This is a genomic window from Pseudomonas canadensis (assembly GCF_030980095.1).
In the GTDB taxonomy this organism is placed as follows: Bacteria; Pseudomonadota; Gammaproteobacteria; order Pseudomonadales; family Pseudomonadaceae; genus Aquipseudomonas; species Aquipseudomonas canadensis.
Window position 1 is genome coordinate 1021670 of sequence record NZ_CP133298.1, and the last position, 114593, is coordinate 1136262.

Sequence of the window (114593 nt, forward strand, 5' to 3'; positions counted from 1 at the left end):
CTTCAAGGACCTTAAAGGCCCGGTCGCCGAGCATTGCCGCGCCGTGGTGCTGATGGGCCGCGACTCCGATTTGATCGCCGCCGCCCTTGGCGATGCCGTGCCGCAAGTGCGCGCTACCTCCCTGGACGATGCCATCGCGCAATGCAAAGCCCTGGCCCAGCCGGGCGATGCGGTGCTGCTGTCGCCGGCGTGCGCCAGTTTCGACATGTTCAAGAACTACGAAGAGCGCGGCCAGCTGTTCGCCCGCGCCGTGGAGGCCTTGGCATGAGTATCAACTTTCGGAACATCATCAAGCCGTACCCGTCGCCGATCATCACTGGGCGCGGTGTCGACCTCGATTTCCCGATGCTCGCCGGTTGCCTGGCGTTGCTCGGCCTGGGCTTGGTGATGATCACGTCGGCGTCGTCCGAAGTGGCGGCCGTGCAGTCGGGCAACACTCTGTACATGATGATCCGTCACCTGGTGTACCTGGTGATCGGCCTTGGCGCGTGCATCGTCACCATGATGATCCCGATCGCCACCTGGCAACGCCTGGGTTGGCTGATGCTGATCGGTGCGTTCGGCTTGCTGATCATGGTGATCCTGCCCGGCATCGGCCGGGAGGTGAACGGTTCGATGCGCTGGATCGGCTTCGGCGCGTTCAACGTGCAGCCGTCGGAAATCGCCAAGGTGTTCGTGGTGATCTACCTGGCCGGTTATCTGGTGCGTCGCCAGAAAGAAGTGCGCGAAAGCTGGATGGGCTTCTTCAAGCCGTTCATCGTACTGTTGCCGATGGCCGGCCTGTTGCTGATGGAGCCCGACTTCGGTGCCACCGTCGTGATGATGGGGGCGGCAGCGGCGATGCTGTTCCTTGGCGGCGTGGGGCTGTTCCGCTTCACCTTGATGGTGGTGCTGGCCGTGGCGGCCGTGACCATTCTGGTGCAGGCGCAACCCTACCGGATGGCGCGTCTGATTACCTTTACCGACCCGTGGTCCGACCAGTTCGGTTCCGGCTACCAGTTGACCCAGGCGCTGATCGCCTTCGGTCGCGGCGAGTGGCTCGGCGTGGGCCTGGGCAACAGCGTGCAGAAGCAGTTCTACCTGCCGGAAGCGCACACCGACTTCGTGTTCTCGGTGCTCGCCGAAGAGCTCGGCGTGGTCGGTTCGCTGTGCACCGTCGCACTGTTCGTGTTCGTGTGTGTGCGCGGCATGTACATCGGCCTGTGGGCCGAGAAGGCCAAACAGTATTTCGCTGCTTATGTGGCGTACGGCTTGTCGTTCCTGTGGATCGGCCAGTTCCTGATCAACATCGGTGTGAACGTCGGCCTGCTGCCGACCAAGGGCCTGACCTTGCCGTTCCTCAGTTACGGCGGCAGTTCGTTGGTGATCTGCTGCGCATGCCTGGGCTTGTTGCTGCGCATCGAGTGGGAGAGTCGAACCCACCTGGGCAGCGAAGAGATGGAATTCAGCGAAAGCGATTTTGCCGAGGAGCCAACCCATGGGCGCTAACGTGCTGATCATGGCAGGCGGCACCGGGGGCCATGTGTTCCCGGCCCTGGCTTGCGCACGCGAATTCCAGAACCGTGGCTACACCGTGCACTGGTTGGGCACGCCGCGTGGCATCGAAAACGAACTGGTACCGAATGCCGGTTTGCCGCTGCACCTGATCAACGTCACGGGCCTGCGTGGCAAGAGCAAATTGTCCCTGCTCAAGGCGCCGTTCGTGTTGCTCAAGGCGGTCTGGCAGGCGAGCAAGGTTATTCGTGATTTGAAACCAGTGTGTGTGCTCGGTTTTGGTGGGTATGTGACCGGTCCTGGTGGCGTCGCCGCCAAGCTCGCTGGTGTGCCGGTGATCGTGCATGAGCAGAACGCCGTCGCCGGCACCGCCAACCGCCTGCTGGTGCCATTGGCCGCTCGGGTGTGTGAAGCGTTCCCGAAAACTTTTGGCGCCTCGGACAAGCTGCGTACCACCGGCAATCCGGTGCGCACTGAACTGTTCATGGACATCGCTCGTGAAGCACTGCAAGGGCGCAAGCCGCACCTGCTGGTCATGGGCGGCAGCCTGGGCTCCGAGCCGTTGAACAAACTGCTGCCGGAAGCCCTGGCGCAACTCCCCGTGGAATTGCGTCCGGAGGTCTTCCATCAGGCCGGCAAAGATCACGGTGAAGTCACCGCCACGCGTTATCGCGAAGCCGGTGTTGAGGCGAACGTACAGCCTTTCATCAAAGACATGGCCCACGCCTATGGCTGGGCCGACCTGGTGGTCTGCCGCTCCGGTGCGCTGACCGTCAGTGAACTGGCTGCCGCCGGTCTGCCGTCCTTGCTGGTGCCTTTGCCCCACGCGATCGACGATCACCAGACCCGCAATGCCGAATATTTGGCCGGGGAGGGCGCTGCCTTCCTGCTGCCGCAAAGAACGACTGGCGCCGCCGATTTGGCCGCACGCCTGACTGAGGTTTTGATGCAACCGGAACGACTCAATAGCATGGCGAGCACCGCAAGCCGCCTGGCCAAACCTGATGCAACCCGCACCGTGGTCGATATCTGCCTGGAGGTGGCCCATGGTTGAGAATCAGAAAGCCATGCCGCAACCGGAAATGCGCCGCATCCGTCGTATCCACTTCGTCGGTATCGGCGGCGTGGGCATGTGCGGTATTGCCGAAGTGTTGCTGAACCTGGGCTACCAGGTGTCCGGCTCCGACTTGAAAGAGTCGCCGGTCACCGATCGCCTGAAAACCTTCGGCGCGCAGATCTTCATCGGCCACCGCGCTGAGAACGCCTCCGAAGCTGACGTGCTGGTGGTGTCCAGCGCCGTGAACACCTCCAACCCGGAAGTGGCCACTGCCCTTGAGCGCCGCATTCCCGTGGTGCCACGCGCCGAGATGCTGGCTGAGCTGATGCGTTATCGCCACGGCATCGCCGTCGCCGGTACTCACGGCAAAACCACCACCACCAGCCTGATCGCCTCGGTGTTCGCGGCCGGTGGCCTGGACCCGACGTTCGTCATCGGTGGCCGCCTGAATGCAGCCGGCACCAATGCACAATTGGGCACCAGCCGTTACCTGATCGCCGAAGCCGATGAAAGTGACGCGAGCTTCCTGCACCTGCAACCGCTGGTCGCTGTCGTCACCAACATCGACGAAGATCACATGGCGACCTACGACGGTGACTTCAACAAGTTGAAGAAAACCTTCGTCGATTTCCTGCATAACCTGCCGTTCTACGGCCTGGCCGTGGTGTGCCTGGACGATCCGGTGGTGCGTGAAATCCTGCCATTGGTCAAACGTCCGACCGTGACCTACGGCTTCAGCGAAGACGCCGACGTGCGCGCCATCAATGTGCGACAGGAAGGCATGCAAACCTTCTTCACCGTGCTGCGTCCGGAGCGCGAGCCGCTGGATGTCTCGGTGAACATGCCAGGCAACCACAACGTCCTCAATTCCTTGGCGACTATTTGCATCGCCACCGACGAAGGCGTCAGCGATGAGGCCATCGTCGAAGGTCTGTCGCGCTTTGCCGGCGTGGGCCGTCGCTTCCAGGTCTACGGCCAGTTGCCGGTAGAAGGCGGTGACGTGATGCTGGTGGACGACTACGGTCATCACCCGACCGAAGTTGCTGCCGTGATCAAGGCCGTGCGCGGTGGCTGGCCGGAGCGCCGTCTGGTGATGGTGTACCAGCCACACCGCTATAGCCGTACCCGCGACCTGTACGACGATTTCGTCAATGTATTGGCCGATGCCAACGTGCTGTTGCTGATGGAGGTGTACCCGGCCGGTGAAGAACCGATCCCTGGAGCCGACAGCCGCAAGCTGTGCAACAGCATCCGTCAGCGTGGCCAGTTGGACCCGATCTACATCGAGCGTGGTGTAGACCTGGCGCCGATCGTCAAGCCGCTGCTGCGGGCCGGTGACATTTTGCTGTGCCAGGGTGCCGGTGACATTGGTGGCCTTGCCCCTAAATTACTGGCGAGCCCGCTGTTTGCCGCCGCGAAGGGGAAGTCGAAATGATCAACGACTACGGCTCCCTGTTTTCCACAATCGCACCCGCTGACTTCGGTCGCGTGGCGGTGTTGTTCGGCGGCAAAAGCGCTGAACGTGAAGTGTCGCTCAAGTCCGGCAACGCTGTGCTCGAAGCCCTGCAAAGCGCCGGCGTGAACGCCTTCGGCATCGACGTGGGCGATGACTTCCTCGCTCGCCTTCTGGCCGAGAAGATCGATCACGCCTTCATCATCCTCCACGGCCGTGGCGGTGAAGACGGCAGCATGCAAGGCCTGTTGGAGTGCGCCGGCATCCCTTACACCGGCAGCGGCATCCTTGCCTCCGCGCTGGCGATGGACAAGTTGCGCACCAAGCAGGTGTGGCACAGCCTGGGCATTCCAACCCCGCGTCACAGCGTTCTGTGCAGCGAAGACGATTGTATTTCTGCAGCCAAGGAACTGGGCCTGCCTTTGATCGTCAAACCTGCCCATGAAGGCTCCAGTATCGGCATGGCTAAAGTGAACTCGGCCGCCGAATTGATCGACGCATGGAAAGCGGCAAGTACCTACGATTCGCAAGTGTTGGTGGAACAGTGGATTTCCGGTCCCGAGTACACCATCGCCACCCTGCGTGGTCAGGTTTTGCCGCCTATCGCATTGGGCACGCCCCACACCTTTTACGACTACGACGCCAAGTACCTGGCTTCCGATACCCAGTACCGGATCCCGTGCGGCCTTGACGCAAGCAAAGAACAGGAATTGATGGACCTCACGGCGAAAGCCTGTGAGGCGCTGGGTATCGCCGGTTGGGCGCGCGCAGACGTGATGCAGGATGACCAAGGGAATTTCTGGTTCCTGGAAGTCAACACCGCACCGGGCATGACCGACCACAGCCTGGTACCTATGGCAGCCCGTGCGGCCGGTTTGGACTTCCAGCAGTTAGTGCTGGCGATCCTGGCCGACAGCATTGAGCCAAGAGGCTAAGGACATGAAAGGCGCATCGCTTCGTCATCAGCCCCCACAAGCACCGAGCCGCAAGCCGGTGCCACGGGGTGCCAGCCGAATGGTGGCTAAAGAGCCGATGTCGGCGCGCCTGCCGAAAGCCAACTTTGGTTTCCTCAAGGCGCTGTTCTGGCCGGTGTTGCTGGTGGTGCTGGGCTTCGGAACCTACGAAGGCGCGCAGCGTCTGTTGCCGTATGCCGACCGGCCGATCACCAAGATCAGCGTGCAGGGCGACTTGAGCTACATCAGCCAGCAAGCGGTACAGCAGCGGATTGGCCCGTACCTGGCGGCGAGCTTCTTTACCATCGACCTGGCCGGTATGCGCGCGGAGCTGGAACAGATGCCGTGGATCGCCCACGCCGAAGTCCGCCGCGTATGGCCGGACCAAGTGACGATCCGTCTGGAAGAACAACTGCCCGTGGCCCGTTGGGGCGACGAAGCGCTGTTGAACAACCAGGGCCAGGCGTTCACCCCGCGTGAGCTGGCGAACTACGAGCACCTGCCGCAGCTGTTCGGGCCGCAGCGGGCGCAGCAACAAGTGATGCAGCAGTACCAGGCCTTGAGCCAGATGCTGCGGCCAATGGGCTTCTCCATTGCACGCCTGGAACTGCGTGAACGGGGTAGCTGGTTTTTGACGACCGGGGCAGGCAGTTCCGGCCCGGGCATCCAGTTGTTGCTGGGACGCGACCGCTTGGTGGAAAAGATGCGCCGCTTCATTGCCATCTATGACAAGACCTTGAAAGAACAGATTACGAACATTGCGAGCGTCGACCTGCGTTACGCCAACGGCCTTGCCGTCGGCTGGCGTGAACCGGCTGCGCCCACGGCAGCGCAACCCGCTGTCGCGAAGAATTAAGAAGAGGCAGGACCCATGGCAAACGTGCAAAGCGGCAAAATGATCGTCGGTCTCGACATCGGCACCTCCAAAGTGGTGGCGCTGGTGGGCGAGGTCGGGGAAGACGGCGTCATCGAAATCGTCGGTATTGGCACGCATCCGTCCCGGGGCCTGAAGAAGGGCGTGGTGGTGAACATCGAGTCCACCGTGCAATCGATCCAGCGCGCCATCGAAGAAGCGCAGCTGATGGCCGGTTGCCGGATCCACTCGGCATTCGTTGGCGTGGCGGGCAACCATATCCGCAGCCTGAACTCCCACGGCATCGTGGCAATCCGCGACCGCGAAGTCAGCTCCGCCGACCTTGAGCGCGTACTTGACGCTGCCCAGGCCGTGGCGATCCCGGCTGACCAGCGCGTGTTGCACACGCTGCCCCAGGACTACGTGATCGACAACCAGGAAGGCGTTCGTGAGCCGCTGGGCATGTCCGGCGTACGTCTGGAAGCCAAGGTCCACGTGGTGACCTGCGCCGTCAACGCCGCACAGAACATTGAAAAATGCGTGCGCCGCTGCGGCCTGGAAATCGACGACATCATTCTTGAGCAGTTGGCCTCGGCCTATTCGGTACTCACCGACGACGAGAAAGAGCTGGGCGTGTGCCTGGTCGACATCGGCGGCGGCACCACCGACATCGCGATCTTCACCGAGGGTGCGATCCGTCACACCGCCGTGATCCCGATTGCCGGCGACCAAGTGACCAACGACATCGCCATGGCGCTGCGTACACCGACTCAGTACGCCGAAGAAATCAAGATTCGCTACGCCTGCGCCCTGGCCAAACTGGCCGGTGCCGGCGAGACCATCAAGGTGCCGAGCGTGGGCGATCGTCCACCGCGCGAACTGTCGCGCCAGGCTCTGGCCGAAGTGGTCGAGCCACGCTACGACGAACTGTTCACCCTGATCCAGGCGGAACTGCGTCGCAGCGGCTACGAAGATTTGATCCCGGCCGGCATCGTGCTGACCGGTGGCACCTCGAAGATGGAAGGCGCGGTCGAACTGGCCGAGGAAATCTTCCACATGCCAGTCCGCCTGGGCGTGCCCCATGGCGTCAAAGGCTTGGGCGACGTAGTACGCAACCCGATTTATTCCACCGGTGTGGGCTTGCTGTTGTACGGGCTGCAAAAGCAGACCGACGGCATTTCCCTGTCGGGCCCGAGTAACCGTGACAGCTACCGCAGCGACGACGAGGCGAAAGCGCCGTTGTTCGAGCGTTTGCAGGCATGGGTCAAAGGCAATTTTTAAGATTTACCGCGACACCGTTGTAAGCAGTAGGCGAAAAAACTAGAGAAAACGAAAGGAGAGGGAACATGTTCGAACTCGTAGACAACATCCCCGCAAGCCCGGTTATCAAAGTAATCGGTGTCGGCGGTGGCGGCGGCAACGCTGTCAACCACATGGTCAAGAGCAACATTGAAGGCGTTGAATTCATCTGCGCCAACACTGATGCCCAGGCGCTGAAAAGCATCGGCGCGCGGACCATCCTGCAATTGGGCACAGCGGTGACCAAGGGCCTCGGCGCTGGCGCCAACCCGGAAGTCGGCCGTCAAGCCGCGCTGGAAGACCGCGAGCGTATTGCTGAAGTGCTGCAAGGCACCAACATGGTGTTCATCACCACCGGCATGGGCGGCGGTACCGGTACCGGTGCTGCGCCGATCATTGCCGAAGTGGCCAAGGAAATGGGGATTCTGACGGTCGCTGTCGTGACCCGTCCGTTCCCGTTCGAAGGCCGCAAGCGCATGCAGATCGCCGACGAAGGTATCCGTCTGCTGTCTGAAAGCGTCGACTCGTTGATCACCATCCCCAACGAGAAACTGCTGACTATCCTGGGCAAGGACGCAAGCCTGCTGTCCGCGTTCGCCAAGGCTGACGATGTACTGGCCGGTGCCGTTCGCGGTATCTCCGACATCATCAAGCGCCCAGGCATGATCAACGTCGACTTTGCCGACGTACGCACCGTGATGAGCGAAATGGGCATGGCGATGATGGGCACTGGCTGCGCCAGCGGTCCGAACCGTGCGCGTGAAGCCACCGAAGCGGCCATCCGCAACCCGTTGCTGGAAGACGTGAACCTGCAAGGTGCACGCGGCATCCTGGTGAACATCACCGCCGGTCCTGACCTGTCCCTGGGTGAGTACTCCGACGTGGGTAGCATCATCGAAGCCTTCGCTTCCGAGCACGCGATGGTCAAAGTCGGTACCGTGATCGATCCGGACATGCGCGACGAGCTGCATGTAACCGTGGTTGCGACCGGCCTGGGTGCAAAAATCGAGAAGCCTGTGAAGGTCATCGACAACACCCTGCATAACAGCCAAGCCAGCCACGCCAGCCAAGCGGCTGCCGCTCCAGCGCCTTCGCGCCAGGAACTGCCGTCGGTGAACTACCGTGATCTGGACCGTCCGACCGTGATGCGCAACCAGGCTCAGGCCGGTGCTGCGGCGTCCCGTAGCCCGAATCCGCAAGATGACCTGGACTACCTGGACATCCCGGCATTCTTGCGTCGTCAGGCCGATTAATGGAATGTATCAGGGCTATGAAGGTGATTGGTGTTCAGCAAAGGTCTGGTCTGCTATTATCGCCAGCCTTTGTTGATACCAGTTCGCAATTTGCGCTCAAGCGGTCCAAGCCATGATTAAACAACGCACCCTGAAGAATATTATCCGTGCCACAGGTGTAGGTCTGCACTCCGGGGAGAAGGTATACCTGACCCTCAAACCTGCACCTGTCGACACCGGCATCGTGTTTGTTCGTGCCGACCTGGACCCTGTGGTGCAGATTCCTGCTCGCGCGGAAAACGTTGGCGAAACCACGATGTCGACCACATTGGTCAACGGTGACGTCAAAGTGGATACGGTGGAGCACTTGCTCTCGGCCATGGCTGGCCTGGGCATCGATAACGCCTACGTCGAGCTCTCCGCGTCCGAAGTCCCGATCATGGATGGCAGCGCTGGACCCTTCGTATTCTTGATTCAATCTGCCGGCCTGGAAGAACAGGACGCAGCCAAGAAGTTCATTCGCATTCTGCGGGAAGTGACAGTAGAAGACGGCGACAAGCGCGCCACCTTCGTCCCGTTCGAAGGTTTTAAAGTGAGCTTTGAGATCGATTTCGATCACCCGGTATTCCGTGACCGCACCCAAAGTGCAAGCGTGGATTTTTCCAGCACTTCGTTCGTAAAAGAAGTCAGCCGCGCCCGTACCTTTGGTTTCATGAGTGACATCGAGTACCTGCGCAAGCACAACCTCGCACTCGGCGGCAGCGTTGAAAACGCCATTGTGGTCGACGCGGATGGTGTACTGAACGAAGACGGCCTTCGCTACGAAGACGAATTCGTGAAGCACAAGATCCTCGATGCAATCGGTGACCTCTACCTGCTGGGCAATAGCCTGATAGGCGAGTTCAAAGGCTTCAAGTCGGGCCACGCCCTTAACAACCAGCTGCTGCGCAAGTTGATTGAGCAGACAGACGCTTGGGAAGTCGTGACCTTCGAAGATGCCAGCACCGCACCGATCTCTTACATGCGTCCCGTTGCGGCGGTGTAAGTAACAACTCTCTTTCTTTAGTTTTGAAAGGCCGCCTTCGGGTGGCCTTTTTTTATGCCTGAATTTTAGGGGGCTTAGTGGCGATCGGGCCTATTGTGGTGAGCGGGCTTGCTGTGGTGAGCGGGCTTGCCCCGCGCTGGGCTGCGGAGCTGCCCCAGTACTGCCAGCGCGGTTCAGCCTGAAGAAGCGCGGCATCTGTTTTTAGGGCCGCTTCGCGCCCCAGCGCGGGGCAAGCCCGCTCACCACAACAGGCCCGCTCACCACACCAAGCCTGTTCACAACAGTAAGCCCGCTCACCGCAGAAACGCCGTGTTCATTAAAGGACCGAAGCATCCACGATACGGTTGCGCCCGGTGTGCTTGGCTTCATAGAGCGCCTGATCCGCACTTAGCAACAACGCCTCCAGCGACTGACGGCTACGCTTGTCCCAAGTACTCATGCCAATGCTCACCGTAATCGGCTGGTCATCGCCTGACACCTTGGGCAAGTACTCGATGGCGCTGCGGATGTGCTCGGCGATCACCCAAGCGCCCTTGGCGTCGGTCACCGGCAACACCACCGCGAACTCTTCGCCGCCATAACGTGCGGCCAGGTCGGCCGGTCGGCGGATGTTGCTGCCGATCACTTGGGCCACGCTGCGCAACGCGTCGTCGCCGCCGTGATGGCCGTGGCGGTCGTTGAAGGCCTTGAAGTGGTCCACGTCAATCATCAGCACCGTTAGCGGCTCGGTGGAGCGCTGAGCGCGGTCCCACTCAAGGCGCAGGCGTTCATCCAGAACGCGCCGGTTGGCCAGGCCGGTCAACGCATCGGTGGCTGCCAGTTCTGACAGTACTCGTTCAGCGCGACGCCGCCGTCGCAGTTCCCGACGTAGCAACCAGGTCAGCCACAACAAGCCGGCGCAGAGCACCCCGGTGGCACCACTGGTCAGCAGTGCCGCGCGTCTCCAGGGCGCGAATACGTCCTCGCTGGACAACGCTACCACCACGATCAGCGGCAGGGCACCGACATTGGTAAAGGTATACAGGCGCTCTTTACCACTGATGGCAGAGATCGCCTGAAAGCTGCCGCTTCCGTCGCGCAGTATTCGCTTGAAGTTAGGCCGGTCACTCAGGTCCTTGTCGATCATGTCGCGTTCGAGCAGCGGCTGCTGCGCCAGGAGAATGCCGTTGTTGTTCAGCAGGTTGACGCTGCTGCCGTTGCCGATGGTCAGGGTGTTGAAGAGCTGGTCGAAATACGCCAGGCGCATGGTCGCGACCGCTACGCCGACAAACTCCCCCTTGGGGCCCGACACACGTCGACTGAATGCCATGCGCCAGACCTGGTCGCAGTCGCAATGGATCTTGAAGGGGCGACTGATAAACAGGCCGGCGTTGGCGTCCTTGGCATGCACCTGGAAATAATCGCGGTTGGCAAAATTACGTGGCGTGGGCCGCAGTGTGGAGGAGTCGGCGATAACCTTGCCGTCGGCATCCAGCAGCAAGACCTCACCTTTGAAAGGCGCCGCCGTGGATAAATCAAACTGCACCAAGTGCTGGATATTGGCGGCAACCTGTGACAGGTCTTCACGTTGCGTGGCCGTAATCAGCCCGTTGAGCGCCAGGTCATACAGCTCGACGTTACGCAGCACGTCGGCGTTGATCAATTGGGCGATGTTGGTGGTAGATCGCTTGGCCGCCTCCAGCGTGCTGGCGTGTTCGCGAATCAACAGTACCGCGACAATGATTACAATCAGGGCAACGCTGAGCCCGCTGCCCAGCATCAGTAACAACTCAGGATGTGCGGGTGAGGTACGAACAGGGCGTGGACTCATCGGGCAGACTTCAGCGGTGAGGATGCTGGCAGTTTAGTTCTACCCGATGAAAATTAAATACGTGGTTAAAAAGAAAAAGACGTCTGTCAGAACACGTTGATCGGGTAGTCGACGATCACCCGGTATTCATCCACATCCCGATCCACCGCCGAGTAACCATTGCTGCCACGGTTGACCGCCCATTGCAGGCGCACCGCCAGGTCCTTGGCCTTGCCGTCTTGCACTACGTATTTCAGGTCGATGTCCCGTTCCCAATGCTTGGCGTCTTTACCGTCGGCGCTGTACCACGCGCTATAGCCACGGCTCTGCGGGTCGACCTTGGTCAGGTCGGTCTTGCCGCTGATATAGGACACGGCCGAGGTCAGGCCGGGCAGGCCCAGGCCGCCAAAGTTATAGGCGTACTTGAGTTTCCACGAGTGCTCATTGGGACCGTTGAAGTCGGAGTACTGCTGGGAGTTGTCCAGGTACACGCTGTCGCCCTGGGCGATGTAGTCGAACGGTGTGTTGCCGTTGACCCGCTGGTATGCGGCCGTGACGCTGTGATGGCCGACGTCCACGGTGAAGTGCAGGCTGTAGGTGTTGTTGTCGATATCCCCTAGCAGCGACTGTCCGGTGTCCTGGGTATGGTAGTAGTGCAGACCGGGGTTGAGACTGATCATCTCGTTCACCACATAGGTGTAGTCCAGGTCGTAGTAGTACTGGTTCCACACGTCCTTGAGCTCGGAGGCGTAGAGGTTGCTGGTCAGCCCGTCGATGCCGCTGAACGACACGCCGGCCCAGTTCATGTGCTGGCTATCGGTATTGCTGGGCAGCGCACCATAGCTGGTGCCGATGCGGCGGTGGCCGCTCTGGTTGTAGAGCTTGGTGAAGCTGGCCTGGCCACCTTCGAACATCCAGCCGTCGAGGCTGTGGTTGGTCAGGCTCACGCCACGGAAGGTCTGCGGCAGCATGCGGGTTGCGCCGCCGGCGATCACTGGGTTATTGAGGAACAGGTCGCCGGCCCTCAACTCGGTATCGAACGCGTGCATTTTCAACGCGCCACCCGCCGTCGAGAACGAGCCGGGCGCCTTACCGTTGCCACTGCCGTACGGAAGGATGCTGGAACCATCCGTACCGCCACCGCCGTCCAGCTTCAGACCGAGCATGGCATGGGCGTCCAGGCCGAAGCCGACGGTGCCCTGGGTGTAGCCGGATTCGAAGGTACCGATGAAACCCTGGCCCCATTCCTTGCTGTCATCGGTGTGGATGTCGCGACGGTCGCGGTTCATGTAGTAGTTGCGGGTGTTGATATTGAGGTGGGCACCTTCGACGAAACCGTCGGTGGGGGTGGTGTCTGCCGCATGGGCAAGAGGGGCAATCGTTGCTGCAATCGCGAGGAATAACGGGGTGAACGTCAGCGAGTTCTTCACCGGTGGAGCTCCTTTGGTCAATCGAAAACGGCCAATGTCGTGGGGGTGCCTGGCCTTTTTTTACGGCAAAAAAAAGCCGCTGAAGTCAGCGGCTTTAAGACAGATTCCCAGTGTAGAGCCCTGGAAATAAGTCGAGGGAAATTCGGGTAAGCGGGAGGCTGCCTTTGCCGTCGCGCTCATCGATGCGTCAAATTAACGCAGGCGAGCGGTACGATACAGAGTGTAACAAGATAATGACTGTTGCCCAAATCGCAACAAACACACCGCGGTCCTTGTAGGAGCCGGCTTGCCGGCGATAGCGGTGGGTCAGTCATGCACACGTCGACCCGAACACCGCCATCGCCGGCAGTGTCAGACAGGCAAAGTGATGCCAAAGGTATTGCCGCCGCCCTCACTGCGCACGAACACATCACCACCGTGCATCAAGGCAATCGCCTTGACGATGGCCAGCCCCAGGCCATGGTTGGCGCCGCTGTTGCTGCGTGACGCATCCACCCGATAAAACCGTTCGAACAGACGTGGCAAGTGTTCGCTGGCAATGACGTCGCCGGGGTTGGTGACGCCGATCGCCACCTGATGTTCTTGCACCTCGATATTCACCACGATCACCTGCCCAGGCGCGGTGTGCTGCACCGCGTTGCTCAGCAGGTTGATCAGTGCTCGGCGCAGGTGGGCTTTTTCGATCTGCACCGTGGCATCGCCGCGTACCTGCACCTCGACTTGCGCGTCTTCGAGGATGAAGTCCAGATAGTCGAGGGTAGTCGCCACTTCGTCGGCCAGGGAGCTTTCGATCAGCTTGGTAGCCTTGCTGCCCTGGTCGGCGCTGGCCAGGAACAGCATGTCGTTGATGATCGAGCGCAGGCGCTCCAGTTCTTCAAGATTGGATTGCAGTACCTCGAAGTAATGCTCAGCCGACCGTCCGCGAGTCAGGGCCACTTGGGTCTGGCCGATCAGGTTGGTCAGCGGCGAGCGCAGTTCGTGGGCCACGTCGGCGTTGAACGACTCCAGGCGCGAATAGGCCTGCTCGACGCGGTCCAACGTAGAATTGAACGAGTTGACGAACTGGCTCAGTTCCGGCGGCAGCGGCGACAGCTGCAGGCGGCCAGACAGTTTTGGTGGTGCGAGCTTCTGCGCCTCATCCGAGAGCTTGCCCAAGGGTTTGAGCCCGATGCGCGCCACCCAGAATCCCAGCAATGAGGCCAGCACCACACCCACCAGCGCCAGGCTGACCAACGCGACCAGCAGGTGGTGCTGGGTCGCCCGGAAATTTTCCGTGTCGATGGCGATCATGAAACGCAGCGGCGGGCGCTGATCCTTGGCCGGGAACTGGCTCACCAGCACTTTGAGCGGATATTCGCGCCCCGGCAGGCGCAGGTCGCGCTTGCCCGTCGGCCCCTCGGCAAAGGCGCGGATCTGTGCGTCAGGGTTGCCGTATTCGTAGTTCGGATCGCTGCTCACTACCCAGAAGCGGATGCGTTTGTCCTCCTCGCCCAACAGCTTGAGCTTGGCCTGCATCTTCACCCAATGGTCCGGCGTGCCAAAGCGATTTACCGAAGACTCCAACACGCTGTAGCGCGCATCCAGCTCGGCACCCGGCAATAAGCCCAGGCTGCGGTCCACCTGTTGATACAGCGCGCCGCCGATCAACAGGAAGATCAGCGCCGCCACCAGGGTGAACAGGCTGCTCAGGCGCAGGGCAATGGAGTTAACTGGCACTTCGACTCTCCAGCACATACCCCATGCCCCGGATGGTGTGCAGCAGCTTGGTGTCGAACGGCCCGTCAAGCTTGGCGCGCAGGCGCTTGATTGCCACTTCCACCACGTTGGCGTCGCTGTCGAAATTGATGTCCCAGACCATTTCCGCAATCGCGGTCTTGGACAGGATTTCGCCCTGGCGCCGCGCCAACACGCTGAGCAGCGAGAACTCCTTGGCGGTCAGGTCCAGGCGCAAGCCGTTGCGACTGGCCTTGCGGCTGATCAGGTCGATCCACAGGTCGGCGACCGTCACCTGCACGGGTTCATGACCACCGCTGCGGCGGGTCAGGGCTTGCAGGCGTGCCACCAGTTCCAGGAAGGAAAACGGTTTGCCCAGGTAATCGTCGGCGCCTTCGCGCAGGCCGCGAATGCGGTCTTCCACGCGCTCGCGGGCCGTGAGCATGATCACCGGCGTCTGCTTGCGCGCGCGCAGGGCACGCAGCACGCCAAAGCCATCGAGGCCAGGCAGCATCACGTCGAGCACGATGACCGCGTAGTCGTTCTCCAGCGCCAGGTGCAGACCCTCGACGCCTTCGCGGGCCACATCGACCGTATAGCCTTGTTCCGTCAGGCCGCGGTGCAGGTAGTCCGCGGTTTTTTCTTCATCTTCAATAATCAGAATGCGCATGAGCCTTTTTGCTCCAGAGCCGGGCCTCAATCAGTGGTCGCCAACGCAGGCGTTGGTTTGGGCCGGTGGAAAAACTTCTCAAGGTACAAGTATATGACCGGTGTGGTGAACAGCGTCAGTGCCTGGCTCACCAGCAGGCCGCCGACTACCGCGATACCCAGCGGCTGGCGCATTTCCGCACCGGGGCCGGCGCCGAGCATCAGCGGCACCGCGCCAAGCAGGGCGGCGAGGGTGGTCATGATGATCGGCCGGAACCGCGTGACGCAGGCTTCATAGATCGCATCTTCCGGCGACAGGCCCCTGACACGCTGAGCCTCCAGGGCAAAGTCGATCATCAGGATGCCGTTCTTCTTCACGATGCCGATCAACAGCACCAGGCCGATCAGCGCCATGATCGAAAAGTCCTGCCCCATCAGTGACAGCATGATCAGCGCGCCCAACCCTGCCGAGGGCAAGGTCGAAATGATCGTCAGCGGGTGCACGAAGCTCTCGTACAGCACGCCGAGGATGATATACACCGCCACTAGCGCCGCCAGGATCAGCCACGGTTGGCTGGCCAGCGAACTCTGGAATGCCTGGGCTGCACCCTGGAAGTTGCCGATGATGGTGGTCGGCATGCCGATTTCATTCTTGGCCTGGTTGAGCATGATCACTGCATCGCCCAAGGCCACGCCCGGTGCCAGGTTGAACGACAGGTTGGCGGCCGGAAACATGCCGTCATGGCTGATCGAAAGTGGCCCCACGGTGGGCGGATCGACTTTGGCCAGGGCCGACAGCGGCACCATCTCGTTTGTCAGCGGCGAGCGCAGGTAAAAGTAGTTGAGGCTCTCGGCTTTGCCGCGTTGCTGGGTATCCAGTTCCAGCACCACTTGGTACTGGTTGATCTCGGTCTGGAATTCGTTGATCTGGCGCTGGCCGAACGCGTCGTACAGCGCCTGATCCACATCGGTGGCGGTGAGGCCAAAGCGCGCGGCGGCCTGGCGGTCGATGCTGATGTGGGTGATGCTGCCGCCCAGTTGCAGGTCGTTGGACAGGTCGCGAAACGCCGGGTTGGCGCGCAGTTTTTCGGTGAGGCGCTGGGTCCAGGTATTCAGCGTCGGGCCGTCATTGCTCTTGAGTACATACTGGTACTGGGCGCGGCTGGGGCCGGAGCTCAAGTTGATGTCCTGGCCGGCGCGCAGGTACAGGACGATGCCCGGCACCTTTGCCAGTTTCGGGCGGATACGGTCGATGAACTGGCTGGCGGACACATCGCGGTCGCCGCGGTCTTTCAAGGCGATCCAGAAACGGCCATTGGCGATGGTCTGGTTGCTGCCGGTCACACCCACTGAATGGGAAAACGCTTCCACCGCCGGGTCGGCCTTGACGATCTCGGCCAGGGCTTTGTGCTTGGCGACCATGTCCGGGTAGGACACGTCGGCCGCCGCTTCGCTGGTGCCCAGCACAAAACCGGTGTCTTGCACGGGGAAGAAGCCCTTGGGGATAAACACATAGCCGACCACGGCCAAGGCCAGGGTCACCACGAAAATTGCCGCCATGCTGCGTTGATGGGCAAGGGCACGACGCAGGTTGCGTGCATAGCCGGCCAGCAGTCGCTCGCTGAAACCGGGTTTGTCGTGGGCATGATGAGTGGGCGCGCGCATGAACAGCGCGGCGAGTGTCGGTGCCAACGTCAGCGAGACCACCACCGAAATCAGGATGGTCGAGGTGGCCGTCAAGGCGAACTCCTTGAACAGCCGCCCGACCACGCCGCCCATGAACAGCAGCGGGATAAACGCCGCCACCAGCGAGAAGCTGATGGACACCACGGTAAAGCCGATTTCACCAGCGCCTTTGATCGCCGCTTCGCGCTTGTCGAGCCCGGCTTCCAAGTGGCGGTGAATGTTTTCCACCACCACGATGGCATCGTCCACCACAAAGCCCACTGCGATGACGATCGCCACCAGCGTGAGGTTGTTCAAGCTGAAGCCCATCAGGTACATCAGCGCAAAGCTGGCGACCAGCGAAACCCCGAGCACACTGGACACAATCATCGTTGCCGACAATTGGCGCAGGAACAGCGCCATCACCGCCACCACCAGCAGGATGGCGATCAGCAACGTCACTTCCACTTCATGCAGGGAGGCGCGGATGGTCTTGGTGCGGTCGGTCAACACGCTGACCTGCACCGACGCTGGCAGCATCGCTTGCAGGCGCGGCAGCTCGGCTTGAATGCGGTCCACGGTCTCGACGATGTTCGCGCCCGGCTGACGCGAAATCACCAGGTTGACCCCGGGTGTGTCGCCGGACCAGGCCTGTACGTAGGCGTTTTCCGAACCGTTGATGACCTTGGCGATATCCCGCAGTTGAACCGGTGCGCCGTCCTTGTAGGACACGATCAGCTGCGCGTAGTCCTCCGGGTGGAACAACTGGTCGTTGGTCGACAGGGTCGACACGCTGTTCTCGCCGTAGATCGCGCCCTTGGCCAGGTTGAGGCTCGATTGCTGGATGGCCAAACGGATATCGGCCAGGGTCAGGCCGATGGCGGCGAGTTTGTCCGGCGATGCTTGGACGCGGATTGCCGGGCGCTGCTGGCCGGTGATGTTGATCTGGCCGACCCCGTCGATCTGGCTGATTTGCCGGGCCAGCAGGGTTTCCACGTAATCACTCAGTTCGGTGCTGGGCATGCTGTTGGAGCTGACGCTGAGGATCAGTACTGGGCTGTCCGCCGGGTTGACCTTCTTCCAGGTCGGCAGGCTCGGCATGTCGCTGGGCAGCTTGCCGGACGCGGTGTTGATCGCCGCCTGTACTTCCTGCGCGGCAGTATCGATGCTTTTGTTCAAGGTGAATTGCAGGGTCAGCAAGCTTGAGCCCAGTGCACTGCTGGAGGTCATCTGGGTCATGCCGGGGATGGCGCTGAATTGCACCTCCAACGGCGTGGCCACGGACGAGGCCATGGTGTCCGGGCTGGCGCCGGGCAAGGTGGCAGTGACCTGGATCGTCGGAAATTCCGCTTCCGGCAGTGGGGCGATCGCCAGGCGCGGGAAGGCAATCAGCCCGAGCAGTACCAGGGCAAAGGTCAGCAGCAGGGTGGCGACCGGGTGGTCGACGCACCAGGCTGACGGCGAACGGCTCATGGCTGCACCTTGGCATCGACGGTCTGAATGACTTGCGGCGGCTCCTTGAGTATTTCCACCTGCGCACCCGCCTTGAGCCGTGACTGGCCATCGCTGACCAGCACATCGCCGGCCTGTACGCCCTTGATGATGTTCACGTCGCTGTCCTGGTAGGTGACCTGCACCGGCACCACATCCACCTTGTCACCGTTGACCCGGTACACAAAATGCGAGTCCAGGCCGCGTTGCACGACGGTCGGTGGCACCACCAAGGCGTTTTTGTCGAGGGCGGTCTGGATCTTGATGGTCACCAGTTGCCCAGGCCACAGGCGCTGCGAGGCATTGTTGAATTCGGCCTTGGCGCGCAGGGTGCCGGTGGTGGAGCTGATCTGATTGTCGATCAGGCTCAGGTGACCTTCGCCGAGCAAGTCGCCGGTCTGGCCATCGGTGTCGGCGCCCAAGTAGGCATCGACGCTGGCTTTTGTGGGCGCCGCGATCAGGCCCTGCAAGGTGGGCAGCATTTGTTGCGGCAGGGAGAACTCGACGGCAATCGGGTCGATCTGGGTCACGGAAAACAGGCCCTGGGTATCGGCGGTGCGCAAGAAGTTGCCTTCATCCACGGTGCGAATACCGACGCGTCCGCTGACCGGCGAGCGAATCTGAGTGTAGGAAAGTTGTACCTGAGCTGAATCTATTGCGGCCTGGTTGCCTTGGGCAGTGGCCTTGAGCTGGTTGACCAGGGCTTGTTGCTGGTCATAAGTCTGCTTGGACACGCCGTCGTCGACGCTCAACTCCTTGTAGCGCTTGAGGTTGACCAGCGCCACCTGCAATTGCGCCTGGCTTTCGCCCAGTTGAGCCTTGGCCTGGTCCAGGCTGGCGCGGATCGAGCGGTCATCGATGGTCGCCAGCAGGTCACCGGCCTTGACCAACTGGCCTTCCTTGACCAGCAATTTAGTCAGGATGCCGTCCACTTGCGGGCGAATCACCACACTGTGTAGCGACAACACTGAGCCGATCCCGCTGACAAAGCGCGGAATGTCCTGCTGCGCCACGCTCACCACTCGCACCGGAATCGCGGTGGGGGCCGCCAGTTTGGACTTGGCCGGTCGGGTCAGTGCCCAGGTTGCAACGGCCAACACCACGAGGACCCCCACGATCAGGGCGGTTTTTCGTTGAATGTGCATCGACGGACACCAGAGGCGCAGTTGCACGTTTCAAGCTGCAAGCTGCAAGTTGAGGTTTGGATAAAAGCTTTATAGCGCGGCGACCCGGTCAGGATCGTGACGTCAAACTGACAGCCATGACAGCTAGTGCTTTAAACTTGCCGCTTGAAGCTTACCGCTTGGCCCTCCGGCCCCGCTATACTCGCGCTTTTACACCAATACCCGCGCCGGAGCCCTTATGACTTCCCCGACACAACCCCCTGTTGAAGCGGCCGACCTTGTCGCTCCGGCCAGCGCCGAAGGCGTTGAAAAAGCCGAGATCCCGGCGTTCAAGTTTCCCTTCAAGCCGGGTGAACTGGCTGGGGCCAAGAACGCCGCCCAGCCCTGGTACAAGAATGGAGCCAAAAACGGCCACACCAAGTCCCCGGGCATGGCCCCGCCGGGCACCCGTCGCTCAATGGGTAAACGTTAAGATTAATCGGTTGTAATATTTGGCGGATGTTGCCTACAGCTCCCGTCGATGTTTCTGCTTGTAGGCATGCGACCGTTTCTTGAAAGCTTGCACAGCTTCCGCTCTGCCCTGGTTTCGTATCGGGCCTGAGCGGAGGGTGCTCTTTCCGGAAAAGGACGTTTCCTGTGGCCCTGATACACCTTTGTGTAGCGCTTGTCCTATTGCTCGCAGTGGATGCCGTCGCAGGCATTGATCAACCACGGCGCGAAATCCGTTTTGCGGTTGCCGCATTGTTCCCTCCCTTCCAGAGTCGCGATCCGCAAGGGCAACTGGTCGGCATGCACATCGAGCTCGGTAATGCCCTGTGCCAGCAATTGAATGTGCGCTGTACCTGGATCGATCAGGTGCTGGTCGAAAACTTCAACGACCTTGACGCCCGGAAATTCGATGCAATTATGGGCATTGCCTCCACACCTCAGCGGCGCCGCCGGGTGAGTTTCACCGATAACCTCTACCCGTTCACCACGCGCCTCGTTGCGCACCGGGCCTCGGGCCTCATGCCGACTACAACGTCACTCAAAGGCAAGCGTGTCGGCGTTTTGCTAGGGAGTAATCGCGAAGCCTTTGCCTTGTCTCAGTGGGCTCGCGAAGGTGTGATCATCAGGAGTTTTTGGCTCAACGACGAACTGGTCCGTAGCCTAGTGGCAGGCCATATCGATGCGACACTGCAGGGCTCCGTGGAAATCCGCAACGTACTGCTCGACACCGCTGCCGGCGCAGATTTCGACTTCCTGGGCCCTGCTGTTTCCGCTGAGCTACTGGGCGACGGCATCGCGATCGCATTGCGCAACACGGACACTGCGTTGCGTACTGAACTCAACCGCGCCCTCGAACAGCTCAAGCACAATGGTGAGTACCAACGGATCCTTGCGCCTTATCGATTGGACCCACAATGATGGCCAATTAATTGCGCGGAACATGAGCTGGATCAGTATTTGCCCCTCCGGTGCGCTTAGAGTCGACGCCCTGCCGACTCCTCCAACAATCACGAGCGCGCTTCTCCATGAAGATCAATCTGCCGGTCACCGGTCGGAATGTGGACTTTGCTCCCGACGCCAATATCCTTTCGACCACCGACCTGACCAGCGCGATTACCTACGCCAACCAGGACTTTATCGACATCAGCGGTTACAGCCATGACGAGCTGCTGGGCATGCCGCATAACGTCCTGCGCCATCCGGATATGCCGTCCGAGGCGTTTGCCCATATGTGGCAAACCCTAAAGGGCGGGCGTTCGTGGATGGGCATGGTGAAAAACCGTTGCAAGAACGGCGACCACTATTGGGTCAGCGCCTATGCCACGCCGGTGACCCGCGACGGAGCGACGGTGGAGTATCAATCGGTGCGTACCAAGCCGGATGCCCGCAGGATTACCCTGGCAGAGCAGGCCTACGCGCGCTTGCGAGCCGGCAAGCGTGCGACGGGGCCGGCCATCGGCATAGGCACGAAACTGGTGGTTTGGGTCGCCGTCACCTGTGGTGCGACCTTGGCATCGGGTCTTGGCCTGGCGGAATACGCGTTGGCCTGGCAATTACTCGCGCTTCTGGCGGGATCCGCGGTTGGGGCTATGGGTGTGCGGGCGATCTTGCGGCCCCTGGCCCAGTTGCAAGAACGGGCGCGCCGCATCGCCGACAATCCCCTGAGCCAGGCGATCTATACCGGACGTCGTGACGAGTGCGGGCAGATCGAGTTTGCCCTGCACATGCTCGAAGCCCAGGTGGGCGCCGTGGTGGGCCGTATCGGCGATGCCTCTCAGCGCTTGTCCGGCCATGCCGCGCAATTGGTGCGGCACCTCGACAGCAGCCACGCCAGTAGCCTGGGTCAGCAAACCCAGACCGACCAAGTGGCGGCGGCGATCCACCAGATGGCCGCCAGCGTGGCCGAAATGGCCAACCACGCGCAGCAGGCGTCCAAGGCTGCCGACCAGGCTGGCAGCGAAACCCGCGAAGGCCATCAGCGTGTGGATCAAAGCCGTGATGCGGTGTTGCGCCTGTCCCAGGAATTGGCGCGTGCCACTGAGGTGATCCACCAGTTGGAAAGCCACAGCGGCGAGATCAGCGGCGTGCTGGAGGTGATCCGCACGATTGCCGAGCAGACCAACTTGCTGGCGCTGAATGCTGCTATCGAAGCGGCGCGTGCGGGTGAGCAGGGGCGCGGGTTTGCCGTGGTGGCGGATGAAGTGCGCGGACTGGCGCAGCGCACGCAGCAATCGACCGATGAAATCCAGCGCATGATCAGCACCCTGCAAGGCGGCGCCCGTGATGCGGTGCAGGCCATGGCCCAGAGTAGCGAGCACGTCGAAGCCAGCGTCGAACAAGCACAACGTGCCGCCGCCGCGCTGGATGGCATCAGCCAGCGCGTCACGCAAATCACCGCCATGAGCCAGCAGATCGCAACGGCTGTGGAAGAACAGAGCGTGGTGAGTGAAGACATCAACCGCAATATCGTCGGCATTCGGGACGCCGGGGAGGCCACCGTCAGCGCCGGGCAGCAAAGCCAGCTCAGCTCAAACGATGTGGCGGCGTTGGCGGAGGATCTGCGTCAATTGGCGAGAGAATTCTGGTCTAAGCCGCGCGTAACGGGATAAACGCATAGTTGGCCGGCACTTCGGTGGCAATCTGCGCCCCGGCATCCAGCACCTGCTCGGCGATGTCCAGCCCCGACACATGGAACACCCATTCATTGGCCACGGACGGCTGACTCACTGCCAACTCAATCGCCTGGGCGAATGCGCCCATGTCCGGCAAGTAAGCGGTAAAGCCATCACCCTTGAGCGCCGTAGTGCGAATGCCCAGCAAGGCACACACCGCTTCCTTGGTCTGCACATCGTCGCGGTCGGCCTGGCGCGAGCGGCGGATCAGTTCAGCCAGGTCCTGGTCCATCAGCTCACCGCCGACGATCAGCGTCGGGCCCTGTTCCCAGGATTCCGGCGGGCAATCCTTGGCGGCGGGGTTCAGCGGGATATGCGGGTTGATCTCCATCGGATAAATGCGGCACACCAACGGGCGACGTTCATAGATGCGGCACCGGTTGTCTTCGTCAAGATTCCGGCAGCGCCCGGCGTTGTAGGCGGCAAAGGTGATTGCCACAAACGCCTCGGTACTGCCGCTGGGCACCACTACCGAACGGCGCTCGGCATGTTCGCGTTGCTGCTGGGGCAGCCCCAGGCCGTTGACCAGGAAACCTTCCGCCAGAACGATGACGTTACCGCCGTCCGACGCCCACATCCGGGCTTCTTCGAGGGTCAGGGGCACGTGGTGGTCGGAGCAGCATTTGCCGCAACCGACGCAGGAAAATTGAGTATTCATGGCGGATCTGTCACCAGGCTAGGTCAGAGGGCACGCAAGAACGGTGACGGGTTTTTACCTCTGTTCACCGATTCGCTCTCTGAAAGCAAGTAACACGCCAGTGCGTATCAGTCCTGAGCGACTACGTCGCGTAGGACAAATTTCATCCCCGCACTTTCATACAGTTGGCGGGCACGCAGGTTGCTCTCCAGCACCTTGAGGTCCACATAGGGTTCGCCGCGTTGCTTGAACGCCTGGAAGCTATGCAGCAACAAGGCACGCCCCAGCCCTTGGCCTTGGGCGCAAGGATGAATGGAAAGGTTTTTGATAAAGGCGCTGGTCCAGCACTGGGCCACGCCGAGAATGCCGTCGCCGTTGCTGACCACCAGGCACAGCGTGGGATCGAACTCGGCATCGGTGGTGAACTGCTGCTGCCAGGTTTCCAGGTTGGGAACGCGACCGCCACCCTGATCCTGAGTCAGGCGCAATACGGCGTGAATCGCCGGGGCCAAGTCGTCACGGTAATGATCCAACTGCGTGCCCACCGGCCACTGCGGGGCGGGCAGGCTGCCGATAAGGTCGCGGCGCAGCAGTTGGAAATATTCGCTCACAGGCCTTTTTGCGCCACCGTTTGCGCGGCCACCACCAGGCACTTGGTCAGCTCCGGCGAAGAGAATTTGGTGAGCACTGCGTCGGCGCCGGCCAGCCGGGCTTTTTCGCTGTTCATCGCGCTGTCCAGGGAGGTGTGCAGCAGTACATAGAGGTGCTGGAAATCCGGGGTTTCGCGCAGGGTGCGGGTCAGGGCGTAGCCGTCCATTTCCGACATTTCGATGTCCGACACCACCACATTGATCTGCTCAACCGTGCCTTGCAGCTCCAGCAGCACGTCGATGGCTTCCTTGGCACTACGCGCGGTGTGGCAGGTGAGGCCAAGGTTACGCAGAGTGTGCACGGATTGCTGCAGGGCGACCTGACTGTCGTCCACCACCAAGATGCGTGCATTGCCGAGCACTTCGGCCTCTTCCATGGTCAGGTCGGTCGGCGCCGCTTCGATCGGTGCCGGGGCGATGCCGTGGATGACTTTCTCGATGTCCAGCACCTGCACCAGGCCGCCTTCCACCTGGGTGACCCCGGTGATGAACGCGCGGTTGCCCCCGGAGCCGTAGGGCGGTGGGCGAATGTCGGTGGTCAGGCAATGCACGATCTTGCTCACGGCTTGCACATGCAGGCCCTGCTTGGAGCGGCTCACGTCGGTGACGATCAGGCAGCCGCCATCAGGGTCCGCCAGGGGCATTTCGCCGAGGGCGCGGCTCAGGTCGATCACCGCCAGCGAGTTGCCGCGCAGAGTGGCGATGCCTTTGACGTGAGGATGGGACTCCGGCAGCTTGGTCAGCGGCGGGCAGGGAATGATTTCGCTGACTTTCAGCAGGTTGATCGCCATCAGCTTGCCGCTGCGCAAGGTAAAGAGCAGAAGCGAGAGTGAGTCTGCGCGGGCTTTGGTGGTGGACATAAAAACCTTCTGTGGATCAGGGATGACGATCTTCTATGGAAGGTTATCGACCTGTGCACCCAAAACTGTAGGAGCGAGCTTACTCGCGAAAAACTCAAGGGCACCGCGTTTATCCAGGATGGGCGCGTTATCGTTGATGCTTTTTCGCGCGCAAGCTCGCTCCTACAGTGGGAACGGTCAGGCCCTTGAAGTCAGCCCTTCCACACCTGGGGGTTCACCAGGTCCTGCGGACGTTGGCCCAGCAGGGCGCTGCGCAGGTTGTCCAGGGCGCGGTTGGCCATGGCTTCGCGAGTTTCGTTCGTGGCCGAACCGATGTGCGGCAAGGTCACGGCATTGTTCAGTTGGAACAGCGGCGACTCGACCAGTGGTTCCTGCTCATATACATCCAGCCCGGCGCCACGGATGCGCTGGTTTTGCAGGGCTTCGATCAGCGCCGGTTCGTCGACCACCGGGCCACGGGAGATGTTGATCAGGATCGCACTGGACTTCATCAACCCTAGTTCGCGGGTGCTGATCAGATGACGGGTCTTGTCGCTCAACGGCACCACCAGGCACACGAAATCTGCCTCGGCCAGCAGCTCATCCAGGCTGCGAAATTGCGCGCCCAGCTCCTGCTCCAGTGCCGGCTTGCGGCTGTTGCCGCTGTACAGGATCGGCATGTTGAAACCCAGGCGCCCTCGCCGGGCCACGGCCGCGCCGATGTTGCCCATGCCGACGATGCCGAGTGTTTTGCCATGTACATCGCAACCAAACAACGGCGCGCCGACGCTGGCTTTCCATTGGCCGGCCTTGGTCCAGGCGTCCAGCTCGGCCACCCGACGGGCGCTGCTCATGAGCAAAGCAAAGGCCAGGTCGGCGGTGCTTTCGGTGAGCACGTCGGGGGTGTTGGTGAGCATGATCCCGCGTTCGTTGAAGTACGCCACATCGTAGTTGTCATAGCCCACTGACACGCTGGACACCACTTCCAGCTTGCTCGCGCCCTGCAACTGCTCGCGCCCCAGCTTACGGCCCACGCCGATCAGACCGTGGGCGTGGGGCAGGGCTTCATTGAATTGAGCGTTGATGTCGCCCAGCTTGGGGTTGGGCGCGATCACCTCGAAGTCCTGTTGCAGGCGTTCGATCATTTCCGGGGTGACGCGGCTGAAGGCGAGGACAGTCTTTTTCATTGCAGGCGGGCTCATCGACTACGGAAGAATGCCAAGCACGCTAACATTCCTGCTGCCGCTTGTCAGTTGGCCATCCGCGCGCCGCTGAGGCTGCCACTCAACTCATACGCCACCAGTTCCGCCTGGTGCGCTGCCAGAATCTCCGGCAGCGAGCCGCGCAGGTATTCCACCCAGGTTTTGATCTTCGCATCCAGGTATTGGCGCGACGGGTAGATGGCGTACAGGTTCAGTTCCTGGGAACGGTAGTTGGGCATCACTCGCACCAGGGTGCCGTTGCGCAGGCCTTCGATGGCCGCGTACACAGGCAACAGGCCGACGCCCATGCCGCTGGTGATCGCGGTTTTCATCGCGTCGGCCGAGTTCACCAGGAACGGCGAGGTGTTGATCGCCACGCTTTCCTGGCCTTCAGGGCCGTTGAAGGTCCATTTATCCAACTGGATCACCGGGCTGACCAGGCGCAGGCAGGCGTGGTTGAGCAAGTCCTGTGGGCGCTGCGCGCAACCTTTGGCCTTGACGTAATCCGGCGAGGCGCAGGCGATGCTGTAGGTGATGCCCAGGCGCTGGGACACGAAGCCTGAGTCCGGTAGCTCGCTGGCCAGCACGATGGACACGTCGTAGCCCTCATCGAGCAGGTCCGGCACGCGGTTGGCCAGGGTCAGGTCGAAGGTCACGTCCGGGTGGGTACGGCGGTAGCGCGCAATCGCATCGATGACGAAGTGCTGGCCGATACCGGTCATGGTGTGCACTTTCAACTGCCCCGCGGGGCGCGCGTGGGCGTCGCTGGCTTCGGCCTCGGCTTCCTCGACATAGGCCAGGATCTGTTCGCAGCGCAGCAGATAGCGTTTACCGGCCTCGGTCAGCGCGATGCGTCGGGTGGTGCGGTTGAGCAAGCGGGTTTGCAGATGGGCCTCAAGGTTGGAGACCGCGCGCGACACATTGGCCGTGGTGGTATCCAGTTGCACGGCGGCGGCGGTGAAGCTGCCGGCTTCGGCCACGCAACTGAAGGCGCGCATGTTTTGCAAAGTGTCCATGGAGTGTTCTCAGGGGAGATAACAAATTGTGACAGAAAGTTACGCCGTCCAGTGATCCCTACCAACGGATTATCGCCTGAACGGTAACAAAGATTCACAGGAATACCAGCTTATCGTCGTTCATGCCGCCGCCTAGAATTGCGCCACCTTTCCCGCTCCACCCTCTCAGGAATACGCTTGCCGTGCCGCGTCGCATCAGCAGAGAGCTTAAGACTCTCAGTGTTTGGGCTTTATCGTTAGCAATCAGCGGCTGCATCGGAACCGGAGGAATCGCCCCACAAGGCCAGTCTCTCGACGCCAACCACCTGGCTACCGACGAAGCCATCCAGAGCGCCGCCCAGGACGCCCGCTGGCCCACCGAGCAATGGTGGCAAGCCTACGGCGACCCGCAACTGAACCGCTGGGTCGACTTGGCCACGCAGCATAGCCCGAGCCTGGCCATGGCCGCCGCGCGAGTGCGTGAGGCGCGGGCCATGGCCGGGATTGCCGAGTCGGCCGAGTCGCTGCAGATCAACAGCGACACCACCCTCAAGCGCCACAACTGGCCGAAGGATCAGTTCTATGGTCCTGGCGAGCTGAGCGGAGCCAACACCTGGGACAACAATGCCTCCCTGGGCCTGAGCTACGCCCTCGACTTGTGGGGCCGCGAAAGCAATGCCACCGAACGTGCCGTCGACCTGGCGCACATGAGCGCCGCCGAAGCGCGCCAGGCTCAACTCGAATTGCAGAACAACGTGGTGCGCGCCTATATCCAGTTGTCGTTGCATTACGCCAACCGCGATATCGTCGCGGCGACCCTGGCGCAACAGCAGCAGATCCTCGACCTGGCCAACAAGCGCTTGAACGCTGGGATCGGCACCCACTTCGATGTCAGCCAGGCCGAAACCCCATTGCCGGAAACCCATCGGCAACTGGACGCCCTCGACGAAGAGATCGCCCTGAGCCGTAACCAGTTGGCGGCCCTGGCGGGCAAAGGCCCGGGGGAAGGCGCGCGGTTGCAACGCCCGAGCCTGTCCCTGGGCGCGCCGTTGAAGTTGCCGTCGAGCCTGCCCGCGCAGTTGCTCGGTCAACGCCCGGACGTGGTCGCCAGCCGCTGGCAAGTCGCGGCCCAGGCCCGTGGCATCGATGTGGCCCACGCCGGTTTCTACCCCAACGTCGATCTGGTCGGCAGCCTCGGCTACATGGCCACCGGTGGCGGCATGCTGGAATTCCTGGCGGGCAAGAAATTCAACTACACCGTGGGACCTGCGATCACCTTGCCGATCTTCGACGGCGGCCGCCTGCGTGCGGAACTGGGCGAAGCCAGCGCCGGTTATGACATCGCCGTCGCCCAGTACAACCAGACCCTGGTCAATGCGCTCAAGGGCATCAGCGACCAACTGATCCGCCGCGAATCGATGGACAAGCAAGCCGCCTTCGCCGCGCAGTCGGTGGCCTCGGCGCAGAAGACCTACGACATCGCGATGATCGCCTATCAACGTGGCCTCACCGATTACCTGAATGTCCTGAATGCGCAGACCTTGCTGTTTCATCAGCAACAGATCGAGCAACAGGTACAAGCGGCTCGCCTGAGCGCCCACGCCGAACTGGTGACGGCCCTGGGCGGCGGCCTCGGCGCCGGCAACGATGTGCCGCAAGACGCCAAGACCCTCCCGAGCAAGACCCCGGCGGCGCTGGCCGTGTTTGATCACTGAGTAGGATCTGATGACTCCCTTGCCTGCACCGCTGCGCTGGCTGCATTCCCTTGAGTGGCGCCGTGGCTTTTTCGACTGGGCACGCAGCGACGGCGTGACCTGGGTGTATATCTTCAAGGTGCTGATCGCCGCGTTCCTCACGCTGTGGCTGGCCATGCGCCTGGAACTGCCGCAACCGCGCACGGCGATGATTACAGTATTTATCGTGATGCAGCCGCAAAGCGGTCAGGTGTTCGCCAAGAGCTTCTATCGCTTCCTCGGCACCCTGGCGGGGTCGGCGGTGATGGTGGTGTTGATTGCCCTGTTTGCGCAGAACACTGAGTTGTTCCTTGGCGCGCTGGCGATCTGGGTGGGCATCTGCACCGCTGGCGCGACGCGCAATCGCAACTTCCGCGCCTACGGGTTTGTACTTGCCGGCTACACGGCGGCGATGGTCGGTTTGCCGGCCCTGGCGCATCCGGACGGCGCTTTCATGGCGGCGGTGTGGCGGGTGCTGGAAATTTCCCTGGGGATTCTGTGTTCCACCCTGGTCAGCGCCGCGATCCTGCCGCAAACCTCCAGCGCCGCAATGCGCAACGCGTTGTACCAGCGCTTTGGCGTGTTTGCGCTGTTCGTCACCGATGGCCTGCGTGGGCGCAGCCAGCGCGAAGGTTTCGAGGCCAGCAATGTGCGTTTTATCGCCGAAGCGGTGGGCCTGGAAGGGCTGCGCAGTGTGACGGTGTTTGAAGACCCACACATGCGTCGGCGCAACGGCCGGCTCAGTCGCCTCAACAGCGAATTCATGAGCATCACCACACGCTTCAATGCCTTGCACCAGTTGCTGGAGCGCTTGCGCACCGATGAAGCGGACCATGTGGTCGCGGCTATCAAGCCTGGGCTGCAAGACCTTGCTGAAGTGCTCGACGGCTTCTCCGGCCGTGCGCTCACCAGCCCGGACGCGGCACGCTTGGTCAGCCAGCTCAGCGCTTACAAGGACGGCCTGCCCGCCAAGGTCCGCAGCTTGCGGGCGGCGTTCCAGGAAGAGAACCCCAGTGAAGCCGAACAACTGGATTTCCACACCGCCTACGAGCTTCTTTACCGTTTTGTCGACGACCTGCATAACTACGCGCAAACCCACGCTTCCCTGGCGGATCACAGCCATGCGCGCGAGCAGTGGGACGAAACCTTCATCCCCAAGACCAACTGGCTGGCCTGCGCCGCCTCGGGAATTCGCGCGTCATTCATCCTGATCGTATTAGGCAGCTATTGGGTGGCTACCGCCTGGCCCAGCGGCGCGACCATGACCCTGATCGCCGCTGCTACCGTGGGCTTGTCCGCCGCCACGCCGAACCCAAAACGCATGGCGTTCCAGATGGCGTGCGGCACCTTGATCGGGGCCTTAGTGGGCTTTGTCGAAATGTTCTTCGTGTTCCCCTGGATCGACGGTTTCCCGCTGCTGTGCGTGATGCTTGCGCCGGTGATCATCTTTGGCGCATTCCTCGCTTCGCGCCCGCAATACGCGGGTGTCGGCGTGGGGCTGCTGATCTTCTTCAGCACCGGCTCGGTGCCGGACAACCTGACGATCTACAACCCCTACACCTTCATCAACGACTACATCGCCATGGTCATCGGCATGCTGGTGTGCGCGGCGGCGGGGGCGATCATCCTGCCGCCCAACAGCCGCTGGCTGTGGCGCCGGTTGGAGCAGGACCTGCGCGAGCAAGTGGTATACGCGATCAGCGGCAAGCTCAAGGGCCTGGCGTCGAGTTTCGAAAGCCGTACCCGCGACCTGCTGCACCAGGCCTACGGCCTCGCGGTCGGCCAGCCGCAAGTACAGCGCGACCTGTTGCGCTGGATGTTCGTGGTGCTGGAAGTCGGCCACGCGATCATCGAGTTGCGCAAGGAGCAGGCGATTCTGCCGGTGCATCCGGCCTATGCCGAGTCCCAGCCGTGGCGCCAGGCCATCCGCGTGATGGGCCGCTCGCTGGTGCGGCTGTTCCTGCAACCCAGCGCGAGCAACCTGGAGCGCGGCCTGATCGCCGTCGACCATGCGATCAGCCGCGTGCAGGCCACCGATGAACCCTTCGCCCCGCACTTCGACACCTCGGCCCTGCGCCGGGTGAAAAGCTACCTGCACTTTATCCGCACCTCGTTGCTGGACCCGCAATCGCCGCTGGCCGCCCTTAAAGGATCCCCGCATGCCCCGTGAAATCGCCTTCCATGGCGTGTACATGCCAACCATGACCCTGATGTTCCTGATCGCGGCCGTGTTGGCCTGGGCGCTTGATCGCTTCCTGGCCGGGTTCGACCTGTACCGTTTTTTCTGGCACCCGGCGTTGCTGCGCCTGAGCCTGTTTGTTTGCCTGTTCGGCGCCCTGGCGCTGACCGTCTACCGTTGAGAATGCCCCGATGAAAAAGTTTTTCAGCCTGCTCGCGACCTTGCTGGTACTGGCCTTGGCCATCTGGATTGGCCGCACGTTGTGGGTGCACTACATGGAAACCCCGTGGACCCGCGACGGGCGTGTGCGTGCCGATATCATCAACGTCGCCGCCGACGTCACCGGCGAAGTGGTCGACGTGCCGGTGCGTGACAACCAGTTGGTCAAAAAGGGCGACCTGTTGATGCAGATCGACCCCGAGCACTACCGCATTGCGGTCAAACAGGCGCAATCGCTGGTGGCGTCGCGCAAAGCCACCTGGGAAATGCGCAAGGTCAATGCCCATCGCCGTGCCGACCTTGATGCCCTGGTGATCTCCAGGGAAAACCGCGACGACGCCAGCAACATCGCCGACTCGGCGCTGGCCGACTACCAACACGCGCTGGCGCAACTGGAAGCGGCCGAACTCAATTTGAAACGCACGCAGGTGGTGGCGGCGGTGGATGGTTATGTCACCAATCTGAACGTGCATCGCGGCGACTATGCCCGCATCGGCGAAGCCAAGATGGCTGTGGTGGATATGAACTCGTTCTGGGTTTATGGCTTCTTCGAAGAAACCAAGCTGCCCCACGTCAAGGTCGGTGATAAAGCCGATATGCAATTGATGAGTGGCGAGACCTTGAAGGGGCATGTGGAAAGCATCTCGCGAGGTATCTACGACCGCGACAACCCCGAAAGCCGCGAACTGATTGCCGATGTGAACCCGACCTTCAACTGGGTGCGCCTGGCCCAGCGGGTGCCGGTACGGATTCATATCGATGAGGTACCGGAAGGGGTGTTGTTGGCGGCGGGGATTACCTGCACCGTCATCGTCAACCCATAATCCTGCAGGAACTGGCGTTATGCCTTGATGAAGGTTTCATGCAAATGGCGCCACAGCAGCGCGCCACTGGCCTGCTTCTCGAACACCACCGTGGCACGGCGGTCCGTCTGTGTACCGCTGTCATCGATCTGATGCTCGCGATAGGTCACCGTGGCGCCACGTGCATGGCGATCGATGCCGGCCATCTCGCTCAAGGTGATTTTCAATCCCGGGCGCATGCCGCCCAAGCGCGTGAACAGGGCATTGACCCCGGCCGCATTCACCCGTGCACCGGTCGCCGGGGCAACCATGCTGAATTCCGGGGAGAAGCGCGCGAGCAGGTTCTGCAAGGTGCCTTCGGGCGCAACGCCGGCAAACCATTGTTCGATCTCGACATGGGTCTGGATCACTTCGTCAAAAAAATCGCTGTAATCGATCATCGGTGAGGCTCGCTGGCAGGGTGAAGCAGTGCGCGTATTCGGGACGTATCCAGACGCAGCACCGCAAAAAGAGGCAGCAGTGTCAGGGCTGCCGCCATCGTGAAGGTTATGGCGAAGGAATCCAAGGCCGACAGTAATGCACTTAGCGCCGCTGCGCCCAGGCAGAAGCTCAGTTGTCGGTTGATGTTCCACAGGGCGCTGGCGTGGCCCATGCGTTCGGCGGGAATATCGAGAAAGGCCAGGGTCTGCGCGGTACTGCTGCACAGGCTGCCTCCCAACCCCATCAACAAATAGGCTGGAATGATCAGTGCAGGGCCATTCAGCAACAGGATGCCCAGGCATTGCAGCAGCATGCCCGCCAACAACAATGGCTTCGGACCACAGCGGTTGAACAGTTTTTTGCTGAGCAAAATCGCCAGTGCCGACGCCAGTGCCCACGGCAGCATCAAGGCGCCGGTCTGTGTGGCGTCGTACCCGAGGCCGCGAAGATAGAGTATGGCGATGAGGCTGGTACCGATGAACACGCCGGGGATGCACAGGTAGATCAGCATCGCGGTGCGCAGCATTGGGCTGCGTATCTGTTGGAAAATACTGCCCACGTCCAGTGGCACACGACGGCTCGACGGCCTGTCAGGTTTTATCCACAGCACGGTCAGCAGCAGGGTCATCAACGCCAGGGGCAGATTGGCGTAGAAGATCCAGCGCCACGACACGTTGTCGACAATCAAACCACCCAGCGCCGGCGACAGCGCCGGTACCAGCAATGCCACCGACATCACTCGCGCTGTCAGTTGGCTGCGTTCAGCCGCCGGGAAATGCCGGTAAGCCATGGCCTGCCCGACGGGAATCAGCAAGCCACCGCCCAGCCCTTGCAGGGCACGCCAGCCGATCAGTGTTTCAATCGAACTCGCCTGGCCCACCATCACCGACGCCCCGGCGAACAGCAACAGGCTTGCCGCGATCAGAGTTCGCTCCCCCATCACCGCAGCCAACCAGACACTGAGCGGAATGATCACGGTCAGGCCGAGCAGGTAGGCGTTGCTGATCCATGCCAGTTGCGTGACCGAGGCATGCAGTTCGTGGGCGATATCCGGGTAGGCGACCGTGGCGACAAACATGTTCACCAGGTCCAGGGCAAAACCCAATAAAAAGATCCAGGCGACTTTCGAGCGGTAGGTCATGAGTGCGATCCAGCGAGTGAAGCGAGCAGGGTAGGCGGGTCGTGCTGTTTGGGATACGTTGGTTTGCCTGTTACTTTGTCAAAAATATTTTGACAAAGGAGGGCGCCGCCGATGGTCAGCCTGGACCGATTCGACACCTTCAAGGCCGTGGTCGAGGCCGGCTCTCTCACCGCTGCCGCTGACCTGCTGGGCCAGACTCGCGCCGTGGTCAGCTTCAACCTCAAGCGTCTGGAAGCAGAACTGGGCGTCACTCTGCTGACCCGCAACACCCGTCAACTGGCGCTGACCGATGCCGGCGAGCGCTTCTACCTGCGCTGCACACGCATGCTCGAAGAGGCGCGATTGGCGGTGGAGGAGGCGCGCTCGGAGCATGCCCAACTCAAAGGCACGTTGCGCATCACTACCACCGTGGAATACGCATTGGCCGTGGTTGCCCCGGCGGTCGAAGCCTTCCGCCGCCTGCACCCGGACCTGGACATACACTTATCCACATCCTCCACTCACGCGGACCTGATCTCCGAGCGTTTCGACGTGGCGATTCGGTTGGGACGCTTGCTGGACTCCAATCACCGCGCGGTGCAGTTGTCGACTTTCGAGGTGTTCGCCGTGGCGGCACCACAGTTTGGAGGGGTTGATACGCTGGATGACTTGGAACAGTTGCCCAAGCTGGGGCATAGCCGATTGACGGAGTTGAGCGTGACCGATCCACAAGCCGGCGAACATTCTTATCGCCCCGGCCATGCGTCGCTAGTCGCCGACAGCGCAGCCGTTCTCCAAGCCTTCGCCGTGCGTGGGCACGGTGTGGCGGTGTTGCCGCAATGGCTGGTGCAGGATGACCTGGACGCCGGACGATTAGTGCGCCTGTTGCCGGACCATCGCTTTGCCCCGCAAGGGATCTACGCGATGTATCCGGACACCCGGCATTTGCCCCTGAAGGTGCGGGCGTTTATTGACTTTATGAAGGGTTAGGGTCAGGCGTTGATTTGGCGAATAACATTTATCAAGACCGGCGAGAATGGCTTGAGCTGTCTGTTTTCATCGGGTTGTTGCAGCTCTTCTTCAAGAATTGTCAGTAGGTCGATATTTTCTGTAGTGAGATCAGAACCATCCATGCGGCTGTTGAAAAGAAGCGCATTGATGATGTCTCTCCGATCATTGAATAGTGCTCGATTCCTTTCGCGACTGTCTCCCAAATTCAGTACTTGAATAGACGTGACAGCTCTTGGGCTCAGCCCTTCCACTCGCCCCGAGAGATAAAATTTCACCTCGGTTTCGCATTCATCCATCAGCGCAGTGAGCGGCAATGCCTGATGGGCGTGCGAATCTCCGCACTGGTTGGGACGATTACAGCTCGCGACGATATTGGAATAGTCCACTGTGCGATTGGGTGAGATCCTCTGAGCTTCCATATGCTCATTATGCGCACTGTCGAGCGTGATTGCGTTGCAACAGTGAGCACATAGGCCGTATTGCTCTTCTATGCAGGCTTGGCGAATGGCGTTTCTTTCTTCGTGCGTTAACTCGGGGTAGCGACCTCTCGGGTTCGCGCGTCTCCAGCGCGTCAATGCTGCTGGTTCACGTCCTTTAGTGATCTTACGCACTGCGCAACTCCAACTTGCGAATCAGGAGAGCTGCTTTAGTCAGCTCAATGTGATCAGGGGGAAGGTCTGCTGAAAGTTCTTCGAAAAGGGCCTTAGCCTCTTTCAAGTTTTTGTCTTGCAGAAGATCCAGTAGACGATCCAGGCGGTCCTGCACTTCACTGTTGCGTGCATCCGTGTCCATGACGCTGAGCAGCACCTGATTGGCATCGAGGCCATAAAGGCCATTGCGTTCTTCCAGCTCACCGTCGTCGAGGACGTAGCACAGGACGTCCTTGGTATCGCTGATTACCAGTGGTGAGTGAGTGGTCAGGATGAATTGGCAGTTGGGGAAGGTTGCCGTTAGTTGTTGGATCAGGCTGCGTTGCCATTTGGGATGGAGATGGAGATCTACTTCATCAATCAGCACCACACCATTACCGTGTAAAGGATTTTCGAGCGCAGGATTCATTATGGAGAGACGGCGCGCAATATCCCCCACCAGAGCCATCAGGGACTTTTCACCTTAAGAAAGCTGCGCAACATTAAGTGTTTCACCATTCTTATCGATAGCCATATGCAGGTTCGGCGATCTTTGAACCCGTAAATTATTAAAGCCGGGCATGAAAAAGGCTACGGCGGAACGTACAGCAGATAGCTGCTTATCTCTTGAAGCGTTCTGTACTCGGTTAAGCTCGTTGACGAATTTTTTATCTGATTCAAACGTACTTTTTAAATGAGTCAAAACATTCAAGGGAATCCCAGCTTCATTTTCACTGTCTTCCCTATCGCGGAACCATTCAAAAAAGCTAGCGAAATTCACGCCTCCGCCAAGTGCGCTTTCATATCCAGCAAGTTGATCCACCTTCTTATTCGATTTTTTTATATTCAGCGGAATTTGCAAAACAGATCTTTCTACCGGATAAAAAGCTACGAGAGGTAAAGAGATGTTTTCGTCTACCAATGCCCAATGATAACGGTAGTTACCAGCTAGCTCAGTGGCATTTGCGAGCTCGCTTACAGCAGATGCCGCACGACCCTGGCGTGATTGAGATAGTGTCCAATAGTAGTCGGAGCGATTTGAATGAGCGGCATCGCTGATGAGAATGAAGATGGCAGCAGTGTTGGCTGAGTTATTGATTGCCTCAGTGGGAATCGGCGAGCCTCTTCCTTTATCGGTCCTCACCCTGGCAACGAACCAACTCAGTGCCGTAGCCAACGACTTCAAAATCGTCGTCTTCCCCGCCCCGTTATTCCCCACGAACACCGTCACCTTCGACGCGTGCTTTTCGGTAGGCGCAAAGGCGACTTCCAAGTCGGTAAAACGACCGACGTTGTTCAGTCGAATTTTTCTGATTTCCATCGCATTACCCTTGTGGGGCCAGTCAGTTTCAAGAGGCAGGCCGCGATTATGGCACTCATCCCAGATTTTGGCAGGTGGGCTTCATGCTTGCTTACAACATGCCACTTAAGCCGAAGCGTTTCTTCAACACCTTCTCCAGCAACCCTTTGGGCAACAACGCCGCCATCAACGGTAACGCGCGGCTCCCATTGCCCGAGCGCAGCAGGCGGGGCGGTTGTGGTTGTTGCACAGCTTTCAATACATCCGCCGCAAACACATTGGCTGGCGTCGGCTTGTCCTGGGAAGCCTGGCTGCGCGCACGGATGCCGTCGCGCAACGGCCACCATGGCGATTGTTCATTGATCAACAGTTCGGCCTGGGCGCCGGCGTTTTTCGCAAAACGGGTGTTGATGGCGCCGGGTTGCACTTCCATGACCTGCACGCCAAACGGCGCCAGTTCCATGCGCAGCGCGTCGCTCAAGGCATGCACGGCGGCTTTTGACGCGCAATAGGCCCCCGCAAACGGCGTTACCAGCACACCGGAAACACTGCCGATATTCACCACCAATCCCTTGCTGCGCCGCAGGGCCGGGAACAGCGCCTGGGTCACACCAACGATGGAAAACACATTGGTCTCGAATTGGCGTTGCATCGCCTCGGTGCCGCCGTCGAGCAACGGCCCCATGGCGCCATAACCGGCGTTGTTGACCAGTACATCCAATTCGCCCAGTTGTTCGGCCAGCTGTTGCAAAGCGGCGCTGTCGTTGACGTCTAGTTCGACGGCATTAAAGCCGGCAGCGGCGAGGGCGGCGACGTCTTCCGGGCGGCGGGCGCTGGCCCACACCGTGTAGCCGGCGGCTTTGAATGCGTCCGCCAGGGCACGGCCGATGCCGCTGGAACAACCGGTGATCAGTACGTTGGGCATGGATCAATCCTTTGTCAGTCCGAAAAACTGCCTTGCAGGTGCTCGGCGCGAAATTCCAGGGTTTGCGGGCGGTAGCCGGGGCGCAGAGGCGGAGTGGGCAGGCAGTCTTCCCACGTGGCGCCGGCTTGCAACTCACCGGGCCCGCGATAGCGTGGGGCGGCATAGACGTTGTCCGCGAGGTTCACCGTATCGCCCGGTGCGTAGGCGGCGACGCGCCAACGCAGTTCGGTGAGCGGCACATCGTTGCCATTGTTCAGCGTCAATTTGAGCGGTCGGTCGGTGGGGCATTCGTCGGCAGCATAGGTGATGCGCAGCTCCAGGCGGGCCAGTTGCGAGGCTTCCCGGCTGTCCAGCCACACCACCCAGATCGCGACGAAACCCAAGCCCACGGCGGCCGCAAGGGATACGGGCAGTGCCTTGGCGGGGTAGCGCAGCAACAGGATCAGCCAGGTGATGATCAGTAGAACGCCGAAAAACATGGAGACCACCTCAAGTAGGGAATGAGCATCCTAACTTAAGCGTAGGTGGGATTGATCACCACGGCCCCAAAGAAAAAGCCCCCGCCCAACCGGCTGCGGATAGGGGACGCAGTCGGCTGGACGGGGGCTTCTTGTACGACTGTTTTACTGCGCGATAGTTTTCACCGAAACACCACGTTCAACCGGCGTCGAGCGACCGTAGATATCTTCAAAGCGCTCGATGTCGTCTTCACCCAGGTAGCTGCCCGATTGAACTTCGATGATCTCCAACGGGATCTTGCCCGGGTTGCGCAGGCGGTGCACCGAGGCGATCGGGATGTAGGTGGACTGGTTCTCAGTGAGCAGGAACACGTTCTCGTCACAAGTCACTTCGGCAGTACCGCTGACCACGATCCAGTGTTCGGCACGGTGGTGGTGCATCTGCAGCGACAGGCACGCGCCCGGCTTGACCGAGATGTGCTTGACCTGGAAACGCCCGCCCATGTCCACCGAGTCGTAGGAGCCCCACGGACGATAGACTTCGCAGTGGTTCTGGGTTTCGCTGCGGCCCTGGTCGTTCAGGGTGTTGACCATCTGCTTGACGCCCTGGACCTTGTCCTTGTGGGCAATCATCATCGCGTCCTTGGTTTCCACCACCACGATGTTATCCAGGCCGATCACCGACACCAGTTTACCGTTGCCATGGATCATGCAGTTGCGGCTGTCCTGGATCACCACGTCGCCTTTGCTCACGTTGCCGTGCACGTCTTTGTCGTTGACGGCCCACAGCGATGCCCAGCAACCCACGTCGCTCCAACCGGCACTCAGCGGCACCACGCAGGCGCGCTGGGTTTTTTCCATCACGGCGTAGTCAATGGAATTGTCCGGGCAGCAGGCGAAGGTGGCTTCGTCGAAGGTCACGGTGTCGGCGGTCTGTTCGCTGCGCTCAAGCGTCAGCAGGCAGGTGTCGTAGATGTCCGGATCGTGCTTTTTCAGCTCTTCGAGGAAGCGGCTGGCGCGGAACAGGAACATGCCGCTGTTCCAGAAATACCCGCCGCTTTTGACGAACTCGACGGCGCGTTTTTCATTGGGTTTTTCCACGAACTGCTCGACGCGGCTCACGCCCTCGGGCAGCAGCGAATCGTTAGTAGACTTGATGTAGCCATAACCGGTTTCCGGACGGGTCGCCGGTACGCCGAACAGCACCATCTCGCCACGCTCGGCGGCCACGGTGGCCAGGGCCAGCGCACGTTGCAGGGCTTTCTGGTCGTCGATTACGTGGTCGGCGGGCAGCACCAGCATCAGTTCGTCGCGCCCCTCATTGACCAGCATCATCGCGGTGAGGGCCACGGCCGGCGCGGTGTTGCGGCCGAACGGCTCCATCAGGATGCGCTGGCTTTCCAGCTTGCGGGCGGCCAGTTGCTCGTTGACGATAAAGCGGTGGTCCTTGTTGCAGACCACGATTGGAGCGTCCATACCTTCAAACACCAGGCGTTCCAGGGTTTGCTGGAACAGTGTGTGTTCACCGGTCAGAGCCAGGAATTGTTTAGGGAACTGTTTACGGGAAAGCGGCCAAAGACGTGAGCCGCTACCACCGGAAAGGATGACTGGAATCATGGGTGTTTCTCCTTGAATCGATTTGGGTCAGAGCTACGAAGGTTTGTCGTTTCACTCTTGTTTTTGTCTCGGTCCGACCGGACTCCTCGGTCCCTGTGGGAGCCGGGCTTGCCCGCGATGCAGACGACTCGGTTTGTCAGGTACACCGAGGTGATGCCATCGCAGGCAAGCCAGCTCCCACAGGGGAGCGGAGCCAGGTCGAAAATCTAATTAGCGGGTCGATACAGGGCGTTTCACCCACACTGGCGACAGGCTCGAACCGGAACCGGTGACGTACAGCACCGCTGCCTCGCCGCGCTCCAGGGCCACCGGCTTCACATCGCCGACTTTCTTGTCACCGTCATACAACGCCAGGCTCACCTTCACCGGGTTGATTTCACGTTCGCCACGACCTTTGGCCGCCACCGACTTGACCACATCAGTCTTGCCGTCAGCCGTCTTCAAGGTCAGGGCCTTGTCGCTGAGGTTCTGCACGCGGACCAGGGATTTCTGCTTGTTCTTGAACGGCGGTTCTTCGATCAGCTGGGGCTGGCCGCTGCCGCTGTTGACCAGCGTGTAGTAGTGGTCGGCGGCGAGTTTGACCGGCACGGTCTGGCTGCCGACCTTGGCGCTGTAGTCACCGCCAGGCATGAAGCTGAAGTCGCTGCTGGCCAGTGGTGCAACATCGCTCAGGTTGGTGGCGCCAACAGTGGCGCTGACTTCCTGGTTGCTGGCGTTGTAGATCCGCACGAAGCTCGAGCCTTTTGGCGCGGTCGGGCCGTAGAGGGCGGCGTCGCCGCCGGCGAACGCGGACATCGATACGAAGCTCAAACCGGCCGCGATAGCCAGGGTTTTAGCGAGACGACGAGGAGTTGTAGTGAAAGTCATGTGAGTTACCTCTCTTTCAGTTTTGCGCCCGGTCGGGCGTCTCGGATTTTGTGGTGTTGATTGCCATGTTCTGTTGGCGCGAACCGGCTTGTTTAAGCTGCGCAACCCACGCGGGGTCGGCATCACCGATTTCGTTGTTCACGGGCAGATAACGTTCAGGAAACTCCCAGATCAGCACCTGGGGCGGGCTGTTCTTGAAGTCATCGCTTTTCAGGTAACTGAGCATCGGCAGGATCGGGCCGTGGCCGTCTTCGGCATAGCTGACCACGTCGCTGCCCAAGGCTTGCTTGAGGGCGCCGACGAAGTTCCAGTTGGGGTTGGCGCTGTAGCTGGTGCCTACCAGGGCCACTGGGGTTTCGCTGTCGCTGAACAGGGCGTCGTCGCCTTTGGTTTCGGCCAGGTGCGTGACGCGTTTTTCCAGCGGCTCTTTAGGCGGCATCAGGTTTTCGAACAGCGGGTCCAGCGGCAGGAACAGACGCAGGTCGCCTTTATGCGGCTCGGTTTTTTCCGCCTCGGTGACAAATCGCTGTGGCTCGCCGCTCAGTGGGGTCTTGTCGGCGATGGTCTTGGCCAACTGTTTGGCGGCGATTTCAGCGCCGTCCGGAGTCCAGTGGGTGTCGGTACGCAGGAACACTTGCTTGCCGCCGAGCTTGGCCTGTTGCAGCGGGCCGAGCAGGTCCGGGGCGATGATCTTGTCGGCGGCGACGCGGGCGTGGAAGTCGTCGTACAGGTTGGCGTGGATGCTCGCCGGTTTCACTTCACCCAGGTGTTCCGGGTAGAGGCGCACCTTGGCTGGCACGATCGCCATCACCAGCTGAATGCCTTGGGCTTTGAGCTTCTGGCGCACGCCTTCGACCAGCGCGTAGTTGCCTTGCAGGTTCTGGTCTTCGTTGACGGCGGGGTTGAACTCCTCATCGCTGTACAACCAGTGATCGCGGCCCAGCACCACGCCAGGGCGGCCTTCATTGAACAGCTTGTAGTCCAGCGCCGCCCATAGGTTGGTGCCGATGCGCTTGATCGGGAATTCGTCGTCGTAGTGGGTCTCGACGGCTTTGGTCCAGCGACCGTTGAGCACAGTGGCGTCGGCGTTGGTGCTGAAGCCGAAGAAACTGCGCAGCGACCAGGCACCCAGGGCCAGCAGCAGCACCAGGAACAGGCCGATATAGAGGACGCGTAATGAACGGGTCATGGTCGGCTCCCTCAGAATTGGAAGTAAAGGAACGGCGAGAAACTCTGCGCCGACAGTTTGAGAATCGACGCCACGAACAGCAGCAGCACCGCAGCGCGCATGGCGTAGCGTGGCCAGTCAGCGGTCCAGTAGGCCGGTTGTACGGCGGCATCTTTGCCCACGGTGAAACCGGGCTCGTGGATGCTGCCTGGGTTGTCGCCCGGTACGGCCTTGATCAGGCTCGGATCGGCCGGCTTGGTTTTCTCGGTCTTCTCGGCAGGACGGTTGGTGTAGAAGTCGCGCAGGCCAAAGAACGCCAGGGTTGCGTACGCCACCACCAGGGTTGCCACTTGCAGGCCGGTCAGGTTGGCGCGGTTGAGTTCCGACAGCGACCACTCGCCAAAGCTGAACATCGCACCGTACATACGGCCGGCGACGTGCAGGTTCTCGGCGCGGAAGATTACCCAGCCCATCACCACCAGCAGGAAGGTGAAGGCCCAACGCACCGGGTTGAAGCTGCGCGGCGAAGTGTTGAGGCCGATGGCTTTTTCAATCGCCAGCCACATGCCGTGCCACGCACCCCAGACGATGTAGGTGATGTTCGCACCGTGCCACAGGCCACCGAGCAGCATGGTCAGGAACAGGTTGCGGTAGGTGGTCAGCGTACCTTTACGGTTGCCGCCCAGGGTGATGTACAGGTAGTCACGCAGCCAGGTGGACAGGCTGATGTGCCAGCGCCGCCAGAACTCGGTGATCGACTGGCTGATGTACGGCTGCTTGAAGTTCTCCATGAAGCGGAAACCCATCATCAAGCCCAGGCCGATGGCCATGTCGCTGTAGCCGGAGAAGTCGAAGTACAGCTGCGCGGTGTAGGCCAGGGCGCCGAGCCAGGCGTCGCCCGTGGTCGGGTTTTGCAGGGCAAAGCAATGGTCGGCCACCACGGCGAGGGTGTCGGCAATGAAGACCTTCTTGATGAAACCCTGCATGAACCGCGTGCAGCCCTCGGAGAACTTGTCGAGGGTGTGGGTGCGGTTGTTGAACTGGTCAGCCAGGTCGCGAAAGCGCAACACCGGGCCAGCAATCAAGTGCGGGAAAATCGCCACGAACGCCGCAAAGTCGATCAGGTTGCGGGTCGCCGGGGTATCACCACGGTACACGTCGATGATGTAGCTGATGGACTCGAAGATGTAGAACGAGATGCCGATCGGCAGCAGCACGTGGGTGAGGATGAATGGCTCCAGGCCGGCCGACTTCATCATGACGTTGATGCTGTCGACGCCAAAGTTGGCGTACTTGAAGTAGCCGAGGATGCACAGGTCAACCACCACGCCGAGCAGCAGCCAGCGCTGGGCCGGCTTGGTGCGCACGCCAGCTGCACCGACCTTGAGGCCAATCCAGTAATTCCACAGCGTCACGGCGGCGAACAGTGCCAGGAAGTCCACTCGCCACCAGGCGTAGAACACGTAGCTGGCCAACAGCAGCAGCAAGTTGCGATAGCGTTGCCCGCTCAAGTAGTACAAGCCGAGAAAGATCGGCAAGAACAGAAACAGGAACACATTGGACGAGAAAACCATCCCGATCTCTCCATGTTTAACCAACAGTCAAGGGCCAGAGCCCCCCCAAACCCCCCATGGTTTCCATGGACGGCGATGCAGCTTTTTGTGGTGAGCGGGCTTGCCCCGCGCTGGGCTGCGTAGCAGCCCCAAAACCCCACGTCGCGGTATACCTGGCACACCGCGACGAATCGATTAGGGCCGCTTCGCAGCCCAGCGCGGGGCAAGCCCGCTCACTACAGGTAATCCATTCAGCCTTAGGAACCTTTGTTGCCTTTTTCATGCGTCGGGTCGTAGACCTTGGTCAGGTCACCCCCGAGGCGGAACGTCTTGAACGGCTGCATCCCGTGCTTGCGCTCGAGCACATCCGGCGCGCAGGTGTAGAGGGTGCAGAAAGGTTCGAGCCAGGCGAATTTCATGTCCTGTTTCAAGTCCTTCATGTCCTGCTCTTTGCCATTCTTCTGTTCGAAGATCTCCGGGTCTTTCACCCCGGCCAGCACCTTGTCACCCAGGCGTTTGAGCGCGCCGTTGTTTTCCTGGCGCAGGTCCACACCGTTGACCAGCGCGAAACTGGCGATCATCGACAGCGGCGGCAGCGCGTAGTTGTGGTAGGACAATGCGCGTTGCTGACGCTTCAATTCGTTCGGCAGGAAGCCCTGGTCATCGACCTGGTTCGCGCCGACCTTGTATTCCTTCACCGCCCAATCAAACAGGTCGCGACGGTTGACGGCGACGGACGTTGCCATCACCGACCAGGCGGCCCAATAGGAGTGGTTGTTGGTTTTTTCCAGCGGCAGGTTGTCCCAGTCGCTCACCACCTGATCGGCCAGTTTGTTGAACCAGGCTTCGATCAGCTGCGCTTCCTGCTGGTGGTTGGCCAGCGGGTGCGAGTCGGAGAACTTCAGGCGTACATAGGCCGAGGCCATGCTGCCCAGCGCCCATTTGCGCATGGATTTGCCGGTATGGTTGAAGTCCTTGGACATCAGTGCGTCTGCCCGAGCCCAAGTAGCCAGCCAGTTGAGCGTGCATTCCAGCTGCTCCGGGCGACCGTCACGCATGAACTGCATCACGCGCTTGCTGGTGTCTTTTTCCAGCTTGGTGATGTCGGCGGTGCTGTCGCGGAAGGCTTTTTCGGATTGCACATTCAGCGTGGAACGGGCCTTGTCCGAACCTTCGTACTTGCTGCGAAACTGCAGCGAGCCGGTGTACGGCGCCGGCATGGCGTCGCAGTCATTCTTGAAGTCGCCGGTCTTGAACGCTTCCACCGGGGCGAAATAGCCCTGGGGTGGACGCAGTGGCGCGGCGGCGTTGACTGAGCCGGCGAAGATCGCCAGGCCCAGCAGCGTTGGAATCAATAACTTCTGCATAGGTAACCTCATTGCGCACTTACTTCACGGCAGCGAAGCAGTCTTCTGACCGCCGCTAGGGAATACGTTGCGTGTGCAAATTTTCGCTTCGACTTTCTGCGCGGCAGCGCCCGCTTCCGGACCCTGCACTTCCACGGCCAGCAAGTTCTGCGAGGCCCAGTCTTCATCAGTGCGCAGTTCAAAGGCGAAACGCCCGTCTGTATCGGATGTTTCGGGTTTCTCGATCTTGATGTCCTCGTGGCGACCGTTCATGTACCAGAGGGTGGCTTGCAGGGTTTTCACCGATGGGTCGGCGAAGCGGATATCAACCTGGTGATTGGCATTACGCAGGTCTTTGTTCGAACTGTTCACCATCAATTCGTTCTTGCCGGGTTTCAAGGTGGTGCTGGCTGTCATCTGCGCGGGTTTACCTTCGCAGCCGTTGTCCAGCAGCGACATCATCTGGCGGTAGATGGTCTCCTGATCCAGGCGATACAGCGGCGAGAATTCCCAGATGAGGATTTTCGGCGGGGTCTTCTGGAATTCGTCGCTGCCCAGGTACTGGATCATCGAGCCTTCCAGGCCACCGCCGGGGAAGGCGACGTTGAGGATGTCAGCACCGATTTCCTGTTCCAGGAACCCGGCGAAGTTGTAGTTCTTGCCGCTGTGGCTGGTACCGACCAGGGTGATCTGCGGGTTGCCCGAATCGCCGAACAGGTCGCCGTCGCCAGCCTCGCCTTTGGGCTCGGTGGTGAACTGGTCCATGTACTGGATCGCGTAGCTGGTGCCGCACAGTTGCCCGGCCATGTTGTGCAGGGTGCCGGTCTTGCCCATGCGCCCGGAGCGTTTAGTCTCGAATTCACGCTGTGGGATGCCGGCAAATTCAGGCATTGCACGCACTTTGGCGCCGACGATTTTCGCGGTGCGCTGGGCGCCATATGGCGTCCAGTGCTGGTCGCCGCGGAAGTAGAAATCGTGGGCCGGCAGCTCATCCGGCAGTTGCTCATTGGTCAACGGCGACAGGTCCGGCACCACGTAGCCCATCTTGGCGAAACGGCCGAGCATGGTCTTGTAGTTGCCCAGTGCCTTGTCGAAATCGAACTTGGCTTTTTCTTCAGGATTGAGCTTGTTGCGGTTCACCAGGCCGCGAGTCGGCTGGTAGACCACCACCAGTTCCACGCCCTTGGCCTTGAACGCATCGTGCAGCTGTTGCATGCGTTTGTAGCCGGACGGTGTGGTGTCGAATTCGGTGCGTAAGTCTTCTTGGGTACGGAACAGCCAGTCGCCCTGGGCTTGCACCAGGGTGGTGAAGTTCTGCTGGTAGCGCGTGGTGTAGTTCTTCGCATCGTGAGCGGCCGGGCACAGGCTGCAGCACGGCTCGGCGGTAAAGGTCGGCGCCTTGATTTCGTCGGCGCGTACGCCCTGGCTGGCCGCGAGCAGGCCGAGGGTCAGACCCGAGAGGCTCAGCAGTTTGATCATGTGTGGGTGCATAAGGGTCATCCTCAGTCCTGCAATTCGGTCTGGCGTTCGACAGGGTCGATCAGCACGGCTTTCTGCTGGCGCACCAGCAGGTCGAGAATCTCTTCCTGGCGATCGCCCAGCACGCCGTTGAAGCTGATACCGCTGGACTTGGTCGGCGCCAGCATCGACACGCGGTACAGCTCAACGCTCAATGGCGAGTCGATGGACAGCGGCCCGCTGCCGTTACCCGCCAATTCACCGCCGACCACGATCAGCGAGACCTTGGCGTCGAACGGGTCGAGGGCGATGTCACGGTCGGTGTCGGTCAAGTCCTTGATGTGGCCGTACAGCCCGGTGAGGCCGTTGGCCATCGAGGTGTTTTCGTACAGCTTGATATTCACGCTGTTACGCACCCGGATGCCGTGGCGACGGTTGGCGATCACCTTGTTGCCCCACAGCAGGTTGTCACCGCTCTCATAGAGGGTGATGCCATCGGTGTGGTTACGGTAAAACTCATTGTCGGCCACGATGTTGTTGACGCTGTTACGGTCGAGTACCAGGCCCGAGAGCTTGTTGTCGTAGCTGCGGTTGTTGAAGATGAAGCTGTCGTTCACTTCCCGGGAAATGATGATGCCGTGCTTCTTCTTGGTGCCGTAGACGGTGTTGTCCGCGATGATCAGGCCGTGGGAACGGTCATGGGGGTCAATGCCGTAGACGATGTTGTCTTTGTAGGTATTGCCCTTGATCACGAAGCCTGTGGTCTCGTAGCAGTAGAAGCCGTACCACATGTCCGAGAACTCGGAGTCGATGATCCAGCCGGTCGGCTCCGCACGCTTGAGCACCTTGGCCATGTTCGGCGTGTACTGGGAAATACTCACCCCGTACGACTTACTGTTGGCGTAGCCGAAACTGGCCATCTTGGTGTTGGAGATGTACGTCTCGGTACCGCCCCAGGCCAGCAGGAACGGGCGAAATTCCTTGGGCGACTTGAACAGTGCCGGGCCGTTGGCCTTTTCGCTCCAGCCGGTGACTTTGGTGTCACGCACAAACAGCTGGCCGTCGTTGATCAGGAACGAACCGGCTTCCTGGGACAGGCGCAGCTCCTGGGTCTTCTTGTCGATTTCCAGGATGCCCTTGCGGCCCACCACGATCGGCAGTTTGGCCACGAACACGCCCGGCGAAGTCTCGCTCAGGTACTGCTTGGGCACCTTGCCCAGCAGGTCTTTGAGGTTCATGTAGCCGTCGTCGACAAAGATCGCCTGGGGAATGCCGTGCTGGCGCACTACCCACTCGGCCATCTTGTTGTCACCGCCGATGAAGTCCTTGAGGGCGTCTTCCTGCATCATGCGGCGGATGCTGATCTTGCCCGGCTTGCTTCTGACGATCTTTTTTTCCATTGCCGCATCGGTGTAGCCCGACAGATCCGGCAGGGCCGGCTTGGCCATTTCCAGCGGCGCGGTCGGCGGGCTGGAGATGGTGTAGGTCTTGGCCTGTTGCAGCTCTTTGGCGATGGTTGGCGCCTTGACCGGCTGCGCGGTGTCGGCGAAGGCGGTGGCGTTAGCCATCAGCATCGCCGCGACCAGCAACTTATGAGGTTTCATAGCGCAGGCTCCCATCAGAATTTCCAGATCACGTCGACGAACGCGCGGTGCATGTACGAGTCGACGTTGCTGCCATAGGCGTCGCCCGGCTTGAATACGCCAGTACGAAAGCGCACCAGGGCCGACGGTTCGTCAATGGACTGGCTGAGGGCGGCCGGAAGCAGGCCGGTCTTGAAGTATTTGGTGACGACCAGGTCCATTTCCTGGCCCAGGTCTTTCTTGCCGTCTTCAAGCGGCAGGGAAGTGCTGGACAGGATCGCGCCGGTCACATCGTCGGTATTGTTCTGCACCGCGTCGATGCCGTTGCTGCCGACTGGCTTGTTGCCGTCGACACGCCAGAACTTGTGGTACACCAGGCTGGCGTCGTAGTCCTCACGCAGCTGCCAGGAACCGAACAGGCTCATGGACTGCATGTTGTTCATCTCGCCACGGAAGGCTTCACCGAAGCGATGCACGCGGGACTGGGTACCGGTCCAGTTCGACCGGTTGCTTTGCAGGCCGTTCTGTTCGTACTCGGCGCTGGCGCGGGAGTAGGCCGCACCGACTTGCCACTGGGGATCAAGGCGCAGACGCACGCCGAGGTCGGTGGCCCAGCCGCTGACATCGTCGCTGCGCTTGGCGTTGGTCGGGCGGGTGCCGTCGGCGTTCAATGCGTTGACCGAATCACGGTCACCGCGCATGCCGGTGACGCTGGCCCAGTAGTTGACCGTGTTGGTGTTGCGCCAGTTGTAGGCGTCACTGTTGGCTTCGATGCCGAGCCAGCTCAGGTCGCCATTTTCACGCTTGTCCAACGAGTCGGTCGGTACGCCGGGCTCCGGGTAGTCGAGCTTGCCGTTGTCATGGGTGTGGTGACCGCGCAGGCCGATCCACTGGCCGGGCGTCCACTGGTAGGCGGCGTCGGCGTACAGGTGCTGACGGTCCTTGTCTTTGGGCGACAGCTCCTTGAGGTCAGTGCGGTATTCGCTGAAGCGTTCGGCAACGCCGACATTGGCCTTGAGCAGGGTGGTGTCGAAAGTCCAGTTCAGCGCTTCGATGTTGGTGTCGCGCCATTGGCCGTCGTCGTTGCGCAGGCGTTGGCGACCCAGCTTGAGGATCTCGCCAGGGTAGGGCGTGAAGCCGCTGTAGCCGACCCAGAACTCGCGCATGGCCAAGTAGTTTTTCTTGGTCTTGCGGTCGTTGTTGGTGGTCTGCTGGTTTTCGTCATCGGCCGACTGTTGCAGCGGGTCGGTCTCGATGATGTCGCTGGAGACCACGGCCTGGCCCATGGCGTAGGCGCTCCACGCACCGCTTTCACCGTAGATCCAAGGGCGCAGGTCGAGGCCGACACCGTTGACGTCGCCGCCTTTCTGCGTGCCGAGGTCGCGGTCGTCTTCGGACTGCGCGGTGGCTTTGACTTCCAGGCCGAAGTTCTTGGCTTCGGTCAGCGCGGCCAGGGTCGGGCACGACCACAGCAGGGCGAAGGTCAGGCCGATGCCGGCCTTGACGAATGGATTGAGCTTCATAGGGATTCCTCGCCGTCTTCTTCTTCCAGGGCGTGCAGTTGCAGCGTGCTCTGGGCCAGGGTGCCGCGCGCGGCCAGCTCCTGTTGCACCAGGCGTTGGCCTTGAGCGCGTTGCTCTGGCGTCAGCGGGGCTTCGAGCTGCGTGGCCAAGTCATTGGCTTCTGGCGTGTCCTGGGCTTTGGCCAATTGGCTGAAGACATAGGCATTCAATGGGTCGGGCTTGGTGCCCTTGCCTTGGGAAAACAACTGGGCGATGGCGAAATCAGCGCTGTTCTGGCCGTTGCGCGCAGCGGTCAGCAAGTGGTCCAGGGCTTTTTGCGGATAGACCTTGCCCAGGTAGCCACGGCGGTAGATCTGGCCGAGGTAGTAATCGGCGGCGACTTCCTTGCCCACGGCTTTTTCGAAGTGGGCTTCAGCGGCCTTGGCGTCGGCCGGCACCCATTTGCCTTCGTAGTAGAGCTTGCCTAGCAACAGCTCGGCGCGCGGTTGGTCGGCGGCACGGCCGTTGTCCAGATACTTCATCATCTGGTCGACGTCGCCCAGTTCCGGGAAGTCGTAGAGCAATTGCGCCAGGCTGACCCACGAAGCCGGGTAGCCAGGAGCGATTTTTTCCAGCAGGGCCTGGGCGGTTTTTTCGTCCGTCTTGCCCAGCGAAGCGTCGCCCAGCACGCGTGCCACGCTATCAACACGTTGTGCGGTAACGGTGCCACGGCTGTAGCCGGCTTCCATCTGCTTGAGCAGCTCGGCCTGTTTCTCAGGTTCGGCTTTTTTCTGGTAGACCGTGGCCAGCTCGACGTAGCAGATATCGGTGGTGTTCAGCGCGGCTTTACAGATGCGCTCCACATCATCCAGATGCTGGTCGTAGGTGTCCTGGGTGCGATACAGCAGCACCTGGGCCAGGCCGGCTTCCGGGTAACCCGCGGCCTGCCATTTGCTGATCTGCTGCTGCGCATTCACGTTCGGGAAACTGTGCGGGTATTGCAGGTACAGCATCGCCAGCGGGATCAGGGTATTGCCTTCGCCATTGGCAAAGGCTTTTTTCAGCAGGCCTTCGGCTTCGTGGTGTTCGGCTTCGGTGCTGCCAGGCTTGGCCACCAGCAGGCGACCGAGGCGGGCCTGGGCGCGGGGCGAAGTGTCCGCCGCCGCGCGGTAAGTGGCTTCGGCCTGTTTGATTTGCGCCGGATCGCGGGTGCCTACCTGGATATCGGCCAGGCCCACCTGGGCCTCGCTGTAACCCAGGTCTGCCAGTTGCTGGTAATTCTGCTGCGCGGTGACGGTGTCGCCACGTTTCAAAGCTTCGTTAGCCAGGCGTTGGTCGGGCAGGCCGGCGCAACCGGCGAGGGCGATGGCCAGCGCCAGGGGCACCGGCAGGTTTCGAAGGGCGCTCATGATTAAAGACCCGCAGCCATGGCTTTATCGATCAGCCAGTTCAGCGAGGGACCACGGTCGCTGGTCACTTCCACCGGGCGGCCGGCGTAGGTGCTGTCCAGCGGTGCGTCAGGCTTGATCTGCACGCGGATGTCGGAGGACAGGTCGGCGCTGTTCAGGCTGGTGCTGCTGACGATGGTGCCGGTGCGAATCTGTTCTTCGTCGGCCACCTGGAAGCTCACCGGCGTACCTGGGCGAACGTCGGCGAACTGGCGATAGGTGAAGCGTGCTTCAACATTGGCCAGGCTGCCGCGTGGCACCAGTTGGAAGATCACGTCGCCTTTGTTGGCGTACTGACCGTCGGCGACCATTTGCTGGGCCACCACGCAATCGCACGGCGAGGTCAGGGTGCCAGTCATTTGCTTGCCGAACAGCTCTTCGACCTTGGCCGGTTGCAGTTGGTCTTCGTCCAGGTGGCCCTTGAGCACATCGAGCATGCTGGTGCTGAAGGTGGCGAGCGGCGCGCCTTTGGCGGCGATCGCATCACCTTTGAGCAGGCTTTGCACGGTGCCGTCGCGCGGCATGGTCACGTTCATGCCAGGTACGCTGACCAAGCCGGCCTGGGCATGGCTGACGAAATACATGCCGTACACCGATTTGAAGATGAAACCGAAGGCAGCCAGGCCGACGATGAAGATGCCTGCGCTGAACACCACGGCGCGTAGACGGCCGGCGGCGCTCATGTTGCTACCGCCGTCCTTGACCTTGCGCGCCTTGGTGAAGTTGTCGCGTTGCAGGGTCGCCAGCACGTCGCCCATGGTCACGATATCGCCGGACAAGTGCGAGGTGATCAGGTGGCGCAGGGTGGAAATATCCTGGGGTTCAAGGTTCTGGAACTGGCAACCGGTGCGGCCGGTCTGGCGGTCGAAGGAGCGGATTTGCAGCTCCACGTCCATCGCCAGGCCCAGGTTATCGATCACAAATTGCAGGCGGCCCTTGTGCACTTCGCCGACGGTCAACGGCTGGGTCGAGGTGAAGGCCAGGCCACCGGCGGACAGGTCGATCACCCGGGCTTCGGTCGGCGTACGGTCAGTGTTGAAAAAGCGCAGCTTGGCCGGGATTTTCACGCGGGCATGTTGGCGCTGGGCTTCGGATTCGTGGACAACGTTGACGTTTGCTTGGCTATTCATGGTGTTCTGACTCATAGGTGTAGCTCCTAGTTAATTCAGGCTTGGCTGTCAGACCATCATCAGCAACACGGCGACGAAAATGCTGCCGGCGGAGAAGGTCATGGTCCGAGACGACCAGGTGTTGAACCAACGTTGAAAGCTGGCCAAATCGCGGGTCAGTTTGGTGTCCTGGCGGGTCCAGGACTGTTGATCAAGGCGGAAGAACACGTAGATCTTCACCAGCGCGCCCATGATCTGGTTGTAATAGAGAATCACCGGGTAGGCCGGGCCGATCTTGTGGCCGGAGCACGACAGCAACAGGGTGAGAATCAGGCGGGTGATGCCGATCCACAGCAGGTAAGCGAGGATGAACGCGCCGCCGTACTTGAAGGTGGCGATGATCGCCACGGTCAGGCCGAGCAGGGAGGTCCACATCGACACACGCTGGTCGAACAGCACGATGCTGGTGAACAGGCCGAGGCGCCGCACACCCAGGCCAAGGGCGCGGGAGTTCTGGCGCAGGTTGTTGCCGTACCAGCGGAACATCAGTTTGCGGCTGGCCTTGATGAAGCTCTTTTCCGGCGGGTGTTCCACGGTATTGATCGCGGCGTCCGGCACGTAGAAGGTGTCGTAGCCCAGGCGCATCAGGCTGAACCAGCTGGACTTGTCATCGCCGGTGAGGAACTTGAAGCGGCCCAGGCGCCAGTGTTGCAGCGAGTCGCTTTCCACGTCGGCGATAAAGCCGGGGTCGGTGACCACGCTGGCGCGGAACACCGACATACGACCGGTCATGGTCAGTACGCGCTTGGACAGGGCCATGGAGCACATGTTGATGTGGCGTTGGGCGAAGCGCAGTTTGTGCCACTCGCTCATGATGTAGCCGCCGCGCACTTCGCAGAATTCGTTGGTGGTCAGGCCGCCGACATTGCCGAACAGCTGGAACCACGGCACGGTCTTGCGGACTACGCCCTCGGCGAGCACGGTGTCGCCATCGATCACCGCAACTACCGCTCGGTCATCCGGCAGGTGGCGGGAGATGGCGCGGAAACCGAAGGCCAGGCCATCACGTTTGCCGGTACCGGCGATACGCACGAAGTCGAGCTTCACGTGTTCCGGCGGGTTCATGCGTTCCCACAGGCTTTTCACCAGCAGCTCATCGGACATTTCCACCAGCGAGCAGACCACGGTGGTCGGGAAGCCGCATTCGATGGCTTCACGGATCACCGAGCTGTAGACCTGCGCGGTGGTCAGCGCGTCGATACGGAAACTGGTGACCATCAGGAACACATGGGACGGGTCGGCCGCCTTGCCCAGCTTGCGCACTTTGCGGCGCAGGTGCGGGTAGACGACGTACAGGAACAGCATGCCGCGAAAGAAATGCGTAGCACCCATCGAGTAGCGCCAGATACCGACGGCGCCAATCAGGAAAATAAAATTCTTCGACTCCGAGTCGAACGTACTCGCCGGCAGCAGCAGCGCGAGTCCCATCAGCAGGCTGAGAAAGAACAGCCAGCCGGCGGATTGCATCAGTACATGTTTTAACTTGGACATAAGCGTCATCCGAAGGTGATGAAGGCTCCCGGCTGCAAGCGCTGGGGATGGTTACGCTTGCAGCCCGGAACTGGCCGTTGCTGTTACCAGCAAATGCCTTCGGTACGACCGCTCGTGCTGGTGGCCTTGGACATGAAGCCCACCAGGTCGATCACTTGCTTGCCGTGTGGTGCGTTCTGCGCCAGGGCGCGGAACTTCTCATCGCGGTTGCCCAGGATGATCACGTCGGAGTTGTTGATCACGTCGTCGAAGTCCGAGTTGAGCAGGGACGACACGTGCGGGATCTTGCCTTCGATGTAGTCTTTGTTCGCGCCGTGGACACGGGCGTACTCCACGTTGCTGTCGTAGATGCTCAGGTCGAAACCTTTGCCGATCAGCATCTCGGCCAGTTCGACCAGCGGGCTTTCGCGCAGGTCATCGGTGCCGGCCTTGAAGCTCAGGCCCAGCAAGGCGACTTTGCGTTTGTCGTGGCTGGAGACGATGTCAAAGGCGTTCTGTACCTGGGACTCGTTGCTGCGCATCAGCGAGTTGAGCAGCGGCGCTTCCACGTCCAGCGAACTTGCGCGGTAGGTGAGGGCGCGCACGTCTTTGGGCAGGCACGAACCACCAAAGGCGAAGCCTGGGCGCATGTAGTACTGGGACAGGTTGAGGGTCTTGTCCTGGCAGACCACTTCCATCACTTCGCGACCGTCGACGCCGACAGCCTTGGCGATGTTGCCGATCTCGTTGGCGAAAGTCACTTTGGTGGCGTGCCACACGTTGCAGGTGTACTTGATCATCTCGGCAACGGCGATGTCCTTGCGGATGATCGGTGCGTCGAGTTCTTCGTACAGCGACTGAAGGACATCGCCGGAGGCTTTGTCGAATTCGCCGATGACGGTCATCGGTGGCAGGTCGTAGTCGGCGATGGCGGTGGATTCACGCAGGAATTCCGGGTTGACCGCGACACCGAAATCGACGCCGGCTTTTTTGCCGGAGCAATCTTCGAGGATCGGGATCACCACGTTGGCCACGGTGCCTGGCAGCACAGTGCTGCGTACCACTACGGTGTGGCGGGTGGCTTTATCGCGCAGGACAAAACCGATTTCGCGGCACACAGCCTCGATGTAATCGAGTTCCAGGTCGCCGTTTTTCTTGCTCGGCGTACCAACGCAGATCATCGACAGGTCGGTGTCACGGATGGCTTCGGCGAAGTTGGTGGTACCGCGCAGCCGGCCGGTCTGGATACCCTGGCTCAACAACTCGCCCAGACCTGGTTCAACGATTGGCGATTTGCCCGCATTGATCAGGTCAATCTTGTCCTTGGAGATGTCTACGCCAACCACTTCGTGGCCACGGGCAGACAGGCAACCGGCACATACTGCGCCAACGTAACCCAAACCAAATATGCTGATGCGCATCGCATTTACCTCTTTGTCATTGAAGACGTTGTCATTGAAGACGGTATTAATCATGCCAAATAGATGGCGAGTTCATGTTTGCAAGCGTTACTGATGCCACGGAAGTTAGGCGAATAGACGCCGACTTACCGCGTACAGGCATGTTAATTAGTGAGTGACTAACTATTGCACTCAAGTTGTGCGAAACTTGGCCTTGTTATTGGGGCTTGCCCTCAAATGCAGCCGGCCTTCCTGGGGGAAGGTGCCGACGCCAGTGCCGCAGGGTGCAGATAGAGGCTCTAAGCCTTTATTTATCAACACCTTGGGTGTCATCACTGACACATTTGGGTAAGCGCTGCCTTGGCCTGTAGGGGATAGCAATTCATCCTTATCGCCGCCCTCAACTCATATCAGTTGATGATATGACCCATGAGTCAAAGTTGATGGGGCAACTTCGCTACTTCCTTGGGTCGTTATGTAAGTCATCTCTTACAGGAACAGAGAATTTCGTTACCGGTGGTATGAGCCGTGCGTTTAGACGAAGTTCCAGGCCGCTCATCCTGTTTCCGGAAATTTCTTGAAATATTAGGAAAGATGGCACTGGTACTATATTGATAGCACTTGCTATTTGGACCAGTAGTTGTGGGGAGTTGGGAGGGAGAGATAGTTTTGTGCCACTAGTGTTTAAAAAAAGTGGTGCCACTACGAAAAAAAACGACGGATGTCGAGTGAAAGAATTGTTAGAGATGCGTCAGGATGTTTTTTGACGTCAAAATAATGGCGATTAGCGAATTAAAATGCGGTTAAAAATGTGGGAGGGGGCTTGCCCCCGAAGACGGTGTGTCAGCTAAAGATAAGCTGGCTGTTCCACCGCCATCGGGGGCAAGCCCCCTCCCACATTTGTTCATCACTGTTCTCGGGAGCTTTATTCCGGTGCGTGATCGCGCAAGAACACCAGGTTATCCGGCTTCGACTGCTCCGCATTGAAGCGATAGCCCTGCACATCGAATTCCTTCAGCTTGGCCGGGTCGTTGATGCGCTCTTCGATCACAAAGCGGCTCATCATGCCCCGCGCTTTTTTGGCATAGAAACTGATGATCTTGTACTGGCCGTTCTTCAGGTCCTTGAACTCGGTGTTGATGATCCGCGCGTTCAGCGCCGTGCGCTTGACCGCCGAGAAGTATTCGTTGGAGGCCAGGTTCAGCAGGACGTCATCGCCTTGTTCAGCCAACGCTTCGTTCAGCCACTCGCTGATGCGCGTGCCCCAGAACGCGTACAGGTCCTTGCCACGGGCGTTGGGGAGTTTGGTGCCCATTTCCAGGCGATAAGGCATCATCAGATCCAGCGGGCGCAGCAGGCCGTAGAGGCCCGAGAGCATGCGCAGGTGGTCCTGGGCGTAGGTGAAGTCGGCGTCGCTGAAGGTCTCGGCATTGAGGCCGGTGTACACGTCGCCCTTGAAAGCCAGCAGGGCCTGCTTGGCGTTGGCCGGGGTGAACGCCGGGGTCCAGCTGCCGAAACGCGCGGCGTTGAGGCCGCCGATCTTGTCGGATACGTGCATCAATTCGCTGATTTGTGCCGGGCTCAGTTCGCGCAATTGTTCGATCAACTCCTGGGAGTGGTCCAGGTACTGCGGCTGGGTAAAGCGCTGGGTCGCAGGCGCAGTCTCGAAATCGAGGGTTTTGGCGGGTGAAATCACCATCAGCATGAAGTCGTCTCCTGTAATCGTGGAAGGGATTCTAGGGGCTGGGGCGTTTTGACTCCACCTATGATGGCGATAGGCGTGATCCGCTATGATGGCCGGTGACTCTGGAGAGGGAGACCCCGTGTGCGAATAGCGCTTTTGTTATCGGCATGCCTGCTATGCCTGAATGCCCAGGCAGCGCCCGTCGATGTGGCGAGCCTGGACCGTGGTACCTGGCCCGAAAAGCTCGGCAGCCCGGCGCTGTTCGACGTGGCCTCACGCGCCGAAATCCTCATGTTCACCCACAGCCTGCTGGCCAGTGAGAGCCAGGACGAAGCCGCGCTCAAGCAGCGCCTGGGCCTGAAGATCATCAACCTGTCCGCCATCGACGACCTGCGTCGCCAGCTCTGGCAGCGCTTGCTGGAGAACTATACGTTCGCCCAGCAGAGTTGCGAGGTCGACGCCTCGTTCTGCTATCTGGTAGAGAACATGGACGATCTGCGCGAGCAGGCTGGCAAGTTCGAGGTGAGCGAAGACTCCTTCTATATAGGCTGGGCCAACCCCAGCCATGTGTTCCATGAACGTTATTTGGACGAGCTGCTGCGCAAGGCCGCGCTGTTCCCGCAGATCAGCAGCGAAGTCGCGCGCTTCGGCGACCATGAGCGCAAGGGTGATGAATTCAACGACCGCCTGTTCCTGCTCACCTTCGACGGTGGCCCTGCGCCGGTCAGCGGCAATACCGATTGGCTCACCGACTACCTGCGCAAGCAAAAAATGAACGCCACCTTCTTCGCCCTCGGCAGCAGCCTGCAAACCCGTGTCGAGCGCAGTTCGGTTGCCGATGTGCAGGCGCTGTACCAGGGCCAGTGCGTCGGCACCCAGGGCTGGCAGTATCGCTCCCACAGCCATTGGGTGGAGTGGCAGAGCTCGATCACCCGCAGCGCGTCGTTGGCGCAGAACCTGATGCCGGAAAACTACGTGCCGCTGTTTCGTCCGCCCTACGGTCAACGTCGCGCGGACAGCCAGGGTTTCTTTCAAGCCCAGGGCTTGCAGGTAGCGTTGTGGGACATCGACTCCCAAGACGAACCGGGCAAGCTCAAGGCCGATGAGTCAGCGCAACGGGTGCTGACCTTGATGCTGCTGTGGCGCAAAGGCGTGATTGTGTTTCACGACACCCAGGACAAGGCGCGGGTGGCTTTACCCATGCTGTTGCAGGCGACGGCGCAGAGTGGTCTGGGTTGGCAGGACTGCCGGGAGGCGTTTCGCTGAAGTGCCCGGCCCTGTTGGGGGTTAGGCGTTTTCGGGGTGATTTTGTGCGACATTTCGATGCAGGCGGACTTCCGACTTTAGCGGGGTACGGGGGGCTCGGCTAGTGCTATTCGTCATCCTGAAAAATAAACTTCAAAAAAGCGTCAAAGTGCTTTTTTCTGTCACACGTTTTGCGGTATTACGAAGTCAGATCGCCGAAACCTGCAGCACAGGTGGCGTCTTCCAAGACTCCTCAGGTGGGCACTGCGCTTGACGTCACTCAGGTGCAGTCGGTGGTCGAATCGAGGCGCAGCACCGCCCAGGTATTGCGTCGACTGGCTCCCACAAAGGTGACCGAGTATGGATGATCATGGACGTAACCCTTCTTCCGACCAGCCAATCCTTTATGTGCTTGATACCAACGTACTGATTCACGATCCAAACGCACTGCTCAACTTCGAAGAACACCACGTCGCCATCCCGATGATCGTGCTTGAGGAGCTCGACAAACTCAAAAGCGGGCACCACAGCGTTGCCGCCGAATGCCGCCAGGCGATCCGCCTGATCGACAAGACATTGGGCGAAGCGTCGCCGGAGGACGTCGAAGTCGGCGTACCGATCCAACGCGGCAAAGGCGGGCCCAAGGGCTTGCTGTCGATTCTGATGAGCAAGCGCAGCGAGCCCAACAGCCTCCTGCCGGAGAATCTGAACGACAACAAAATCATCAACCAATTGATCGACCTGCACGCCCGCGACAAGGACCTGCGCGTAGTGCTGGTGACCAAAGACATCAATATGCGCCTCAAGGCCCGAGCGTGTGGGATCGCGGCCGAGGACTACAGTACCGACCAACTGGTCGACGACGTGTCGATGCTGTCCCGTGGTTATCACATGATGACCGGCTCGTTCTGGGACCGCGTCAGCAAGGTCGAAACCCGTCAGGACCATGGCCGCACCTGGCACCAGGTACAGCTGATCGACAACCTGCCGGCCGTGCATATCAATGAATTTATCGTCGACGAACAAGGCTTCGTGGGCTGGATCAAAGAAATCCAGGTCGACAAGCTGCTGATCCTCGACCTGCATCAGGAACCCCTGTTGCACCAGGAAGCCTGGGGCCTGAAACCGCGTGATATCTACCAGAGCCTGGCGCTGTACGCGCTGCTCGACCCGGACATCCACCTGGTCAACCTGACCGGTGCCGCCGGTTCCGGTAAAACCATTCTCGCCCTGGCTGCCGCCATCGAGCAGACCATGGTGACCAAGCGCTATCGCCGCATCATCGCCACCCGCAGCGTGCAGGGCCTGGACCAGGAAATCGGCTTCCTGCCCGGCACCGAAGCGGAAAAAATGGAGCCGTGGCTGGGGGCGATCACCGACAACCTTGAAGCCTTGCACATGGATGACGAAAACACCCATGGCAGCGTCGACTACATCCTCAGCAAAGTGCCGTTGCAGTTCAAATCCCTCAACTACATCCGAGGTCGCAGCTTCCAGCAAAGCCTGATTTTGATCGATGAATGCCAGAACCTCACCCCGCACCAGATGAAAACCATCATCACCCGTGCCGGCGCCGGTTCCAAAGTGGTGTGCCTGGGCAACCTGGCACAGATCGACACCCCTTACCTGTCCGCGACCAGCTCCGGGCTGACTTACCTGACGGAACGCTTCAAAGACTTCCCGAACGGCGTGCACATTGCGCTGCAAGGGGTTCCACGTTCGATTCTGGCCGAATACGCAGAGTCTCACTTGTAAACACTACACACTGCAGGAGCCGGCTTGCCGGCGATGGGGCCCTCGAGGACGCCATCGCCGGCAAGCCGGCTCCTACGCACAATCAGCCGTGCGCAAAATTGACCCACGGGTTTACAATCGATGCTCCTGATCAGGAGTATCCCTGTGCTGACTCATCTCGATTCCCAAGGTCGCGCCCACATGGTCGACGTCACTGACAAGTCCGTGACGTTCCGCGAGGCGGTAGCCGAAGCGCGCGTGCGCATGTTGCCCGAGACGCTGAAAATGATTGTCGACGGCGCCCATCCCAAGGGCGACGTGTTTGCCGTGGCCCGCATTGCCGGGATCCAGGCTGCGAAGAAAACCAGTGACTTGATCCCCCTGTGCCACCCGTTGATGTTGACGAGCGTCAAGGTCGAACTGAGCGCCGATGGCGCAGACTCGGTGCACATCCTGGCGCGCTGCAAACTCTCCGGCCAGACCGGCGTGGAGATGGAAGCCCTAACCGCCGCCAGCGTTGCGGCATTGACGATCTACGACATGTGCAAGGCCGTGGATCGCGGTATGACCATCGAAAGCATTCGCCTTCTGGAAAAGCTGGGCGGCAAGAGCGGGCACTTCAAGGCGGACCACGCATGAGCATCAACGTATTGTTTTTTGCACGTTACGCAGAAGCGGTGGGTTTTGATTCGTTGGAGATGGAGGGCGACTTCGCCACTGTCGAGGCGGTGCGTCTGGCGCTGGCCAGTGACGCGGAGTTTGCAGTGCTCAACGAAACCAGCCTGATGTGCGCGCGCAACGAAGAGCTGTGCAGCCTTGATGAGCCGGTGCAGGCAGGTGACGAAGTAGCATTCTTCCCACCCGTGACCGGAGGCTGATCATGGCCATTCGTGTGCAGGCCCAGGCATTTGATCCCGGTGCTGAAGTCAACGCCATGCATGCGGCCAATGTCGGCGTGGGCGCGGTGGTGAGTTTTGTTGGCTATGTGCGCGATTTCAATGACGGTCTGGATGTTGCGGGAATGTTCCTGGAGCACTACCCCGGCATGACCGAAAAGGCCCTGGCCAAGATCGCAGTGGAAGCCGAGCAGCGCTGGCCGTTGCTCAAGCTGGAAGTGCTGCACCGCATTGGCGCGCTGGAACCGGGCGAGCCGATTGTGTTTGTTGGGGCAGCCAGTGCCCATCGCCAGGCGGCGTTTGATGCCTGCGCGTTTGTGATGGATTACCTGAAGACGCGGGCGCCGTTTTGGAAGAAGGAAAATACCAGTGAGGGCGCGCGTTGGGTGGAGGGGCGGCACAGCGATCAGGCAGCTGCAGATCGCTGGAAATAAACATACCTCTGTAGGAGCCGGCTTGCCGGCGATGACGACCGTGAGAACAGTGCAAGGCTTGAGGCCACATCGCCGGCAAGCCGGCTCCTACAGGGTTTGCGTATTCAGCTTGGGCGTTTGCGTTCTACCGGGCGCAACAGATGCGTCGGCGGCGTCTCGCAGCTGATCTTGCGCCCCAACAGCGCCTCGATCGACGGCAGCTGATACGAGTCATCTTCCCCAGCAAAGCTGATCGACACCCCCGCAGCCCCGGCACGACCGGTACGGCCAATGCGGTGCACATAGTCATCCGGCACTTCCGGCAGGGTGAAGTTGATCACGTGGCTGATGCCATCAATGTGAATCCCGCGCCCGGCCACATCGGTAGCCACCAACACGCGGATCTTGCCTTCGCGGAAACCTTCCAGCGTCTTGATGCGCTTGTGCTGCGGCACATCGCCGGACAGTTGCGCAGCGTTCACACCATCACGTACCAGGCGTTCTTCGATGCGGCGTACTTCATCCTTGCGGTTGGCGAATACCATCACGCGTTCCCAACCGTTGTCGTTGACCAGGTTGTAGAGCAACTTGTACTTGTCGGCACCGGCCACCGCATAGATGTGTTGCTCGACGTTTTCGCTGGCGACGTTCAGTGCTTCGATCTCGACGATGGACGGGTCGGTGGTCCACTGTTTGGCGAGGTTCATCACGTCTTCGGTGAAGGTCGCGGAGAACAGCAGGGTCTGACGCTCGGATTTCGGCGGGGTCTGGCGAATGATCTGACGCACTTGTGGGATAAAGCCCATGTCGAGCATGCGGTCGGCTTCGTCCAGTACCATCACTTCGACCATGTCCAGGTGCACGTCGCCGCGCTGGTTGAAGTCCAGCAGTCGGCCCGGCGTGGCTACCAGGATGTCGCAGTGACGAGCTTCGAGGTGCTTGAGCTGTTTGTCGAAGTCCATGCCGCCGACGAACGTCATGACGTTGAGGCCGGTGTACTTGGTCAGGTCGGCGGCGTCCTTGGCGATCTGTACCACCAGCTCCCGGGTCGGGGCGATGATCAGTGCGCGCGGCTCACCCATGTAGCGCTCTTTCGGCGGTGGTGTCTGCAGCAGTTGGGTGATGATCGAGATCAGGAACGCGGCGGTCTTGCCGGTGCCGGTTTGGGCGCGGCCGATGGCGTCTTTGCCGGCCAGGGTGAAGCCCAGTACCTGCGCCTGGATCGGCGTGCAGTACGGGAAACCCAAGTCCTGGATGGCGTGCATCAGTTCAGGCGCCAGTTTGAAATCGTGGAAGCGGGTCTTGCCTTCCTGGGGCTCGACGACGAAGTCTTCGAGTTTCCATGGGATCACCGGCGGTTTTGGCGCGCGCTCACGGCGCGGTTTTGGGGCCGGTGCGGCTTCTTGTGCCGGTTCAGGCGGTGTCACCGTAGGCGTCTTGGGCTGGGCGACAGGCTCGGTCCGGCCGAGCTGTTGACCGTCATTGCGGCTGCCGGCAGTCGGGGCAGTAGCACTGGGAACAGGCGCGAGCGGCTCGGCCTCGCTTTTGCCGAACATCTTCTTGAGTGCTTCGAGCACGGTGATCTCATTAATTGGTTAAGGAATGTACGCCGGCCAGTGTAATGCAAGAAACGGGCGCGGCGTAGTGCGTCTGTCATACGGCTACATTAATGCCGGTTTTCAGCCCAGGCGTGCGGTCAACCACGTGCCGATATCGCGGATCTCCTCGGGTAACACTTCGTGGCCCATTGGGTATTCCTGCCATGTCACGGTGACACCACGGCTCTTCAAATGCTCGTAGGCGCTGCGGCCCATGGCATTCTGCACCACATCGTCGTACTGGCCGTGCAGGCACAAGGCGGGAATACGCTGTTGGCTGGCGGACAATTCCAGCTCTTCGCTGAAAGTCGGGGCATAGGTGGAGAGGGCGATCACGCCACCCAACGGGCCTTCCCAATTCATAAACGCGGTGTGGAAAACCACGGCGCCGCCCTGGGAAAAACCGGCGAGGAAAATCCGCGACGCGTCTATTCCGGTTCTCTTCTGCACTTCGATCAAATCCGTGACCATTTTGGCCGAGGCTTCCAGCTCTTCCAGGCTGATCGAACGGGCCGGGCTCATGGCCTTGATGTCGTACCAACTGGGCATCTCGTAGCCACCGTTGATCGTCACCGGACGGGTCGGTGCCTGGGGCAAAACGAAGCGGGTGCTCAGCAAGCTTTCCTGCAGCGCTTCGGCCACCGGCAGGAAGTCATAGCGATCGGCACCCAGGCCATGCAACCAGATTACGCAGGCGTCTGCGGGCTTGGCGGGCTGAAGAATCAAGGGGTCGGTCATGTCTGCTCCATTAATGTGCGTGCGCTCCGATTAAGTGCGACGGAACGGTGCGTGGCTTGTCGATCTGTTAAGAGAATGTCGCAAGGCTGAATCTTTTGCACTTGCTCATGGGCCGAAACGGCTCAGCCAGCACTCTGGTACGCGCCTTGCTATGTGTAGGTCGATGTCAGAACTTTCCTGTGACGGTAACACTATCAGTGCCTGCCGCTTGTGGGAAAGAACCTGGAATTACTGCGACAACTTCATGCCGCTTGACCCCAAAAAAAGCCAACACGGGTCAATATCGCCTCATAAGGGTGCGCTGAGGTTCTAGCTCCGACACAACAAGAGCAACTGGAGGTTTGAATGAAGGTATTGAAATCCACCCTGGCCATCGTTTCTGCGGCGGCCGTACTGGGTGCCAGCGGTTTCGCCCAAGCCGGCGCCACTCTGGATGCCGTGCAGAAGAAAGGTTTTGTGCAATGTGGCGTGAGTGACGGCCTGCCGGGTTTCTCGGTGCCGGATGCCAGCGGCAAGATCCTCGGGATTGACGCTGACGTGTGCCGCGCTGTGGCCGCTGCCGTTTTCGGCGACGCTACCAAGGTCAAATTCAGCCAGTTGAACGCCAAGGAGCGTTTCACCGCGCTTCAGTCGGGCGAAGTCGACATTCTGTCCCGTAACACCACCATGACCAGCTCCCGCGACGCCGGCATGGGCCTGAAATTCCCAGGCTTCATCACTTACTACGACGGCATCGGCTTCCTGGTAAACAACAAGCTTGGCGTGAAAAGTGCCAAGGAACTGGACGGTGCAACCATCTGCATCCAGGCCGGTACCACCACTGAGCTGAACGTTTCCGATTACTTCCGCGGCAACAACCTGAAATACACCCCAATCACCTTCGACACCTCCGACGAAAGCGCCAAGTCGCTGGAATCCGGTCGTTGCGACGTGCTGACCTCCGACAAGTCCCAACTGTTCGCCCAGCGCAGCAAGCTGGCCGCGCCGAAAGACTACGTCGTTCTGCCGGAAACCATTTCCAAAGAACCGTTGGGCCCAGTCGTGCGTAACGGCGACGACGAGTGGCTGGCCATCGTGCGCTGGGTGGGCTACGCCATGCTCAACGCTGAAGAAGCCGGTATCACCTCCAAAAACGTTGAAGCTGAAGCCAAGTCCACCAAGAACCCCGACGTTGCCCGTCTGCTCGGTGCTGACGGCGAATACGGCAAAGACCTGAAAGTGAAGAAAGACTGGGTCGTGCAGATCGTCAAGCAAGTCGGTAACTACGGTGAAGTGTTCGAGCGCAACCTGGGCAAGAGCACCCCGCTGGAAATCGACCGTGGCCTGAACGCGCTGTGGAACAACGGCGGCATTCAATACGCACCCCCTGTGCGCTGATCGCTGATGGTTCTGTCACCCGGTGGGCCAACCGCCGGGTGATGTTCTGTTCCATTATTTTCGGGGCATTTCATGCAAAAACAAATCGGCGCACCCAAGCAGAAGCTCAGCTTCAGCGACCCCAAAGTGCGTGCGTGGCTCTTCCAGATCATCACGATTGTGGCGGTGGTCTCGCTGGGCTGGTACCTCTTCAACAATACCCAGACCAACCTTCAGCACCGAGGCATTACCTCGGGTTTCGACTTTCTTGAGCGCAGTGCCGGCTTCGGCATCGCGCAGCATTTGATCGATTACACCGAATCGGACAGTTATGCCCGGGTGTTTGTGATCGGTTTGCTCAACACCTTGCTGGTGACGTTTATCGGCGTGATCCTGGCGACGCTGCTCGGGTTCGTCATCGGCGTGGCGCGGCTGTCGCCGAACTGGATGATTAACAAGCTGGCGACCGTGTATGTGGAGGTGTTCCGCAACATTCCGCCACTGCTGCAAATCCTGTTCTGGTACTTCGCGGTGTTCCTGACCATGCCGGGGCCGCGCAACAGCCATAACTTCGGCGATACCTTCTTTGTCAGCAGCCGTGGCCTGAACATGCCGGCAGCGATTGCCGCTGACGGTTTCTGGCCGTTCGTGGTCAGCATCGTCGTTGCCATCGTGGCAATCGTGCTGATGGCACGCTGGGCCAACAAGCGCTTTGAAGCCACCGGCGTCCCCTTCCATAAGTTTTGGGCGGGCCTGGCGCTGTTCATCGTGATCCCGGCCTTGTGCGCCTTGATCTTCGGTGCACCGCTGCACTGGGAAATGCCCAAGCTGCAGGGTTTCAACTTTGTCGGCGGCTGGGTACTCATCCCTGAACTGCTGGCACTGACCCTGGCGCTTACCGTCTACACGGCAGCGTTTATTGCCGAGATCGTGCGTTCGGGCATCAAGTCCGTCAGCCATGGCCAGACCGAAGCCGCGCGCTCCCTGGGCCTGCGCCCTGGGCCGACGCTGCGCAAGGTCATCATTCCGCAGGCACTGCGAGTGATCATCCCGCCGCTGACCAGCCAATACCTGAACCTGGCGAAAAACTCGTCGCTGGCCGCCGGTATCGGTTACCCGGAAATGGTTTCGCTGTTTGCCGGCACGGTGCTCAACCAGACCGGCCAGGCCATCGAAGTCATTGCCATCACCATGAGCGTGTACCTGGCGATCAGCATCAGCATTTCCTTGCTGATGAACTGGTACAACAAGCGCATTGCGCTGATCGAGCGGTGAGGAAACGCCCATGAGTTCACATACTTTCAAACCGGATATGCCGCCGCCGAACAAAGTGTTCGGGCCGATGGCCTGGATGCGCGCCAACCTGTTTTCCAGCTGGCTCAACACCCTGCTGACCCTGTTGGCGTTTTACCTGATCTACCTTGTGGTGCCGCCGATCCTGCATTGGGCAATCCTGGATGCCAACTGGGTCGGCACCACGCGCGCCGATTGCACTAAGGAAGGCGCCTGCTGGGTGTTTATCCAACAGCGCTTCGGGCAGTTCATGTACGGCTACTACCCCGGCGACCTGCGCTGGCGCGTAGACCTTACCGTGTGGCTGGCCATTGTTGGCGTGGCGCCGTTGTTCATCTCGCGCTTCCAGCGCAAGGCGGTCTACGGCCTGAGCTTTCTGGTGCTATACCCGATCATTGCCTACTTCCTGCTGCACGGCGGGATCTTCGGCCTGACCAACGTGGCGACCAGCCAATGGGGCGGCCTGATGCTGACCTTGGTGATCGCCACTGTCGGCATCGCCGGCGCGTTGCCACTGGGCATCATGCTGGCGTTGGGACGGCGTTCGAATATGCCGGCGATTCGAGTGGTCTGCGTGACCTTCATCGAATTCTGGCGTGGCGTGCCGCTGATCACCGTGCTGTTCATGTCCTCGGTGATGCTGCCGTTGTTCCTGCCTGAGGGCATGGGTATCGACAAATTGCTGCGTGCATTGATTGGCGTGATCCTCTTCCAGTCGGCCTACGTGGCCGAGGTGGTGCGCGGTGGCCTGCAGGCGATTCCAAAAGGTCAGTACGAAGCCGCTGCGGCGATGGGCCTCGGTTACTGGCGCAGCATGGGCCTGGTGATTCTGCCGCAAGCCCTGAAGCTGGTGATCCCTGGCATCGTCAACACGTTCATTGCGCTGTTCAAGGACACCAGCCTGGTGATCATCATCGGCCTGTTCGACCTGCTCAACAGCGTCAAGCAAGCCGCCGCCGACCCAAAATGGTTGGGCATGGCCACCGAAGGGTACGTGTTCGCGGCCCTGGTGTTCTGGATTTTCTGTTTTGGTATGTCGCGCTATTCCATTCATTTGGAACACAAGCTCGACACAGGCCACAAGCGTTAGGAGTTGTTGTTATGAGCGAAGCGATCAAACAGCCTGTGAGCCCTGAAGGCATTATCCAGATGCAGGGCGTCAACAAGTGGTACGGCCAGTTCCACGTGTTGAAAGACATCAACCTCAACGTCAAGCAGGGCGAGCGTATTGTGCTGTGTGGCCCGTCGGGGTCGGGCAAGTCCACCACCATCCGCTGCCTCAACCGCCTGGAAGAACACCAGCAAGGCCGCATCGTAGTCGATGGCGTGGAACTGACCAACGACCTCAAGCAGATCGAAGCGATCCGCCGCGAAGTCGGCATGGTGTTCCAGCACTTCAACCTGTTCCCGCACCTGACCATCCTGCAGAACTGCACGCTGGCGCCGATGTGGGTGCGCAAGATGCCCAAGCGCAAGGCCGAGGAAATTGCCATGCACTACCTGGAGCGCGTGCGTATCCCGGAGCAGGCTCACAAGTTTCCGGGGCAACTGTCCGGCGGCCAGCAACAGCGCGTGGCGATTGCCCGTGCGCTGTGCATGAAGCCGAAGATCATGCTGTTCGACGAGCCGACCTCGGCACTCGATCCGGAAATGGTGAAAGAGGTGCTGGACACCATGATCGGCCTAGCCGAAGACGGCATGACAATGTTGTGCGTAACCCACGAAATGGGCTTTGCGCGCACCGTGGCCAACCGCGTGATCTTCATGGACAAGGGCGAAATCGTGGAACAGGCAGCGCCGAATGACTTCTTCGACAACCCGCAGAATGATCGGACCAAGTTGTTCTTGAGCCAGATTTTGCATTGATCGAAGGTTGAATGAATAAACCCGGCCTGGTGCCGGGTTTATTTTTTTGGGGCTAGGACGCTTTGAGTGCTTCAGCGTCGTTGTTCACGGTGTAGGTGAAGGCGCCACGCATGTCAGCGCCTTCGGCTAAGACTTCTGCATCCGCCAGCAAATGCGGGTGACGATCCAATAACCGCATCAATAATACCAGCGGTTTGGGGGGAAGAAGCTCGCCACGTTCGTAGCGAGAGAAAGCGTTGTGGCCGCCACCGGACAGCAATTTCACCGCCTCTTTTTGGGTAAGGTGCAATTTGCGGCGGATACGTTTCATCTCAGCGCCAATCATCTTTTGGGCCGCTATGACGAGTTCATCGCCTGCTTCTCCATAACGATCCGCACTATCGGTGTCGGGGTCCCAGAAGCCGTCGCCGCATTCGTGACATTCCCAGCCGGACAGATTGTCTACCCGGCGCTCCATACCTTTGACCCTCATGGTTTCACTGCGGCCCTCGAAATAATGCAATGCGTCGGGGGCGCCACAGATGTAGCAATTTTTTACCTTCATAGGTTCTTCTCCTTGAAGGAGATCACCGTCCGGGGAGTAAGTGACCTTGATGTAAATCTCCCTATCTTTTGAGTGCGTGTGATACACGTCCTGCCAAATTCGATGGTCCCTATGAGTGGTCATCGACTTGTACAACATCCAGTTTTGTAACTCATAGATGGCATGCTGCATCTCCTTGATACTGAAGTGGAGTTCCCGGCCGCACCGTTGTGCTGTCTGGGTAAACGCTCTCCTGCCAAGCCGCCTCACATCCGCCTTTATCACCGCCAAATCGTAATGAGGTGTGTACTTTTCCATAAGACACCTGAGTCCAATAATTACCCTCAGAGGGTAATTTTACCAATCGAAAATACTGCTCCTTTTCCTGCCTAAGAACCCTAGTGCGTTGCCTTTGTAGGCAACTCCGAATAGGCTGTAGGAAAATTCATCCTATGATTGGACGAAAGTGCAAATCCCATGACAGACATCGCCCCCCTGATCAAACGCTCCCTGGTGGATCAGGCCTTGGAGCAACTGCGCTTGCGCATCAGCCAGGGCGTGTGGGCCATCGGCGAACGCCTGCCCACCGAGCCGGAGCTGTCCGCCGAACTCGGTATCAGCCGCAATACCGTGCGCGAAGCCATGCGTGTGTTGGCGTTTTCCGGCTTGATCGAGATCCGCCAGGGCGACGGCAGCTATTTGCGTTCGATGACCGACCCGCTGGGCACGATGCGGGCGTTGTCCCACTGCACCCTGGCGCAGGCGCAGGAAACGCGGCAGATCCTGGAAGTGGAGGCGATCAGCCTGGCAGCCTTGCGCCGCACCGACGAAGACCTGAAAAAGCTGCGTGAAGCCCTCGATGCCAGTGCCGCGCTTTACCACGGCGACCTGGAGGCCTATATCAGCGCCGACCTGGTGTTCCACAAACACTTGGTGGATGCGGCGCACAATCCGGCGCTGAGTGAGCTGTATCAGTATTTCTCAGCCATTGTCGGCGCCCAGTTGCGCCAGACCCTCACCATCTCGCCTCGTCGCCAGACGGTGTTCGACCTGCATATCGCGTTGCTCGATGCCGTGGAGCATCAAGACCCGGAACGTGCCAAATCCCTCTGCCGGCAGTTGATCAATGAACCCTGAAACCAAGCTTGATGAACTGTTGATCGACGCCGAAGCCGACGACGAGGTGGTGCAACACGCCCCTCCGGTGGTCAGCCGTCTCTGGCTGTTGCTGTGCGGGCTGGTGCTGGTGGCACTGAACCTGCGCCCAGCGCTGTCGAGCTTGTCGCCGTTGCTCAACGACGTGTCGACCAGCCTGGGCCTGTCCGCCGCCAAAGCCGGCCTGCTGACCACCTTGCCGGTGCTGTGCCTGGGGTTGTTCGCGCCCCTGGCACCGATACTTGCCCGGCGTTTTGGCGCCGAGCGCGTCGTACTGGGGATTCTGTTGACACTGGCTGCCGGCATCCTCCTGCGCAGCTCATTCGGTGAAGTCGGGCTGTTTGCCGGCAGCCTGATCGCGGGTGCAAGCATCGGCATCATTGGCGTGCTGCTGCCGGGTATCGTCAAGCGTGACTTCGCCAAGCAGGCCGGCACTATGACGGGCGTCTACACCATGGCGCTGTGCCTGGGGGCGGCGTTGGCGGCGGGGGCCACGGTGCCGCTCAGCCATTATTTTGGTGACAGTTGGAACATCGGTCTGGGCTTCTGGATTGCGCCAGCACTGCTGGCGGCGTTGTTCTGGTTGCCGCAAGTCGGTCAGAAACACGGTGCGCATCGCGTCGCTTACCGCGTGAAGGGCCTTCTGCGTGACCCGTTGGCCTGGCAGGTGACGCTGTATATGGGCCTGCAGTCGTCCCTGGCCTACATCGTGTTTGGTTGGGTGCCGTCGATCCTGATCAGTCGTGGCCTGAGCCCCACCGAAGCCGGGTTGGCGCTGTCCGGTTCGATCATCGTGCAATTGCTCAGCGCCCTCACCGCGCCATGGTTGGCCACGCGCGGCAAGGACCAGCGCCTGGCCATCGTGGTGGTGATGGTGCTGACCCTCGGCGGTCTGTTCGGGTGCCTGTATGCTCCGATCGACGGTTTATGGGGCTGGGCAATCCTGCTGGGCCTGGGGCAGGGCGGTACCTTCAGCCTGGCGCTGACCTTGATCGTGCTGCGCTCGCGGGACGCTCACGTGGCGGCCAACCTGTCGAGCATGGCCCAGGGCATCGGTTATACCCTGGCGTCCCTCGGGCCGTTGGCGGTGGGCCTGATCCACGATTGGACCGGCGGTTGGGCCGCCACCGGTTGGGTGTTCGCCCTGATTGGCCTGGGCGCGATCGTGGCGGGCCTCGGTGCCGGGCGGGCGAAATACGTCGGTGTCAGCAGCGAGAAAATCTAGAGATACAACACCTCCAGGGTCGCTGAGCCGTCCATCATGATGTCGGTGCTCAGGTCCAGGTTCTGCTTGGCGTTGATCACCACCTCCAGGGTCAGGGTGCTGGTGAGGTTCTGGATTGCTGCCGGCCCGGCGGTACTGCCCTCGATGTCGGTAAAGCCGAGCAGGCTTCGAGCGCCGATATCGATGGGTTTCAGGTTGGCCACGCGCCAGGCGAGGCCGCCGACGGTGGACTCAGTGCCATAGACAGGCGCCCAGCTATCGGCCGCGGTCTGCTTGGGGTCGAAGGTCAACGAATACAAACCGATCTTGTTGCCGCTGTTATCGAGGCCCAGTCCATAGAAAATCTCGCTGTTGACGTGGGCCGTACCGTCGCGATTGTCGCGCATGCGCAACGCGTACTGTACTGGGCCGTTGCAGGTGAGCGTCAGATTCAGCGATTTGCGTGGCAGGCGCTTGCCGGTGGTGAGGTTGAGGTCTTGCTGGGAGATTTTGCCGAACTCGACCCTGCCGTTGCCCGACAGGATCGGTGTGCAGGAGGCCGGTGTAATCAGGCCTTTTACGCTCAGGTCGGTGGTGGAGGCGGCATGGGCCGGTAAAACGTTGACCAGCCCTACAGCGGCGGTCAGAAAGATCAGTGACGTTTTCATGGGGTAGCTCCTATAGGTATTTCACAGTCAGGGTTACGAACCCGTCGATGGGTACTTCTTCGGTCAACGGCAGTGTGTTTGCAGGGGCTATGGTTGGGGCGATCTGCACGTTTGCGTTCAACAGCTGGACCGGCGCTGGGACGGCCATTGATTTGTTGGGAGTGAATGCTGTGAGGAATTCGGGCGACAAAATCGACGTCGGGCCCCAGCCCGCCCACGTCGAACCGAGGGCGTACATCGGGGTTCCCTGCGCCGTGATGGAGTTGAGCTCTAATGTCATGTAGCCGAGCTTGATTGCGTCGTTGATCAGCCCCAGGCCAAATGTATAGAGCCTATCGCTGTAACTGGAGCCGGATCGGTTATCTCTGGTCTCCAGGGCGAGCAGGGTCATGGCTTCGCAAGTGACTTTCAGTTGCAGCTCATGCGCAGTTAGTCGGGTTGGCTGGTCGACGTTCAGATCCCTGGCCGAAATCTTGCCCAGGTCGTACTGCCCAGCAGCGCTCAGGGTCGGCTCGCAGGCACTGGGCGTGATCCGGCCGGTGACGCTCAGCTCCGTGGTGGAGCCCGCGTGCGCCAGAACGCTTAGAAAAATGGTTGTGAGAATCAGGTATCGATAAAACATGTGGGCTCCGATGTTGCTTAGAAATAGATGATTTCAAGGGTGGCCGAACCGTCGAGTCGCACCTCATTGCTCAGGTCCAGGGTGTTGAGTGGCGCAATAACGGCCTTCAGGTTCAGTAGCGCGCTGAGGGTTTGCAGGGCGTGGGGGCCGTCGGTGCCGCCGGCTGTACCGGTGAAGCCGAGCAAGCTGCGCGCGCCCAGAGGTAGTGGGCTGGCGCTGGCGCTGCTCCAGGCTGTGCCGCCGGTGGTGGAGCCCGTCCGATACAGCTGGGGCAGATGGTCGGCGGTTGCCTGGGTCGGGTCGGCAAGCAGGTAATACCGCCCGATTTTTTGCCCGCGAGTGTCCAGGCCCAGACCATAGGCCGTTTCATCGAGGCCTCCGGTGGCGGAACCTTCGCGGTTGTCGTGCATCACCAGTGCAAAGGGCGCTGGACCGTCGCAGTTCACCGTGAGGGTCAGCGGTCGCTCCGGCAGGGCGGTGTCTTTGTCGTGGTTCAGGTCGCCGACTGACAATTTGCCGAAGTTCACGGTGCCATTGTTGGACAGGCTGGGCGTGCACGCCGCCGGCGCGAAGCGCGCTTGCAGGCTCAGTTCCCGCGAGCGCCCCGAGGCGGGAGCATCGACCAGGCCGGAGGTTTCCCAGGTCACAGCGTCGCGCACCCGCACGGCCTCCTCGCGGGCCCAGGCGCTGACCTGCAGTTGTACCGAAAAGCTGCGGCCCATGGCGGGTTGGCCATCGATCATCGGCACGACGCCATGGTCGGCACGCCAGCTCAGATTTGCGCCGACCAGGCTCGGCGCCTGGCCCTGGCCTGCGAGCAAGCCAAGTTCAACGGTGCGCCCATCCAGCACACCGTCACGCACGTGCAGTTGGTAACTGCCACCGTCGGTGAAACGCAGGCGCTCGATGCCGGCGGCCATAGCACGGTAGAACAGGCTCATGTCCTGCGGTTGCGGGCAGTTCAAGGTCAGGGACAATTGCCGTTCGCCCAGCAGTCGTTCTGCTGCCGGGGTCGGTGGAACGGCGCGGTTCATCAGGCCGAAGTCCAGGCGCGATTCGCTGAGGTCCAAGCGGCATTCGTCCTGGGCTTGTACCGCGCTGGCGCAGAGCAGCAAGGCTGTGAGGCAGTGGTGAAGCTTCATAGGCTTTTCCTCAAGGGGTCTGGCAGCGGGCCGGGGCCGTTTCGTAGTACACGTGTGGGTCGGCCTTGGCCGGCAACTCGAAGCGCAAATGGCAGCGGCGTTGGTCGGGGGCTTTGATCCACAGCGTGCGCGTGTCGAGGACATCGGGCAGGAACACCTGGTTGTTTTCCTGGACCAGGGTGATGAATTCGCCGTCTTCGGTGGTCACCGTCGAGCCTCTTGGCACGGGTCTGTCCAGGGTCAGCAGTGCTCGACGGGTCAGGGCTACACCGAACTCGACGCGGTCCACCGCGCCGCGCCCGGCCGTCACCACAGCCAGGCCGTTGTTGATATCGGCATTGCGCGGCAGTGAGCGGGTTTGCACTTCGAGTGGGCTGCGTCCGTAGGCGCTGAGCTGGGAGGCTACGGCCTGGCCTTGCCAGTCGGTCCACACCGGGCCGCTGGGGGTGTTGACCTTGATGCCGGCCATGTCGCCTATCGACAGTACAGCGAAGGTATCGCGCACCGGGTAGGGTGAGAACGTCACGCCGTCACTGTGCAACACCACGGCGCCCCGTGCGCCGCCCTGGTAGCTGGAGCGTTCGGCATCGGAGCGGGTGTAGTTGAAGTCCATTTGGCTGTAGTACGGCAGCGCGGACACGCCTAAGGATGATTCGACTTCGCGGTCGCGCGAGTCACGTTCGACGCCGACCCGATAGGCCAACTGATCGTTGATCTGTTCATTCAGGCCCAGCCCTGTGTGGTGTTCGCCGCCGGCATTGCGTATCCACGCGCGGCCACGGCGATTTTCCCCAAGCGGCACGCTGAGCGTCAGGTACACCCTGTCGTCGTTGTAACGGCGACCGCTCATGGGCCATTCGGCGGTGGCGGACACCGACATCCCAGCGACCTGGGTACCCCACGACGCCAAGGCACGGCTGCTGCTGTCGCCCTGGAACGAGGACGAGCGCGAAACCCCCGCCCTGAATGCCCCCAGCCATGGGTGCGACCACGAGGTGGTTGCGCTCTGCTGGTCGCGGTAGCGCGAACGTTGCTGCTCGCGGGTGTCGGTGGTGTAGGTCGACTCGGTGAGGTCGCGGTAGCCCGGGGTGCGCCAGGAGTTGGCCGCCGTGACTGACCAGCGGTCGCTCAGTTTCTGCGACCACGCCAAGTCGGTCTGCACACCGCGCTCGCGGGTACGTCGAGTGGCCTCGGAGGCGACCACGCTGAATTGCACCTGGCTGTCTTGCCAGGGCAACAGCCCCAGGCTCACGCCCGCCGATCGGTAATCCTCGGCCGCCAACACGCCGCTGCCCAGGCTGACCTGCGGGTGTGGCGCGGCACTGTAGCCGGCACTCACCACCCACGGCTCGACCCCCTCGCCATCACCGATATTGCGCACCCGCCCGGCGGCAACCGAGAAGCCCGGCGCCGGTAGCCCCAGTCCGAGCATTGCGGCGGGCACGGTGAAGCGGCGTTCTTCGCCGGTAGCTTCCTTGACGGTGACTTCAACGTCGGAGCGCCCGTTGAGGCGCGGCACATTGCTCAGGGTGAACGGGCCTGCGGGCACCACTGTGGAGTGAATCAAGGTCCCGTTCTGGCGCACCTCCACCTGGGCCGGGCCATTGGCGATGCCATCGATGGTCGCGCCCTGGTTCTGGTCTTGCAGCGCCTGTTCGGTGAGCACTTGCATGCCGTTGATTTGCGCGCCTGCGAGTACCGGGTTGTAGAGGTTGATCTGCCCAGCCTGCAACACCGCCTGATGGCTGGCGAACGTGCGTTGAGCGTAGGCGTCAAGGTGTGTGGTGCTGGAGACACTGTCCTGCCAGGTTTGCACCTGGCGACTGCGCACAATCCAGTCTCCCGCGTTAAAACCGACCTCGGTATTGGCCGAGCCGAAGCGGTTGGAGTCGCCGCCGTAGCGGTTGTACAGGCCGGTCACGTCATAGTTGAGCAACGCGGCAAACCCACCGGTGTGATACCCCGAAATGTCCTGGGTGACCGGGCGCAGGGCCTGTGTGGGCACCACCAGCGCCAGGCTCAGGCTGGCTGGGTCCGGCTCGATCACGGTTTGCGGGTAGTCCTGGAGAAAGTCATAACAGCTGCTTTCTTCTACGGGGCCCGATGACGGCGTCACCAGTTGCCCGGCGTCCAGCAACAGCGGGTCGAAGCACAGCGTGCCTTGCTGATCGAAGCTGACATCGACGCGCCCACGCCGTTGGCCGTTGACTGTCAGGCTGAGCGCATGGCGCCCTTCGGTGAAACGTGGTGCCTGCATCAGCAGGCCCGCGAGTTCAGGGTCGATCCCGCGCTGGCGCAATGTTTGCTGGTCAAAGGCAGCGGCCGTCGAGGGAGGCTCTGCCCAAGCCTGGTGTGTCAGCAGGCCCGGACAGAGGGCCAGTGCCATTAGTGCCAGGCGTGGTGCAACGCCGGGCACGGCTTTGCCGTCACGGTAACTCATGACTGTGTTCACACAAGTGCACTCTTCTTGGGGGGGGAGGGCCCGACTCGGATTTCCTATCGCGGCAGGGGGCTTTCCCGGTGGCCTTCAGTAGGTGACCACTTCGTTATTATTGGCGCCTTTGCTTCCCTGGCGCCGCTGTTTCACAGGGTGATGGGCGCGTCGTGGGCGGTGACGGCAAAGCCATACACCGTGGCAGGTTGCAAGCGCACGCGGGTGGCGCCGGAACTGCTGGCGGTCACGGTCAGTGTTTCGCCGGGAAGCACATAGGTGCGCGGTAGCATTGCCGCGCCGTTGCCCGGCATCAATTGAAGTTCCTGAGCCATGCGCACCACATACGACGTGGGGTTGTGGACGCTGAGCTGGTCGGCCTTCAAGGTCCAGGTCAGGCCCAGCCAGGGCGTGCGATTAGGCGCGAGCCCCTTGGGATGAATGATCACCGGCAGATTCTGGCGTACGGTCACGCCCACTTGGGCGCGTCCTGCCTTGGCGGGGTCGCGTTGGGCAGGCATGCCTTCGAAAATCACACGTTTGAGGCGCTGGGTTTTCAACGGCTCGCCCGTTTGCAGAATGAACCGCACCAGCTGGCTTTTGGACGCTTCGACCCGTGTGAGCGGTGGTGTCACGAACAACAGCGTATTTTTGTCCTCGGGAATGTCTTCGAGAGTCACGTGCAACAGCGCCAGTTTGTTATCGGTGTTGGTCACCGACACACTGGCTTCGCCGTCAGCCTCGTTGACGATCACCACCGATGTGTCCGGGACCATGCCATCGGCACGCGCGGCGGTTGCGCCAAGTGCTGCCAGCACAGCACAGCAGAGCCCGGGGCCCCAGCGAAAAACGGAAAAAAACAGTTTCATGACAGGTCTCTTCAGAGAGGCCGCCCTGCACCCGGTGAATCAACCGGGCATCGGCGGCGCGGTGTTAGTTAGAGGTACCGCAGGTCCAGCGTGATCGAGCCATCGAGGGGCACCCGCTCGTTGAGCGTCAAGGTGTTGGCCGGGCTGATCGAGGTGTCTACCCGCAGGGAGGCCACTAGTTGCCGGATGGGCGCCGGTAGTGTCTCGCCCGCTCGGGCAAACCCCAGGTACTGGCCCGGATACATGTACGGATCCGGCGTCCAGTTCTCGCCCTTGCCGGGCGAGATCAGGGTTTGCAGCGGCTGGGCGTCGCCAACCGACCCGCGCACCGACAGGCTGACCGAACCGAGGCGCTCGCGGATGGTACGGGCGTAGAGCCAAGCGCTTGTGTTACAGGTACACGACGCTGATCGTGGCCGAGCCATCAATGCCTGTGTCTTGGGAGATGGTCAGGTTCTTGGCCGGATAGATAAACGGGTTTACCAAGAATTCCATCTGCGTGTCCTTGGCCGGAATAGGCACCGATGCTGCACCGGGTTGTTTAATTGAGACCAGCATGTTGGTTTGCCATCCCTCGTCTGAAAACATGCGGAACCAGGTGTTGCCGTTGTTCATTGTCCCAATCGGCTGGACGGGGACCTGATCGGCGATGGCCTTGTCGAGGGACACTAAATAGCCGCCGATAGGCTCGCCGGCGGCAGTTCTTCCGATGCCCAGTTCGACTACGCCGACTGCGGGGTCTGCGGAGTCGGCGCGGTTGTCGGTGATTGTCATTGCAAACAGCGTCGATGCCTCGCAGTTGATACTCAGTTGCAAGCTGACTGGGGTCAGCAGCGTTCGGGCATCCTGGTTAAGGTCTTTAACCGAAAACCGGCCGACATTGATGGTGCCGCCTGGCGTCAGGCTCGGCGTGCAGGCCGAGGGTACAATCATCCCCTTGACGGTCAGGTCGGTGGTGGACGCGGCAAACGCTGGCAAAGCGCTGCCGATCAGCAGGCCAGCGACGCTGGTGCAGAGTAGTTTTTTCATGTCGGTTAAAGCTCCTTTGACGGGGTCGGGATACGGGGCGTACAGGGATGTACGGGTATTACAGATAACGCATGGTCACGGTCACATGCCCATCGACGGGCACTTCATCGTTAAGGGTCAGGCTGTCGGCGCGGGCAATCCGGGTGTAGAACACAATGTCCGCATCGAAGGTCGTCACCGCAATCGGCCGGGGAGGGTCATCCATCGAAGCGATGGCGAGCAGACTGAGGTGGCTTAAATGCGAACCTGCGGCCCATTGGGTGCCGCCATCCAGGGATACGATGGTGCGCACCGCCAGTGTGTCCGCTACAGGGTTACTCAATACCAGCGCAACGCTGCCCAGGTTTTCATCGTTGGGGGTTGTGCCCAGGCCGTGGTGGTTGGGAATCACCGCCGTCCCGCCACGGTTGTCGAGCGTGGTCAAGGCAAACAACGTCGAGCCTTCGCACCGCACATTCAACTGCAAGGTGTCAGGGGGCAGCAGTGTGTGCCTGTCTTGATTGAGGTCTTTGACGGTGATCTTGCCGTGGTCAATCGCCCCCCCGTCGGACAACGTGGGCGTGCAACTGCTCGGCGTAATCATGCCGGAGACGTTGAGGTCGGTGCTGCTGGCGGCAGAGGCTTGAGGCAGGTAGATGATCAGCAGTGCCGCCAATACTGCAGGGGTCGATTTATCCATGGATCGAATAACCTCTAGGGGGAATGCCCTGTGTGGAAGAAGAGTTACAGGTACACGACCTCAATCGTGGCTAAACCGTCGATTGGCGTTTCTTCCGAGGGAAAACCCATGGCTCTGTCGATCTGGCCGATCACCACAATGTCCGTATTCAGATTCTGGATCATGGTCGGCTGTGGATTCCCAGGAATGCCAAACGCCGCCAGCGTCGTTCCCTGCCAGATAGCGTTCCCAATGACCTGCCAGTTTTGACCGTTATCAGATGATTGGAGGGGCGTAACGTCGACGTTATCGGCCACGGCGTTTTCAAGGGAAAGAGTGAAGTTGCCGATTTTGACGTTGTTGCTTGTCAGGCCCAAGCCATAGCCGTCGAGTATGGTTGACGACCCGGAGCGATTGTCGGTGCCTCTTAACGCAATTAACGTGGCAGCATCGCAGAGAACGTTGAGTCGTATCGTGATGGGGTCCAGGTGTGTCGGGGTGTTGGGGTCGAGGTCTTTTATCGAAATCTTGCCGTAATTCACGTTCCCGGACAGGCTTGGGGTGCAGGCGCTTGGAGTGATCATGCCTGTGACGGTCAGCTCTGTGGTGCTTGCGGCGAACGTCATGCCACTACCGGCAAGGGTGAAGACGGCGGTGAGGGCGGCTAGGGACTTTTTCATGTTTTAAGAGCTTCCGGTGCCAAGGCTGAATAATGACGGTGCCAGTGGCCGTCTGCAGCTACGTTGCGACCGCCTGGAGTGGTCAGTCGCATCCCTCTCTGGGGACGCCGGGAAATCTATCGTTGGGAGGCGGTCTCGCAAATACAATAAATACGACAATCGTCCAGGGCTGAGAGGGTCGTCAGAAGCAGAGTTGACTTGTGTAGGATTAATGGATTTTTCGTAGTTGTTGTATCGTTTAAAGGCACGCAATTGACTACTGTACGTGCTCCCCCGCAGTAAGCCCTTCACGTAAATGCTCGGAGTTGTGCGCACGCTCAGGGAGCGTCCAGTGTTATGGGCGAGCCTGTTTCTCCGTTCGTTGTGCCGCCCGAACCTGGTTGGCTGGCGGTGTAATCGAGGTGACCATGCAGCCGGGTACTCCACCCGACGAGGGCGCGGGGAGCGCCTTTTCGTCGTCAAGCGGGTTGCCTGTAAAGTGGCAAGGCTTGACGGTATTGGTGGTCGAGGATCACCCGGCCTATCGCATTTTGCTGGGCTGGATTCTGCAAAAACTGGGGCTCGGCTTTGTGATGGTCGCAGACGGCCGGGCCGCGCTTGAAGCGATGCACCGACAGCCCGTGGACCTGGTGCTGACGGACTGCCAGATGCCCGTCATGGACGGCTACGTGATGACCCGCACAATACGGCGCAGAGAGCGCATTGCCGGTACCGGGCGCATGCCGATCATTGCCTTCACCGTCACCCTGGGAACCGAGCAGATACAACGTTGCTTGGCGGCCGGCATGGACGCCTGGCTGCTCAAACCGGTGACCTTCGAGCAACTGCGCGACATCCTCACCGTATGGCTTCCCGCTACCGGGGAACTGCGCGAGCAGCGCAGGCCACCTGCACAACCGGACTGGCCGACCCGCATGAGCCTGGTCGACACCTTCGGCAGCGCGGCGACAGTGAAGCACCTGTTGCAAACCTTGGTGCGAGAGGCGCAAATCGACCTCGCGGCGCTGGCCGAGGCCAAGCGCACACGGGATGCCTGCGCCGCTGCAAACCACCTGCACCGATTGATCGGCAGCGTAGCGTTTCTGGGTGCAGGCGCCCTGGAAACCCGCGGCATACAGATGATCGAAGCCGTGGCGAGGGAAGGCGTGCAGAGGCATGCGCAGCCTCTCGGCGTGCTGCTGAAGGACCTTCGCTTGTACCTGAAATATCTGTCCTCACTGTAGTTTTGCAGGACGTTTCTGGTTGTTTTGTAGCCTCTACGCGTAGGTGAATTCTGTTTATTTTGTAGGGCTTGATCTATGGCTCATTAATCGCGGGGCGGCGCCGGAAAGCGCCGGCCGTCAACGGTTGTGGCTGAAAGCCACTAGGGGTACCGTGCACCAACTCAACTGGCAATCCAGGTGGTTCCCATGCTCCGTGTAATTATTGCTGACGATCATCCTATTGTGCGTGTTGGGCAGAAAGTAGTGATCGAGGCCAATGGCAAATGCAAGGTAGTGGGCGAGGCCGATGGTCCCGATCAACTGTTGGAATTGGTGGCTCATCAGCCATGCGACGTGCTGGTGACTGACTTCGCCATGCCGGGCAATCAACAGGCCGATGGTTATGGCTTGCTGGGCCTGCTGCACCGGCAATACCCGCAAATGCCGGTGATACTGGTGACCATGTTTGCCAATGTCGCCACCCTGCGCGCATCGTTTGCCCACGGCGCCAGGGCTATCGTCGCTAAAAGTGCGTCGGCCCGCGAGTTGCCGCAAGCGATCAAGGCGGTGTGTGGCGGCCAGACGTTTGTCAGCGAATGCCTGCGCCAGCAAATGGAAGAAGCCGGCACCCTGGACCAGCAAGCGGTCCCGCAGCTGTCCGGCAAGGAGAGCGAAGTGGTGCGTATGCTCGCCAGCGGCATGACCGTCAGCCAGATCGCGGCGCGGGTCAACCGCAGCATCTCGACCATCAGCAAGCAGAAAAGCACCGCGATGAGCCGGCTGTGCATTTCCACCGATGTGGATTTGTTCGCCTACGCACGCAGTAGTGGCATGGTGCCGTAAGCTCGCTTATTTGCGTGGCGAATGTCGGTAGCCTTGGCGGCGCGGGCAGCTTATCGTGCGCCTACTCTTTTCGACACCCGCGGAGCCTGCCCATGAGTGATGCCCATAACGCCCTGATCACTGAGTTCTACAGCGCCTTCCAGCGCCTGGACGCCGAGGCCATGGCCGCCTGCTACACCGACGATGTGGTGTTCAGTGACCCTGCGTTTGGCGAACTGCACGGCCGTGATGCCGGGGACATGTGGCGCATGCTGACCACGCGGGCCAAAGACTTTTCCCTGACCTTCGACAACGTGCGCAGCGATGAGCGCAGTGGCAGTGCCCATTGGGTGGCGACGTACTTGTTCAGTGCTACCGGCAACACGGTGGTCAACGATATCCAGGCGCGCTTTGTGTTTCGCGACGGCAAGATCTGCGAGCACCACGACAGCTTCGATCTGTGGCGTTGGTCGCGGCAGGCGCTGGGCACCAAGGGCTTGCTGTTGGGTTGGACGCCGCTGGTGAAAAACGCCGTGCGTGCCCAGGCGTTGCGTGGTTTGAAGGCATTTCAGGCCAGTCGTTGATAAGCTTGGCGCTCTTCTGTATTAGCCGAATCGACCTGTGACTGATCCTTCTGAACCCAAACCCTGGTTCGTCTACCTTGTACGCGCTGCCAATGGCTCGCTGTACTGCGGTATCAGCAATGACCCGGTGCGCCGCTTTGCTTCTCACCAGAGCGGCAAGGGCGCGCGGTTTTTCCTGTCTAGCCCGGCCGTGGCGCTGGTGTACACCGAGCAATGCGCGAGCAAGGGTGAGGCGTTGCGTCAGGAGCGGTTGATCAAGAAGTTGAAAAAGAGTGCCAAGGAGTGCCTGGCGGCCAGCGGTTCATTGATTTGACTGATGGGTTCCCATCGTCCCCAAACGGCGTGTTGCAGGCTAATCTAGCGGCTCACTTCTAGAGCGGAGCCTGGCATGTCTGAGTTGATCCTCCACCACTACCCGCAGTCCCCCTTCGCTGAAAAAGCCCGCCTGATGCTGGGTTTCAAGGGTTTGTCCTGGCGCTCGGTGCATATCTCGCCGGTGATGCCCAAGCCGGACCTCACCGCCCTGACCGGCGGCTATCGCAAAACGCCGGTGTTGCAAGTCGGCGCGGATATCTACTGTGACACCGCCTTGATTGCCCGACGTCTGGAGCAGGAAAAGTCCGCGCCGGCGCTGTTTCCTCAAGGCCAGGATTTGGTCACCCAAGCCTTCGCCGCCTGGGCCGATTCGGTGGTGTTTTCCCATGCCGTGGCGCTGGTGTTCCAGCCGGAATCCCTGGCGGTCAAATTTGCCAAGGTGCCGCCGGAAATGATCCAGGTGCTGGTGGCTGACCGCAGCAAGTTGTTCAGCGGCGGCACCGCAACCCGCGTGCAATTGGAGCAGGCCAAGCACCAATGGCCGACGATCATCCATCGCATCAATCAGCAATTGCAGCACCCGGCCGGGGATTTCCTGTTCGGCGAGCCGTCGATTGCCGACTTTGCCCTGGCCCACCCACTGTGGTTCCTCAAAGGCTCTTCCGTGACGTCGCCGTTGGTGGATGCCTATCCTGCCGTCGCCGCTTGGCTGGATCGCGTGCTGGGTTTCGGCCACGGTACATCCACCCAGATGAGCGCCGATCAGGCCTTGGACGTATCGCGCAATGCGGCACCGGCTGTTCTGCCTGAAGAAGTCTTTGAGGACTTGAACGGCTTCAAGGCTGGCCAGCAGGTGACCATTTGCGCCACCGACTACGGCACCGACCCGGTGGCGGGCGAACTGCTGTTTGCCGGCCGCGAAGAGCTGATCCTGCGCCGCAGCGACGAACGTGCCGGCACCGTGCATGTGCATTTCCCACGCATGGGTTTTCGCATCCAGGCGCAATAAACAAAAATATTTGCAAATTAAGGTGAGGTAAATCCACCGCCCATCCGTGTAGTGCTTGAAACTGCGATCTATTCGCATTAACAGCGTTTTCTACACGGGTTCTCACAGCATGAAGTCGACGGCGGGCGGTTGGGTTAAACAGTGGCTGGGAGCCTCGGTATTGGCGGTATCGGGGTTGGCGTTGCTGCCGCTGAGTATGGCGCAGGCGCAGGAGCAGCAGAGCGCCCAGTTTAACTTTGCGCTGGCGGCCAAACCGTTGCCCCAGGCCTTGAGCGACTTCAGCCGGGTCACCGGCATCAGCGTGATCTACACCGACGAAGCGCCCTACGGCCTCAGCGCCCCGGCAGTCAGCGGGCAGATGAGTGCAAACCAGGCCCTGCAACGCCTGCTGGGCAACAGTGGCTTCACTTTCCGCCAGATCGATGCCCGCACCCTGGCCCTTGAACCGCTGCCGACGGAAGGCGCGGTCAACCTCGGCGCCACGACCATCAGCGGTGCCGGCCAGGCCCAGGACAGCACCAGCTACCAGCCGCCGCCCACCAGTTCGGTGATGCGCTCCCACGCGCTGCTGCTGGAAACCCCGCAGACCGTCAACGTGGTGCCCGCCCAGGTACTGCGCGACCAGACCCCGCGCAATCTGGATGATGCCCTTGCCAACGTCAGCGGTATCACCCAGGCGAACACCTTGGCCAGTACCCAGGACGCGGTGATGCTGCGCGGCTTTGGCGACAACCGTAACGGTTCGATCATGCGCGACGGCATGCCCATCGTGCAGGGGCGTGCATTGAATGCCACGGCGGAGCGCGTCGAAGTGCTCAAGGGCCCGTCGTCGTTGCTCTACGGCATCCAGGATCCGGGTGGCGTGGTGAACATCGTCAGTAAAAAGCCTGAACTGGTGCAGTCCACCGCCCTGACCGTACGCGGCTCCACCTTCGGCGACGGCAAGAACGGCAGCGGCGGCAGCCTCGACACCACTGGCCCGATTGGCGACAGCGGCCTGGCCTATCGTCTGATCGTCGACCATGAAGACGAAGACTATTGGCGTAACTTCGGCACTCACCGTGAGAGCCTGATCGCACCGTCCCTGGCCTGGTATGGCGACAGCACCCAATTGCTGTTTGCCTACGAACACCGCGAATTTCTCACACCGTTTGACCGTGGCACCGCCATCGACCCCAAGACCAATCACCCGCTGGACATCCCGGCCACACGGCGTCTGGATGAACCCTTCAACAACATGGAAGGCCGTTCCGATCTGTACCGTTTTGAAGCCGATCACGACTTGAACGATGATTGGAAAGCTCACTTCGGCTATAGCTGGAACCGCGAGACCTACGACGCCAGCCAAGTGCGCGTCAGTGCGGTGAACACCAATGGCACCCTGACCCGCAAGATGGACGGCACCCAAGGGGCAATCACCACGGACCGTTTCGCCACCGCGAGCCTGGAAGGTAAGGTCAATGTGTTCGGCCTGCAGAACGATGTGGTGTTCGGCCTGGATGATGAGTACCGCAAAATCTACCGCGCCGACCTGATTCGTCAGAGTTCACGCGCCACCAGCTTCAACTACAACAATCCGGTGTACGGCAATGAAGTCGCGGGCACTACCGTCAGCCCCGCTGACAGCGCCCAGACCGACCTGCTGCGCAGTGATTCGCTGTTCTTCCAGGACGCCATCCACCTGAACGAACAGTGGATTTTCGTCGCCGGCGCGCGCTATCAGATGTATGACCAATACGCCGGCAAAGGCGTGCCGTTCAAGGCCAACACCAACGGCAACGGCCAGGCCTGGGTGCCGCGTGCGGGCCTGGTGTATCGCTACACCGATGAACTGTCGTTCTACGGCAGCTACACCGAATCGTTCAAACCCAACTCCACCATCGCCGCCTTGGCCGATGGCAGCACCTTGACCGGCGACCTGACGCCCGAGGAATCCAAGTCCTGGGAACTGGGGGCCAAGCTCGACATTCCGGGACGCATCACCGCCAGCGCGGCGCTGTTCAACATCGACAAGCGCAATGTGCTGGTCTCCGTCGGCTCCGGCGCCAACACCGTCTACAGCATCGCCGGCCAGGTGCGGTCCCGTGGCCTGGAACTGGACGCCACCGGCCAGTTGACCGACAAGGTGAGCCTGATCGGCAGCTACGCCTACACCGATGCGCTGGACGTCAAAGACAAGGATCCGACCCTGCAAGGCAATCGCCTGCAAAACGTTGCCAAGCACACCGGTTCGCTGGCGGTGGCCTATGACTTCGGCAACATCTTTGGTGGCGACCAGTTGCGCGTGGGCACCGGTGCGCGTTACGTCGGTGCACGTGCAGGCGATGCGGCCAACGATTTCACCTTGCCGGGTTACACCGTGGCGGATGCCTTCGCGACCTACGACACCAAGATCGATGGGCAAAAGGTCAAGTTCCAGCTCAACGTGAAGAACATGTTCGACCGCGTCTACTACACCTCGGCGGCCAGCCGCTTGTTTGTGTCCATGGGCGATGCGCGGCAGGTGTCGGTGTCCAGCACCCTGGAGTTCTAAGGAGTTTATGGTAGCGTTGCCGCCACTGATGTCTTGGCGGAAACGATACTGATGCATTTTGGACGATGGCTACATCTGCTGTGCTTGAGCGTTTTGCTGGGTGGTTGCGCGAGTGTTTCACCGACTTCCACCCCGGCAAGCCTGGAGCAACTCCTGGCTGACCCGGCCCTCAACGGCGCCACTGTTTCCCTGATGGTGCGTGATGCCCGTAGCGGTAGCACGCTCTATCAACACAACCCGCGAACCCGCCTGATTCCCGCCTCCAATCTCAAGTTGCTCACCACCGCAGCGGCGATGGATGTACTGGGGCCGCAATACCGCTTCTCCACGCAACTGCTGAGCAACGGCGCGCAACAAGGTGAGCGCCTCGCCGGCAATCTGTACCTCAAGGGCCTGGGCGATCCGACCACGCAATTCGCTGATTACCAGACATTGGCGGCACAGCTCGCGGGCCAGGGCGTGCGCCAGATCCAGGGCGACTTGGTATTTGACGATACCTTTTTCGACGCCGAACGCCTGGGTGTGGACTGGGCCCAGGACGACGAAAGTACCTACTATGGCGCGCAGATTTCCGCGCTGACCGTATCGCCTAACACGGATTTTGATGCGGGCACGCTACTGGTCACGGCAAAGGCGCCCGCCATGGTTGGCCAACCGGTCAGTGTGGTGGTGAGCCCGTCCACCGACTACGTGCAACTGAACAACCGCGCTGTCAGCGGCCCCGGCAACAATTACGGCATCACTCGCCAGCACGGCACCAACCTGCTGCAACTCACCGGCGCGTTGGCGCCCGGCAAGCAAAGTCGACAGTGGGTGAGTGTGTGGGAACCGACGCAACTGGTGGCCAATCTGTTTGAACAGGCGCTGGCGCAGCAGGGCATTCAGGTGCTGGGGCGGCGTGTGATCGGCGGCGTAACCCCGGTAACAGCCAGGGTGTTGGCCGAGCACCAATCGGCGCCTTTGCATGCACTGATCACGCCGCTGCTCAAGCTGTCGAATAACAACATGTCCGAAGCGTTGCTAAAGACCATGGGGCGCAAGGTGTCCAATGCTGGGACGGCGCAGGCGGGGGTCGCGGCAGTGGCGGATTTCATGCGCCGTCAAGGTTTGGACCCGATGACGTTGAGCCAGGTCGATGGTTCGGGCTTGTCGCGGCGCAATCTGGTGTCCTCGCAGAACCTCACCGACCTGCTGCTGGCGACGGCCAAACAGCCTTGGTTCGACGCTTGGTACAACGCTTTGCCAATCGCTGGAAACACCGATCGCATGAGCGGCGGCAGCCTGCGTTATCGTCTGCGCGGGACGGCGGCGGAAAACAACCTGCACGCCAAGACCGGCTCCATGGCCGGTGTGTCGTCGTTGAGCGGCTACATCACCGACGCCCAGGGCCGGCGCCTGGTGTTTTCAATGATCAGCAACAATTACCTGAGCACCGCCGCACCGATCCGCGCCCTGGAAAACCGCGTGGCGCTGGCCCTGGTGCAGTGGCACGACTAGTTCAGGGCTGATAGCCCATGCGCCAGCTCACGGCCCGGGTCGCCGCCAGCAAGTGCTGCGCCGCCGGGCCGTCTTCGTCGGCATGGAACAACGAGGTGGGACCGACCACGGTCATCACCGCCGCCACTCGGCCGATGGCGTTGAAGACCGGCGCGGATAACGCATCGACGCCGGGCATCAACAAGCCATGCACAAAATGCAGGCCACGGTTGCGGATTTGTTCGCACGCGGTGGCGTAGGCCTGGTCATCTGCCAGGGCATGGGCGATGCCAGCCTGGATTTCGCGTTCACGCAGCTCCACGGTTTCCCGCGACGGTAGAAAGGCGCTGAACACCAACCCGGTGGACGAACTGAGCAGCGGCAGCACCGAACCCAATTGCGTCACCACCGTGACGGCGCGCACGGCGGGTTCGATCTGCACCACGGTCGCGCCCTGGTTGCCCCATACCGCGAGGAAGCAGGTTTCATTCAACTCATCGCGTAGCTCCGCCAGGGGCATCGCGCCGACCTTCAACACATCCATGCTGCCCAGCGCCGCCAAGCCCACGCGCAAGGCTTCGCGGCCCAGCCCGTAATGGTTGGTGGCGGTGTTCTGTTCAGCGAAACCCGAAGCGATCAGCGCCTGCAGGTAGCGGTGCACCTTGCTCGCCGGCATCTGCACGTGTTCGGCCAGGCGTGACAGCGAAGTGGCCGGGGACAGCTCGGCCAGCGCCTTGAGGATATCGGTGCCCACTTCGGCCGAGCGGACTTTCTGTTTACCGGTGTCGCGGGGCTTTTCCATGAAAGGGCGAGAATCCAAGAGATGAATGGGCGTCTTTATAGCTTGACGGTCGATAGTGATCAAATTACGTTATGCGTAACTGGATTACGATAAAAATAACTGACCTACAGAGGACGATCCATGAACCTCGAATACCTGTCGGGCTTCGGCAACGAATTCGCCAGCGAAGCCTTGCCCGGCGCACTGCCGGTCGGCCAGAACTCCCCGCAAAAAGTGTCCTACGGGCTGTACACCGAACTGTTCTCCGGCACCGCGTTTACCATGGTGCGCAGTGAAGCCCGGCGCACCTGGCTGTACCGCATTCAGCCGTCGGCCAATCACCCTGCTTTCATCAAATTGGAGCGGCAATTGGCCGGTGGGCCATTGGGGGCGGTGACGCCCAATCGCCTGCGCTGGAATCCGTTGGATTTGCCGAGCGAACCGACGGATTTCATTGATGGGCTTGTAGGCATGGTCGCCAATTCGGCGGCGCAAAAGCCCTCAGGCATCAGCATCTACTCCTATCGCGCCAACCGTTCCATGGAGCGTGTGTTCTTCAACGCCGATGGCGAACTGTTGATCGTCCCCGAACAAGGTCGCCTGCGCATCGCCACCGAATTGGGCGTGCTGGAGGTGGAGCCGCTGGAGATCGTCGTGCTGCCGCGTGGCCTTAAATTCCGCGTCGAGCTGCTGGATGCTCAGGCGCGTGGTTATGTCGCCGAGAACCACGGCGCCCCGCTGCGCCTGCCGGACCTGGGCCCTATTGGCAGCAATGGCCTGGCCAATCCGCGCGACTTCCTGACGCCAGTCGCCCACTACGAAGATCAGAAGAAACCGACAACGCTGGTACAGAAATTCCTCGGCGAACTCTGGGCCTGCGAGTTGGACCATTCACCCCTGAACGTGGTCGCCTGGCACGGCAACAACGTGCCGTACAAATACGACCTGCGCCGCTTCAACACCCTTGGCACCGTGAGCTTCGATCATCCGGACCCGTCGATCTTCACTGTCCTGACCTCGCCCACCAGCACCCACGGCCTGGCCAACCTCGACTTCGTGATCTTCCCACCGCGTTGGATGGTGGCCGAGAACACCTTCCGTCCGCCGTGGTTCCACCGCAACCTGATGAACGAATACATGGGCCTGATCCAGGGCGCCTACGACGCCAAGGCCGAAGGCTTCCTGCCCGGCGGCGCGTCGCTGCACAGCTGCATGAGTGCCCACGGCCCGGACGGCGAGACCTGTACAAAGGCCATCAACGTAGAGCTGGCGCCGCACAAGATCGACAACACAATGGCCTTCATGTTCGAGACCAGCCAAGTGCTGCGTCCCACCCAGTTCGCCCTGGACTGCCCGCAACTGCAAACCACTTATGACGCGTGCTGGGCCTCGCTGCCCGCCACCTTCAACCCGAACCGGAGATAACCCATGACTCAGCCCACACTTACCCGCAGCTGGGTGGCCTCCGCCAATGGTCACACCGATTTTCCTCTGCAAAACCTGCCGTTGGGCGTGTTCAGCATCAACGGCTCGGCACCACGCGCTGGCGTGGCGATTGGCGACTCGATCCTGGATCTGCACGCCGCCATCGATGAATTCGACGGTGAAGCCCGTCGCGCCGTCGAAGCGACCGCCGGAGGCCAACTGAACGCCTTTTTTGAACTGGGCCGCGGCCCGCGCGTGGCCTTGCGCGAGCGCCTGTTGGAACTGCTGGCCGAAGGCAGCAAGCTGCACACCCGTGAAGCGCAGGTGCTGCACCGCGCCGCCGATTGCCAGATGCACGTACCGGCGCGGATCAATGACTACACCGACTTCTACGTCGGCATCGAGCACGCGCAAAACGTCGGCAAACTGTTTCGTCCCGACAATCCACTGCTGCCCAACTACAAGTACGTGCCGATTGGCTACCATGGCCGTGCTTCGACCATTCGTACCTCAGGCACCGACGTGCGCCGCCCCAAAGGCCAGACCCTGCCGGCCGGGCAGACCGAACCTACTTTCGGTCCGTGCGCACGCTTGGACTATGAACTGGAGCTGGGCATCTGGATCGGCCAGGGCAACGAGATGGGCGATTCGATTGCCATTGGTGACGCGGCCGATCACATCGCCGGTTTCTGCCTGCTCAATGACTGGTCGGCACGGGATATCCAGGCCTGGGAATACCAGCCGTTGGGGCCGTTCCTGTCGAAAAGCTTCATCACCACCATCTCGCCTTGGGTGGTGACGGCCGAAGCCCTGGAACCGTTCCGCAAAGCGCAACCGGCGCGCCCTGAGGGCGACCCGCAACCGCTGTCGTATCTGTTGGATAAACGTGACCAGGCCGCAGGTGCCCTGGACATCGAGCTGGAAGTGCTGCTCACCACCGCCACTATGCGCGAGCAGAACCTGCCGGCCCATCGCCTGGCCTTGAGCAACAGCCTGCATATGTACTGGACGGTTGCGCAATTGGTGGCGCACCACAGTGTCAACGGTTGCCAATTGCAGGCAGGCGATCTGTTTGGTTCGGGGACGTTGTCCGGTCCGCAAACCGGTCAATTCGGCAGCCTGCTGGAAATGACTGAAGGCGGCAAAAAAGCCGTTGAATTGCCGTCCGGCGAAGTGCGTAAGTTCCTTGAAGACGGCGACGAAATCATCCTGCGTGCGCGTTGCAACCGTGAAGGCTTTGCCTCCATCGGTTTCGGCGAATGCCGCGGCACCGTGATCGCGGCGCGCTAGGAGGGCAGGGCGATGGAACTCTACACCTATTACCGTTCCACTTCGTCGTACCGGGTGCGTATTGCCTTGGCCCTCAAGGGCCTGGATTTCACCGCGGTGCCGGTCAACCTGCTGGTCCCGGCGGGCGGCGCCCACCGCCAGCCTGAGTACCTGGCGATCAACCCGCAAGGTCGCGTCCCGGCCTTGCGTACCGAGGAGGGCGAACTGTTGATTCAGTCGCCGGCGATCATCGAATACCTGGATGAACGTTATCCACAGGTGCCGCTGCTCTCCAAAGACCTGGCGACCCGCGCCCATGAGCGCGCGGTAGCCTCGATCATTGGCTGCGATATCCATCCGCTGCATAACTCCAGCACCCAGAACTTGCTGCGCCAATGGGGGCATGACGAGACTCAACTGCTGGAGTGGATCGGTCACTGGATCAGCCAGGGCTTGGGCGCGGTGGAGCAGTTGATCGGCGACCAAGGGTTTTGCTTCGGCGAGCAGCCGGGGTTGGCCGACACCTTCCTGATTCCGCAACTGTATGCGGCCGAGCGCTTCAAGGTGCCGCTGGCGGCGTATCCACGCATTGGGCGGGTGGCGGCGTTGGCGGCGCAGCATCCTGCCTTTATCAAGGCCCACCCCGCCAATCAACCTGACACCCCCTGACCCCTGTAGCAGCCGGCTTGCCGGCGATAGCGTTATTTCAGTCGATCAATCATTGCCTGATTCACCGCCATCGCCGGCAAGCCGGCTCCTACACAGTTGCGCTAGACCATAAAAATAAAATCAAAGGTACCTTGCGATGCACAATCAGATTGTCAGCTTTCGCGCGGCACTCGACGCCCGTCCGGTGTCGCGTTATCAGTGGTTGATTCTCTTGTTGCTGGCGCTGCTGCTGGTGACCGACGGCTACGACGCCCAGGTGCTGGGTTACGTGGTGCCGGCGCTGGCCCAGGATTGGGGGTTGGAGAAGGCTGCATTCGGCCCGGTGTTCAGCGCCAACCTGCTGGGGCTGACCTTGGGGTCGTTGCTGGTCACGCCGCTGGCGGATCGGTTCGGCGTGCGGCGCATCCTGCTTGGCTGCGTACTGATCTACGCCACGCTTACGGTGCTGATGGTATTTGCCAATTCGCTGAACACGCTGATGGCCGCGCGGTTTATCTGCGGCATCGGCATGGGCGGCGCGATGCCCAGCGCGATGGCTTTGATGTCGGAATACTCGCCGCCGCGCCTGCGCACGTTGATGGTGACGTTGGCGGCGTGTGGCTTCTCGTTCGGCGGCGCAGCCGGCGGGTTTGTGGCGGCGGGTTTCATTGAAGGCTTCGGGTGGCAGGCGGTGTTCCTGGCGGGTGGCGTGACGCCGTTGCTGTTGTTCCCGTTTCTGGTGTGGCTGTTGCCGGAATCCTTGCCGCGTTTGCTGCGTGATGCGCCGCCCTATGCTCGGCTGCAGAGCGTTACGTCACGCATGCTGCCGGGCTGGCAACCACCGGCAGCGACCGAGGCCAAAAACCCGCAGGAGCAGGGCAGCAAACTGACGGTGGTGGAACTGTTTCGCAACGGCTACGCGCGCCCGACGCTGCTGATCTGGGCGACCTTTTTTGTCAGCTTGATCCTGCTGTATTTCATGATCAGTTGGTTGCCGTCGCTGCTGTTGGAAAGTGGCTTGGCGTTGAAAGAAGCCAATCTGGTGACTTCGATGTTCCTGTTCGCCGGCACCTTGGGCGCCATCGGCATGGCCTGGTTCGCCGACCGCTTGAAAAGCAAAGTGCGGCTGTTGTCCGGCGTGCTGGCCGCGGCTGCGGTGTGCACCCTGCTGCTCGGCCTGAACCATGACAACCCGCGTTACCTGGTGGCCTGCGTGTTCGCGGCCGGGTTTTGCATCATCGGTGGTCAACTGACCCTCAATGCCTTCGCCAGTAACTTCTACCCGGCACACGTGCGCGCCACCGGAACGGGCTGGGCGCTGGGCGTGGGGCGTTTTGGTTCAATCCTGGGGCCGCTGTTTGGCAGTATGTTGCTGGCGATGCATATTCCGGTGCAGCAGATTTTCTTTTTCTGTGCGATACCGGCGGTGATCGCAGCGTTGTTGATCATTCAGGTGCGTTCGCCGGGTGCTGAAGGACCGAAGAGCCCGCTGTCTGGGGATATTCTCAAAGCGCCGCAGGCTTAGTGCACCACTGAGTTGGGCGGCAGGTGGCCCAGGCGTTCGGTCAGGCGCAGGCGTTGGATCGGATCTTCGCTGAGCATCAGCGCGTGTTCCAGGTCGAAGCGTTCGGCGTTGGGGCAGTCCAGGCGCTGATACAGGCTGGCACGTGCCAGGTAATCGGCGGCGCTGGCGTTGCCCAGTTCCAGCACGCGTTCGGCGTCAATCAGGGCTTGGAGTGGGGCGTCGTTGGAAAGGTGCAATTGCCTCAAGTTGCGTGACAACCGTTGCAGGATCGAACGCGGGTCGGCTGTGTGGAGGTGATCGGCTTGCAACTTGAGGTTGGGGCCGTATTGGCGCTGCAACAGGTCGCGGCAATCGTTCGGGTAGAGGCGCCGGCCGCCGCAGGGATCCAGCAGGTGATCGGCGCCGGGGACTCTTAAAAGGAAATGGCCGGGGAAATTCACGCCGACCATGGGGATCTCCAGGCGGCGCGCCAGCTCAATGGCGATCAGCCCCATGGCCAGGGGTTGCCCGCGTTTGCGCTGCAAGACCTTGTCCAGCAGGGCTGCGGCGGGGCGCAAGGGCGTGAATTCATCCTGGGCAAATCCCAGGTCATTCAAGCGCCGCAATAGCGGCTGGCCCAGTTCATCCGCCGGCAACAGCGGCATGCCCAGGCTCACCTGTTGTTGCAGCAAGGTCAGTTCCTGCAGGATCTGCAAGGGCTTCACGGCCGGATCATGCTCGGCAGCAATCCACAACGCCGCTTCAAACAGCGCGGGTGGGGAGCGTTCCAGGCAGGCGAAAAAAGCTTTGCGGGGATTCATTGCATTCTCCGGCAGATGCCCCCGTTTTAGCCTTGCTGGGAATTTTCGTCCAGTGGCTTGGGAAATATCCTGCGTGCTTATGTCGCAAGACCTGTGAAATCGGACGGCTTATTCCAGCCTGGTCCGGCAGTTTTCTGCCGCAAGCCTATACTTGGCCCACTACCAGAAGTGATTCGGGAGCTTGACGATGTTTGCTCTCATGCACAGCACCCGCCTTGAATCGCTGCACTTGAGCGTCGACCCGGCCACCGGGCTGAAGGCGGTCATCGCTATCCATAACAGCCGCCTGGGGCCTGCCCTCGGTGGCTGTCGCTACCTTTCCTACCCCGACGACGAAAGTGCCGTGGCCGATGCCGCGCGCCTGGCCCAAGGCATGAGCTACAAGGCGGCCTTGGCCGGTTTGCCGGTGGGCGGGGGCACCGCCGTGATCCTGCGTCCCGGCCACGTAGAAAGCCGTGCCGCATTATTTGAAGCCTTTGGTCGATGCGTTGAGCAACTCGACGGCCGTTACATCACCGCCGTCGACAGTGGTACTTCAGTGGCGGACATGGATTGCATCGCCCAGCATACCCGCTATGTCACCAGCACCACCGCCGCAGGCGACCCATCGCCCCATGCCGCCATGGGCGTGTTCGCCGGCATCCGTACCACCGCCATGGCGCGCCTGGGCAGCGACAACCTCGAAGGCCTGCGCGTGGCCATCCAAGGGCTGGGAAATGTGGGCTACGCCTTGGCCGAACAACTGCATGCCGCCGGAGCCGAACTGCTGGTAAGCGACATCGACCACGGCAAGGTGCAACTGGCCATGGAGCAGTTGGGCGCGCACCCCATCGCCAACGACGCGTTACTGAGCACGCCGTGCGACATCCTTGCGCCTTGTGGCCTCGGCGCCGTGTTCAACCGCCAGAGCGTCGGCCAATTGCGTTGCGCCGCTGTGGCCGGTTCTGCCAGTGCGCAATTGACTCATCTGGACAACGCGGATCAATTGGAGGCACGCGGCATCCTCTACGCCCCCGACTACGTGATCAACTCCGGTGGCCTGATCTACGTCGCGCTGAAGCACGGCGGAGCGGAACTGCCAACGATTACCGCGCACCTGTCCAACATTGGCACGCGCCTCACCGAGATCTTCGCTCACGCCCAGGCGGAAAAACGCTCACCCGCACGGGTGGCGGATGAGCTGGCCGAGCGTTTGCTGTACCGCTGATACACCGATCAGAGTTGATACTTCTCACGCACCAGTGAGCCGACCCCCATGCGGTCCAGAATGTGCATCGGACACAGGAGCGTGACGCGGACGGTCCCCGGCAGCCGACTGATTTCAATCGAGCCGTTAAGCGTTGCGCGGTTGCGCACCTCATCCATCGACAGGCCCGTGACGGCCGCTGCGCGCTCCAGGCCGTTTTCCGTCGCTAAGTTGAGGTCGGCGCCACTGCCGATAAAAGTAATGGGTCCGTTGTCTTCTATCTCGAACTGCCCCCAGCGCTCGCCCAATGCCTTGACATGCAACCGTTGCTCGGCAGTCATCGGACGAGCCATGGGCGGCAGGTCATCAAGGTTTTGCAGCAGGATCGGGCCGTCGAGTGACAACCCCTTGATCACATGGGCGGTCAGTTCGGTTTCACCCGATACATCGGTGGCATGCCCGGCAATTTCGCCGTTGCCTTGCTGGGCGTGCATATCGCCCATGTAAACCCCGGCGCCGGGGACTCTCACCGGGCAAATCAGCACGCAACCTTCACGTACCGAGTTAGTGTCCATATGCCCGTCGGTTTTCGCGGCATGCAGTTGGTCATGGGTCATGCCGTAGCGATGGGGCGCGCCGACCAGGTACTGACCGAAGTCGGCACAGTTGTGGGAGTCCGGCAGATCCCGTGAAGGCGTGGTGCCAATATTGCCCAGGAACGGCCGCATGTGCGCGGCAAGGCCGGGGATATCGGCGCGGGCCAGGGACAGAATCGAATGCTGGGCGGACATCTGCGGCAACGCCGCCATATCCGGTGCCTGGCCGGCGAGGCGGTCGGCTACCAACTGGTTCACGGTCAGGCTCAGCTGATGCTCGGCATCGAACACGATGACGTAGCCATGGCTGAAACGAAATGCGCTGACCTCCGCCCCGCAGGCGTTGCAACGAATGGCGTCGGCGCCGATGCCGTCGACATGGCTGGCGGGATGCTCCTGCCCACAGTTGGAACAGAACTTGGCGACAAAGGGATCGCCATGATAACGCCCCTCAACAAAACGCATGACACCGGACGAAGTGGCCAGAGACGTCACGCGCATGCGTTTGATCTTCAGGGCCACGGCGTCACCGACCTCTGCGCCGGCGATGAATACGGGTTGAGTCACCTCATGGCCACCCTCAAATGCGGGCGTGATCATTGGGCCCCAACACCCCGGCGGAGTACCGGTGATAAGCGTGCCGCCATCGGCGAGCGGGCCGAGCATCTTCTGGCTGGGGCCGATGAGGCCATTGGTGTAGGTGTTGACGATCAGGCGATCAACCGGTGCTGAGTGGTGCATTTTTATTCTCCGGGTCCTATGTGATTGAACCTTCGGTCACGGCGTATTGATCAGGGAAGGTTCAGGCAGGCCCAGTAGACCGGTGTTTTGTATCCCGAATATGTCGCGCGGGTGCGCTAATACACAGTGGTACATAACGATGGGAGAGGAGGGTTTGTAACTGCAAAAATCCTGATAGGGTTCTGTGGGCTGGCGCTTTGAGGTGCTTGCTCAGCTATCGTTTTCCTACTTGCTGCGGAGAATATTCATGTCCAATCAAGCAACAGCGCATTCCGTAACGTTCAAGCGTCCGGACGGCGCCGAGGTCAATGGCTACCTGGCCAGCCCGGCTGTGCAGGAAGGGGCGCCGGCCATCGTATTGATTCAAGAGTGGTGGGGGCTGAACGAGCAGATCAAGGGCGTGGCCATCCGCCTGGCCGAGTGCGGTTACCGGGTGCTGGTGCCGGACCTTTATCGCGGCGCCTCGACCGTGGAAGAGGAAGAAGCCCATCACCTGATGGACAGCCTGGATTTTGGCGATGCGGTATCCCAGGACATCAAGGGCGCGGTGCGCTACCTGCAGGCCGACTCGCAAAAAGTGGGCGTGACCGGCTACTGCATGGGCGGGGCGTTGACGCTGTTGGCGCTCAATGCAATTCCGGAGCTGGCTGCGGGTGTGGTCTGGTATGGCTTCCCACCGCTTGAATATCTGGATGCGGCAAAAATCAAAGCACCGCTGATTGGCCATTGGGGCACACAGGATGCTTTTTTCAATATCGACACTGTCGCGGAGCTGGAGTCAACGCTGCACGCGGCAGGTGTGGACGCTACCTTCTACCGTTACCTGGCGCGCCATGCCTTTGCCAACGAAACAGCGATCGGCAACGGCCGTATCCCCGACACGCAATACGACGCCGCGTGGTCGCAACTGGCGTGGGACCGCACGTTGACCTTCTTCGGCAAAACCCTGTGGCAGGCGTAAGGTGTAAATAGCTTTCGGTAAAACTATGAGTTGCCGGTCTGCCTGAACCTGTTGGTTCACCCTGAATCAACGGAGGCGGGCCGGCCTCCTTACTCTGCCTCTGGCTGCCCGATCTCGGCCAGGGCGCTGGCGTTGTTCTTGAACGCTGCTGCAAAGGCGGCGCGGTTCTTGGCCATGAAAATACCGGCGTCTTCTGCCTGCTTTTCAGTCAAGCCTTCCACGTTTTTCAACAGGACATCCATCAGAGACTCTGCCAGTTCAAGCATCTGGTCGTGTGCGTCGGCAAGTTTGCGATCCACGAATGTAGTCTCCAAGTCGCGGGTACTGCGATACAGGGTTTCAACAGCCATTTTTTGGCCTCGTCATCAGGGTGCAGTAGTGAAGGGGAGTAGCCCTTGTGTTCGGGTGTTTCTGGATAGCTGTATTTATATACAGTAAAAAGGTTAAGCCAAACCATCGCGTTTGGATAGCAGTTTTTTAATGTAGCCCGTAAATACAGGTTTGGAGTGCCTCATGTCACCCCGCCACCATCTCATACCTGCCCCTGGCCTTTTTTCTGCATGCAGAACAACCGTCACGTCCAACCCGCATTATCCGGTCGAGTCGACCTAAGGAAGCATCATCGTGAAGATCAATTGGGCCGAAAGGCTACGCCAGCAAGTGCACGGGCTGGCCGAGTCCCTGGGGAATCTGTTCGTCGAGTCGTTCCACTACCTGGCGTTGTTCGCCATTGGTGCGGTGACGGCCTGGGCGGCGGTGATGGAGTTTCTGGGGATGTTGGAGAACGGGCACATCAAGATCGATGACATCTTGCTGTTGTTCATCTATTTGGAGCTGGGTGCGATGGTCGGCATTTACTTCAAGACCAACCACATGCCGGTGCGGTTCCTGATCTACGTGGCGATCACCGCGCTGACGCGCCTATTGATCTCCAACGTGTCGCACCACAACCCGCCGGACGTGGGAATCATCTACCTGTGCGGTGGGATTCTGCTGTTGGCGTTCGCGATTCTGGTGGTGCGTTATGCCTCCTCGGCGTTCCCTTCGGTGAAGGTCGAAGGCCCGCGTCGCAAGGGCGAGGCGAGCCTGGAAACCGAGAAGGGCGAACTTTAAAGCCCAACGCTGAACGGCAGGGCGCGGGTGGGCGGTCGCTGCAGGACCTTGTGATCGCCATCCGTCATCACCGCCAGGATCTCCATGGCGCTGTGGCCCTGCTCGATGGCAATACCGAACTGGATACTTTGCACCAGGCGTTTGAGGCGCTCTGGATCATTGCGCTGTTCGGCGCTGATCATGCGCTTGGCCACTACGCCTTGTTCGTTGGAGAGGGTCAGCATGATGCTGCCGTCCAGCCGTTGTATGCTCAAGTTGACGCGGTATTCAGGGGTGAACGTGTCGGTGATGATCTGAAAAGGATTGTCCATGGTGCGTACCGCCTGATAAGAACATGCAGTCATTGACGACCGGTGTCGGGATTAGTTCGCGTCTCCTGACCATCGGCCACTCCGTCGCTGAGGTTTTCACAAGGTCCGTTTCCCTCCACAGCTGTACAGCAAAGGCCGTGCCGCATAAGGCGCCGAGCCGTTATTGCGGGACATGAAAAAGGCGAACCGAGGTTCGCCTTTTTGTTGGGTGATCTATTTCAGGGCAGTACCGAGAAAACGATCGCAGACAGCGCAATCAACCCAATCACTACGACAAATACATTCGACACCTGGCCTGAATACTGGCGCAAGGATGGCACGCGACGAATGGCATACATCGGCATCAGGAACAGCAGGCACGCGATGATCGGCCCGCCCATGGTTTCAATCATGCCCAGGATGCTTGGATTGAAGGTGGCCACGGCCCAGCAGGTCAGCACCATGAACAGCGCCGTGCAGCGTTCCAGCCATTTGGCCGACATCGAACGGTTGCGCCCGCGCAGTGATTTGACGATCAGGCCCTGGAAACCTTCGCTGGCACCGATGTAGTGGCCGAGGAAGGATTTGGTGATGGCCACCAGCGCAATCAACGGCGCGGCGTAGGCGATCACTGGGGTCTGGAAGTGGTTGGCCAGGTAGGACAGGATCGAGATGTTCTGCGCCTTGGCCGCTGCCAGGTCAGCTGGCGACAGTGCCAGTACGCAGCTGAAGCAGAAGAACATCACGGTCAGCACCATCATGCCGTGGGCGGTGGCCAGGATGCCGCTGCTTTTGCGCTCGGCCTGTGCGCCGTACACGCGTTTCTGGTCGACGGCGAAGGCGGAGATGATCGGCGAGTGGTTGAAGGAAAACACCATCACCGGAATCGCCAGCCATAGGGTTTTGAGGAACAGCGGCATGGGCATGCCATCACCGGCGGAGGCGAAGAACGCGCCGTTCCAGTTGGGGATCAGGCTGACGGCCAGCAACAGCAGTGCCGCGACGAATGGATACACCAGCACGCTCATGGCCTTGACGATCACGCCCTGGCCGCAGCGCACGATGGCCATCAGGCCAAGAATCAGCACCAGCGACAGGATCGCCCGAGGCGGTGCGGTCATGTGCAGTTGGTGTTCCATGAAACTGCCCAGGGTGTTGGTCAGCGCCACGCTGTACACCAGCAGGATCGGGAAGATGGCGAAGAAATACAGCAGGGTGATCAGCTTGCCCGCACCGACGCCAAAGTGCTCTTCGACCACTTCGGTGATGTCGCCGGATCTGCCTGACAGCACAAAGCGCGTTAGCCCACGGTGGGCGAAGAAGGTCATCGGGAAGGCCAGCAGGGCCAGTACGATCAACGGCCAGAAGCCGCCGACGCCGGCATTGATCGGCAGGAACAACGTGCCGGCGCCGATGGCGGTGCCGTAGAGGCCCAGCATCCAGGTGGTGTCGTGTTTGGTCCAGCCGGTGGTCACGGTTGTTGCTGTAGCAGCAGGATTTTCAGCAGCAGGTGTACGTACATCGGTCATCGGTATTGCCTCGTTATTATTTTTGCGCGGGCTCACGTAGGGGGCGGGTAGAAGTGCTCCGATCAGCACTCCACCCAGCTGACCGCCAGGCCGCCCCGTGAAGTTTCTTTGTATTTGTCATGCATATCGGCGCCGGTATCACGCATGGTGCGGATCACCCGGTCGAGAGAAATGAAATGTTTGCCGTCACCGCGCAGGGCCATTTGCGTCGCGTTGATCGCCTTGACCGCTGCGATGGCATTGCGCTCGATGCACGGCACTTGCACCAGGCCGCCGACCGGGTCGCAGGTGAGGCCGAGGTTGTGTTCCAGGCCGATTTCGGCGGCGTTTTCCAGTTGCTCGGGGGTGGCGCCAAGGATATCGGCCAGGCCCGCAGCGGCCATGGCGCACGCCGAACCGACCTCGCCCTGGCAGCCGACTTCGGCGCCGGAGATCGAGGCGTTTTTCTTGCAGAGGATGCCGACGGCGGCGGCGGCCAGGAAGAAATTGACCACATCGTCGTCAGACGCGTCGGCGTTGAACTTCATGTAGTAATGCAGCACCGCCGGGATGATTCCTGCCGCGCCGTTGGTCGGTGCGGTGACCATGCGCCCACCGGCCGCGTTTTCTTCGTTGACGGCGAGGGCGAACAGGTTGACCCACTCCATGGCCGACAGGGTCGACGTGATGACATTCGGCTTGCCGATTTCCAGCAGGCTGCGGTGCAATTTCGCCGCGCGACGGGGCACGTCCAGGCCGCCTGGCAAGATGCCTTCATCGCGCAGGCCCTGCTCCACGCATTCACGCATTACCGACCAGATGTGCAACAGCCCACTGCGGATGTCGGCGTCGCTGCGCCACGCGCGTTCGTTGGCCATCATCAGCTCGGAAACCCGCAGGCCGTGCTTGTTGCACAAGGCCAGTAGTTCTACGGCGCTGGAAAAGTCGTAGGGCAATTCCACATCGCTGGTCGGCGCAATGCCCGAGGCCGCTTCCGCCGCTTCGATGATGAAACCGCCGCCTATGGAGTAATAGGTTTGCTCGCTCAGCAGGCCGTTTTCGCCGTACGCGTGCAGGGACATGGCGTTCGGGTGGTAGGGCAGGCTTTCGTCCAGCAGTAGGAGATCGTGCTTCCAGTTGAAGGCAATGTCCTGCTGACCTGCGAGAAGCAGTCGGCCGGATTCGCGCAGTTGCTGGATGCGTGCGTTGATCGAGGTGGGGTCGACCCGGTCCGGCCATTCGCCCATCAGGCCCATCACGCAGGCGCGGTCGGTGGCATGGCCGACGCCGGTGGCGGACAGCGAACCGTACAGGCGCACTTCTACACGGCGAGTGTCGCTCAGCAGGTGTTGGTCGATCAGGACCTGGGCAAAGGTCGCCGCCGCCCGCATCGGACCGACGGTGTGGGAGCTGGAAGGGCCGATGCCCACTTTGAATAGATCGAAAACACTGATAGCCATGCTAAAGCCTTACAAGCAATGGAGTAGAAATCGCTGCCATGTTTTGTAGAGCGAGCGGAATTGGCGCGATACTGAGCCTCTGGATCGGCACTGACCAACGAATTATCCTAAGACACCCTTTAGCAGGACTAAACACTATGACCCGGCCCATTCATGGCCAGACGTATGTCTGGCTGCACGTTTTTTCCTGTGCTGCGCGGCATTTGTCGTTCACCCGCTGCGCCGAGGAACTGCACATCACGCCGGGCGCGGTAAGCCAGCAGATCCGCCAGTTGGAGGAGCGCTTGGGATTCCGCTTGTTTCATCGGCGCGCGCGGGGGGTGGAGCTGAGTGCAGAGGGACAGCGATTGGCGACAACGGTGGGCGAGGCCTATGGCAGCATCGCCGCGGAGTTGCAGCGCCTGGACGCGGGAATGATCAGCGGCACCCTGCGCCTGCGCTCGATCCCGTCGTTTCTCGGCAAGTGGCTGACCCCTCGGTTACCGCGTTTGCAGCAGCGCTTTCCGGATATCCAATTGCGTATGGTCGCCGAGGACAGCAGCATCGCCTTGCATGAGGGCGACTTCGACCTGGCCATCGACTTGAACGACGGCAGCTACCCTGGCTTGTTATCCACAGCCCTGTTGGACGAACAAATCTTTCCGGTCTGCGCTCCGAGCCTGCTGCGCGGCCGGCCACCGCTGCATGGCCCCGCCGACCTGGTGCATTTCCCACTGCTGCACGACATCACTGCCTGGCGTGGGAGTTATGAGTACGCCGAGTGGGAGTTTTACCTGAATGCTATCGGCTATCACCATGCCGACGTGCGCCGTGGCCATACCTTTAACCGCAACCACCTGACTATCGAAGCCGCGATCGCCGGCATGGGCGTGGCCATTGCGCGGCGCACCTTGCTCAACGATGAGCTGGAGCGTGGCACCTTGATCGTGCCCTTCGGCCTGGCCGTGCCTAACCACAAACGTTACGTGTTGCTGTATGCGCCAGGCGCACTGAGCCATCCGGGCGTGCGCGCGGTGCATGATTGGCTGGTTGAAGAGGCGGGGATTTTCCGCGGATTGCACCCGTTGGGAGAGGGGCAATTGTGAGGTTGGCTGGGCGTAAGAACATGTAACTAACTCCCTACCCTAACAGCGTTTTTGCTCGTAGTCAGACTTAATTTGTAATGTGGGATTTATCTTTGCAAAGGGGTTGAATTGTTCTGCTGACTGCTCAATTGTGTAGTCAAGAGGTCATGGTTTCACCGACCCGGTGTTGCAGTTGTGACCTCTCGCGAGCTAGCTGAAATAAGGGAAGAACTATGCAAATCCAAGTCAATAGCGATAACCATATTGAAAGCAGCATCCGACTGGAGGAGTGGGTACGTACTACCATTGAGAGCACGCTCGAACGTTACGAGGAAGACCTGACCCGAGTGGAGGTCTACCTGCGGGATGAGAACGGCGACAAGCCCGGTCCCCACGATTTAAGTTGCCGCCTGGAAGCGCGGCCAAAAGGCCATCAGCCAGTGTCGGTACTGCACAAGGCCGATACCCTGGAACAGGCGATCGACGGTGCGGCGACCAAGCTGGACCATGCGTTGGAACATCTGTTCGGCAGACTGCAAGGTAAGCCACGCGCTGCCGGGAAGAGTCAGCCGACCACCAAAGTCAACGAAGATGAGCTTGAGCAGGAGTTTCTGGAAAAAGAACGCGCCGTGTTCAACGGCTGATAGTTTTCTCACGCTCCACTAAAAACGGGCCTGCATTTGCAGGCCCGTTTTCGTTTACTGGCTGCGTCGGAAGAAATACCTGCTCAACCACGCCAACCCACCTGCACCCAGGCCCGCGTAAAGCATGGCCCAACCGATGCCATGTCGCAGGGCTGCCTGGGCATCGGTGAATGCCGGACCCACTGATGCTCCCAGCTTGCCCGCCGCGATGTTCTGGCTGATGGCCGGCCACTCCAGCACAGAGCTGTCGGGCAGTACAGCTGCCAACTGATGGCTGATCCCCAACAGCAGCACCAACCCCATCAACGCGATGTTGAGTGCGAGGGTAATCAATCGTGCGCTGAGGTCGATGCCTGACGCCATGCCCGCACGGTCGGCCGAGACTGCACCGGTGGTGGTATTGGTGGTGGGGGAGTTGGTCAGCGCCAATCCCACCCCTGCAATGATGCAACTGATCAGCACCAGCACGATGCTCGGTTGCGCCACCGCATTGGCGGCGGCCATGCTCAGGAAGCCTGCGCCCATCAAGCCCAGTCCACACGGGATGACGCGCTCGGCACCGTAACGCAGGGCCAGGCGCTCGGCCACGGGAGGTATTAGCAAAGTGGGCAAGGTGTAGGCGAGCAAGGCGCCGCCCGTGGTCACGGTGTCGTAACCAAGCCCAGCCTGGAAGTACAAGGGCAAGTAGATCATGAACGGCCAAAAACTGAAGTTCATGCCGATCGAACCCATCAGTGCGCCGTTGAAACGCTGGATGCGGAACACCGAGAAATCGAACATTGGGTGAGGGCTACGCCGCTCGACAACAATGAACAGCAGCAGCCCGGCTACCGCCAAGCCCGCCCAGCCGAGCATGGGCGGTGTGCCAAAGCCGTTTTCAGTACCCTGGGTGATGAAATAGACCAGCGCAAACACCGACAGCGTCAGGGTTAGCATGCCCGCGATATCGAGGTGATGTGCAGCGGGATCCCGCGATTCCTGCACACTGATCCGCAGCAGCACCAGTGTGAACAGAGTCAGCGGTACATGTACGAGGAACACCCAGCGCCAGTCTGCGACCGCCAGGATCAACGCCCCCACGATGGGCCCAAAGCCCAGGCCCACTCCAGCAATCACGCCCCATATCGCGAACGCCCGCGCCCGTGCCGCCGGTTCGCGGAACAGGTGCGACAAGATCGCGAACTGGCAGATCATCATCGCCCCGGCGCCGATGCCTTGGACGAAACGCGCCGCGATCAGTGTGGTGGCATTGTTCGCCAGCCCACAGGCCAGGGAGGCCAACCCGAACACCCACAGACACAGCACCAGCATGCGTCGGCGGCCAAAGCGATCGGCCAGTGTGCCGGCAGCCATCAGTACGCTGGTGCAAGCCAGGGTGTAGGCGTTCATGATCCATTGGGCGTCTTGGAATCCAGTGCCCAATTGGTTTTCCAGGGTCGGCAGGATGACCGGCACGCTGGAAATTTCCAGGCCGAACATCAGGGCGACAAGGCACACGGCGGTCAGCGCAAGACCGTTTCTGGCCGTGCGCCGGGTATTGGCGACCGATAACGTGACGGCGGGTGGCATGGGACTCTCCTGTCGATAGGGTATCGGGCTATTTTCAGGGGAATCGAGTTCCTTATTCGTGATAAGTTTTCCACTCATAAGGGAATCAAGGGCGACAAACCGCACCATGACCACGCCACGTTTTGACGGTGTCGAACTCTTTCTGCAGATCGTCGAGAGCGGCAACCTGACCGAAGCCGCCGAACGGCTGAACCTGACGCGCTCCGCCGTGGGCAAGGGCCTTGCGCGACTCGAGGCGCGCTTGGGCACCTGCCTGTTGCAACGTTCTACCCGGCGCCAGCGGTTGACCGAGGACGGCCAGGCTTACTACGAACATTGTTTGCGCGCGCTGGCTGAGCTGGAGGCCGCCGAGTCGGTACTGGAAAGCGGCCGACAACTGCCTCGCGGGCGTTTGCGGGCAAGCCTGCCGCTGGCTTTCGGGCACCACTATGCGGCGCCCGCGCTGTGGGGCTTGATGGCGCGTTATCCGCAGTTGGAGATCGAGATCAGCTTCGCCGACCGGTTGGTGGACCTGGCCCAGGAGGGCTTCGATATCGCCGTGCGGATCGGTCCGTTACCCGATACTGACCGCCTCAGCGCACGGCGCCTGGGCGAGCAGTCGGTGGGGCTGGCGGCTTCACCGACGTACTTGCAGCGCGTCGGGCCGATTGCATGCATCGAAGACCTTGCCGGCCATCGCGGCATCGCCTACCGCAGCAACACCCCGCACCGCAATCGAGTGGCTTCACCGCTGATGATGGATGACCTGCAGGCCGTGGCCGATGCCGCCATCGCGGGTGTGGGCCTGGCCTGGTTGCCGAGTTGGTTGATTGCCCACTACGTGCTGCGTGGGCAATTGCAGGCGGTGCTGCCTGACTATCGTGAGCAACCCGCCCCGATCCATGTCATCTGGCCGACGGCCACGCACATGCCGGCCAAGACGCGTTGTGCAATCGACGCGTTGGTGGCCGGCACCCCGTCCTGCCTGGCGGGCAGTTGATCAGAACGCGATGGACGTCTGCACATACACCGTGCGCGGCTCGCCCACGTATTTGCCCTTGTTGTTATCGTCGAACGAGCGCGTGAAGTATTGGGTGTTGAAGATGTTTTTCACACCCACTGCCACATTCAAGTCCGACAGCTGCGGGCCGAAGTCATAGGCCGCACGGCTGCTGAACAGCATGTAGCCAGGGATGCGTCCGTTGGCGCCGTCGGCGGTTTCTCTCTCGGTGTTGGCGTTGTCGGCGAACTGGCTGCTCTGGTAGCTGCTGTCCAGGTTGAGCTTCCAGCGGCCTTCGGTGTAGCCCACGCCGAGGGTGCCTTTGTGCTTGGAGGAGAAGGGCACGCGGTTGCCTTTGTTCGGGCCGTCTTCGCGAATGGTGGCGTCGACGTAGGCGTAGGTGGCATACACATCGAACCCTGCCAGCGCCGGGCTCAAACCATCGAGCGCGTAATTGATGCTGGTCTCGATACCCTGGTGACGGGTTTCGCCACGGGCAATTACCGAGTCATTGGTCTGGTTGCTTTCGTATTGGTTGTCGAAGTTGATCAGGAACGCGCCGATTTCCGCACGCAAGGTGCCGTCGTCGTAGCGGGTACCCAATTCCCAGGTACGGGCTTTTTCCGGTTTCACTTCGCCGCTGGTCACGCGGTTCGGCATCTGGCTGTACTGCACGCTGCCGAACGAACCTTCGGTGTTGGCGTAGAGGTTCCAGTTGTCGGTGAGGTGGTAGAGCACATTTAGCGCCGGCAGCGCGGTGTTGTAGTCGCCTTTGTATTTGACGTTGGTCAGGTTGTTGGTCTGCTGGGACTCGATCATCTCGTAGCGAACGCCAGGCGTGATGGTCCATTTGCCGATATCAATCCGGTCATCGATGAAGAACGCATTGGCTTCGGTGCCGCCACGGGTGTCGCGGTCGTTGCGGCTGTTGGTAGTGGGAATCTGCTGGTTGGCGGCAATCGGCGTGCGGTAACGCAGCTCGTGGCCGGCCTCGTTGATGTATCGGTAGCCGACGCCCACTTCGTGGCTGGTCGGGCCCAAGTCAAAGCCTTGGGCGAAGCGGGTCTCGATGCCACGCACCCAGTATTCACGCGGGGACAACGAGAGGAATGTGCCCTGGTCCAAGTAACCGCTGCGCAAGGTCTTGGTGAAGAAACTGTTCACAGTGAATTCGCGGCGGTCCTGCTCATAACGATAGCCGACGTTGAACATCGTACGGCGGCCCCAGAATTTGTCGTAGGGGCGGGTGGACTGGTAGGGATCCGCTTTGTAGTCCGCGACGTTCAAGCCACCCGGCATATCGGCCTGGCCTTCGTAGTACTGCGCCATGGCGTTGAAGCTGTTGGCGTCATCCAGTTGGTATTTGCCCTTGAGGATCAGGTCGTCGATGCGCGTGTTGCTGTTCTCGCGCCAGTCACCACCACGGGTGCCGGAGTACAGAATCGCGCCGCCCAGGCCGTTGTCGGCGGTGCCGCCGGCCAGCAGGTTGCCGGTGGTCTTGAAGCCGTCGTGGCTGGAGGATGGGCTGGTTTCGGTCTGCAAGCCGCCTTTGACCGTGGGCGCATCCGGGATCGCGCGGGTCACGAAGTTGACCACGCCGCCGACGTTCTGCGGGCCGTAGCGCACCGCACCGCCGCCGCGCACCACGTCGACCGCGTCCATATTGCCCATGCTGATCGGCGCAAAGGAAAGCTGCGGCTGGCCGTAGGGCGCGAACGGCACCGGAATGCCGTCCATCAGCACCGTGGAGCGCGACGCCAGGCGTGGGTTGAGGCCACGAATGCCGAAGTTCAGTGCCATGTCGTGGCTGCCGGTGCCGTTGTTGTCCGGGGCGTTGACGCCGGGAATGCGGTTGAGCACGTCCTTGGCCTGGGTGGCGCCCTGGCGTTCGAACTCTTCACGGCGGATCACATCGCGGGCGCCGGGGTGTTCGAACACATTGGTTTGCGCCGCGTCGCCCAGCCAGTCGCCGACCACGCTGGAGGTGCCCAACTCAATGCTGGCCGGTGCAGTGGCCGGTTGCAGGCTGTAGGCATTGTCGCCTTCGGCACGGGCTTGCAGGCCGGTGCCCTCAAGCAGTTTCTGCAGGCCGTCCGCGGCGCTGTAGTTGCCGGACAAACCACTGCTCTGCATACCCGCCGTCACTTCGGAACCGAAGGAGATCAACACGCCGGCTTCGCGGCCAAACTGGTTCAGTGCAGCTTCCAGCGACGTCGGGGCGATGTGATAGGGCTTGGCGTCGGCCGCCATCACCGGGGGCAGCACGGTCAGACTGAGGCTGGCGCCGAGTAGGAGTTGGCGCAAGGTGCGGGCAAGAAGCGTCGGTTGCTGGGGCATGAAGAGCGGTCCTGAGAAGGAAGGATCAAGGTGGCTTTCCTTCTCTGTCACGCGAGGGGTGGAAAACGGCTCACCGTTTTTTGAATTAATTTCAGGCGCGTGCCTGCACGGTCACCCAGTAGCGGGTGAAGCGTCGCACCTTCACCGGCAGGCTCACTTCCAGCAGGTCGAGAATGCGTTCGCTGTCGTCCAGCGGGTAGCTGCCGGAGATCAGCAGGTTGGCCACCTGTGGGTCGCAATTGACTTGGCCACGGCGATAACGTCCGAGTTCGCCGAGGAAATCTTCCAGGCGCATGTGGGCAGCGACCAGCATGCCGTCGGCCCAGGCGCCGCTGTTGGCGTCGGTGGCACGCGGGGTGTCCCAACCTTTTCGTGTGAAGTTGACCTGGTGCGCGGCCTGGACGCTCAGCGGCAGGCCGGTGTAGGTGTTGGGCATGACCTCGACGTGACCGTCGAGTACCGCCATTTGGGTGTGATCGTTGAACTGCCGCACATTAAAACGCGCCGCCTGGCTAGTGAGCAGGCCTTGGCCGGTCAGCACTTGCAGCGGTGTACTGCCCGCAATACCGGTCAGCAGGATCTCGCCTTCAAGCAGGCGGATCAGCCGCTGCTGGCCATCAAAATGCACATCCACCGCGCTGCCGGTGTTGAGCTGCAACTGGCTGCCGTCGGCCAATTGCACCTTGCGTCGCTGGCCAACGGGGCTGCGGTAATCGGCGATCAACGGCGGCAGGATATGTTGCTGGCGCAGGCTCCAGGCGGCAGCGGAACCTGCGCCGAGGATCAACAGCAATTTCAACGCCTGGCGACGGCTGGTGGAAGTTGGCGCATTCAACGCCGCATGGGCCAGGGGCGAGGGCATGCCGCGCAGGCGCTGATTGACGCGCTGCATGTGGTCCCAGGCGCGCTGGTGTTCGCTGTGGGCGTTCAACCACTGCTGCCAGGCGGCTTGCTGGCGTGGGTTGAGTGCGCCTTGCTGCATTTCCATCAGCCAGTGCACGGCTTGTTCGGCGACTTGGGTGGAGAAGTTCATAGGGCGAAATAGCAGCGCATGGCCGCTTTGCTCAGGTGGCGTTTGACGGTGGCGATGGAAATGCCCAGTTCAGCGCCGATTTGTGCGTAGGTCAGGCCATCGAGTTGGGCCAGCAGAAAGGCCCGCTTCACCTGGACGGGCAGGCCGTCGAGCAGTTGGTCCAACTCCACCAGGGTTTGCAGGATGATTGCGCGTTCTTCTTCCGACGGTGCAACGTGCTCGGGCATCTGCGCCAAGGCGTCGAGGTAGGCGCGCTCCAGGTCCTGGCGGCGGTAGAAGTTGAACAGCACGCGCTTGGCGACCGTGGTGAGGAACGCGCGGGGCTCGATCAGCGTGGGTGTTTCTCGCGCGGTGAGCACGCGGATGAAGGTGTCCTGGGCCAGGTCGGCGGCGCTTTCCGGGCAGCCGAGCTTGCGTCGCAACCAGCCGGTGAGCCAGTGGTGATGGTCGTTGTACAACACTTCGACGGTATTGGACGGGCTCAATGCGAACACTCCACAAGCATCGGCATGCTTTAGAGAACAAGAATTGTTCGCATTGTAGGGCTCGCGACGGGCTTCGGCAATCCGTCGGGGCAGGTCTTTCATCCGTTCTGTTTTGCTTATGAGAATATTTATCATTAATATTGCGGCCTGATGAACCTGGCGCCTCCCGCATGAAAAGCAAAACCTCGCTGCCTGTCTCCTATCGCCTCTCCGTCACCTCGCGCGTGCTGGCTGCCGTGGTGGGTGGTTATCTGATGGCTTCCCTGGCCAGTATCTGCCTGGCGCTATGGATGCCCACGTCGCGCGCCGATGCGGTGATCACCGGGATGATGAGTTCATTTGTGTTCTACCTGCTCGCCGTGCTCTGGTGTTTCGCCTGCCGCAGCGCACCCCGCGCCTGGTTTGGCGTGATGTTGCCAAGCGCGGTATTTGCCACCCTGGCGGGTGTGGGCTTCTGGATGGCACGCACATGAAAGAGGGTTTCCGCCAGGCCATGGCCTGGTTGCACACCTGGGCAGGGCTGATCTTTGGCTGGCTGCTGTTTGCGATTTTCCTGACGGGCACCTTGGCGTATTTCAAGGATGAGATCAGCCACTGGATGCAGCCTGAAGTGCAGGCCCATCCGCTGGACGATGCGCGCAGCCTGACGGTCGCCCAGACCTATCTGCAGCAAGTCGCGCCGACCGCTGCGCGTTGGTTTATCACTCTGCCAGACAGCCGCGATCCTGGTTTGTCGGTGATGTGGCAAGACAAAGTCGACCCCGGCCGACGCGGCAATTTCATCCAGAAAACCCTCGACCCTGTTACCGGCCAGGCTGTGGAAGCCCGTGAAAGCATGGGCGGCGATTTCTTCTACCGCTTTCACTTCCAGCTGCAAATGCCTCACCCGTGGGGCCGCTGGCTGTCGACGATTGCCGCGATGGTGATGTTCGTCGCCTTGATCACCGGCATCATCACTCACAAGAAAATCTTCAAGGACTTCTTCACCTTCCGGCCCCGCAAAGGCCAGCGTTCCTGGCTCGACGGGCATAACGCGGTGGGAGTTCTGGTGCTGCCGTTCCATTTGATGATCACCTACAGCAGCCTGGTGATCTTCATGAGCATGGTGATGCCGGCGCCGATTCTTGCTTCCTATGGCGGCGACACCCGCGCCTTTTTCAGCGAGGTATTCCCGAACACCAACAACGCGCCGGCGCTGGGCCAGCCTGGAAAACTGTTACCGCTGGTGCCGATGTACGAGCAAGCGCGGGCGCAGTGGGAAGGTGGCCATGTGGGGCGCGTGGCGGTCAATAATCCCGCCGATATGAACGCCTCGGTCAATGTGTTTCGCGCGGGTTCCGATAGCGTGGTGCACGATTTCGGCAGCACCGTTTCCTTCAATGGCACCACCGGCGAGCTGGTGCGGGTGAATGGCGGGCAGTCGCTGCCGGCAGCCATCGGCGGCAGTTTCTACGGCCTGCACATGGGCCATTTCGCCGGTCCGGTGTTGCGCTGGTTGTACTTCATCTGTGGCTTGGCGGGCACGGCAATGATCGGCACCGGGCTGGTGATCTGGCTCGGCAAGCGTCAGCTCAAACATGCCAAGGCTGCGGTAATGCCGTTTGAGTTGCGCTTGGTGGAAGTGCTGAACATCGCCAGCATGTCCGGGTTGATGATCGCCATCGCCGCATATTTCTGGGCCAACCGTTTATTGCCGGTGAGCTTTGCCGACCGTTCCGATTGGGAAGTGCAAACCTTCTTTATTGCCTGGGGCCTGAGTCTGTTGCACGCGATCCTGCGTCGTGGCCGCCAGGGTTGGGTCGAGCAACTGAGCTTCGGCGCGCTGCTGTTTATCGCCATTCCACTGCTCAACGCGTTGACCACATCGCACCACCTCGGTGTTTCGTTGGCAACCGGCGATTGGGCCATGGCTGGCTTTGATCTGACCTGTCTGGCCAGCGGCGTATTCCTTGGCTGGGCCGCCTGGAAGATGCAGCGTCGCACCGCGCCGGCGCCTAAAGCTCAGCGCGCACGCCCGCTGGCGCTGAAGCAGGAGGCGAACTGAATGCTGCTCGCACTGCTGATGTGCTACGCCGGGTTCACCGCACTCTGCCTGTCCACTGACCGTCACCACGGCGAGTTGCTGCACAGCAAACCCACGCCTCGTCGGCGCCTGGGTTTGCGGGTGATCGGTTGGTTGCTGCTGGTGGTGTCGATCTGGCCGGCGGTGGATGTCGCCGGTTGGGGCCAGGGCCTGGTGGAGTGGTGCGCCGTGTTGATGCTCAGCGCATTGCTGCTGGTGCTGTTGTTGCCGTACCGGCCAAGGCTGGCCTTGATCCTGGCGGGCATTGGTCTGCTCGCCAGTCCTGTTGCAGCCTTCGCCACCCTCTGAGCCCGCCCATGATGATCAGCACGCCACCCGAATCCCAGGACAGCCAGCACGCTGACGCGGCAGGTGGGCGTGCGCATTTCCTGCAGGTGTTTTTATCCCAGCGTTCGCAGATGGAAGCCTTGGTGAGTCGCCGCGTGGGGTGTCGCGCCACGGCGGCCGACCTGGTGCAGGACCTATTCCTGCGTTTCTGGCGCCGGCCGCTGGTGCAGGTCGAGGAGCTCAGCACCTACCTGCTGCGCTGCGCCGGCAATATCGCCATCGACCACCTGCGCAGCGAAGGTGCACGGGTGCGCAGCAGTGAAGGCTGGCTGCCCGAACAGCAAGACAACCAAGGTTCCGAACCCCAGGCAGCATTGGAAGCCGGCAATGACCTGCGCCACGTCGAAGCCGCCTTGCGCAGCCTGCCCGAGCGCACGCGCCAGATTTTCCTGCTCAACCGCATTCACGGTCGCAAGTACGCGGAAATCGCCAAGGTCATGGGCCTGTCCCAAAGTGCCGTGGAAAAACATATGATGCGTGCCCTTGAAGCCTGCAAAGCCAGCCTTCGCGAACCATCGCCCCCACGCACGCCAGGGAAAGCAACGTGAACGCCACCCCCACGCCCGCCCAGGAACAAGCCGCACTGGCCTGGCTGAGCCTATTGCATGATCAGCCCAGCAGTGGCGACCAAGCCACTTTCAGTCAGTGGTTGCGGGCTGATCCGGCGCACGTTGAGGCCTATTCCCAGGCCCAGGTGCTCTGGGAATTGAGCGAAGTGCCGGCACGCCAGCTGGCGGATGAAGAGGCGTTGGCGTTGCAGGGCTACCTCAATGCGATGACCACCTCGAAGCGTTCACGGGTGGTGCGTTGGTCCGGCGCCTTGGCGATGGCTGCGTGCCTATTGCTGATGGTATCCATGGGGGCCGGCTGGCAGCCGTCACGCTGGGTCGATGATCTCGGTGCCGACTACGTGACGGCGCCGGGTGAAGTCAAAACCGTCACGCTGGCCGATCAATCCCAGGTGACCCTCGATGCTGACAGCGCCATTGCCGTGGACTTCAGCCGTGGCGAGCGCCACATCCAGTTGCGTCGAGGTGCCGGTTTTTTTAGCGTGACCCACACCGGGCAATCCTTTGTGGTGGAGGCGGGCAGCGGTGAGGCGCGGGTGCTGGGGACGCAATTCGAAGTGCGCCTGCAACCGGCAGGCGCTCAGGTGACGGTGTTGTCCGGGCGGGTGGGCGTGACGCCGTCCAAACAGGGCCAGCAGCAAATTCTTACAGCGGGTCAGCAAGTGGCCTACGCCGAGGGTGTTGCGGACCCTCTGCACGCGGTAGACAGTGAATCGCGCCTGGCCTGGCGCGACGGTTGGCTCAACTACTACAAGGCGCCGTTGGCGGACGTGGTCAAGGACCTGGGTCGCTACTACCCCGGCCGCATCCTGTTGCTCAACGAAGAGATGGGCGCCAAGCGCGTCAGCGGGAGCTTCCCGAGCAAGGACCCGCAAGCGGTGTTGAATGCGTTGCAGGCCGTGCTCGGCTTTGAGCAGCACACATTATTGGGGCGGATGATCGTGGTGCGCTGATTTACTTCAGCGCCGCCATGATTTTTTCTGGGTTGTAATCGCGAATCAGCGTGCCGTTCACGTCCACAAACGGAATCCCTGCGCCCCCCAGCGCCTCATACGCCTTGCGCGCCTGGGCGTCTTTCTCGATGTCGAACGCTTGGTAGGGTATGCCTTTCTGGTCCAGGAACCGGCGGATCTGCTTGCAGTAACCACACCACTCGGTCGAGTAGAGCACCACACGCGCTGAAGCACGTACGTGCTCCGGCGCCACTTGTGAAGGGTTGAACACCCGTTCGATCTTGCCCCAGTTCTGGATCACCACCACGACCAGCAACACCAGCAGGACTTTTTTAAAGACCCCGCCGAGCATCAGTTGCGGCGCTTGAGCTGGTCAGTCAGTTGGGTCGGCAGGCCCTTGATGATCAAGGTGCCGGCGGCTTCGTCGTATTCGATCTTGTCGCCCAGCAGGTGCGCCTCAAAGCTGATGGACAAACCCTCGGCGCGACCGGTGAAACGGCGAAACTGGTTGAGCGTGCGTTTATCCGCCGGGATTTCCGGCGACAGGCCATAGTCCTTGTTGCGGATATGGTCATAGAACGCCTTAGGCCGATCTTCATCGATCAACCCTGACAATTCTTCCAGCCCCATCGGTTCACCGAGCTTGGCCTGGCTGCTGGCGTAGTCCACCAGGGTCTTGGTTTTCTCGCGGGCGGACTCGTCCGGCAGGTCTTCGCTTTCGACGAAGTCACTGAACGCCTTGAGCAGGGTGCGGGTCTCGCCCGGGCCGTCGACGCCTTCCTGGCAGCCGATGAAGTCGCGGAAATACTCCGAGACCTTCTTGCCGTTCTTGCCCTTGATAAAGGAAATGTACTGCTTGGACTGCTTGTTGTTCTGCCACTCGGACACGTTTATACGTGCCGCCAGGTGCAATTGGCCGAGGTCCAGGTGGCGCGAGGGGGTCACGTCCAGCTCGTCGGTCACCGCCACGCCTTCGCTGTGGTGCAGCAGGGCGATGGCCAGGTAGTCCGTCATGCCTTGCTGGTAGTGGGCGAACAGTACATGGCCGCCGGTGGAGAGGTTGGACTCCTCCATCAGCTTCTGCAGGTGCTCGACCGCCGTGCGGCTGAAGGTGGTGAAGTCCTGCCCACCGTCGAAATACTCCTTCAACCAGCCGCTGAACGGGTGCGCGCCGGACTCGGCATGGAAGAAACCCCAGGCCTTGCCTTGCTTGGCGTTATAGCTCTCGTTGAGGTCGGCAAGCATGTTCTCGATGGCGGCCGATTCGGCAAGCTCGGAGTCGCGGGCGTGAAGAACTGCAGGTGTGCCGTCGGGTTTTTTGTCGATCAAGTGGACGATGCAATGACGGATCGGCATAGGCTTCTCGGCTGGTTGAGCGGGGAGCGGTGGGCCTCCCCGAAAAGTCGCCAAGTGTACCGCACCATTGGCCGAGACGGGCTTCGAAGGGTGTTTTGGCCGCCCTCCGACGGGCTATATGCCTTTTTTTCACGGTTTAGAGCGATAAAGCTGACCAAATGGGTAGGTAGAAGCGGATATTTCCCCGTCTCTGTGCTAGTTTTGCCCCGTCTTACGCCAAGTCTCGGCGATAAGCGTGCATTCAGCATCTGTCAGGTCGAACCAATCCCCGTTTCAAGCATCTATAACCCCGATCTCCGTGGTTATAGCCGGGGGGGGCCAGGCCATGACGGTCGGGCTCGACGGCTGACACTGCACTCTGCAATCCATATGAATTTGATAGGGAAGGAACACCACAATGGCTATTACTAAAGACCAACTGATCGCTGACCTGGCTGAAGCAGTAGACGCACCGAAAACCACCGTGCGCGCTCTGCTGGACCAACTGAGCCAAGTTGTTGCTGACCAGCTGGAAAACGGCGGCGAAATCACTCTGCCAGGCGTTGGCAAACTGAAAGTGACCGAGCGTCCTGCCCGTACTGGCCGTAACCCTTCGACTGGCGCCGCCATCGAAATCGCTGCCAAGAAAGTTATCAAGCTGGTTGTGGCCAAAGGCCTGACCGACGCTGTTAACAAGTAAGACGCAGCAAAAAAAACCGTGCTCCGGAGCGATCCGGGCACGGTTTTTTGTTGCCTGCTATTTGTCAGTCGCGAACCCAGCGCTGGCGCCAGATCTGTTGCTCGTTCTTGGTCTGGAAAGTCCACGCCACAAACCGGCTCTGCTTCTGGCCCTGGGACATTTCCACGACTTGGCTCTCCAGCACGCCGGCCTTTTTCAGGGCCGTCTCGATCGCGGGCAAGTTCGACGCTTTCGACACCAGGGTGCTGAACCACAGCACCTTATGGGCAAAGTGCGCACTTTCGGCAATCAGTTGCGTC

106 protein-coding genes and 3 pseudogenes (2 of these 109 running past the window's edge) are annotated in these 114593 nt (G+C 60.8%); 52 read left to right on the forward strand and 57 right to left on the reverse strand.

From position 1 onward, the window contains the following. From murD to lpxC, 9 genes are all read left to right on the forward strand, one after another. Positions 1-268, forward strand: the end of a protein-coding gene (gene murD, locus RB216_RS04620; RefSeq protein ID WP_028618894.1) for a UDP-N-acetylmuramoyl-L-alanine--D-glutamate ligase. Its footprint begins 1079 nt before the window's first position; only the last 268 of its 1347 coding nucleotides appear in the window; its start codon lies off the left edge, out of view; the stop codon is at positions 266-268. After that, the gene (gene ftsW, locus RB216_RS04625; protein WP_032864492.1) at positions 265-1488 is read left to right on the forward strand and encodes a putative lipid II flippase FtsW; all 1224 of its coding nucleotides are present in this window, start codon (positions 265-267) and stop codon (positions 1486-1488) included. Before murD ends, ftsW begins: the two co-directional genes overlap by 4 nt. Beyond that, positions 1478-2548, forward strand: a complete 1071-nt coding sequence (gene murG / locus RB216_RS04630) for an undecaprenyldiphospho-muramoylpentapeptide beta-N-acetylglucosaminyltransferase (RefSeq protein WP_028618896.1) — start codon at positions 1478-1480, stop codon at positions 2546-2548. The genes ftsW and murG overlap by 11 nt, the downstream gene beginning before the upstream one ends. Continuing rightward, on the forward strand, positions 2541-3986 hold the full coding sequence (gene murC, locus RB216_RS04635; protein ID WP_028618897.1) for a UDP-N-acetylmuramate--L-alanine ligase: 1446 nt from the start codon (positions 2541-2543) through the stop codon (positions 3984-3986). Before murG ends, murC begins: the two co-directional genes overlap by 8 nt. Then, entirely contained in the window at positions 3983-4939 is a 957-nt protein-coding gene (locus RB216_RS04640; RefSeq protein ID WP_028618898.1) for a D-alanine--D-alanine ligase, read from the forward strand. Before murC ends, RB216_RS04640 begins: the two co-directional genes overlap by 4 nt. A 4-nt stretch (positions 4940-4943) precedes the next feature. Further along, entirely contained in the window at positions 4944-5813 is an 870-nt protein-coding gene (locus RB216_RS04645) for a cell division protein FtsQ/DivIB (RefSeq protein WP_016974963.1), read from the forward strand. Positions 5814-5828: 15 nt separating this feature from the next. Beyond that, positions 5829-7091 (forward strand): cell division protein FtsA, encoded by a 1263-nt coding sequence (gene ftsA / locus RB216_RS04650; protein ID WP_010213031.1) that lies wholly within the window; start codon positions 5829-5831, stop codon positions 7089-7091. A 65-nt stretch (positions 7092-7156) separates the two neighbouring features. After that, complete coding sequence (gene ftsZ / locus RB216_RS04655; RefSeq protein ID WP_017526184.1) at positions 7157-8362, forward strand: cell division protein FtsZ; 1206 nt, start codon at positions 7157-7159, stop codon at positions 8360-8362. A 112-nt stretch (positions 8363-8474) separates the two neighbouring features. Beyond that, on the forward strand, positions 8475-9386 hold the full coding sequence (gene lpxC, locus RB216_RS04660) for a UDP-3-O-acyl-N-acetylglucosamine deacetylase (protein WP_003171886.1): 912 nt from the start codon (positions 8475-8477) through the stop codon (positions 9384-9386). 316 nt (positions 9387-9702) lie between these two features. On the opposite strand, the gene RB216_RS04665 is transcribed toward lpxC, so the two are convergent. The 6 genes from RB216_RS04665 to RB216_RS04690 all read right to left on the reverse strand — a co-directional run bounded on the left by RB216_RS04665 (position 9703) and on the right by RB216_RS04690 (position 19267). Further along, positions 9703-11196 (reverse strand): sensor domain-containing diguanylate cyclase, encoded by a 1494-nt coding sequence (locus RB216_RS04665; RefSeq protein WP_028618899.1) that lies wholly within the window; start codon positions 11194-11196, stop codon positions 9703-9705. An 86-nt stretch (positions 11197-11282) separates the two neighbouring features. Beyond that, positions 11283-12605 carry an OprD family porin gene (locus RB216_RS04670; protein ID WP_028618900.1) on the reverse strand — a complete coding sequence of 441 codons (1323 nt, stop codon included), beginning with the start codon at positions 12603-12605 and terminating at the stop codon, positions 11283-11285. 351 nt (positions 12606-12956) lie between these two features. After that, positions 12957-14321, reverse strand: a complete 1365-nt coding sequence (locus RB216_RS04675) for a heavy metal sensor histidine kinase (RefSeq protein WP_122723810.1) — start codon at positions 14319-14321, stop codon at positions 12957-12959. Next, positions 14311-14988: a heavy metal response regulator transcription factor gene (locus RB216_RS04680; RefSeq protein ID WP_028618902.1), complete on the reverse strand. Its 678-nt coding sequence runs from the start codon at positions 14986-14988 to the stop codon at positions 14311-14313. Before RB216_RS04680 ends, RB216_RS04675 begins: the two co-directional genes overlap by 11 nt. Positions 14989-15014: 26 nt before the next feature. Further along, on the reverse strand, positions 15015-18104 hold the full coding sequence (locus RB216_RS04685; protein WP_028618903.1) for a multidrug efflux RND transporter permease subunit: 3090 nt from the start codon (positions 18102-18104) through the stop codon (positions 15015-15017). Beyond that, the gene (locus tag RB216_RS04690; RefSeq protein ID WP_068933626.1) at positions 18101-19267 is read right to left on the reverse strand and encodes an efflux RND transporter periplasmic adaptor subunit; all 1167 of its coding nucleotides are present in this window, start codon (positions 19265-19267) and stop codon (positions 18101-18103) included. The genes RB216_RS04685 and RB216_RS04690 overlap by 4 nt, the downstream gene beginning before the upstream one ends. Before the next feature lie 217 nt (positions 19268-19484). Between RB216_RS04690 and RB216_RS04695 the strand changes: the two genes are divergently transcribed. The 4 genes and pseudogenes from RB216_RS04695 to RB216_RS04705 all read left to right on the forward strand — a co-directional run bounded on the left by RB216_RS04695 (position 19485) and on the right by RB216_RS04705 (position 22344). After that, positions 19485-19718 (forward strand): hypothetical protein, encoded by a 234-nt coding sequence (locus tag RB216_RS04695; RefSeq protein WP_028618905.1) that lies wholly within the window; start codon positions 19485-19487, stop codon positions 19716-19718. Positions 19719-19882: 164 nt separating this feature from the next. Then, on the forward strand, positions 19883-20653 hold the full coding sequence (locus tag RB216_RS04700) for a transporter substrate-binding domain-containing protein (RefSeq protein WP_068933624.1): 771 nt from the start codon (positions 19883-19885) through the stop codon (positions 20651-20653). A gap of 107 nt (positions 20654-20760) precedes the next feature. Then, positions 20761-21042, forward strand: a pseudogene (locus RB216_RS29790) (PAS domain-containing protein); the annotation flags it as partial. A 234-nt stretch (positions 21043-21276) separates the two neighbouring features. After that, positions 21277-22344: a methyl-accepting chemotaxis protein gene (locus RB216_RS04705; RefSeq protein ID WP_372514798.1), complete on the forward strand. Its 1068-nt coding sequence runs from the start codon at positions 21277-21279 to the stop codon at positions 22342-22344. Here the strand turns inward: RB216_RS04705 and RB216_RS04710 are convergent. The 5 genes from RB216_RS04710 to RB216_RS04730 form a co-directional block, all read right to left on the reverse strand. Beyond that, entirely contained in the window at positions 22322-23065 is a 744-nt protein-coding gene (locus tag RB216_RS04710; protein ID WP_068933621.1) for a YkgJ family cysteine cluster protein, read from the reverse strand. The two genes, RB216_RS04705 and RB216_RS04710, sit on opposite strands and share 23 nt — an antisense overlap. A 107-nt stretch (positions 23066-23172) precedes the next feature. Continuing rightward, the gene (locus tag RB216_RS04715; protein WP_068933620.1) at positions 23173-23655 is read right to left on the reverse strand and encodes a GNAT family N-acetyltransferase; all 483 of its coding nucleotides are present in this window, start codon (positions 23653-23655) and stop codon (positions 23173-23175) included. Further along, positions 23652-24554, reverse strand: coding sequence for a chemotaxis protein CheV (locus RB216_RS04720; protein ID WP_016974976.1), 903 nt, complete (start codon positions 24552-24554; stop codon positions 23652-23654). Before RB216_RS04720 ends, RB216_RS04715 begins: the two co-directional genes overlap by 4 nt. Before the next feature lie 191 nt (positions 24555-24745). Continuing rightward, positions 24746-25720, reverse strand: coding sequence for a 2-hydroxyacid dehydrogenase (locus RB216_RS04725; protein ID WP_068933618.1), 975 nt, complete (start codon positions 25718-25720; stop codon positions 24746-24748). Positions 25721-25782: 62 nt separating this feature from the next. Then, positions 25783-26751, reverse strand: a complete 969-nt coding sequence (locus tag RB216_RS04730; protein WP_028618911.1) for a LysR family transcriptional regulator — start codon at positions 26749-26751, stop codon at positions 25783-25785. A 182-nt stretch (positions 26752-26933) separates the two neighbouring features. Between RB216_RS04730 and RB216_RS04735 the strand changes: the two genes are divergently transcribed. The 4 genes from RB216_RS04735 to RB216_RS04750 are packed head-to-tail and all read left to right on the forward strand — an operon-like array spanning position 26934 to position 31685. Beyond that, complete coding sequence (locus RB216_RS04735) at positions 26934-28445, forward strand: efflux transporter outer membrane subunit (protein WP_236318207.1); 1512 nt, start codon at positions 26934-26936, stop codon at positions 28443-28445. Between the two features lie 10 nt (positions 28446-28455). After that, positions 28456-30633, forward strand: a complete 2178-nt coding sequence (locus RB216_RS04740) for an FUSC family protein (protein WP_068933615.1) — start codon at positions 28456-28458, stop codon at positions 30631-30633. Beyond that, complete coding sequence (locus tag RB216_RS04745) at positions 30623-30823, forward strand: DUF1656 domain-containing protein (RefSeq protein ID WP_012722318.1); 201 nt, start codon at positions 30623-30625, stop codon at positions 30821-30823. Before RB216_RS04740 ends, RB216_RS04745 begins: the two co-directional genes overlap by 11 nt. A 10-nt stretch (positions 30824-30833) precedes the next feature. Beyond that, positions 30834-31685, forward strand: a complete 852-nt coding sequence (locus tag RB216_RS04750; protein WP_028618914.1) for an efflux RND transporter periplasmic adaptor subunit — start codon at positions 30834-30836, stop codon at positions 31683-31685. Between the two features lie 17 nt (positions 31686-31702). Here the strand turns inward: RB216_RS04750 and RB216_RS04755 are convergent, their stop codons facing one another. Both RB216_RS04755 and RB216_RS04760 read right to left on the reverse strand, forming a co-directional pair. After that, positions 31703-32104: a DUF4440 domain-containing protein gene (locus RB216_RS04755; protein ID WP_122686151.1), complete on the reverse strand. Its 402-nt coding sequence runs from the start codon at positions 32102-32104 to the stop codon at positions 31703-31705. Continuing rightward, positions 32101-33285 (reverse strand): MFS transporter, encoded by a 1185-nt coding sequence (locus RB216_RS04760; protein WP_308908368.1) that lies wholly within the window; start codon positions 33283-33285, stop codon positions 32101-32103. Before RB216_RS04760 ends, RB216_RS04755 begins: the two co-directional genes overlap by 4 nt. A gap of 111 nt (positions 33286-33396) precedes the next feature. Here RB216_RS04760 and RB216_RS04765 point away from each other — a divergent pair, with 111 nt between their 5' ends. Then, on the forward strand, positions 33397-34254 hold the full coding sequence (locus RB216_RS04765; RefSeq protein ID WP_028618917.1) for a LysR family transcriptional regulator: 858 nt from the start codon (positions 33397-33399) through the stop codon (positions 34252-34254). A 2-nt stretch (positions 34255-34256) separates the two neighbouring features. Here the strand turns inward: RB216_RS04765 and RB216_RS04770 are convergent, their stop codons facing one another. The 17 genes and pseudogenes from RB216_RS04770 to yaaA all read right to left on the reverse strand — a co-directional run bounded on the left by RB216_RS04770 (position 34257) and on the right by yaaA (position 55873). Continuing rightward, positions 34257-34886 carry an HNH endonuclease family protein gene (locus RB216_RS04770; protein ID WP_308908369.1) on the reverse strand — a complete coding sequence of 210 codons (630 nt, stop codon included), beginning with the start codon at positions 34884-34886 and terminating at the stop codon, positions 34257-34259. After that, positions 34879-36225: pseudogene (locus RB216_RS04775) on the reverse strand (AAA family ATPase). The gene RB216_RS04770 and the pseudogene RB216_RS04775 overlap by 8 nt, the downstream one beginning before the upstream one ends. Before the next feature lie 91 nt (positions 36226-36316). Continuing rightward, the gene (locus tag RB216_RS04780; RefSeq protein WP_308908370.1) at positions 36317-37129 is read right to left on the reverse strand and encodes an SDR family oxidoreductase; all 813 of its coding nucleotides are present in this window, start codon (positions 37127-37129) and stop codon (positions 36317-36319) included. A gap of 14 nt (positions 37130-37143) precedes the next feature. Beyond that, the gene (locus RB216_RS04785) at positions 37144-37608 is read right to left on the reverse strand and encodes a multidrug transporter (protein WP_068933611.1); all 465 of its coding nucleotides are present in this window, start codon (positions 37606-37608) and stop codon (positions 37144-37146) included. Between the two features lie 144 nt (positions 37609-37752). After that, entirely contained in the window at positions 37753-39204 is a 1452-nt protein-coding gene (locus RB216_RS04790) for a mannose-1-phosphate guanylyltransferase/mannose-6-phosphate isomerase (RefSeq protein ID WP_028618920.1), read from the reverse strand. A 210-nt stretch (positions 39205-39414) separates the two neighbouring features. Continuing rightward, positions 39415-40071 carry an alginate O-acetyltransferase AlgF gene (locus RB216_RS04795; protein WP_016978194.1) on the reverse strand — a complete coding sequence of 219 codons (657 nt, stop codon included), beginning with the start codon at positions 40069-40071 and terminating at the stop codon, positions 39415-39417. A 16-nt stretch (positions 40072-40087) separates the two neighbouring features. Then, complete coding sequence (locus RB216_RS04800) at positions 40088-41260, reverse strand: alginate O-acetyltransferase (protein WP_028618921.1); 1173 nt, start codon at positions 41258-41260, stop codon at positions 40088-40090. An 11-nt stretch (positions 41261-41271) separates the two neighbouring features. After that, on the reverse strand, positions 41272-42813 hold the full coding sequence (locus RB216_RS04805) for an MBOAT family O-acyltransferase (protein ID WP_028618922.1): 1542 nt from the start codon (positions 42811-42813) through the stop codon (positions 41272-41274). 236 nt (positions 42814-43049) lie between these two features. Further along, the gene (locus RB216_RS04810; RefSeq protein WP_028618923.1) at positions 43050-44159 is read right to left on the reverse strand and encodes a mannuronate-specific alginate lyase; all 1110 of its coding nucleotides are present in this window, start codon (positions 44157-44159) and stop codon (positions 43050-43052) included. 24 nt (positions 44160-44183) lie between these two features. After that, on the reverse strand, positions 44184-45629 hold the full coding sequence (locus RB216_RS04815; protein ID WP_028618924.1) for an alginate O-acetyltransferase: 1446 nt from the start codon (positions 45627-45629) through the stop codon (positions 44184-44186). An 11-nt stretch (positions 45630-45640) separates the two neighbouring features. After that, positions 45641-47215, reverse strand: coding sequence for a mannuronan 5-epimerase AlgG (gene algG / locus RB216_RS04820; protein WP_028618925.1), 1575 nt, complete (start codon positions 47213-47215; stop codon positions 45641-45643). Further along, complete coding sequence (locus RB216_RS04825; RefSeq protein WP_308908371.1) at positions 47215-48702, reverse strand: alginate export family protein; 1488 nt, start codon at positions 48700-48702, stop codon at positions 47215-47217. The genes algG and RB216_RS04825 overlap by 1 nt, the downstream gene beginning before the upstream one ends. Then, positions 48699-50090 carry an alginate biosynthesis TPR repeat lipoprotein AlgK gene (gene algK, locus RB216_RS04830; RefSeq protein ID WP_028618927.1) on the reverse strand — a complete coding sequence of 464 codons (1392 nt, stop codon included), beginning with the start codon at positions 50088-50090 and terminating at the stop codon, positions 48699-48701. The genes RB216_RS04825 and algK overlap by 4 nt, the downstream gene beginning before the upstream one ends. Before the next feature lie 2 nt (positions 50091-50092). Continuing rightward, entirely contained in the window at positions 50093-51259 is a 1167-nt protein-coding gene (locus RB216_RS04835) for an alginate biosynthesis protein Alg44 (protein WP_028618928.1), read from the reverse strand. A 48-nt stretch (positions 51260-51307) separates the two neighbouring features. Continuing rightward, positions 51308-52789 (reverse strand): mannuronan synthase, encoded by a 1482-nt coding sequence (alg8, locus tag RB216_RS04840; RefSeq protein WP_161634133.1) that lies wholly within the window; start codon positions 52787-52789, stop codon positions 51308-51310. A gap of 83 nt (positions 52790-52872) precedes the next feature. Then, the gene (locus RB216_RS04845) at positions 52873-54189 is read right to left on the reverse strand and encodes a nucleotide sugar dehydrogenase (protein WP_028618930.1); all 1317 of its coding nucleotides are present in this window, start codon (positions 54187-54189) and stop codon (positions 52873-52875) included. Between the two features lie 904 nt (positions 54190-55093). After that, positions 55094-55873 carry a peroxide stress protein YaaA gene (gene yaaA, locus RB216_RS04850; protein ID WP_236318363.1) on the reverse strand — a complete coding sequence of 260 codons (780 nt, stop codon included), beginning with the start codon at positions 55871-55873 and terminating at the stop codon, positions 55094-55096. 120 nt (positions 55874-55993) lie between these two features. Here yaaA and RB216_RS04855 point away from each other — a divergent pair, with 120 nt between their 5' ends. From RB216_RS04855 to moaE, 5 genes are all read left to right on the forward strand, one after another. Then, positions 55994-57118: a polysaccharide deacetylase family protein gene (locus RB216_RS04855; RefSeq protein ID WP_028618932.1), complete on the forward strand. Its 1125-nt coding sequence runs from the start codon at positions 55994-55996 to the stop codon at positions 57116-57118. Between the two features lie 339 nt (positions 57119-57457). Then, a complete protein-coding gene (locus tag RB216_RS04860; RefSeq protein WP_003188745.1) occupies positions 57458-58852 on the forward strand; it encodes a PhoH family protein in 1395 nt (464 codons plus the stop codon). A gap of 144 nt (positions 58853-58996) precedes the next feature. Further along, positions 58997-59470, forward strand: a complete 474-nt coding sequence (gene moaC / locus RB216_RS04865; RefSeq protein WP_028618933.1) for a cyclic pyranopterin monophosphate synthase MoaC — start codon at positions 58997-58999, stop codon at positions 59468-59470. Continuing rightward, positions 59467-59709: a molybdopterin converting factor subunit 1 gene (gene moaD / locus RB216_RS04870; protein WP_308908372.1), complete on the forward strand. Its 243-nt coding sequence runs from the start codon at positions 59467-59469 to the stop codon at positions 59707-59709. The genes moaC and moaD overlap by 4 nt, the downstream gene beginning before the upstream one ends. Before the next feature lie 2 nt (positions 59710-59711). After that, on the forward strand, positions 59712-60161 hold the full coding sequence (gene moaE / locus RB216_RS04875) for a molybdopterin synthase catalytic subunit MoaE (protein ID WP_028618935.1): 450 nt from the start codon (positions 59712-59714) through the stop codon (positions 60159-60161). Positions 60162-60265: 104 nt separating this feature from the next. Here moaE and rhlB read toward each other — a convergent pair whose 3' ends face one another. Beyond that, positions 60266-61717 carry an ATP-dependent RNA helicase RhlB gene (gene rhlB / locus RB216_RS04880; RefSeq protein ID WP_028618936.1) on the reverse strand — a complete coding sequence of 484 codons (1452 nt, stop codon included), beginning with the start codon at positions 61715-61717 and terminating at the stop codon, positions 60266-60268. Positions 61718-61819: 102 nt separating this feature from the next. Then, the gene (locus tag RB216_RS04885; RefSeq protein WP_068932444.1) at positions 61820-62476 is read right to left on the reverse strand and encodes an alpha/beta hydrolase; all 657 of its coding nucleotides are present in this window, start codon (positions 62474-62476) and stop codon (positions 61820-61822) included. A gap of 345 nt (positions 62477-62821) precedes the next feature. Between RB216_RS04885 and RB216_RS04890 the strand changes: the two genes are divergently transcribed. From RB216_RS04890 to RB216_RS04905, 4 genes are all read left to right on the forward strand, one after another. Further along, positions 62822-63853 carry an amino acid ABC transporter substrate-binding protein gene (locus RB216_RS04890; RefSeq protein ID WP_028618938.1) on the forward strand — a complete coding sequence of 344 codons (1032 nt, stop codon included), beginning with the start codon at positions 62822-62824 and terminating at the stop codon, positions 63851-63853. A gap of 72 nt (positions 63854-63925) precedes the next feature. Next, the gene (locus RB216_RS04895; protein ID WP_016978214.1) at positions 63926-65107 is read left to right on the forward strand and encodes an amino acid ABC transporter permease; all 1182 of its coding nucleotides are present in this window, start codon (positions 63926-63928) and stop codon (positions 65105-65107) included. 10 nt (positions 65108-65117) lie between these two features. Next, on the forward strand, positions 65118-66215 hold the full coding sequence (locus RB216_RS04900) for an amino acid ABC transporter permease (protein ID WP_068937386.1): 1098 nt from the start codon (positions 65118-65120) through the stop codon (positions 66213-66215). Positions 66216-66226: 11 nt separating this feature from the next. Beyond that, a complete protein-coding gene (locus RB216_RS04905; protein ID WP_003171943.1) occupies positions 66227-66991 on the forward strand; it encodes an amino acid ABC transporter ATP-binding protein in 765 nt (254 codons plus the stop codon). Between the two features lie 52 nt (positions 66992-67043). On the opposite strand, the gene RB216_RS04910 is transcribed toward RB216_RS04905, so the two are convergent. Next, a complete protein-coding gene (locus RB216_RS04910) occupies positions 67044-67535 on the reverse strand; it encodes a type II toxin-antitoxin system MqsA family antitoxin (RefSeq protein ID WP_308908373.1) in 492 nt (163 codons plus the stop codon). Then, a pseudogene (locus RB216_RS04915) lies at positions 67532-67832 on the reverse strand (type II toxin-antitoxin system MqsR family toxin). Before RB216_RS04915 ends, RB216_RS04910 begins: the two are co-directional and overlap by 4 nt. Before the next feature lie 159 nt (positions 67833-67991). Between RB216_RS04915 and RB216_RS04920 the strand changes: the two are divergent. Beyond that, the gene (locus tag RB216_RS04920; RefSeq protein WP_305383644.1) at positions 67992-68651 is read left to right on the forward strand and encodes a FadR/GntR family transcriptional regulator; all 660 of its coding nucleotides are present in this window, start codon (positions 67992-67994) and stop codon (positions 68649-68651) included. After that, a complete protein-coding gene (locus RB216_RS04925) occupies positions 68641-69894 on the forward strand; it encodes a CynX/NimT family MFS transporter (RefSeq protein WP_308908374.1) in 1254 nt (417 codons plus the stop codon). The genes RB216_RS04920 and RB216_RS04925 overlap by 11 nt, the downstream gene beginning before the upstream one ends. Here RB216_RS04925 and RB216_RS04930 read toward each other — a convergent pair. The 9 genes from RB216_RS04930 to RB216_RS04970 all read right to left on the reverse strand — a co-directional run bounded on the left by RB216_RS04930 (position 69891) and on the right by RB216_RS04970 (position 77972). Then, the gene (locus RB216_RS04930) at positions 69891-70541 is read right to left on the reverse strand and encodes a DUF1120 domain-containing protein (RefSeq protein WP_028618943.1); all 651 of its coding nucleotides are present in this window, start codon (positions 70539-70541) and stop codon (positions 69891-69893) included. The two genes, RB216_RS04925 and RB216_RS04930, sit on opposite strands and share 4 nt — an antisense overlap. Before the next feature lie 10 nt (positions 70542-70551). After that, a complete protein-coding gene (locus tag RB216_RS04935) occupies positions 70552-71163 on the reverse strand; it encodes a DUF1120 domain-containing protein (RefSeq protein WP_028618944.1) in 612 nt (203 codons plus the stop codon). 17 nt (positions 71164-71180) lie between these two features. Next, positions 71181-72305, reverse strand: coding sequence for a DUF1120 domain-containing protein (locus RB216_RS04940; RefSeq protein ID WP_308908375.1), 1125 nt, complete (start codon positions 72303-72305; stop codon positions 71181-71183). 10 nt (positions 72306-72315) lie between these two features. Next, the gene (locus RB216_RS04945) at positions 72316-74745 is read right to left on the reverse strand and encodes a fimbria/pilus outer membrane usher protein (RefSeq protein ID WP_308908376.1); all 2430 of its coding nucleotides are present in this window, start codon (positions 74743-74745) and stop codon (positions 72316-72318) included. Between the two features lie 143 nt (positions 74746-74888). Further along, complete coding sequence (locus RB216_RS04950; protein ID WP_028618947.1) at positions 74889-75605, reverse strand: fimbria/pilus chaperone family protein; 717 nt, start codon at positions 75603-75605, stop codon at positions 74889-74891. A 68-nt stretch (positions 75606-75673) separates the two neighbouring features. Beyond that, positions 75674-76030, reverse strand: a complete 357-nt coding sequence (locus RB216_RS04955; RefSeq protein ID WP_308908377.1) for a hypothetical protein — start codon at positions 76028-76030, stop codon at positions 75674-75676. Then, positions 75996-76634, reverse strand: coding sequence for a DUF1120 domain-containing protein (locus RB216_RS04960; protein ID WP_028618948.1), 639 nt, complete (start codon positions 76632-76634; stop codon positions 75996-75998). The genes RB216_RS04955 and RB216_RS04960 overlap by 35 nt, the downstream gene beginning before the upstream one ends. A gap of 58 nt (positions 76635-76692) precedes the next feature. Next, positions 76693-77313, reverse strand: a complete 621-nt coding sequence (locus tag RB216_RS04965) for a DUF1120 domain-containing protein (protein ID WP_028618949.1) — start codon at positions 77311-77313, stop codon at positions 76693-76695. A gap of 44 nt (positions 77314-77357) precedes the next feature. Further along, positions 77358-77972 carry a DUF1120 domain-containing protein gene (locus RB216_RS04970; RefSeq protein WP_122686168.1) on the reverse strand — a complete coding sequence of 205 codons (615 nt, stop codon included), beginning with the start codon at positions 77970-77972 and terminating at the stop codon, positions 77358-77360. 488 nt (positions 77973-78460) lie between these two features. On the opposite strand from RB216_RS04970, the gene RB216_RS04975 reads away from it, so the two are divergent. The 7 genes from RB216_RS04975 to dacB all read left to right on the forward strand — a co-directional run bounded on the left by RB216_RS04975 (position 78461) and on the right by dacB (position 85934). After that, on the forward strand, positions 78461-79195 hold the full coding sequence (locus tag RB216_RS04975; RefSeq protein WP_032864551.1) for a response regulator: 735 nt from the start codon (positions 78461-78463) through the stop codon (positions 79193-79195). A 186-nt stretch (positions 79196-79381) separates the two neighbouring features. Then, entirely contained in the window at positions 79382-80017 is a 636-nt protein-coding gene (locus tag RB216_RS04980) for a response regulator (RefSeq protein ID WP_028618952.1), read from the forward strand. A gap of 92 nt (positions 80018-80109) precedes the next feature. Next, positions 80110-80580, forward strand: a complete 471-nt coding sequence (locus RB216_RS04985) for a nuclear transport factor 2 family protein (RefSeq protein WP_016978232.1) — start codon at positions 80110-80112, stop codon at positions 80578-80580. Between the two features lie 37 nt (positions 80581-80617). Next, complete coding sequence (locus RB216_RS04990) at positions 80618-80893, forward strand: GIY-YIG nuclease family protein (protein WP_016978233.1); 276 nt, start codon at positions 80618-80620, stop codon at positions 80891-80893. Positions 80894-80968: 75 nt separating this feature from the next. Continuing rightward, positions 80969-81904, forward strand: coding sequence for a glutathione S-transferase family protein (locus RB216_RS04995; RefSeq protein ID WP_068937379.1), 936 nt, complete (start codon positions 80969-80971; stop codon positions 81902-81904). Between the two features lie 109 nt (positions 81905-82013). Beyond that, the gene (locus RB216_RS05000; protein WP_308908378.1) at positions 82014-84437 is read left to right on the forward strand and encodes a TonB-dependent siderophore receptor; all 2424 of its coding nucleotides are present in this window, start codon (positions 82014-82016) and stop codon (positions 84435-84437) included. A 51-nt stretch (positions 84438-84488) separates the two neighbouring features. Then, positions 84489-85934, forward strand: coding sequence for a D-alanyl-D-alanine carboxypeptidase/D-alanyl-D-alanine endopeptidase (dacB, locus tag RB216_RS05005; protein ID WP_308908379.1), 1446 nt, complete (start codon positions 84489-84491; stop codon positions 85932-85934). A gap of 1 nt (position 85935) precedes the next feature. On the opposite strand, the gene RB216_RS05010 is transcribed toward dacB, so the two are convergent. Continuing rightward, on the reverse strand, positions 85936-86715 hold the full coding sequence (locus RB216_RS05010; protein WP_308908380.1) for an IclR family transcriptional regulator: 780 nt from the start codon (positions 86713-86715) through the stop codon (positions 85936-85938). 120 nt (positions 86716-86835) lie between these two features. Here RB216_RS05010 and hmgA point away from each other — a divergent pair, with 120 nt between their 5' ends. The 4 genes from hmgA to RB216_RS05030 all read left to right on the forward strand — a co-directional run bounded on the left by hmgA (position 86836) and on the right by RB216_RS05030 (position 91561). Next, the gene (hmgA, locus tag RB216_RS05015) at positions 86836-88119 is read left to right on the forward strand and encodes a homogentisate 1,2-dioxygenase (protein WP_068937376.1); all 1284 of its coding nucleotides are present in this window, start codon (positions 86836-86838) and stop codon (positions 88117-88119) included. Between the two features lie 3 nt (positions 88120-88122). Continuing rightward, positions 88123-89409, forward strand: a complete 1287-nt coding sequence (gene fahA, locus RB216_RS05020; RefSeq protein ID WP_028618958.1) for a fumarylacetoacetase — start codon at positions 88123-88125, stop codon at positions 89407-89409. Positions 89410-89421: 12 nt separating this feature from the next. Next, positions 89422-90057: a maleylacetoacetate isomerase gene (maiA, locus tag RB216_RS05025; RefSeq protein ID WP_028618959.1), complete on the forward strand. Its 636-nt coding sequence runs from the start codon at positions 89422-89424 to the stop codon at positions 90055-90057. A gap of 136 nt (positions 90058-90193) precedes the next feature. Beyond that, positions 90194-91561, forward strand: coding sequence for an MFS transporter (locus RB216_RS05030; protein ID WP_308908381.1), 1368 nt, complete (start codon positions 90194-90196; stop codon positions 91559-91561). Here RB216_RS05030 and RB216_RS05035 read toward each other — a convergent pair. Continuing rightward, on the reverse strand, positions 91558-92361 hold the full coding sequence (locus RB216_RS05035; protein ID WP_068937373.1) for a SirB1 family protein: 804 nt from the start codon (positions 92359-92361) through the stop codon (positions 91558-91560). The genes RB216_RS05030 and RB216_RS05035 overlap by 4 nt on opposite strands. Positions 92362-92548: 187 nt before the next feature. Here RB216_RS05035 and RB216_RS05040 point away from each other — a divergent pair, with 187 nt between their 5' ends. After that, positions 92549-93568, forward strand: coding sequence for a Leu/Phe/Val dehydrogenase (locus RB216_RS05040; protein WP_028618962.1), 1020 nt, complete (start codon positions 92549-92551; stop codon positions 93566-93568). Between the two features lie 8 nt (positions 93569-93576). Here the strand turns inward: RB216_RS05040 and RB216_RS05045 are convergent, their stop codons facing one another. Then, on the reverse strand, positions 93577-94884 hold the full coding sequence (locus tag RB216_RS05045; protein WP_122554853.1) for an acetamidase/formamidase family protein: 1308 nt from the start codon (positions 94882-94884) through the stop codon (positions 93577-93579). A gap of 247 nt (positions 94885-95131) precedes the next feature. Between RB216_RS05045 and RB216_RS05050 the strand changes: the two genes are divergently transcribed. Beyond that, a complete protein-coding gene (locus tag RB216_RS05050; protein WP_068937371.1) occupies positions 95132-95845 on the forward strand; it encodes a dienelactone hydrolase family protein in 714 nt (237 codons plus the stop codon). 89 nt (positions 95846-95934) lie between these two features. Here RB216_RS05050 and RB216_RS05055 read toward each other — a convergent pair whose 3' ends face one another. After that, the gene (locus tag RB216_RS05055; protein WP_016978245.1) at positions 95935-96195 is read right to left on the reverse strand and encodes a YebG family protein; all 261 of its coding nucleotides are present in this window, start codon (positions 96193-96195) and stop codon (positions 95935-95937) included. A gap of 274 nt (positions 96196-96469) precedes the next feature. On the opposite strand from RB216_RS05055, the gene RB216_RS05060 reads away from it, so the two are divergent. Then, entirely contained in the window at positions 96470-96958 is a 489-nt protein-coding gene (locus RB216_RS05060) for a phosphate-starvation-inducible protein PsiE (RefSeq protein WP_016978246.1), read from the forward strand. On the opposite strand, the gene RB216_RS05065 is transcribed toward RB216_RS05060, so the two are convergent. From RB216_RS05065 to RB216_RS05075, 3 genes are all read right to left on the reverse strand, one after another. Further along, positions 96955-97269: a DUF3509 domain-containing protein gene (locus RB216_RS05065; RefSeq protein WP_028618965.1), complete on the reverse strand. Its 315-nt coding sequence runs from the start codon at positions 97267-97269 to the stop codon at positions 96955-96957. The two genes, RB216_RS05060 and RB216_RS05065, sit on opposite strands and share 4 nt — an antisense overlap. 218 nt (positions 97270-97487) lie before the next feature. Further along, a complete protein-coding gene (locus RB216_RS05070) occupies positions 97488-98777 on the reverse strand; it encodes a serine/threonine transporter (RefSeq protein WP_068937370.1) in 1290 nt (429 codons plus the stop codon). Between the two features lie 62 nt (positions 98778-98839). Continuing rightward, positions 98840-100216, reverse strand: a complete 1377-nt coding sequence (locus RB216_RS05075; protein ID WP_028618967.1) for an L-serine ammonia-lyase — start codon at positions 100214-100216, stop codon at positions 98840-98842. A 137-nt stretch (positions 100217-100353) separates the two neighbouring features. On the opposite strand from RB216_RS05075, the gene RB216_RS05080 reads away from it, so the two are divergent. Beyond that, positions 100354-101301 (forward strand): LysR substrate-binding domain-containing protein, encoded by a 948-nt coding sequence (locus tag RB216_RS05080; RefSeq protein ID WP_028618968.1) that lies wholly within the window; start codon positions 100354-100356, stop codon positions 101299-101301. A gap of 212 nt (positions 101302-101513) precedes the next feature. Continuing rightward, positions 101514-101924 (forward strand): HPF/RaiA family ribosome-associated protein, encoded by a 411-nt coding sequence (locus RB216_RS05085; protein ID WP_028618969.1) that lies wholly within the window; start codon positions 101514-101516, stop codon positions 101922-101924. Between the two features lie 54 nt (positions 101925-101978). On the opposite strand, the gene RB216_RS05090 is transcribed toward RB216_RS05085, so the two are convergent. Continuing rightward, positions 101979-103493, reverse strand: coding sequence for an MFS transporter (locus tag RB216_RS05090; protein ID WP_308908382.1), 1515 nt, complete (start codon positions 103491-103493; stop codon positions 101979-101981). A 106-nt stretch (positions 103494-103599) separates the two neighbouring features. On the opposite strand from RB216_RS05090, the gene RB216_RS05095 reads away from it, so the two are divergent. Further along, the gene (locus RB216_RS05095) at positions 103600-104472 is read left to right on the forward strand and encodes a LysR family transcriptional regulator (protein ID WP_028618971.1); all 873 of its coding nucleotides are present in this window, start codon (positions 103600-103602) and stop codon (positions 104470-104472) included. Here RB216_RS05095 and fecA read toward each other — a convergent pair whose 3' ends face one another. From fecA to RB216_RS05110, 3 genes are all read right to left on the reverse strand, one after another. Then, on the reverse strand, positions 104473-106809 hold the full coding sequence (gene fecA / locus RB216_RS05100) for a TonB-dependent Fe(3+) dicitrate receptor FecA (RefSeq protein WP_122686189.1): 2337 nt from the start codon (positions 106807-106809) through the stop codon (positions 104473-104475). A 91-nt stretch (positions 106810-106900) separates the two neighbouring features. Beyond that, positions 106901-107842 (reverse strand): FecR domain-containing protein, encoded by a 942-nt coding sequence (locus RB216_RS05105; protein WP_068937365.1) that lies wholly within the window; start codon positions 107840-107842, stop codon positions 106901-106903. After that, complete coding sequence (locus tag RB216_RS05110) at positions 107839-108327, reverse strand: sigma-70 family RNA polymerase sigma factor (RefSeq protein WP_028618974.1); 489 nt, start codon at positions 108325-108327, stop codon at positions 107839-107841. The genes RB216_RS05105 and RB216_RS05110 overlap by 4 nt, the downstream gene beginning before the upstream one ends. Before the next feature lie 170 nt (positions 108328-108497). On the opposite strand from RB216_RS05110, the gene RB216_RS05115 reads away from it, so the two are divergent. From RB216_RS05115 to RB216_RS05135, 5 genes are read left to right on the forward strand one after another with little or no spacing between them, the layout of a single operon-like run. After that, the gene (locus RB216_RS05115) at positions 108498-108800 is read left to right on the forward strand and encodes a DUF3649 domain-containing protein (protein WP_028618975.1); all 303 of its coding nucleotides are present in this window, start codon (positions 108498-108500) and stop codon (positions 108798-108800) included. After that, the gene (locus RB216_RS05120) at positions 108797-110371 is read left to right on the forward strand and encodes a PepSY-associated TM helix domain-containing protein (protein ID WP_028618976.1); all 1575 of its coding nucleotides are present in this window, start codon (positions 108797-108799) and stop codon (positions 110369-110371) included. Before RB216_RS05115 ends, RB216_RS05120 begins: the two co-directional genes overlap by 4 nt. Then, positions 110372-110698, forward strand: coding sequence for a DUF3325 domain-containing protein (locus tag RB216_RS05125; RefSeq protein ID WP_122686196.1), 327 nt, complete (start codon positions 110372-110374; stop codon positions 110696-110698). An 8-nt stretch (positions 110699-110706) separates the two neighbouring features. After that, positions 110707-111285, forward strand: a complete 579-nt coding sequence (locus RB216_RS05130; RefSeq protein ID WP_028618977.1) for an RNA polymerase sigma factor — start codon at positions 110707-110709, stop codon at positions 111283-111285. Then, a complete protein-coding gene (locus RB216_RS05135) occupies positions 111282-112259 on the forward strand; it encodes a FecR family protein (protein ID WP_308908383.1) in 978 nt (325 codons plus the stop codon). The genes RB216_RS05130 and RB216_RS05135 overlap by 4 nt, the downstream gene beginning before the upstream one ends. Position 112260: 1 nt before the next feature. On the opposite strand, the gene RB216_RS05140 is transcribed toward RB216_RS05135, so the two are convergent. Beyond that, positions 112261-112611: a glutaredoxin family protein gene (locus tag RB216_RS05140; protein WP_122686199.1), complete on the reverse strand. Its 351-nt coding sequence runs from the start codon at positions 112609-112611 to the stop codon at positions 112261-112263. Continuing rightward, a complete protein-coding gene (gene yejK / locus RB216_RS05145) occupies positions 112611-113615 on the reverse strand; it encodes a nucleoid-associated protein YejK (RefSeq protein WP_010212893.1) in 1005 nt (334 codons plus the stop codon). The genes RB216_RS05140 and yejK overlap by 1 nt, the downstream gene beginning before the upstream one ends. Before the next feature lie 397 nt (positions 113616-114012). Here yejK and RB216_RS05150 point away from each other — a divergent pair, with 397 nt between their 5' ends. Next, the gene (locus tag RB216_RS05150; RefSeq protein WP_003188840.1) at positions 114013-114294 is read left to right on the forward strand and encodes an HU family DNA-binding protein; all 282 of its coding nucleotides are present in this window, start codon (positions 114013-114015) and stop codon (positions 114292-114294) included. Positions 114295-114358: 64 nt separating this feature from the next. On the opposite strand, the gene rlmF is transcribed toward RB216_RS05150, so the two are convergent. Beyond that, on the reverse strand, positions 114359-114593 hold the 3' portion of the coding sequence (gene rlmF, locus RB216_RS05155; RefSeq protein WP_068937363.1) for a 23S rRNA (adenine(1618)-N(6))-methyltransferase RlmF. The gene runs 785 nt beyond the window's last position; only the last 235 of its 1020 coding nucleotides appear in the window; its start codon lies off the right edge, out of view; the stop codon is at positions 114359-114361.

Excerpts from the sequence above, each read along its gene's own strand:
- ftsW (WP_032864492.1), top strand. The coding sequence starts at position 265 with ATGAGTATCAACTTTCGGAACATCATCAAGCCGTACCCGTCGCCGATC.
- murG (WP_028618896.1), top strand. The coding sequence starts at position 1,478 with ATGGGCGCTAACGTGCTGATCATGGCAGGCGGCACCGGGGGCCATGTG.
- murC (WP_028618897.1), top strand. The coding sequence starts at position 2,541 with ATGGTTGAGAATCAGAAAGCCATGCCGCAACCGGAAATGCGCCGCATC.
- RB216_RS04640 (WP_028618898.1), top strand. The coding sequence starts at position 3,983 with ATGATCAACGACTACGGCTCCCTGTTTTCCACAATCGCACCCGCTGAC.
- RB216_RS04645 (WP_016974963.1), top strand. The coding sequence starts at position 4,944 with ATGAAAGGCGCATCGCTTCGTCATCAGCCCCCACAAGCACCGAGCCGC.
- ftsA (WP_010213031.1), top strand. The coding sequence starts at position 5,829 with ATGGCAAACGTGCAAAGCGGCAAAATGATCGTCGGTCTCGACATCGGC.
- ftsZ (WP_017526184.1), top strand. The coding sequence starts at position 7,157 with ATGTTCGAACTCGTAGACAACATCCCCGCAAGCCCGGTTATCAAAGTA.
- lpxC (WP_003171886.1), top strand. The coding sequence starts at position 8,475 with ATGATTAAACAACGCACCCTGAAGAATATTATCCGTGCCACAGGTGTA.
- RB216_RS04665 (WP_028618899.1), bottom strand. The coding sequence starts at position 11,196 with ATGAGTCCACGCCCTGTTCGTACCTCACCCGCACATCCTGAGTTGTTA.
- RB216_RS04680 (WP_028618902.1), bottom strand. The coding sequence starts at position 14,988 with ATGCGCATTCTGATTATTGAAGATGAAGAAAAAACCGCGGACTACCTG.
- RB216_RS04685 (WP_028618903.1), bottom strand. The coding sequence starts at position 18,104 with ATGAGCCGTTCGCCGTCAGCCTGGTGCGTCGACCACCCGGTCGCCACC.
- RB216_RS04690 (WP_068933626.1), bottom strand. The coding sequence starts at position 19,267 with ATGCACATTCAACGAAAAACCGCCCTGATCGTGGGGGTCCTCGTGGTG.
- RB216_RS04695 (WP_028618905.1), top strand. The coding sequence starts at position 19,485 with ATGACTTCCCCGACACAACCCCCTGTTGAAGCGGCCGACCTTGTCGCT.
- RB216_RS04710 (WP_068933621.1), bottom strand. The coding sequence starts at position 23,065 with ATGAATACTCAATTTTCCTGCGTCGGTTGCGGCAAATGCTGCTCCGAC.
- RB216_RS04720 (WP_016974976.1), bottom strand. The coding sequence starts at position 24,554 with ATGTCCACCACCAAAGCCCGCGCAGACTCACTCTCGCTTCTGCTCTTT.
- RB216_RS04725 (WP_068933618.1), bottom strand. The coding sequence starts at position 25,720 with ATGAAAAAGACTGTCCTCGCCTTCAGCCGCGTCACCCCGGAAATGATC.
- RB216_RS04730 (WP_028618911.1), bottom strand. The coding sequence starts at position 26,751 with ATGGACACTTTGCAAAACATGCGCGCCTTCAGTTGCGTGGCCGAAGCC.
- RB216_RS04740 (WP_068933615.1), top strand. The coding sequence starts at position 28,456 with ATGACTCCCTTGCCTGCACCGCTGCGCTGGCTGCATTCCCTTGAGTGG.
- RB216_RS04745 (WP_012722318.1), top strand. The coding sequence starts at position 30,623 with ATGCCCCGTGAAATCGCCTTCCATGGCGTGTACATGCCAACCATGACC.
- RB216_RS04750 (WP_028618914.1), top strand. The coding sequence starts at position 30,834 with ATGAAAAAGTTTTTCAGCCTGCTCGCGACCTTGCTGGTACTGGCCTTG.
- RB216_RS04755 (WP_122686151.1), bottom strand. The coding sequence starts at position 32,104 with ATGATCGATTACAGCGATTTTTTTGACGAAGTGATCCAGACCCATGTC.
- RB216_RS04760 (WP_308908368.1), bottom strand. The coding sequence starts at position 33,285 with ATGACCTACCGCTCGAAAGTCGCCTGGATCTTTTTATTGGGTTTTGCC.
- RB216_RS04765 (WP_028618917.1), top strand. The coding sequence starts at position 33,397 with ATGGTCAGCCTGGACCGATTCGACACCTTCAAGGCCGTGGTCGAGGCC.
- RB216_RS04780 (WP_308908370.1), bottom strand. The coding sequence starts at position 37,129 with ATGCCCAACGTACTGATCACCGGTTGTTCCAGCGGCATCGGCCGTGCC.
- RB216_RS04785 (WP_068933611.1), bottom strand. The coding sequence starts at position 37,608 with ATGTTTTTCGGCGTTCTACTGATCATCACCTGGCTGATCCTGTTGCTG.
- RB216_RS04790 (WP_028618920.1), bottom strand. The coding sequence starts at position 39,204 with ATGATTCCAGTCATCCTTTCCGGTGGTAGCGGCTCACGTCTTTGGCCG.
- RB216_RS04795 (WP_016978194.1), bottom strand. The coding sequence starts at position 40,071 with ATGACTTTCACTACAACTCCTCGTCGTCTCGCTAAAACCCTGGCTATC.
- RB216_RS04800 (WP_028618921.1), bottom strand. The coding sequence starts at position 41,260 with ATGACCCGTTCATTACGCGTCCTCTATATCGGCCTGTTCCTGGTGCTG.
- RB216_RS04805 (WP_028618922.1), bottom strand. The coding sequence starts at position 42,813 with ATGGTTTTCTCGTCCAATGTGTTCCTGTTTCTGTTCTTGCCGATCTTT.
- RB216_RS04810 (WP_028618923.1), bottom strand. The coding sequence starts at position 44,159 with ATGCAGAAGTTATTGATTCCAACGCTGCTGGGCCTGGCGATCTTCGCC.
- RB216_RS04815 (WP_028618924.1), bottom strand. The coding sequence starts at position 45,629 with ATGCACCCACACATGATCAAACTGCTGAGCCTCTCGGGTCTGACCCTC.
- algG (WP_028618925.1), bottom strand. The coding sequence starts at position 47,215 with ATGGGAGCCTGCGCTATGAAACCTCATAAGTTGCTGGTCGCGGCGATG.
- RB216_RS04825 (WP_308908371.1), bottom strand. The coding sequence starts at position 48,702 with ATGAAGCTCAATCCATTCGTCAAGGCCGGCATCGGCCTGACCTTCGCC.
- algK (WP_028618927.1), bottom strand. The coding sequence starts at position 50,090 with ATGAGCGCCCTTCGAAACCTGCCGGTGCCCCTGGCGCTGGCCATCGCC.
- RB216_RS04835 (WP_028618928.1), bottom strand. The coding sequence starts at position 51,259 with ATGAATAGCCAAGCAAACGTCAACGTTGTCCACGAATCCGAAGCCCAG.
- alg8 (WP_161634133.1), bottom strand. The coding sequence starts at position 52,789 with ATGTCCAAGTTAAAACATGTACTGATGCAATCCGCCGGCTGGCTGTTC.
- RB216_RS04845 (WP_028618930.1), bottom strand. The coding sequence starts at position 54,189 with ATGCGCATCAGCATATTTGGTTTGGGTTACGTTGGCGCAGTATGTGCC.
- yaaA (WP_236318363.1), bottom strand. The coding sequence starts at position 55,873 with ATGCTGATGGTGATTTCACCCGCCAAAACCCTCGATTTCGAGACTGCG.
- RB216_RS04860 (WP_003188745.1), top strand. The coding sequence starts at position 57,458 with ATGGATGATCATGGACGTAACCCTTCTTCCGACCAGCCAATCCTTTAT.
- moaD (WP_308908372.1), top strand. The coding sequence starts at position 59,467 with ATGAGCATCAACGTATTGTTTTTTGCACGTTACGCAGAAGCGGTGGGT.
- moaE (WP_028618935.1), top strand. The coding sequence starts at position 59,712 with ATGGCCATTCGTGTGCAGGCCCAGGCATTTGATCCCGGTGCTGAAGTC.
- RB216_RS04885 (WP_068932444.1), bottom strand. The coding sequence starts at position 62,476 with ATGACCGACCCCTTGATTCTTCAGCCCGCCAAGCCCGCAGACGCCTGC.
- RB216_RS04890 (WP_028618938.1), top strand. The coding sequence starts at position 62,822 with ATGAAGGTATTGAAATCCACCCTGGCCATCGTTTCTGCGGCGGCCGTA.
- RB216_RS04895 (WP_016978214.1), top strand. The coding sequence starts at position 63,926 with ATGCAAAAACAAATCGGCGCACCCAAGCAGAAGCTCAGCTTCAGCGAC.
- RB216_RS04900 (WP_068937386.1), top strand. The coding sequence starts at position 65,118 with ATGAGTTCACATACTTTCAAACCGGATATGCCGCCGCCGAACAAAGTG.
- RB216_RS04905 (WP_003171943.1), top strand. The coding sequence starts at position 66,227 with ATGAGCGAAGCGATCAAACAGCCTGTGAGCCCTGAAGGCATTATCCAG.
- RB216_RS04910 (WP_308908373.1), bottom strand. The coding sequence starts at position 67,535 with ATGAAGGTAAAAAATTGCTACATCTGTGGCGCCCCCGACGCATTGCAT.
- RB216_RS04920 (WP_305383644.1), top strand. The coding sequence starts at position 67,992 with ATGACAGACATCGCCCCCCTGATCAAACGCTCCCTGGTGGATCAGGCC.
- RB216_RS04925 (WP_308908374.1), top strand. The coding sequence starts at position 68,641 with ATGAACCCTGAAACCAAGCTTGATGAACTGTTGATCGACGCCGAAGCC.
- RB216_RS04930 (WP_028618943.1), bottom strand. The coding sequence starts at position 70,541 with ATGAAAACGTCACTGATCTTTCTGACCGCCGCTGTAGGGCTGGTCAAC.
- RB216_RS04935 (WP_028618944.1), bottom strand. The coding sequence starts at position 71,163 with ATGTTTTATCGATACCTGATTCTCACAACCATTTTTCTAAGCGTTCTG.
- RB216_RS04940 (WP_308908375.1), bottom strand. The coding sequence starts at position 72,305 with ATGAAGCTTCACCACTGCCTCACAGCCTTGCTGCTCTGCGCCAGCGCG.
- RB216_RS04945 (WP_308908376.1), bottom strand. The coding sequence starts at position 74,745 with ATGAGTTACCGTGACGGCAAAGCCGTGCCCGGCGTTGCACCACGCCTG.
- RB216_RS04950 (WP_028618947.1), bottom strand. The coding sequence starts at position 75,605 with ATGAAACTGTTTTTTTCCGTTTTTCGCTGGGGCCCCGGGCTCTGCTGT.
- RB216_RS04955 (WP_308908377.1), bottom strand. The coding sequence starts at position 76,030 with ATGGCTCGGCCACGATCAGCGTCGTGTACCTGTAACACAAGCGCTTGG.
- RB216_RS04960 (WP_028618948.1), bottom strand. The coding sequence starts at position 76,634 with ATGAAAAAACTACTCTGCACCAGCGTCGCTGGCCTGCTGATCGGCAGC.
- RB216_RS04965 (WP_028618949.1), bottom strand. The coding sequence starts at position 77,313 with ATGGATAAATCGACCCCTGCAGTATTGGCGGCACTGCTGATCATCTAC.
- RB216_RS04970 (WP_122686168.1), bottom strand. The coding sequence starts at position 77,972 with ATGAAAAAGTCCCTAGCCGCCCTCACCGCCGTCTTCACCCTTGCCGGT.
- RB216_RS04980 (WP_028618952.1), top strand. The coding sequence starts at position 79,382 with ATGCTCCGTGTAATTATTGCTGACGATCATCCTATTGTGCGTGTTGGG.
- RB216_RS04985 (WP_016978232.1), top strand. The coding sequence starts at position 80,110 with ATGAGTGATGCCCATAACGCCCTGATCACTGAGTTCTACAGCGCCTTC.
- RB216_RS04995 (WP_068937379.1), top strand. The coding sequence starts at position 80,969 with ATGTCTGAGTTGATCCTCCACCACTACCCGCAGTCCCCCTTCGCTGAA.
- RB216_RS05000 (WP_308908378.1), top strand. The coding sequence starts at position 82,014 with ATGAAGTCGACGGCGGGCGGTTGGGTTAAACAGTGGCTGGGAGCCTCG.
- dacB (WP_308908379.1), top strand. The coding sequence starts at position 84,489 with ATGCATTTTGGACGATGGCTACATCTGCTGTGCTTGAGCGTTTTGCTG.
- RB216_RS05010 (WP_308908380.1), bottom strand. The coding sequence starts at position 86,715 with ATGGAAAAGCCCCGCGACACCGGTAAACAGAAAGTCCGCTCGGCCGAA.
- hmgA (WP_068937376.1), top strand. The coding sequence starts at position 86,836 with ATGAACCTCGAATACCTGTCGGGCTTCGGCAACGAATTCGCCAGCGAA.
- fahA (WP_028618958.1), top strand. The coding sequence starts at position 88,123 with ATGACTCAGCCCACACTTACCCGCAGCTGGGTGGCCTCCGCCAATGGT.
- maiA (WP_028618959.1), top strand. The coding sequence starts at position 89,422 with ATGGAACTCTACACCTATTACCGTTCCACTTCGTCGTACCGGGTGCGT.
- RB216_RS05030 (WP_308908381.1), top strand. The coding sequence starts at position 90,194 with ATGCACAATCAGATTGTCAGCTTTCGCGCGGCACTCGACGCCCGTCCG.
- RB216_RS05035 (WP_068937373.1), bottom strand. The coding sequence starts at position 92,361 with ATGAATCCCCGCAAAGCTTTTTTCGCCTGCCTGGAACGCTCCCCACCC.
- RB216_RS05040 (WP_028618962.1), top strand. The coding sequence starts at position 92,549 with ATGTTTGCTCTCATGCACAGCACCCGCCTTGAATCGCTGCACTTGAGC.
- RB216_RS05045 (WP_122554853.1), bottom strand. The coding sequence starts at position 94,884 with ATGCACCACTCAGCACCGGTTGATCGCCTGATCGTCAACACCTACACC.
- RB216_RS05050 (WP_068937371.1), top strand. The coding sequence starts at position 95,132 with ATGTCCAATCAAGCAACAGCGCATTCCGTAACGTTCAAGCGTCCGGAC.
- RB216_RS05055 (WP_016978245.1), bottom strand. The coding sequence starts at position 96,195 with ATGGCTGTTGAAACCCTGTATCGCAGTACCCGCGACTTGGAGACTACA.
- RB216_RS05065 (WP_028618965.1), bottom strand. The coding sequence starts at position 97,269 with ATGGACAATCCTTTTCAGATCATCACCGACACGTTCACCCCTGAATAC.
- RB216_RS05070 (WP_068937370.1), bottom strand. The coding sequence starts at position 98,777 with ATGACCGATGTACGTACACCTGCTGCTGAAAATCCTGCTGCTACAGCA.
- RB216_RS05075 (WP_028618967.1), bottom strand. The coding sequence starts at position 100,216 with ATGGCTATCAGTGTTTTCGATCTATTCAAAGTGGGCATCGGCCCTTCC.
- RB216_RS05080 (WP_028618968.1), top strand. The coding sequence starts at position 100,354 with ATGACCCGGCCCATTCATGGCCAGACGTATGTCTGGCTGCACGTTTTT.
- RB216_RS05085 (WP_028618969.1), top strand. The coding sequence starts at position 101,514 with ATGCAAATCCAAGTCAATAGCGATAACCATATTGAAAGCAGCATCCGA.
- RB216_RS05090 (WP_308908382.1), bottom strand. The coding sequence starts at position 103,493 with ATGCCACCCGCCGTCACGTTATCGGTCGCCAATACCCGGCGCACGGCC.
- RB216_RS05095 (WP_028618971.1), top strand. The coding sequence starts at position 103,600 with ATGACCACGCCACGTTTTGACGGTGTCGAACTCTTTCTGCAGATCGTC.
- fecA (WP_122686189.1), bottom strand. The coding sequence starts at position 106,809 with ATGCCCCAGCAACCGACGCTTCTTGCCCGCACCTTGCGCCAACTCCTA.
- RB216_RS05105 (WP_068937365.1), bottom strand. The coding sequence starts at position 107,842 with ATGAACTTCTCCACCCAAGTCGCCGAACAAGCCGTGCACTGGCTGATG.
- RB216_RS05115 (WP_028618975.1), top strand. The coding sequence starts at position 108,498 with ATGAAAAGCAAAACCTCGCTGCCTGTCTCCTATCGCCTCTCCGTCACC.
- RB216_RS05120 (WP_028618976.1), top strand. The coding sequence starts at position 108,797 with ATGAAAGAGGGTTTCCGCCAGGCCATGGCCTGGTTGCACACCTGGGCA.
- RB216_RS05125 (WP_122686196.1), top strand. The coding sequence starts at position 110,372 with ATGCTGCTCGCACTGCTGATGTGCTACGCCGGGTTCACCGCACTCTGC.
- RB216_RS05130 (WP_028618977.1), top strand. The coding sequence starts at position 110,707 with ATGATGATCAGCACGCCACCCGAATCCCAGGACAGCCAGCACGCTGAC.
- RB216_RS05140 (WP_122686199.1), bottom strand. The coding sequence starts at position 112,611 with ATGCTCGGCGGGGTCTTTAAAAAAGTCCTGCTGGTGTTGCTGGTCGTG.
- yejK (WP_010212893.1), bottom strand. The coding sequence starts at position 113,615 with ATGCCGATCCGTCATTGCATCGTCCACTTGATCGACAAAAAACCCGAC.
- RB216_RS05150 (WP_003188840.1), top strand. The coding sequence starts at position 114,013 with ATGGCTATTACTAAAGACCAACTGATCGCTGACCTGGCTGAAGCAGTA.